Raw genomic sequence first — 112,594 nt, forward strand, 5'->3', positions numbered from 1 at the left:
GTCTACTACTACTTCCGCAACAAGCAGGAGCTGTTCGAGCTGCTCACCTGGGAACCCACGGTCGCCTGCTTCACGGTGCTCGACGGGCTCGACGACGCGCTGCCGGCCCACGAGAAGGTGGCGTGTGCGCTCGAGGGCTTGATCCGGATCACCATCGAGTACTACCCGTCCTCCTTCTTCGCATTTCGCGAACCGCATGCCTTCCGCCCCGAATTCGCCGCCGAGTTGAAGCGGCTCGCCCAGCACTTCTACGGCAAGCTGTGCGCGCTCCTGGAGCAGGGCCGCGCCGAAGGCGCGCTCGACTTCGGCGACACCCGAGTCACGGCGCAGGCGGCGTGCAGCATCTCCGGCTACATGTACACCTGGTATCGGCCGGACGGACGCCTCAGCGCCGAGCAGATGCTGCGCGAGCTGGCGCCCCTGGCCTGGCGCGTCATCGGGCTCGAGCGCAAGGATTTCCCACCGACCAAGGAGCTCCCATGAGACTTCCCGTATTGGCGCTTGCCGCCGCGCTGGCGGCCGGCCCTGCCCAGGCGCAGGACAAGACCTTCAAGGTTGCCTTCATCGACCCGCTGTCGGGGCCCTTCGCCAGCATCGGCAAGCTGATGCTCAACCACATCCAGCTTCCGCTCGAGGACATCAATGCCAAAGGCGGCATTCTCAAGGGCACTCAGCTGCAGCTGCTGCAATTCGACAGCAAGCTGGCGGCACAGGAAAGCATCAGCGCGCTGCAGTCGGCCATCGACCAGGGGGCGCGGGTCGTGGTCACGGGGGGATCGGGTTCCTCGGTGGTGTCGGCGCTGGTCGGCGCCGCGGCGCGCCACAACGAGCGCAACCCGGACAAGGCCATCCTCATCCTGAACCACTCGTCGATCGATCCGGACCTGACGGGCAAGGCCTGCAACTTCTGGTACTTCCAGTTCGAGGCCAACACGGCCATGAAGATGAAGGCCATCGCGAACTACGTGAAGAAGCAGGCCGACGTGAAGAACGTGTACCTGTTCAACCAGGACTACACGCATGGCCGGCAATGGGCACGCTACGGGCAGGAGCTGGTCGGCCTGGGCCGACCCGATGTCAAGTTCGTCGGGCAGGACTTCCACCCGATCGGACGAGTGAAGGACTTCGCCGCCTACGTCACCAAGATCAAGGCCGCGGGCGCGGACAGCGTGATCACCGGCAATTGGGGGCAGGACCTGACGCTGCTGCTCAAGGCCGCGGGCGAAGCCGGCGTTGACCTGCGTTATTTCAACCACAATGCCGGCGCGGCACCCGGCACGGTGCTCGCCGTGTCGCAAAGCAGGATGGGCAAGCTCACCTGGGTCGCGGAATGGCATCCGGGACAGGAGCACATGCCCAAGGTTGACGCGCTGGCCAAGGCCTACAAGGCCAAGACGGGCGAAGAGTATCTGGGCCCGCGCGCGGACCTGATGCTGCGCATGCTCGCCGCGGCGATTCACAAGGCCGGCTCGACGGAACCCTTGAAAATCGCGCGTGCGCTCGAGGACTTCGCGTTCGAATCGGCGGTCGGGCCGGTGCGCATGCGCGCCGAGGATCACCAGCTGTTGCTGCCGCAGGTGGTGAACACCATCGCGCCGGTCGACGGCAAGACGGTGAAGACCGGGTGGGAAGGCACGAATTGGGGCTTTCGCACCGACGCGGCGTACAGCGGAAACGAAATCGCGCAAGGCACGGAGTGCCAGATGGTGCGCCCGTAATTTGAAAGCCCGAAGAGAACTCGATGGCGCACATCCAAACCACGGTCCAGGACCACGTCCTCGTGATCACGCTCAACCGGCCTGAAGCCCGCAATGCTTTCGATCGCGCCATGGCCGAAACCATGGAAGCGGTGATGGACGACTACGAGGCGCAACCGGAACTGCGCGTCGCGATCCTGCGGGCCGAAGGGCCCACATTCTCGGCAGGACAGGACCTCAAGGCGGCCGAGCGGGGCGAGGCAGCGGTGTCTGCCGTTCGCGGCGGCTTCGGCGTGTTCGACAAGCCGCCGACGAAGCCGCTGATCGCGGCCGTCGAGGGCCAGGCACTCGCCGGCGGGATGGAGCTGACGCTGTGCTGCGATCTTGTCGTCGCGTCGCGGGACGCGGTCTTCGGCTTGACGGAGGTTCGTCACAGCCTCGTTGCCCTGGGCGGAGGGTGTTTTCGTCTCCCGCAGCGCCTGCCTTACCCGATGGCGATGGAACTGATCCTGACCGCGGAGCCGAAATCGGCGGAGTTCATGCACCGGTTGGGGGTCGTCAACAGCGTGGTCGAACCAGGCCAGGCAATGACCGAAGCATTGCGGTTCGCGAAGCTGATCGCGCGCAACGCACCGCTTGCCGTGCGCGCGTCCAAGCAGATCGCATGGGCGTCGATGAGCCAGCGCTGGTCCGACGAGCAGGCCTGGGACCGGCAGGCGCGGATCGCTGCGATGGTGCTCGGTTCAGACGACCTCCGCGAAGGCCTGCGCGCGTTCGCGGAGAAGCGCCCGCCGGTCTGGAAGGGCCGCTGAGCCTGCAGCGAAGGCACCGCGGCACGGCCACGACGCAGAGCAGATCGTCGTCACGCAAGGAACCGGCGCCGCACACGAGCTGCTGGGCACCGTCGCCAAGGCGATCAGCCCGGCCTTGAGGATCGGCATCCTCGCCGCGCCGCACGCCACAGCACAAGGCTTCGTTGCCGGCCCAAATTCCAAGCATTGCCTCGTGCCGGCAGCACCGAACCGCACCAACTTCTGCAGCCGCTGCCTAGCATTGCCGATACGAACTGCACCACCCACCCGGAGCTCGGGTCGAGTGCAGCATCGGGACCGCCAGAGGTACTTTCCCTTCAACCTGCCAGCGAGACACACCGTGATATTCCGACCCAAATACATCACCTTCGACTGCTACGGCACGCTCACCAATTTCCGCATGCACGAGGTGGCCACCCAGATCTACGCCAGCCAGCTGCCGGCCGAGCGGCTGCCCCTGTTCCTCAAGGACTTTGCGGCGTACCGGCTCGACGAGGTCATGGGCGACTGGAAGCCCTACGACCAGGTGCTGAAGTCGGCGATCGCCCGGACCTGCAAACGCCACGGCGTCGCCTTCCGCGAGGAAGACGGGCGCAGGTTCTACGACGCCGTGCCCACCTGGGGCCCGCACGCCGACGTGCCGCAGGCGCTGACCCGCGTGGGCAAGGAGATTCCATTGGTGATCCTCTCCAACGCCATGAACGAACAGATCCACTCGAACGTACGCAAGCTCGAAGCGCCGTTCCACAAGGTCTATACCGCACAAGACGCTGGCGCCTACAAGCCCCGGCTCGCTGCGTTCGAGTACATGCTGGACCAGCTCGGCTGCTCGCCGCTGGACATCCTGCACGTGTCATCGAGCCCCCGCTATGACCTGATGCCCGCCGACGACCTGGGCATCAAGAACAAGGTCTTCGTCAACCGCGGCCATGAACCGAGGGCCAACGAGGCCTACAGCTTCGCAGAGATCCGCGACATCAGCGGCCTGCCCGCACTGGTCGGGCTGTAAGTGGGCGGTGCGCATCGCGCGCACCCAAGTCTCCACGAACGGATCGAGCCCTAAAGCGGCTGCATGCGAGCCGCGGGCGCGTGCCGCATCGGCCCGCGCCCTCCTTCTCAGTACCCCCTGGACCGGTCGATGACGTTCAGCAGCGGCTCGCCGCGCTGGTGCCGCCTCAGGTTTTCCAGCAGGATGGGCGCGGCAGAGTCGGGCTGGGTCATGCTCGCCACGTGCGGCGTGAGAAACACCCGCGGATGCGTCCAGAAAGGATGTTCGGGCGACAGTGGCTCGGGATCGGTCACGTCGAGAATCGCGCGCGACAACCGGCCCGAATCCAGAGCCTCGATCAGATCGGCATCCACCAGGTGCGGCCCGCGACCCACGTTGATCAGCGCTGCATTGGCGGGCAGCATGCCAAAGAGCTCGCGGTTCAGGATGCCTTGGGTGGCCGGTGTGAGCGGCAGCAGGCAGACCAGGACGTCGCAGCCGGCGAGGAAGGGCTGCAGCTGCTCGGCGCCAGCGAAACTCTCTACGCCCTGCACAGGGCGCAGGCTGCGGTTCCAGCCACGCAGCCGGAACCCATAGGCGCTCAGACGCTCGAGCACCGCGCGACCGAGCACGCCCATGCCCATGACACCGATGGTGCGGCTGGCCGCGGGCGGCACCTCCAGCGCGTTCCAGCTGCGCGATGCCTTGGCAGCCACGTAGTCGAAGAAGTCACGGTGCAGGGCCAGCACGGCGAGGCTCACGTACTCGACCATGCCGTTGATGATGCCGGGCTCCACCATGCGCGCGATGGGAATGTGGGCCGGCACGGCCGAGAAATCGACATGGTCGACCCCGGCACCGGACGAGAACAGCACCTTGAGCCGGGGCAAGGCGGCGAGGAACTCCCGCGGGGGCTGCCAGGCGATCAGGTATTCGATCTCCTCGAGCTTGCCGGCTTCGGGCCAGACGCGGAAATCGAGGTCGGGGGCGTGTTCCGCGAAGTAACGTGCCCAGGCGGCGGCGCGCGGCGCGTCGGATCGATAAAGAATGCTCATGCCTACCAGCCTCCCACCCAGCCGTCGAACAGACCTTCCGGCAGCGTGTCGGCGTCGGCGCCGCGCAGGAAGTCGAAATCGCAACCGCGATGCGCCTGCTCCACGTGTTGGTCATAGAGCCTTCGGTAACCGCGCGCATGCACGCGCACCGGCGGCTGCCAGGCCTGTCGCCGTCGTTCCAGTTCCTCGGGGTCCACGCACAACTGCAGCCGGCGCTCAGCGACATCCAGCTCGATGACGTCGCCGTCGCGCACCAGCGCCAGCGGGCCGCCGACCGCGGCTTCGGGTGAGACATGCAGCACGGCGGCACCGTAGGCCGTTCCGCTCATCCTGGCGTCTGAAATACGCAGCATGTCCCGCACACCACGCTCCAGCAGCTGGCGCGGCAGTGGCAGCATGCCCCACTCGGGCATCGCCGCGCCCACCGGGCCGGCATTGCGCAGGATCAGCACGCTGTTCTCGTCGATCCCCAGGGCCGGGTCGTCGATGCGGTCGGCGATGGTCTGCACGTTCTCGAACACCACCGCGCGGCCGCGGTGGCGGAACAGCTTGGGGTCGGCCGCGCAGGCCTTCATCACGGCGCCGTCGGGCGCGAGATTGCCTTTCACCACCACCAGCGTTTCGCCGGGCTTTACAGGCTTGTCCAGCGGCCGGATGACCTCCGGGTCCAGCACCTCGGCGCTGTCGATGATCTCGCCGATGGTGCGTCCGTCGACCGTGCGCGCGTCCAGGTGCAGCAAGGGCCCGAGGACCTTGAGCAACGCGGGAACGCCGCCGGCGGTCATCAGCCGCTCGGTCAGGTGTTCGCCGGCAGGCTGCACGTTGGCGATCAAGGGAACCTTGCGTCCGATCTCGTCGAAGCGCTCGAGGGTCAAGGGCACGCCGACGCGGCCGGCCAGTGCCAGCAGATGGATGATGCAGTTGGTGGAGCCGCCCACCGCGCACAGCAGGGTGATGGCGTTGTCGAAGGCGCGCACGTCGAGGATGTCCTCGGGACGCGGGCCGCCAACGGCTGCGAGCTCGACGCTGCGGCGGCCGGCCTCGCGGGCCAGCTGGTTGCGGCGGCGGTCGGTCGCCGGCACCATGCTGCTGCCGGGCAGGGCGACGCCCAGCGCCTCGCAGAGGGCCGACATCGACGATGCGGTGCCCATCTCGGCGCAGTGGCCCACGGTGCCCATCACGCTGCTCTCGAAGGCCGCGAAATCGCATTGCGTCTGGCCGGCGCGCAGCTGGTCGACCAGGCGCCAGACGCCGGTGGCGTTCGCCAGCTGCCCACCCGTCGCCGACCGTGGGGTCGCCGGGCCGCTGGCCAGGAAGAGAAACGGGATCCTGGCGCTGGCCGCGCCCATCAGCAGCGCCGGCTGGGTCTTGTCGCAGCCACCGAGCAGCACCACGGCATCGAAGGGATGGGCGCGCAGTGTCTCCTCCACCTCCATCGCCAGCAGGTTGCGGAACGGAAACGAGGTCGGCTTGATGATGTTCTCGCTCAGCGACATCAGCGGAATTTCGAATGGAATGCCGCCTGCCTCCAGGATGCCGGTGCGCACGTCTTCCGCCAGTGCGCGCAGATTGAGGTTGCAGGGGTTCATGTCGGACCAGGTATTCAGGATGCCGACGACGGGCCGCGTCATCAGGTCCTCACGGCTCCATCCGGCAGCCGCCAACGTAGAGCGGTGCACGAAGCCGGGCAGGTCGTCCTTGCGGAACCAGCGCGCGCTTCGCAACGGGCGCTTGTGCGGGGTCTCGTTGTCGTTCATGAGTTCAAGCTCCACAGAATGAGGAAATCCTAATGGGCGAATGCGACGTTGAAGTGCCGTTTATGAGCGTGGGATCCACACGAACGTCTGGCCTTGGCGAGGCAATTGGCAGAGTGCACTGCATGCCCGTCCATGCGGGAGCATTCACTGCAATCCCGGATCCAGATGCGCGCACGATCGACCCGCGACAGGCCGACCCGGGCGGGCCGGGAGAACCGCAGATGCAGGAAGCATCCCCATCCACTTCAGTGGTTTCCTGCTTTCCGGTTCACGCATAACGGCAGCATGTGCGGCTGCGGCTGCATACCATTTCTCATCGGAGATCGGCTGCTGTTCAACGACGGGCCGTCCACCGGACTCTCCCACCACCGCCCACTGGAAACAGACACCATGATCTTTCGACCCAAATACATCACTTTCGACTGCTACGGCACGCTGACCTACTTTCCGATGCACCAGGTGGCGTACGACATCTACGAGGGCCAGCTGCCGCCCGAGCAGATGCGCCTCTTCATCAAGGACTTCTCCGACTACCGCTTCGACGAGGTGATGGGCGACTGGAAGCCCTACAAGCAGGTGATCCATTCGTCCCTCCAGCGCGCCTGCAAGCGCCACGGCCTCACCTTCCAGGACGAGCACGCGCAACGGGTCTACGACGCCATCCCCACCTGGGGCCCGCACGCCGACGTGCCGCACGCGCTCACGCGTGTGGCCAAGAAGATCCCGCTGGTGATCCTGTCGAACGCGATGAACGAGCACATCGAATCCAACGTCAGCAAGCTGCAGGCGCCGTTCGAGAAGATCTACACCGCGCAGGATGCCGGCGCCTACAAGCCGCGCCTGGCCGCGTTCGAGTACATGCTGGACCAGCTCGCCTGCGCTCCCGAGGACGTCCTGCACGTGTCGGCCAACCCGCGTTACGACATCTTCCCGGCCCAGAACCTGGGCATCGTCAACAAGGTCTTCGTCAACCGCGGACACGAACCCCGGCCCAACGACGCCTACAGCTTCGCGGAGATCCGTGACATCAATGGCTTGCCCGCTCTGGTCGGTCTGTAGGCCATGAAACTCGCGTCGTACTGGCATGAGACCGCACCGCGCTTCGACGCCGCGGTGCAAGGTCCTCCGGGTGGTCGTGCGGACGTCGTCGTCGTGGGCGGTGGGTTCACCGGCCTTTCCGCCGCTCTCGCCTTGTCCAAGAAGGGCGCGCAAGTGGTGCTGCTGGAAGCCGAGCGTGTCGGCGGCGCCGCCTCGGGCCGCAACGGCGGGCATGTGAACAACGGCTTCGCCCAGGACTACGCCAGCATGTGCGCGCGGCTGGGCACGGAACGGGCGAACCGGCTGTACCGCAGCTTCGACGCCGGCGTGGACACCGTCGAGCGGATCGTCGCCGAGGAGGGAATCGATTGCGATTTCCGCCGGACCGGCAAGCTCAAGCTCGCGGCCAAGCCGGCGCACTACGACAAACTGGCGCGTTCGCAGGAACTGCTCGCGCGCGAGGTCGATCCGGACACCCACATGGTGTCGAAAGCCGCGCTGTCCGAGGAATTGGGATCGGACGCCTATTACGGCGGCCTGGTGTTCGGCAAGAGCGCGGGCATGCACATGGGCAAGTTCGTTCACGGGCTGGCGAGCGCGGCCGCACGCCAGGGGGTGCGCATTCACGAGAACACGCCCTTGACCGCACTGCGCCGCACGCCCGAGGGTCACGCCGTGGAAACGCCAGGCGGGCGCGTGCTGGCACGCCAGGTTCTGCTCGCCACCGGCACATCGGCGGTGGGCCCCCTCGCCTGGTTCCGGCGGCGCATCGTTCCGGTGGGTGCCTACATCATCGTCACGGAACAGCTGCCGCAGGATCTGCTCGATCGGATCCTGCCGCGACGCCGGAATGCGACGAACACCCGCAATCTCGTCAACTTCTTTCGCGTCACGCCGGACAACCGGCTTCTCTTCGGCGGCCGCGCGCGGTTCGCCGCCCCCGGCCCGGAATCGGACAGGAAAAGCGGCGAAATCCTGCGCCGCGACCTGGTCGCCACCTTTCCGTATCTCTCGCAAGTGCGCATCGACTATTGCTGGGGTGGCCTGGTCGACATGACGCGCGACCGCTTGCCACGAGCCGGCGAGCGTGACGGGGTCTACTACTCGATGGGCTACAGCGGGCATGGAACGCAGATGTCCACGTACATGGGCACCGTGATGGCGGACATCATCGACGGTGGCCCGGACCGCAATCCCTGGAAGGACTTCGATTGGCCCGCGATCCCGGGCCACTTCGGCCCGCCCTGGTTCCTGCCGATGGTCGGGGCCTACTACCGCTTCAAGGACAGGGTGTCCTGACGCCGCTTTCCCTCGGCCGGCTTCACGAGCGACGTCGCCGGGCTTCGCCCGGCGCTGGCGTCCTATCGAAGGATGTCGCGCAGGATCCCGACTGCACCAGCACGGTGGCGAAGGATGCGCTCGAAATGGCCGGGATCATGCGCCTTCAGCACAGCCGCTTGGCGCGGCAGGTGCAAGTCGCGCAGCCGCGACAGCCAGAAGCGCAAGGCAGCCGCGCGCTGCAGGGCCGGCAACAGGCCACGCTCCTGCGACGGCAGTGGCCGCACGGATTCATAGGCTTCAATGAACGCGGCCTCGCGCACGTGGTCGGGTCTTCCACCGTCCTGGTCGACGCACCAGTCGTTCAGGCTCACGCCGATGTCGTACAGCCAGGTGTCGCAACCGGCGAAATAGAAGTCGAGGATGCCGGTGAGGCGTTCACCATCGAACAGCACGTTGTCGCGGAACAGGTCGCCGTGGATCGGTCCGCGCGCCAAGCTTGCGTATTCCGGCGATTCGGCAATGCGCCGCTGGAGATCCATCTCGCTCGACAGCAGCGCTCGCTGGTCTTCGCGAAGGTACGGCCACACCATCGGAACCGTTTCCTCCCACCACGGCAATCCGCGCAGGTTCGCTTGCTGCCGGTCGTAGTCCCGCCCGGCCAGGTGCAGGCGCGCGAGCATGGCGCCCACGGCACGGCAGTGCGCGATGGACGGCTGCAGCTCGTTCCTGCCGCGCAGCCTGTCGACCACCACGGCGGGCTTGCCCTTCAGCTGGTGCAGGAGGCGGCCTGCGCGATCCGGCATCGGGTCAGGCACCGGGATGCCGCGGCCGGCCAGGTGCTGCATCAGGTGCAGGTAGAAAGGCAGTTCGTCCGTCGCCAGGCGCTCGAACAGCGTGAGCACGTAGGCGCCGGTCTCCGTGTCGACGAAGTAGTTGGTGTTCTCGATGCCGCCGGTGCACGCCTGGATGGACCGCAGCTGGCCCATGTCGAGCGTGCGCAGGAAGGCGGCGGCCTCGTCGAACGAGACCTCGGTGAAGACAGCCATCGGGATGGAATCGGGAAGTGAACCAGTGCTGGGCCGATCAGGCCAATTGCGCTTCGATATAGGACTTGACGGCGTTCACGTCGGCCGGCAGGACTTCCACTCGCCTTGGCAGCGATTCGATCCCTTGCACATGCTCAGGCCGGGCAGGCTCGCGCCCGATGGCCTCGGCGATCGTCGCCGCGAACTTGATTGGCAGCGCCGTTTCCAGCACCACCATCGGCACGCCCGCCTGCAGGTGCTCGCGCGCGACCTTCAGGCCGTCCGCGGTGTGCGGGTCGATCACCACGCCGAAGCACTGGTGCGTATCGCGAATCGTCGCGATGCGATCGGCGTGCGTGCTCTTTCCCGAGACGAAGCCGAAGCGCGGATCCAGCGCCAGCGCGAACCGCCCCTTCCCAGGCAGTTCATCGGCGAACAGCCGCCTCACCGTGGCCGCGTCGCGCCCGACGAGGTCGAACACGAAGCGCTCGAAGTTGCTCGCCTTGCTGATGTCCATCGACGGACTGGAGGTCTCGAAGGTGTCCAGGCCGGACCGAGCGCGATAGACGCCGGTGCGAAAGAACTCGTCGAGCACGTCGTTCTCGTTGGTGGCGAGCACGAGCCGGTCGATGGGCAGGCCCATCATGCGCGCCACGTGGCCGGCGCAGATGTTGCCGAAGTTGCCCGACGGCACTGCGAAGCTGACCCGCTCGACATTGCTGCGCGTGGCCTGGAAATAGCCGGCGAAGTAATAGACCACTTGAGCGACCAGGCGCGCCCAGTTGATCGAATTGACGGTGCCGATCCGGTGCCTGCGTTTGAAGTCCAGGTCGTTGGAGACCGCCTTCACGATGTCCTGGCAATCGTCGAACACACCTTCGATCGCGAGGTTGTGGATGTTCTCGTCCTGCAGGCTGAACATCTGCGCCTGCTGGAACGGACTCATGCGGCCGTTCGGCGAGGTCATGAACACGCGCACGCCCTGCTTGCCGCGCATCGCATGTTCAGCGGCGCTGCCGGTGTCGCCCGAGGTGGCGCCCAGGATGTTCAGCGTCTCGCCGCGGCGCGCCAGTTCGTACTCGAACAGGTGGCCCAGCAGCTGCATCGCCATGTCCTTGAAGGCGAGCGTGGGACCGTTAGAAAGCGCTTCGAGACAGACGCCGTCTTCGAGCTTCTTCAGCGGCACGATCTCCTTCGTGCCGAACACCTCCGGCGTGTAGGTCTTCGCGCAGATCGCCTTCAGGTCGGCCGGTGGAATGTCGTCGACGTACAGCGACAGCACCTCGAACGCCAGCTCGGGGTAGGCGAGCTGGCGCCATCTGGCGAGCGTCGCGGCATCCACCTGCGGGTACCGCTCGGGCAGGTAAAGCCCCCCGTCCGGTGCGAGCCCTTCCAACAGGATTTCGCAGAAACGCTTGCGGGCGGGATCGCCCCGGGTAGACAGGTAAAGCATGGGAGGCCTCATGGCTGGCGGGGCGTGTCGCTCGAATCGTGCAGTGCCAGCCCGGCCATGGCCACGAACCAGCGCACGCCGAACGCCAGCACGTCGTCGTTGAAGTCGTAAGAAGGGTGGTGAAGCGACGCCGCATGGGCATCACTGCGCTGGCCGAGCCACAGGTAGGCCCCTGGCCGCTGCTGCAGCATGAAGGCGAAGTCTTCCGAGGTGAAGGCGGGCGACGCAGCGAGCTGCGCTTCCAGGCCGGCATTGCGCGCCGCGTCCAGCGCGAGTTGCGCGTGCTCGGCGTGATTGATCGTGGCCGGGTAGTAGCGCGTGTACTCGACCTCGATGGCGGCGCCACTGGCGCGCGCAACGCCGGCCGCGATGTCGCGCATCGCTTGCTCGATCGTGTCCTGCACCGCGGTGTCGAAGCTGCGCACCGTGCCGGTGAGCTCCACCGCCGCCGGCAGCACGTTGTGCGACTGGCCACCGCTGATGCGCGTGACCGAAAGCACGGCGCTCTGCATGGGCGGAATTCGGCGCGACACGATGGTGTGCAGCTGCGCGACGAGCTCGCTGGCCGCCAGCACCACGTCGGGCGTGCGGTCCGGCTGCGCCGCATGGCCACCCCGGCCGCGCACGACGATGTCGAAGCGATCGGCCGCGGCCATGAGGGGGCCGGGCCGCGTCGCCACCGTGCCCGCGGGCAAATCGGGCCAGTTGTGCAGCGCATACACGGCGTCGCACGGAAAACGGTCGAACAGGCGCTGCTTCACCATCTCGCGAGCGCCGCCCCGGCCTTCTTCGGCGGGTTGGAAGATGAACGCGATGCTGCCGTCGAAGCCGCCGGCGCGCGCCAAGTGCTGCGCCGCGCCCAGCAGCATGGCGGTGTGGCCGTCGTGGCCGCAGCCGTGGTGCACACCGGGGTGCCGGCTGACATGCGGGCGCTCGGCCTGCTCGCGCATGGGCAGCGCGTCCATGTCGGCCCGCAGGCCCACCATGCGCGTCGCACGGCCGCGGCGCAGCACGCCCACCACGCCCGTGCCGGCGAGGCCCTCGTGAACCTCCAGGCCCGCCTCGCGCAGCGCAGCGGCCACGATGCCGGAGGTGCGCCGCTCTTCATAGGCCAGCTCCGGGTGTGCGTGCAGGTCGCGCCGCAACGCGATCAGCCCGGGAAGGAGATCGTCGATGGTCTCGTTCATGGGATCAGTAGCCCCGCGTTCGATCGACCAGCCCAACCAATGGCGCGCCGGCCTGGTGGCGGCGGATGTTGTCGAGCACCAGCTCCACCGCCGTCTCCGGTTGGGTCATGCTCGCGATGTGGGGCGTGAGCAGCACCTTGGGATGGGACCAGAGCGGGTGGTTGGCCGGCAGCGGTTCGGGGTCGGTGACATCGAGGACCGCCTCCGACAACCAGCCGCTCTCCAGCGCATCCAGCAGCGCATGGTGATCGAGCTGCGCCCCGCGGCCGGCATGCACCAGCGAGGCACCGCGTGCCAGCTGCTGGAACAAGGGGGTGCCGAGGATGCCGCGTGTTTCTTGCGTTAGTGGCAACAGGCACACGAGGATGTCGGTGGCTGACAGCATCGCGGGCAGCTCATCGGCGCCGGCGTAGCAGGTCACGCCATCCAACTGGCGCCGCGTGCGGCTCCAGCCCGCCAGCTGGAAGCCGAAGGTGCGCAGCTGCTGCAGTACCGCACAGCCAAGCACCCCCAGGCCGAGCACGCTGACACGGCGCTTGGCCGCGGGGCAGACGCGGTGCGCGGCCCAGCAGGCTTCGCGCTGCTGGCGGATGTAGGTCGGCAACTGGCGGTGCAGCGTCAGCACGGCCATGGTCACGTACTCCACCATGCCCGCAACGACGCCGGGCTCCGCCAGGCGCACCACGGGCAGGTCCGGTGGCAGCGCCGCCAGGTCGATCTGGTCGACGCCGGCACCGGTCGAGAACAGCACCTCCAGCTTCGGGAACCGCTGCTCGATGTCCGCGGGCGGCAGCCACGCGGCCAGGTAGCGCACGTGCCGCGCATCGCCGGTGTCGGGCCAGATGTGGAACGGGATGTCCGGCGCCTTCGCGGCGAACAGGCGTGCCCACTCCGCCCCGCGCACAGGGTCCGCCTTGTAGACGAAGGCCATGCCGCTCACGCGCTCAGCGCCACTTCCTGGACGACGAAGAACTTGGCCACACGCTCGCTGCTCTCCCAGCCCACGGACACGCCTTGCGGCACGAAGATCGCATCACCGGCGTGGGCCGCGAGCACGCTGCCGTCGGGACTGGCGAAGCGCACGCCGCCGTCAACCAGGACCATGAACTCGTTCTGGCGGTGCGCCCGCACGATGCGGTGGTACGGCGTCGAGTCCCACGTGCCGGCCTGGAATCCCGACAACTCGTCCTTGAACACGTTGTCGCTGCGGCACTGCGGGGCGGGGCCCAGCAGCACCTCGGGCGGCAGCGACCGGGACGGCTTGAAGTCGGCGTCGGCGCGCAGCGGCGTGATGCCGGGCTGGCTGGGCAGTTCGGCGGCGGCCGCGCAGAAGACGAGCTTTGCGCGCGACGCCGCCTGGATGCGCAGCGCCGTGCCGCGCGCGATGACGGCACCTTCGCCCTTTCGCAGCACCCGCGGTGCGGCGCCGTTGGCGACGAGGCCAAGTTCACCTTCCACGACGACGATCGCCTCGGTATGAGGATAGTGCGCGACGTCGACCTCGCCGACGAAGCCGATGCGGCCGGCGCTCATCGCGCCCGGCCCTTCCCAGGCGATCTCGCGCTCGCGCGCGAACGGATCCACCTTGCCGAAGGCGGCCTGGCGAAATGCAGTGGACAGCGGGGCGCCATCGGCGCGGTGAAGCAGGAGAGCTGTGGTCATGGTGGTGGTCCTTGGCTGTGGTCGATGTTCATGGAGACGGCGCACCATCCCCGGGGCCGGGCATGACTGTCGCCGTCACGTCCTCGATGAGACTGCGGGCCGTCGCGCTCAACGCAACTGGCCCTGGCAGACGTACTTCAGGCTCATGTAGTCGTCGAGCCCGTGAACCGAGCCCTCGCGGCCGTAGCCCGATTCCTTCACGCCGCCGAAGGGCGCGGCCTCGGCGGCCAGCGCGCCTTCGTTGACACCGACCAGTCCGCTGTCCAGCGCGTCGGCCACGCGCCCGATGCGCTTCACGTCGTTCGAGTAGAAGTACGACGCGAGACCGAAGGGCGTGCCGTTCGCGGCCGCGATCACCTCGTCTTCGGTCTGGAAGCGCGTCACCGGAACGACCGGCCCGAAGGTTTCCTCGCAGGAACAGGCCATCGTGGCGTGCACGTCCACCAGCAGCGTGGGTTCGAAGAAGTTGCGGCCGAGCGCAGCGAGGCGGTGGCCACCGACGACGAGCCGGGCGCCGCCCTCGACAGCGTCCAAGATGTGCCGCTCGATCTTCTCGACAGCCTTCGCGTTGATCATCGGCCCGATCTGCGAGCCGTCGTCGCTGGCCGGCCCCACCTTCAGCGCCGCGATGCGCGCAGCGAGCTTCTCGACGAAGCGGTCGTGCACGGCGTCCTGGACGAACACGCGGTTCGGGCTCACGCAGGTCTGGCCGCCGTTGCGGAACTTGGCAGTCATCAGCCCGTCGGCCGCGGCATCGAGGTCGGCGTCGTCGAAGACGATGAAAGGCGCGTTGCCGCCGAGTTCGAGCGACAGCTTCTTCAGCGTGTCGGCGCTGCGCCGTGCGAGGTGCTTGCCCACCGGGGTCGATCCGGTGAAGCTGATCTTGCGCACGCGCGCGTCGTCGAGCCAGACGTCGACGACCTCGGCGGCCCGTTCACGCGATGCGGTCACGATGTTGAGCACGCCGGCGGGCAGGCCGGCCTCCTCGGCGAGCTTGACCAGCGCCAGGGACGTGAGCGGCGTGTCCTCCGCCGGCTTGGCGACCACGGTGCAGCCGGCGGCCAGCGCGGGCGCGATCTTGCGCGCGATCATCGCGGCGGGAAAGTTCCACGGCGTGATCGCCGCGACCACGCCCACCGGCTCCTTCAGCGCGAACATGCGCCGCCCCGGCACCGGGGCCGGGATCACGTCGCCGTTGGCGCGCGTCGCCTCCTCGGCGAACCACTCCACATAACTCGCCGCATACGCGACCTCGCCGCGCCCTTCGGCCAGCGGCTTGCCCTGCTCGCGCGAGATCAGGCGGCCGAGATCCTCCGTGTGGGCGACGATGAGGTCGTTCCAGCGCTTGAGCATTTGCGCACGCTGCTTCGCCGGGACCGCACGCCAGGCGGGGAAGGCTGCGTGTGCGGCTTCGAGCGCCGCACGGGCTTCGGCGGCGCCGCTGTCGGGAACGCTGGCGAACACGCGGTCGGTGGCCGGGTCGGTGACGTCGAAGCGGCGCCCTTCTTCGGCATCACACCAACGGCCGATGTAGTTGCGGCCGGGCAGCAGGGCGTCGTGCTGGATCGAAAGCGGCACTTGAATATCCTTTCATGTGATCGGCCATGGCGCGGCCGAGGTCCCTAGGGCGGGTCGCCCCGGGACGCGGGCCATGCATTGAAGGTTTCTCTCGCGCGGGGGCGCGCGGACGAACGTGCGGGGGACCGCGCGTGCGCCTGTGCCGCGCCGCGTGCGATCCGGCCGCCGCCCCGGGTCAGGCGCAGCCGCGGGTCATTTGTGCTCGCCGCGGACGTCGAGCGCGTCGCGCAAGCCGTCGCCGATGAAGTTGAAGCTGGTCACCGCCATCGCGATGGCCAGGCCGGGAATGATCGCCAGCCAGGGCGCGCGGTCGAGGTACTGCTGCGCCCCGTTCAGCATGTTGCCCCAGCTGGGCAGCGGTGGCTGGATGCCGAAGCCCAGGAAGCTGATGTAGGCCTCGAGCAGGATGGCGCGGGCGACCGTCAGCGTCGCGGCCACGATGATCGGGCCCATGATGTTGGGCAGGATCTCGCGGAACATGATGTGCGCGCGGCTGAGGCCCAGCATGCGCCCGGCGAGCACGAACTCGCGCTCCTTGAGCGACGCCACTTCGGTGGCGACGATGCGGGCGACGGTCATCCAGCTCGTGAGCGCGATGATGACGGTGATCATGGTCGGGCTCGGCTTCAGTGCGACCGCCAGCGCCAGCAGCAGGAAGAGCGTCGGGAACGACAGGAAGCCGTCAACGGTTCTCATCAATACCGAGTTGATCCAGCCGCCCATGTAGCCGGCGACGACGCCCACCAACGTGCCCGCGAGCGTGGCCAGCAGCATCGAGAAGAAGCCCACGAGCAGCGAGATGCGCCCCGCCATCAGGAGGCGTGCCGCCAGGTCGCGGCCCAGGGGGTCGGTGCCCAGGTGGTGGTCTCCCGTCAAGGGGGGAGCGAAGCGCGAACGCAGGTCGATCTGCAGTGAGTCGTAGGGCAGCAGATGGGGCCCGAAGGCGCAGGCGAGCGACAGCAGGGTGATCATCACCAGCCCCGCCACCGCCAGGCGGTGGCCGAGGAAGCGGCGCACCACGCGGCTCCTCCACCACGCGGGTTCGGCCGCCCAGGTCGCAGTCAGCGTCGTCATCACACTCTCCTAATTTGCAATGTCAGCGGCTTGACAGGCTGCTTAAGCCAGGCGAATCCGTGGATCGACCATCGCGACCACGATGTCGGCGACCAGGCTGCCGACGATGGTCAGGATGGCCGAGAACATCAGCAGGCCCATGACGACGGGATAGTCGCTGTTGCTGAGACTGTCGAGGAACAGCCGTCCCATGCCAGGCCACGTGAACACGGTTTCCGTGACCAGGGCGCCCGTCAGCAGCGAGGGCAGTTGCACCCCGGCCAGCGTGATCATCGGCAGCAGCGCATTGCCGACGACGTGCTTCATGATGACCCGGCGCTCGCTCACGCCCTTGGCGCGGGCGGTCTTCACGAATTCCTGGCCCATCGCGTCGAGCGTCGCGGTTCGCATGAACCGGCTCCAGATGGCGATGTGCACGAGCGCCAGGACCACCGAGGGCATGATCAGGTGGTGCAGGTGGTTCAGCACCGATTCGTCGCCGATGGTGTACATGTTGCCCGCGGGCACCCAGCCCAGCTTCAGCGAGAAGACGTAGATGCCGACGAGCCCGAACCAGAAGGTGGGGATCGACAGGGCCACCATGGCGCCGACGGTGGCCATGTAGTCGAAGGCCGAGTGGCGGTGGGTGGCGCCGCGAATGCCGATCACCGTGCCGATGGACACGGCAATGACGGTGGCCGTCCCCATCAGCAGCAGCGTGGCGGGCACATGGCGGGCAATGACCGACGTGACCGGATTGCTGTCGCGGAACGAGGTTCCCCAGTCGCCCTGCAGCAGCCGCCAGGCCCAGTCCAGGTACTGCACCCACAGCGGCCGGTCGAGCCCGAGCTGGGCGGCGATCCGGTTCTTGTCGTCCTGTGTCATGCCGGCGTCGAGCGCGTACTGCGCCATCGGCCCACCGGGAATGAGGTTGAGCACGACGAAGCCGATGACCGACACGATCACCAGCAACACGATGCTCTGCATGAAACGCTTGAGCAGAAACTCGACCATGACTCGCTCCTTCTGAACTCCGGACTCATCAAGCGGTCGACGTCAGGCCCACTTCCAGCCGGCGGCGTTCCAGGCTTCGCTGCGGGTGTTCGTGTTGGGCACGAAACCCTGGATCCGCGCCTTGCGGCCATACACGATGTTGGGGGTGAACAGCGGCAGGAACGGGAGGTCGCGGCGGATGATCTCCTGCACCCGGTGGTAGATCTCGCGCCGCGCCTGGGGGTCGAAGGTGCGTGACCCCTTGTCCAGCAGTTCGTCGACTTCCGGATTCGAGTACTGGGCGTTATTCGAGCCCCGGCCGCCCTTGGCAACGATGGCGCGGGTGTGGAAGCGCAGCGTCACGTCGGGATCGGACGCGATGAGGTAGGTGATCCCCACCATCGCGGTGTCGTACTGCGACTTGGCCCAGAAGTCGCCGAACATCACCGCTGCCGGATGGTTGAGGATCTTCATCTCGACACCGATCTGCGCGAAGGTCTGCTGGATGAACTGCTGGGCCTGCTCGCGCAGGCTGTTGCCCGAAGTCGTCGAGTTGTTGAACGACAGGCGCACGCCGTCCTTGACGCGGATGCCGTCAGGCCCGCGCTTCCATCCCGCCTGGTCCAGCAGCTTGGCAGCACGCTCCAGGCTGAACTCCTGCTTCGGCAGGTCTGGCTTGTAATAGAAGGACTGCGGCGGCATGAAGGTCTCGGTCGGCCGGTTCACGCCGTGGTACAGCTCCTTGAGGATCGCCAGGCGGTCGATCGCCATGTACAGCGCCTCGCGCACCGCCCGGTCTCGGAACTGGGGCTTCTCGAGGTTGAGGTAGATCGACTCGACCGAGCCCGAAGGCACCAGCGTGACGGTGCGGTCGGGCAGGTTGGTCGCCTCCTTGTGGTGGTCCGGCGTGATGAAGGCGCGGCCGGCCACGTCGATGTCGCCGCTGCGGAACTGCGTGTACATCACCGTGGCGTCGGGGATGTACTTGAAGACCAGTCGCTCGATGTAGGGCCCCTCGCCGTGGTAGCCGGGGTTGGCGAGCAGTTCGACGTGATCGCCGGCCACCCGCTTGCCCCACTTGAACGCTCCGGTTCCGACCGGGGCCAGGTTGAAAGGGGCCTCGTTGGGGTTCGCCGCGGCACCCAGGAGGTGCTTGGGCACCATGAAGGTCTCGGTCAGGTACGACAGATAAGGCGCAAAGGGCTGCTCCATGCGCCAGGTGATCTCGGTCGGCGAGACCACGGTGATGTCGCGCAACAGCGAATGGCCGGTGGTGCGCCAGGCGCGGAACTTGGGGTTGACGATCAGTTCCAGGGTGAACTTCACGTCCTCCGCGGTGAAGGCGGTGCCGTCGTGCCAGCGCACGTCGTTGCGCAGGCGCACACGCCACTTGAGCCCGTCCGCCGAGATCCCGCCGTTGGTCTGGCTCGGCACCTCGGCGGCCAGGTTCGGCACGATCACGCCCTTCGGGTCGATCCGGAACAAGGCGTCGAAGACCGAGAAGGCCACGCTGTCGTCCACCTCCAGGTGCGGCATCAGCGGGTTGAAGACGGTCGGTTCCTGCGTCACGCCGACCACCACCCGACCCTTGGGCGCTGCAGGCCGGGTCTGGGCGTGGGCGGGCTGGCCCAGGAGGTTGGCCGCGAAGACGCCGGTGGCGGCGCTGGCGGCCATCAGGCGCAGCGCGTCGCGGCGCGAGTGGTCCTCGATGAAGGTCTTCTGGTCCGTGGTCATGGCTGTCTCCTGGCGTGTTGGGCTTGGGGTGTCGGGTTTCGGATGTCGGGCTTCGGGCTTCGGGTGTGGCCGTCAGCTCTGGACCGCCACAGCCGGTCGAGCTTCGGCCTGCTCGCCCGGGATGGCGGCGACCAGCTCGCGCGTGTAATCCGCACGGGGGTTGAAGAAGATCTGTGAAGGCGGGCCCTGTTCGACGATCCGGCCCTTGTGCATCACGGCGATCTCGTCGCAGATCTGGCTGGCCACGCGCAGGTCGTGCGTGATGAAGACCATCGCCACGCCGGTCTCGCGCTGGATGCGGTCCAGCAGTTCCAGGATCTGCGCCTGGATCGACACGTCCAGCGCCGAGACCGGCTCGTCGGCCACCAGCAGCTTCGGCTTGAACATCAGCGCCCGGGCGATGCCCACGCGCTGGCGCTGGCCGCCGGAAAACTCGTGCGGGTAGCGACCGTAGGCGCCGGCATCGAGGCCCACCATCGCGAGCAGCGCATGCGCCTCGTCGCGGGCCTGCGACGGCGCCATGCCGTGGGCGATGGGGCCGACGGTCATGATCGTGCCGATCGTCATGCGCGGGTTGAGCGAGGCGAAAGGGTCCTGGAAGATCATCTGGACCTTCGGCCGCAGGCTGCGGAAACTGCGTTCGCCGAGCGGCGCGATGTCCGTCCCCTCGAACAGGATGCGGCCGCCATCGGCGTCCATCAGCCTGATCAGCAGCCGCCCCAGCGAGGACTTGCCCGAGCCGCTCTCGCCTACCACACCAAGTGTGCGGCCAGGCGCGAGCTGGAACGAGATGCCCTGCACCGCCGGGACCACGCGCAGGGAGCGCAGCAGCGCGCTGCCGCTGCGGTAGGTCTTGACCAGGTTCTCGACCTTCAGCAGCGGCGCGGCACTGTCGCGCGCGGCGTTGGCACGGTCTTCGCTGCGGAGGCGGGGAACGGCCGCGATCAGGCGCCGGGTGTAGGGGTGCGTGGGCGTCTTCAGGACCTTCGCGGGGCTGCCCTGCTCGACGACGCGGCCCTTCTCCATGACCACGACGCTGTCGGCGATCTCGGCGACGACACCGAAATCATGGGTGATGAACATGACGCTCATCCCCTTGCGGCGCTGGATGTCGCGGATGAGCTTCAGGATCTGCGCCTGGGTCGTCACGTCCAGCGCCGTGGTCGGCTCGTCGGCAATGAGGATCGAGGGCTCCAGCGCGAGGGCCATCGCGATCATCACCCGCTGCCGCTGGCCGCCGGAGAGCCGGAACGGGTACTGGTGGATCATCAGCCAGGGATCGGGCAGGCCGACCTCGGCCAGCAGTGCCAGCGCCCGTTCGCGGCGCGAGGCCCGGGTGCCGACACCATGGGCTGCCATCGCTTCTTCGATCTGCGCGCCCACGGTCATCAGCGGGTTCAGCGCCGAGAGCGGGTCCTGGAAGATCATCGAGACGACCCGGCCGCGCAGGTCGCGCAGCTGCCCTGGCGGCAGGCCCAGGATGTTCGCTCCACCCAGACGGATCTCACCCGATGCGACGTGGATCGACTTGGGCAGCAGCCCCATGATCGCGTTGGCCGTGACCGACTTGCCCGATCCCGATTCGCCCACGACGCAAAGGATTTCGCCGCGCGCCAGTTCGAAGGAGATGTCTTCGACGGCATGGGCCCGCTCCATGCCCTTGGGCAGGCTCACAGTCAATCCGCGCACGCTGAGCGCCGCCCGGTGGGCGACTGCCGCTTCGATGTTCACAACCGTCACGATCCTTTTCCTTTCAGGTCGAACTGAAGCTTAGAACTCCGCCACCTTGCCCCAGGCCGACTCGTTGAAGCGGCCGGGGTTGAAGGGCTTGGGATCGACGATGGGATTCGCACCCGTCACCAGGTCGGCCACCAGGTGCCCCGCGCCGGGACCGATGCCGAAGCCGTGGCCGGAGAAACCGGCGGCCAGGATGAAGCCCGGCACCTCCGGCACTTCGCCGATCGCCGGCACGCCGTCGTAGGTGCAGTCGACATAGCCCGCCCAGGCGTTGAGGACGCGTGTGTCGCGCAGCACGGGCAGCAGCTGGATCGCCCGCTCGTGGGTCTTGCGGATCGTCGCTGCATCGGGCTGCGGATCGAGGATGCGCATGCGCTCCATCGGCGTCTGCTCGTCGAGGCGCCACTTCTTCAGCGATTCGTGCCCGCTGCGCAGTCCCTGCAGCCCGCCCGGTGACACGTTGCGCCAGCGCTTGGCGAACATCGGCACGAACTTGGTGGCATAGCGCACCAGCTGCGGCGTCGGATCGACCCGCCCGCGTCCGCTGATGGCCAGGGTGTAGCTGCCGTCGCTGCGCCGGCTCACGGCGACCCGGGACGTGGCCAAGGCCGCGGGCAGGTTGTCCGCCGCCGATGCCACGCGCATGATGGACTGCCGCAAGGTGGCCAGCGGGAAGCTGATGCCGAGCTGCCGGCAGAACGACGAGGCCCAGGCGCCACCCGCCAGCACGGCGGTGCGCGTCTTGATCGTGCCCGCTTCGGTCACGACACCGCTCACGCGGCCCCCTTCGAGTTCGAGGCCGCGTGCCGCGCAGTTCTGCAGCACCGTGCCACCCAGCTTCATCAGCGCACTGGCGACGGCCGGCACGGCCTTGGAGGGATCGGCCGTCCCGTCGGTGGGCGAGAACACGCCGCCCTTCCACGCGCGGCCCGTCGCCCTGCCTCGCTCGCCCGCTTCGCGGCTGCTCAGCACATGCGACGTGACGCCGACGGTCTTCGCGAAGTCGCGCCACTTCTCCCATTGCGCGATCTGGGCTTCGTCGTCGGTGAGGTACAGCAGGCCGCAGCGGTTGAAGCCGGTGTCCTCGCCGGTGTCCGCGGCGAACTGCTCCCACAGTGCGAGCGCCTTGGTGGCCATCGTCAGTTCCCGGCCGTCGCGGTTCTGCTGGCGGCACCAGCCCCAGTTGCGGCTGGACTGCTCGGCGGCGATGCGGCCCTTCTCGACGACCGTCACCGACAGGCCGCGCCGAGCCAGGAAATAGGCCGTGAACACGCCGATGATGCCGCCGCCGATGACGACGACGTCGGATCGCGCCGGTGGGCTGGCCGCGGTCTCGATGGTGCGCAGGGGTTGGTTCATGAATCGTTCTCGCAAGGAATTCAGGCCCGGGCGCTCTGCCAACCCAGGATGGCCTTGGTTTCCAGGTACTCCTGGAAGCCCTCCAGGCCGTACTCGCGTCCGTTACCGGAGCGCTTGTAACCTCCAAAAGGCGCGTGCGGACTCCAGGCCGGGTTGTTGACGTGCACTTGGCCCGAACGGATGCGCAGGGCCACGGCACGTGCTGCCGCCAGGTCCTGTCCCTGGACATGGGCCCCCAGGCCGTAGACGGTGCCGTTGGCGATCTCGACGGCCTGGTCCACGCTGTCGTAGGCGATGAGGACGAGCACCGGGCCGAAGATCTCCTCCTGCGCGATGCGCATCTGCGGATGCACTTCCGAAAAGATGGTGGGCCGCGCATAGAAACCGCGCGCCAGGCCGGGTGGCCGGCCCAGGCCACCGCACAGCAGCTTCGCGCCCTCGGCCATGCCGACGCCGATCATGTCCTGCACGCGGTTGAACTGCGCGCGGTTGGCCACCGGGCCGTGCGTGGTCTGCGGCGAACGCGGATCGCCGACGACCATCGCGGACACCGCCTCGCATGCCAGGCGCTCGACCTCCGCCAGGCGCTCGCGCGGCACCAGCATGCGGGTGGGCGCGCTGCAGGACTGGCCGACGTTGCGCATGCCCGCGGCCACCGCGGCCGGGATGGCACGTGCGAAGTCGGCATCGGCCAGGATCAGGTTGGGCGACTTGCCGCCGAGCTCCTGCGCCACGCGCTTGACCGTGGGCGCCGCGGCCTGGGCCACCAGCACACCGGCGCGGGTGGAGCCGGTGATCGAGATCATGTCCACGTCGGGGTGGCTGGACAGTGCGGCACCCACTTCCGCCCCCTCGCCATTGACGAGATTGAAGACGCCGGCGGGGATTCCGGCGTCATGCATCACCTGCGCGAAGAGCAATGCGCTCAGCGGCGACAGCTCGCTGGGCTTCAGCACCACCGTGCAGCCCGCGGCCAGCGCGGGGCCGACCTTGGCGGTGATCTGGTAGAGCGGCCAGTTCCAGGGCGTGATCAGCCCGCACACGCCGATCGGCTCGCGCACGATGGCCATGCCGTCGCGCTCGGTGACGAAGGGATAGCTGGCCACGATGTCGCGCGCCACGCGGATGTGCTCGGCCGCGATGGGCACCTGCGCGGCACGCGCCGTCGCGATGGCGGCGCCCATCTCCAGCGAGATGGCCTGGGCGAAGAGTTCCGTGCGTTCGAGGATCAACGCATGCACACGCGTGAGCAGCTCTGCCCTGCTCCGCGGGGAACTCACCGACCACGTCACGAATGCGCGCCGGGCCGCTGCCACGGCCCTCTCGACGTCCCTTGCGCTGCCCAGCGCGATTTGCGCGACCGGCTCTTCGGTGGACGGATCGATGACACTGGCGCGGCCCTGGCCTTGGGGCAGCACCCATTCGCCATCGATGAAGAGGCGATCCAGGTGCCCGCTGTTGGAGACGTGCGCGACGATGGATGAAGTCATGGCAATCGGTTCTTCGTTCACGCTCACCAGGCCCAGCCGATCCGCGTGCCCACAGCCTCGGCACAGGCCCGCTCGTGGATGAACCGGGCCACGGTCAGGTCCTGCAGGGCCAGCCCGGTCATGTCGAACACCGTGATCTCGCCGGCCGCGCGCTCGAACGGCCGCTCGCCCAGCAGCAGCGTTCCCAGCTCGACGCAGGGCGTCTCACGCGCCCATTGAAGTTCGCCCAGCTGCAGCGCCTGCTCGCGGTCGTCCACCACCAGCCGCGCCCGCTGCAGCACGCCGTCGGGCAACTCGCGTTTGCCGGCGGTGTCGGCGCCCACGCAGTTCAGGTGCGTCCCGGGCCGCAGCGCGCCGGCGTCGAACAGCGGACCGGCGCCCGGGGTGGCGGTGATGACGACGTCGCTGCGGGACACGGCCTCGTCCGCATCACGTGCGCATCGGATGTCGCATTGGTCCGCGAACAGGGATTCGAAACCCTCGTCCGCACGGCGGTCCACCGACACGTATTCCACGCAGGCCAGCCTGGGCAGCGTGCGCAAGGCAAAGCGCAACTGCGAGCGCGCTTGCACGCCGGTGCCGAAAACCGTGAGGCGCGTGCTGTCCTGCCGGGCGAGCAACTGCAGCCCCAGGCCGCCGGCGGCGCCGGTGCGCACCGTGGTGATGGCATTGCCGTCGATCACGCACTGCGGCCGCCCGGTCGCCGGGTCGAACAGCAGGATGGTGGCCTGGTGCGGCTCACCGCCGATCTCGCGGTTGGCCGGCCAGAAGCCCGCGGCCTTGAAGCCCAGCAGGCCTTGCGCGGGCACGTCGCCGGACTTGATGCCGAAGACGCCGCCGGTGGCCAGCTTCTCGCGCACGACCGGAAAGACGCGGCCTTCACGCCGCCCGTGGAGCACGAACGCTTCGCGCACGGCCTGCGTGACCTCGTCGGGCGTGAGCAGTTGCTCCACCGCGTCCTTGTCCAGCAGCAGCAGGGTCGCGTCAGCGCGCATTGGTGGTGGCCTTCAGGTTGAACACAGTGAGTGCCTCGTGGACGGCGATCAGTTGAAGGACTGGTTGGCCAGCGCGAACATGCGCGCGGGCCCGGTGGCCGGCGTCTGCGGGCCCAGGACCATGGTGGTGGCCTCGCCCACCTGCGCCAGCCCGATGCTCTCCAGCCACGGTCCGAGGTGGGTGCTGGCAGCCGTGTCGATGCGAACGAAGGTGGACCCCAATGGCGCGAGTGCGGCCTCGATCAGGGCGCGCGCATCGTCCAGGTTCTCCGCCACCACCGGCCCGATGACGTGCCCGCGGCCGAACAGGCGGCAGAAGGCGTAGCCGCGGGGCGCGCCGCCGCGCTGCAGCACATGGCCCTTCGCGATCTGCGCCAGCTTGCGCAAGGTCTGTGGCCTCGTCCACCCCGTGGCCTCGCGGTCGAGCCCGGCCACCGCCTCGGCATCCGACGGCGTCATGGTCCGGACCAGGCTGGACGGGGGCGCTTGATGCTGCTGCGTCGGCACGCCCTGGTGCTGCTGGATCGTGCCGACCGTGACGAAGCCGCGCCGTTCATAAAGCGCAAAGCCCTCGTCCGTCGAGTTCAAGGTGATGGTGCGCGACTGGGCCGCCGCGAGCAGCGCATCCATCAGCAAGGCACCGTGGCCACGGCCTTGCGCAGCCTTGGCGACGATGATCATCCCGGCCGAGGCATGGGTCTGGCCATAGGGCCACCACATCGCGGTGCCGATCACGTTGCCGCCGCTTTCCAGTGCAAAACCCTCACCGAGGTCGAGCGCGACCTCCCAGTCTTCCAGGCGATAGGGCCAGCCCATCTCCTGCGACAGCTCGAGTCCGCCCGGCAGGTGCGCCCGCGTGAAGGGCACGAGCTTGACCTCGCCGCGCTGCACACGGTTCTCCACCATCGCGTTGGCGGTGCCGCTCACTTCCAGCCTCCGCTCATCACTTGCAGCGAAGTGGTGCCGGATGCAGCGCGCCGTTCAGAGGTCTTGGTGTCCATCGTTGCGGTCATGCCGACCTCCAGGGTTACCGAAGTATCAGAACCGCCCTTCATGCGGTCAAATAGAAGTTTCGGGCCACTGCATGCGTCTTTGATATGAACTTCCGCCAGATCGAGTGCTTCCGCGCCGTGATGCACACGGGATCCATGACGCTTGCCGCGGCGCAGCTGCACACCTCGCAGCCGAACGTGAGCCGCGCCATCGCGCTGCTGCAGCGCGAGACCCACATGAAGCTGTTCGAACGCGTGGGCCTGCGTGTCGTCCCCACGCCGGAGGCACACGCGCTGCTGAAGGAAGTCGACCGCGTCTACGTCGGCCTCGAGTCCATCGGCGCCGCCGCGGAGCGCATCCGCACCATGGGCGTCGAGGGATTGCGTATCGCCGTCAACCCGTCGCACGGGATCAGTCCCGTCCCGCAGGTGTTGCAAGTGTTCCGCGGAATGCGCCCCAAAGTACCCGTCGTGGTGCACACCGCGGACTCCGCAACGATCTGCAAATGGGTGTCGTCGCGCTACTGCGACCTCGGCCTGGCTGCCTATGTCGCACTGCCGCAGGAAGTCAGCAGCGAACTGGTGATTTCCGAACGCGCCGTGTGCATCGTGCCGCGTGACCACCGGCTCGCGCGCAAGCGGAAGGTCGTGCCTGCGGATCTCGCGGGTGAGTCGTTCATTTCGGCATCTCCGCCGGACGTCGCGCGCGCGGCGATCGACCGCGTCTTCGTGCCTGAAGTGCGGCGACTGGAGATCGAGACTTCGCTGGCCACCACCATGTGCGCCATGGTGGCGCGAGGCCTCGGGGTCAGCGTGGTGAGCGGGTCCGTGATCCGGGAACTGCAGCTCGCCAGCGTGCACGCGATCGCCTTCGAACCGGCGATCCAGTTCGACTGCTACGTGATTCGTCCGCGCCAGCAGCCGGAACAGGCGGTGGTCGGCGACTTCCTCCAGGCGGTGCGCATCGTGGCGCGCGAGAACGAGAACGCAGCGAAGAAGCGAATCAACCGATCGCCTGCGTGAACCCACCCGGAAGCTGGACATCACGCCCCGCGCCGTCCCGCAGCGCTTGCGTGAGCTCGAGGCGCGCATCGGCATTCGGCTGATCGATCGCTCAGGCCGCGGGATCACCCTGACGGACGAGGGGGAGCCGTTCATTGCCAGCCGCCGAATCGCGGCCACTCGGCCTCGACCTGGTCTGAAGTGCCGCGCACGACGTGGTAGCTGCGGTGTTGCGCGCCCGTCGCACAGGCGTGGTTCGGCAGGATGCGCACGCGGTCGCCGATGGCCAGGTCCGGCAGCACGCCGCCCGAGCCCGGCCGCACGGTGATGATCCCGTGCTCCTGGTTGGCGTCGGCGACGACGAGGTCAGCGCAGGGCTGGCCGGTGATGTCGCACACCACCCCGTAGCCCTGGTCGACGTCTTGCTTGCGCGTGCCCCGGTCCTGCGACAAGGCCATCCAGCCGGCGTCGACCAGGATCCAGCCCTTCTCGCGCTGGTGCCCGATCACCGTCGCCAGCACTGACAAGGCGATGTCGTCGACCTGGCAGACGCCCACGCCGGCCATCACGAGATCGAAGAACACGAAGACCCCTGCCCGCACCTCGGTGACGCCGGTGAGGTCAGTCGCGCTGTGCGCCGTCGGCGTGGAGCCGACGCTGAGCACCGGGCAGGCCAGGCCCGCTTCGCGCAGGATGGCGGCGGCGTCGACCACGCTTCGCCGCTCGTCCTCGGCGCACTTGCGCAGCGCCTCGGCTCCCCGGGCGCTGTAGCTGCCGCCGGCGTGGGTCAGCACGCCGCGCAGTTCGGCGCCCGATGCCAGTGCGCGGCCGATGTCGAGCAGGCGCTGCTTGTCATCGGGCCGCACGCCGGAGCGGTGGCCGTCGCAGTCGATTTCGATGAGGGCCGGAATGCGCGAGCCGGCCTGGCGCGAGGCCAGCGCCACGGCCTCGGCCTGCTCCACCGTGTCCAGCACCACGGCGATGTCGGCGCCCTGGGCGCGCAGGGCCAGGACCTGCGGCAGCTTGGACGGCGCGATGCCGACGGCGTAGATGATGTCCCGCACGCCGGCCGCCACGAACTGCTCTGCTTCCAGCAAGGTCGAGACGGTGGCCGGCCCCGCGGGCGTGTTCATCACGCGCCGCGCGGCGTCGACCGACTTGCTCGTCTTCAGGTGCGGGCGCAGCGTCACGCCCAGGCCGTCCAGCCGGGCCCGCAGGCGTGCAATGTTGCGCTCCATCCGGTCGGCGTCGAGGATGAGGCAAGGCGTCGCCAGATGGCCCAGGGTGGTCGCGCTCCTGGCGGACCGTGGCTGTTCAATGGAAGAAGGAAAGCCCAATTTGTTCTCTCGCTGATGACGGTTCAGTGAAGCTGATGTTGCGCGCAACGCCTGCAGAACTCAATTAAGCAAGACTGCATCGAAGATTAAGATCGGCCTTATGCTCAGCTCCGACGACCTCCGCTTCTTCAACGTGCTGTCCAAGTGCGAAACGCTGGCTGAATGCGCGCGCAAGCTGGACGTCACGCCGCCCGCCGTCACGCAGCGCCTGAAAGCCCTGGAGGACCGCATCGGCATCCGGCTCATCGACCGCTCGGGCCGGACGATCACCTTGACGGACGAGGGGACCCTGGTGGCCTCGCACGGCACCATCGTGGCCGATGCGATGGAAGCGCTGACCGAGGCGCTGTCGAACCGAAAGAAGGCCGTGAGCGGACATCTGCGCGTGGCCGCCCCGCATGGCTTCGGCCGCATCCACGTGGCGCCGGTGCTCGACGCCTTCGCGCGCAAGCATCCCGGCGTGACGGTCACCTTGGACCTGTCCGACTTTCCTGGCGCACGCCTGGTCGACACCTGCGACGTCGTCATCCACATCGGCGCGCCGGCTGCCCTGAGCGAGATCGTCACTACGCTGGCGCCCAACCGCCGCATGCTGTGCGCCAGCCCGGACTACCTCGCCAGCGCCCCGCCCATTCAATCGCCGGCGGACCTGGTTCGCCACCGCTGCCTGGTCGTTCGCGAGAACGACGAGGACGTGACGCTGTGGCGCTTTCTCCATCCCTCGCGCGAAGCGGAGACTGTGCGCATCCATCCCACCCTGTGCAGCAATGACGGCGCGGTGGTGCGCGAATGGGCCATCACCGGCCAGGGGGTCGCAATCCGGTCGGAATGGAACATTGCCGGCGACCTGGCGGCCCGCCGCTTGAAGCGCGTGCTGCCCGCCTGGGAGGTCCCCGCGGCAGACGTGGTGGCGATGCTGGGCACCCGGTCCGGCCGAAGCGCGCGCACCACCGCCTTCCTCGCGATGCTGCGCGAATCCCTCTCGCCACCGCCCTGGCGGCGCAAGCCGCCTCAGTGAATGGCCCGCTGCGGCAGCCGCATGACCATGGCAGGCAGCCCGGCGTTCGTCACGCCACCACGCCTTGGAAACGCAGGATGTTGTCGATCTGCTGCGGCACCGGTTCGCCCAGGAAGCTGCCATCGAAGACGGCGCTGCCCACGGTGAAGGCCCAGACCCCGGCTTGCCGCATGGCCTGGACACGTTCGGCGGAATCGATGCTGCCCGCGGCAATCACCGGCACGGTGACGGCCTGCACGACCCGCCGCGTCAATTCCTCGACGTCGCCTGCGAAGCGGTAGGCCAGCAGGTCCAGCCCATGCACGCCAGGCAATGCCGCCAGGCGCATGGCATCGTCGACGATCTCGTCGATGCTGCCGGTCAATCGGGTTGGATGCCCCGCGGTGTGGCCGGCAAACGGAAAGTAGCGGATATCGCTGGTTTTTAAAAGACGCGTGGCATCCTCGGCATGGCGGCCTCCCAGCAGGTAGTCGACGCCGATCTCGATGGCCGCTTCCACCGAGCGCATTTCAGCCTCGCGGCTGGTGCTCACCACTTCGAGCATCACCTGCTTGCCATCGGCCTTGATCAGGCGGGCCAAGGCCCTCAACTCGTCCAACGGCAACCCGATGTCCTTGAATCCGACGTAGCGCAAGGGACTGCGCGACAGACTCGAATACACCTGCGCCGCGTTGCTCACGGTGCGGTCGTCCTTGGTCAGCATGAAAATGAAATGCGACATGGCTCTTTCTCTTGATCAGTGAGTGGCCGACCTCTCGCCCTCACGCATCAGCTGATGCGCGGTGGCCAGGGCCGTTTTCAGGCTCGCAGGGTCGGCCACGCCAAGGCCCGCGATGTCGAATGCCGTGCCGTGGTCCGGGCTGGTGCGCACGAAGGGCAGGCCGACGGTCACGTTGACACCATCCTCGACGCCCAGCAGCTTGACCGGGATCAGCCCCTGGTCGTGGTACTGGGCTACGACGATGTCATAACGCCCCTTGCGAGCGTGCATGAACACCGTGTCACCAGGCAGCGGGCCCACGGCGTCGATGCCTTCGGCGCGCGCCTGTTCGACGGCCGGCGCAATGATGGCCAGGTCTTCGTTGCCGAAGAGTCCGCCCTCCCCCGCATGCGGATTGATCCCTGCCACGGCGATGCGAGGCCGCGGAATGCCCATGCCCTGCAGGCTGCGGTGCGCCAGCCGGATGATGCGCAGTTCCAGCGCAACGCTGAGCTTGCGCACCGCTTCGACAAGCGAGCAGTGGACCGTGACGAGCAAGGTGCGCAGCTGCGGGTTGGCCAGCATCATTCCGTAGTCGGCGCTGCCAGAGAGGTCGGCGAGCATCTCGGTGTGCCCTGGGTAGGGCACGCCGGCCGCCGCCAGCGCTTCCTTGTGGATCGGTGCCGTGCAGATGGCCGTGATGCGGCCCTGGTTGGCCCACCCGATGGCGTGCCGGATGGCTTCGAAGGCCGCATGGCCCGCGGCCGCACTGACCCGGCCCCAAGGCAGTTCCGCGGACAGGTCACTGATGTTGACCACCTGCAGGGTGCCGGGTGCCGGCCGGTGCTGTTCCGGGCCCGCGATGGCATGGATATCGAGGCCCGGCGCCCACAACGCCGCAGCGCGGCGGAGCACGCCGATATCGCCCACGACAAAGGCCGGGTGCGCTTTCATGAACGCGCTGTCGGCAAAGGTCTTGACGACGATCTCGGGACCTATCCCGGCGGCGTCGCCGAAGGTCACGGCCACGGGTTTCATCACTGTTCTCCTGTCATCGCTTGTACGCACTGCATGAAGACGTCGTCGTCCCCGAAGCCACCGGCTTTCGTGACGAGCGGGATCACGCCACGCGGCGTGTGCATCAGGCACAAGGGAATGCCCGGCTGGACTTCGCGCAGCACGCAAATCTCCTGGGCCTGCAGGCGGCGGGCGATGTGCTTGGCGGTCTCGCCACCGGTCACCACGAGTCCGTCGCAGCGGCCCGCAAGGACCGCTTCGCAGACCCCGTGCACAAGCAGCGCCGTCAGTCGTTCAGGATCGCCGCGCTCTTCGGGCGTGGCCCAGAGGGTCGCGCCCTTGACCTTGGCCTGCGCATGACGGTGTTGTTCGCGGGAGCGCGGGTTCTGGCTGCCGACTACCACGCCGGGCCGCTGTGCCGCCTGCCATGACGGTCGAATCGCGGCCTGGGTCGGCAGCGTCATCGCGAACGCCCGGAGCAAGCCGGTCGAACCCGCCCACAGCACGTCGGGCCGGGCGCCCAGGCGCATCACCAAGTCTCCCAGGTCGGCTTCGGTTTGCGCATCCACCACCACCGCATCGTGCAACGCCAATTGCGCCTCCGCCGCCACGGTATTGCGCGCGCAATGCAGCGTTTGACCTTGCGCGGCAAACAACGCCGGCAGGCTGCTCACGCACACGGGGTTCAGCGGATCGCGTGCAAACGCGGTCTCGTTGACCGGCACACCGTCGACCAGAACGTTTCCTCCGACCGTCGTGCGCCCAGCGCCTGGGAATGCCGGCGCTACCACCAGCTTGCTGCGCCCACTCGCCCGCCAGGCGGCCATCACCTCGGGCACTACGGGGCCGCGAAGGGTTGAATCGAACTGCTTGAGCAGGATGCTGGCGTCTCGCCACCGCCGAGCCCAGCCGGCCACCAACGCAGCGGCCACTTCATCGGGAAGCGTCCGGCTATCGGTGTCGGTGCTCCAGACTTCGGATGTCTCCGGAACCGCGAGCGGTGTCGGGCGCAACACGACGCGTGTGGCCCACCCGCGCTGCGCAAAGGCGGGCAAGGCGTCAGTCGCGCTGGTGAAGTCGTCTGCGATGACTCGGATCTGCATGCACTGCAGTGTGTGCGTTCTCTGGTCCGCCGATAAGATCCAAGAATGAGGCAAATCGAGCAACCAAAAACACTGTGTTGAAACCACCGCAGCATCGCAGCGCGCTGCCGCCGCTCGCGCTCGATCCAAATTCCCGGCGGCCGCTGAATGCACAGCTGGCCGAATCACTGCGCGAGGCGATCCGGGCAGGGCGTATCGCCCCCGGCCGCCCGATGCCGCCCACGCGCGAGGCAGCGCTGCAACTGGGCATCGGCCGGAACACGGTGGTGGACGCTTATTCCGACCTGGTGGCCGAAGGCCTGCTGGAAGCGCGCGGGCGGCTCGGCACCTTTGCCGCGCCGCAGGTCGCGCGCACCTCGACGACCGAAGCGCGCAGCCCGCGCGCGGTGCTTCGCCTGGCAGGTCAACGCGTTGCGACGAACGCGCCGGCACAAGACTGGCGCCTGGGCCAAAGCGGCTCGCAGCTGCTGCCGCTGCAGGTCTGGCGCGCGGCATGCCGCGAGGCCGGTCGGCATCTTCCGCCGCCGGACTACGGTGATCCCAAAGGCCTGCCGTCGCTGCGCGTGGCGATTGCCGCGTGGTTGCGCAGACACCGCGGCACGGACCACGACGCACAGCAAATCGTCGTGACGCAGGGCACCGGCGCCGCACTGGAACTGCTGGCGCGCGTGCTGGTTCGGGCGGGCGATCTCTGCGCCGTTGAAAGCCCCGGCTATCCGCGCGCGGCCGCTGCCTTTGAAGCGGCGGGCGGCACGGTGTTGCACGTGCCCGTGGACAGCCAGGGCATGCAGGTGGGCAGCGCATTCGCCGGCCCGGCGCCCACCGTGCTGCACCTGACCGCCGCGCACCAGTACCCATCAGGCGTACGGCTGTCAGGCGCACGTCGTGCCGAATTGGCCGCGCTGGTCATCCGGCGTGGCAGCCTCGTCATCGAGAACGAGTACGACCACGAGTTCATCTACGAGGGGCAGAACCACGCGGCGCTAGCGGGCAGCCTGCCTGCTCACACGGTGCTGGTGAGCACATTCGCCAAGGCTATCAGCCCAGCCTTGAGGATCGGCTTCATCGCCGCGCCGCATGCCGTGGCCGCCACCTTGGCACAGGCCATCGAGCGCGACAGGCTGCACGCGAGCTGGCCCGTCCAGACATCGCTGCAGTGGCTGCTGGCCGCCGGCGAATTGCAGCGTCACCTGCGTCGGGTTCGCCGCCACCACGCCAGCCAGCGTGGTCGCCTGGTGCAGGCACTGAAGCAGCGCTGCCCCGAGGTGCGCTTCCGTGGTCAGGAAGGCGGCCTGCACATCGCGCTGACGATGGGCGAGCCGACGCTCGACAGGAGGCTGGCACGGCGGCTGCGGGAGTTGGGAATCGCATTCCAGACCATGAGGGAGTTCGGTGGCGATAGCGACGAGGTGCTGTTGGGCTACGGTCACATGAGTGCCCACGAGATCGAGCACGCGGCCGAGTTGTTGGCCAAGGCGCTATCGCTCTTGCAAGGTCGCAAGCGAGGCGTCGGACGCTGAGCTGCGACGATCCTGACAGCTCCCCGGGCACCATCGCGACAGCAGCATGGATGCGCGATCAGAGCCATGAGGACTGCGTCCACTCGGTCTCGATCGGGTGGCCAGGCGTTGGCGCCTTCCGTCCTGAACGAAAGAGGCTTATCCGGCGCCAGGGTGGCCGATGCCGTCCAGCGCCCCGCGCACCAGGTCCACAAGGCTGTCGTCGGCGCGGAAGCCTGCAGCCAGTGCGGCCTGGGCGTGTAACGGCGCAAAGCCGCCGAAACGCTGCTCGATCGCTGCATCGGGCTCGTAGCGAACGCGCCGCACTGCATCGGCGCCATGCACCTGCGCAATGGCGTCCACCAGTTCGGCCATCGAGAAGCAGGACGTCGGCAGGGTGTAGGTGCGGCGCCTGGCCTGCCCCATCACGTCCAGTACCGCCGCATGCAGGAGGTTGTCGACGACGTTCGGCAACGAGGACGCCCAAGTCCTGGCCTGCGGCGACATCGGGCTGACGAAAGGCCGGCCGGCCGCGAGCTCGCGGATGATGTCGCTGAGGAAGGCCGAGAGTTGCCCCGTGCGCGCAGGCGGCCGCGCCAGCACGCCGGGCAGACGCAGCGAGCGGCCGTCGACCCAGCCGCGGCGGCTGAAGTCGTCGACCAGGATCTCGCCGGCGAGCTTCTGCGCGCCGTAGGTCATCTGCGGCCGCGGCAGCGTGTCGTCGGTGACCGGCGCCGACAGCGGGCCGAACACCGCGATCGAGCTCGCGAAGATGAACACCGGCGCGGCGCCGCCGACCAGCACCTGCGCCCGGCCGCGCTCCAGCAGGCCGAGGGTCGCGTCCAGGTTCACGCGCCGCGCGAGCGCGTAGTCGGCTTCCGCGGTGCCGCCGGGGATGCTGGCCAGGTGGAACACCGCGTCCAGCGGTGCGCCGGCCAACGCGCGGTCCAGCATCGCGGCGTCGGCCAGGTCGCCGGCATGGCGGTGCACGAGGCCCTCGCGCGCCGGCGCGTCGCCGAAGCCCATGTCGAGCAGCGACAGCCGCGTCAGCGCGCGGTCGCCCAGGCGGCCCGCGGCCGCCAGCCGCGCGGCCAGCGCGCGGCCGACGAAGCCGTTCGCGCCGGTGACGAGCACGTGCATCGCGTCAGCCCTCCGCGGCGGCCGCGGCCGGCACCACGCGCTGGTCGATCGCGCCGAAGGGCCCGTCGCGGCCGTCCGCGAACCTGGCCTGCATGCGCACGCGGTCGCCATAGCGCATGAAAGGCGTGTGGATCGCGCCGAGGTCGATCTTCTCGATCACCCGCCGCTCGGCGATGCAGGCCGAGCCCGCGCCGCGCGCGCGGTTGGACACCGTGCCCGAGCCGACGATGCAGCCGGCGCTGAGCCGCCGCGTGCGCGCCGCGTGCGCGATCAGTTCGCCGAAGTGGAAGTTCATCTCGCGGCCGTCGGGCTCGCCGAAGCGTTCGCCGTTCCACTGCACGTGCAGCTTCATGCGCACGCGGCCGCCCTGCCAGGCGTCGCCCAGCTCGTCGGGCGTCACCGCCACCGGCGCGAAGGCGGTGGACGGCTTGGCCTGCAGGAAGCCGAAACCGGTCTTCATCTCGTGCGGGCCCAGCGCGCGCAGGCTCCAGTCGTTGAGCTGCACCAGCAGCCGGACGCAACTCAGCGCCGCATCGGCCGAGACACCCATCGGCACCGGCCCGCAGACCACGCCGAACTCGCCCTCGAAATCGATGCCGTGCGCTTCGGACGGCAGCGGCACGTCGTCGCGGGGCCCCAGGAAGTCGTCGCTCGCGCCCTGGTACATCACCGGCATGGTCTCGAAGTCGGGGATCGGCGGCGTGTTGAAGGCCTGCTCCATCAGCCGGCCGTGGTTCAGGAAGGCCGAGCCGTCCAGCCACTGCGGGCAACGCGGCAGCGGCGCGGCGCAGGCGGCGGGGTCGAAGGCGACGATTCCGGGCGCGGTGCCGGCCTCCATCGCGTCGGCCAGCGCCTGCAGCGGCGCCTGCACGGCGTCCCAGCGTTGCAGGGCATCGATCAGCGAGGGTGCGATGGCCGTCGCGGCGACGGCCCGGCCCAGGTCGTGCGAGACCAGCACCAGCCGGCCGTCCAGCGTGCCGTCCTTCAAGGTGGCGAACTTCATGGCGTGCGTCCTGTCGTCGGATCAGCGCCCGGCCAGCGCGGCAGCGATCGCCGGCTCGTAGGCGCCATCGACCAGCACGAAGAGCATGCGGCAGGGCCGGCCCGAGCGGTTGGCCCAGGCGTGGTTGGTGCCGCGCTGCACGACCACGCTGCCCGGCTTCAGCAGCACCTCGCCGTCGTCCAGCACCAGCGTCATCTCGCCGTCGATGACGATGCCGTAGTCGATCGACTCGGTGCGGTGCATCAGCGGATGCGGCGAGTCGCGCCGCACCGTCGAGGCCGCGGCATCGCCGGCCTGCGTGAAGGCGTCTTTCATGCGGGCCGCGCCTTTGGCGAGGAAGTCCTCGGTGTCGGGCGGGATGTCGACGAAGCGGATGCGCGTGCCCTGCTTCGGCGGCGGCAGCTTCAACGGGCCGGTCGTGGGGTCGGAGCCGTTGTCCACCGGTGCGGGGGTCGCGCGCGTTTCCCACACCTCATGGAAGACGGTACCGGGGATGGCCTGGATCTCGACGACGGTGGGCAGCGGCCCGTCGCTGGAGACGACCGCGCGGCCGTCGGCATCGTGGCCGGTGACGACGCGGTGGATGGGGGGAAAGGTCATGGGGCGCTTCTCCTGTGAGGTGGTGAGGTCTGGCGTGGCGCGCGCGGGACCGCGGCAACAGGCGGGCGGCTCAGCGCCGCAGGCGCCCGGCGCCATCGAGCAAGGTGATCTCGACGAAGGGCCGCGGCTGGCGCTGCGCGGGGCCGAACTGCACCTTCAGGCCGGGCAGCTCGAAGGTTCGCGTGGGCAGCACCTGCAGCAGGCAGGCGCGCCCGGCCTCGCGGCCGCAGGCACGCAGCGCCTCGTGGATCACTTGCGTGGCGGCATAGGCTTCCAGCGAGGCATGGCTGCCCGGCGTGGCCGCGGGCGCCCCGGACGCCCCGGGCGCGCCCGCGGTCCCGTGCACCAGCAGCGCGCGCTGGTACTCGGCCACCAGCGGATGCAGTGCGTTGCCCGGATGCGGCACCACCTGCGTCACCAGCAGGCCGGCCTGCGGATGCGGGCCAATGCTGCCCGGCGGCCGCCCGGCCAGCGCGGCCCCGGCCTCGCTGAACACGAGGTAGTGCGTGGCGCAGGGCTGCGCGTGTGCGGCGGCCAGCGCCGCCCTGGCCTGCACGGCATCGAGGGCCAGGATGACCGCCTCGGGTCGCAGTGCGCAGACCTGGTCGACCAGGCGGCCCACCTCGGCGGGCGTGGCGCGTTCGGCCAGGCGTTCGCTGGCCACCGGCCGCGTCGCGATGCGCGTCAGCTCGAACAGCACACGCTCGCGCCCGGACTCGCCGTGTGCGTCGGCCCGCGCAATCAGCGCGTAGCGGCTCACGCCCAGCGTGTCCAGGTGCAGCAGCGCCGCGCTGGCCTCCTCCGCCACGCCGGCGCGCAGGTGGAAGACGCCTGGGCGCGGCGGATCGCGCAGCGGCTCGGCGCCCGTGGCCGGCCCCACCAGGGCGGCGCGCGGTGGCTCGCCCCCGGTCGGTGCCAGCACTTCCGCCACGGCGGCGGTGGCGCTCGCACCGTGCACACCGGTGAGGGCCACCGCACCACGCGCCAGCAGCTGCCGCGCGTTGGCCGCTGCGCGCTGCGGGTCGCCGCCATCATCCAGCGCCAGCAGTTCCAGCGGCCGGCCGGCCACGCCGCCGCTCGCATTGGCGCGCGCCACGGCCAGCTGCGCACCATGGCGCAGCCCCAGGCCGTAGGCGGCATCGGGGCCGGTCAGCGGCGCCGTCAGGCCGATGGCCAGCGGCTGGGCTCGCGCGCCCGGCGCCGCAGCGGCCAGCGTCAGCAGCAGGGCTGCCAACGCATGAAAGACGCGGCCTCGGCCCATCACGCTTCGCCGGTCCGGTGAGGCGGCCGGTCGTGCAGGCCGGCGGCGGCAGCGGCCGGCGCGGGCTCCGTCGCCACGCCGACCTCGAAGCCCGCGATCACGCCCTGCAGCTCGCCGGCCCGCTGCTGCAGCGAGGCCGCGGCCGCGGTCAGCTGCTCGGCCAGCGCGGCGTTCTGCTGCGTGCTGCCATCCAGCTGCAGCACGGCACCGTCGATGCGGGCCAGCACCTCGCTCTGCCGGGCCGAGCCGGCCGCGATGCCCTCCACCGTCTGCGCGACGCCGCGGGCCGTGTCGACCAGGCGGTTCACGCTGGCATCCACATCGGCCACGCTGGCCGAACCCTGGCCGATGCGTTCCGCGGTCTCGGTGCTGAGCCCGCGGATCTGGCCCGCGGCCTGCGCGGCGCGCTGCGCCAGCTGGCGCACCTCGGCCGCGACGACGGCGAAGCCGCGCCCGTGCGCGCCGGCGCGTGCCGCCTCCACCGAGGCATTCAGCGCCAGCACATTGGTCTGGAAGGCGATGCCGTCGATGGCTTCGACGATCTGCGTGATGCGCCGCGCGGCCGCTTCGATGGACTGCATCTGCGCCACCAGCCGCGCGACCGCGTCATGGCCCTGCTGCGCATCGCGCCGGGCGCCGCCGGCCAGCGCTGCGGCCTCGCGCGCGGCGTGCACGCTGGCGGCCAGCGTCTCGCCGAGGCCGCGCACCGCCGAGGCCGTCTCGGCCAATCGCGCCGCCGCGTGCTCGGTGCGGTCGGACAGGTGCTGGCTGCCGGCGCCGATCTCGCGGCTGGCCCCGAGCACCGCATCGGCCGAGCGGCCCAGCGCGCGCACGGTGTCGCGCAGGCGGCCCTGCATCGTCGCCATCGCGGCCGCGAGCCGGCCGAACTCGTCGCCGCGGTCCGTGTCGATCGGCGCGTCGAGCTGGCCGTCGGCGATGGCTTCGGCCACCGCCACCGCGCCGGCGATGGGCCGGCTGATGCCGCGCACCAGGCCGGCCGCCATCGCCAGCGCCGCGCCGATCGCCACCACGGCCACGGCCGCCAGGCCCAGCGTGGCCAGCCGCTGCCGCTGTGTCGCCCGCGCGAACTCGTCGCGGGTGGCGCGGCTGGCGCTTTCCACCAGCGTGTCGATCTGGGCGCGCCAGCGCCCCTCGGCCGACTCCGCCGGAAGCAGCAAGGCCAGCGCGCCCTCGGTGCCAGCGCCGCCCTGCAGGCTCTTCATCGCCGCCTCGTACACCGGGGCGACAGACTCGCGCAGCTGGCGCACCTCGGCCAGGCCGGCGCGCATGGCGGGGTCCGCGCCGCCGCCCTCCAGCATTGCGCCGAGCGCGGCCTCGGCGTCCAGGTACGCGCGCTCGGCCGCCTTCAAGTCGGCCGCCTGGGCCTTGAGGTCGTCGGCATCGCTGACCACCAGCAGCGCCCGCAGCCGCTCCATCCACTTCAGCTGCGCGGCATGGAGCCGGTGCGCCAGCTCGCCGCGCTGGCCGTGGCCCTCGACGATGGTGTGCAGCTGCGCGCTCATCTCGCGCAGCTGCCACACCCCGCCGCAGGCCAGCACCAGCAGCAGCGCGACCAGCGAACCCACGCCCAGCCACAGGCGCTGGCGCACGCCCAGCGGTCGGACGCGCATCACGGCGAACGGGCGGCGCATGGTCAGGCCTCGAAGATCGCCACCGCGCGCGTCCAGCCGGCACTGGCGCCGCGGATCTTGTGCGGGAAGCAGCTGATGGTGAAGCCGTGGGCGGGCAGCGCCTCCAGGTTGTGCAGCTTCTCCAGATGGCAGTAGCCGATGTCGCGGCCGGCCTTGTGGCCTTCCCAGATCAGCGACTTGTCGCCGGTCTCGGCCACTTTCTTTGCGGTATAGGCGAACGGCGCGTCCCAGCTCCACGCGTCGGTGCCGGTCAGGCGCACGCCACGTTCGAGCAGGTACATCGTCGCCGCGTAGCCCATGCCGCAGCCTGCGCCGAGGTAGTCGGGGCGGCCGTAGCGCGAGCCGGCGCGGGTGTTGACGACGACGATGTCCAGCGGCTGCAACTCATGGCCGATGCGCTTCAGCTCCGCCTCGACATCGGTCGCGGTCGCGACGTAGCCATCGGGGAAGTGGCGGAAGTCGAGCTTGACGCCGGGCTGGAAGCACCACTCCAGCGGCACCTCGTCGATGGTGATCGATGGGCGGCTGCCGCCGATCTTCGCGTCCTGGGTGGAATGGAAGTGCCAGGGCGCGTCCAGGTGGGTGCCGTTGTGCGTCGTCAGCGTCACCCACTCGGCCGCGGCCGCTTCGCCCTCGGGATAGTCCTCGGGCTTCGTGCCCGGCAGCATCGCCATGAACTCGGGCAGCGTGTCGGCGTGCTTCTGGTAGGTGATCTTCGGCGCCAGCGGCGGCGGGTCGGACAGCACGTCGTTCTCGAGGTAGATCGAGAGGTCGACGAAACGGCGGATTGGTTTCATGCGAGGGCACTCCGGGAGGCGGCCGCCGGCGCGGGCAGCCGCGAGAAGCAGGCAACGGCGATCGTGGCGATCACCGCGGCCGCGACGGCCAGGCTGCCGTAGCCGAAGGCCTTGACCAGCGTGCCGCCGAGGATGGGGCCGATCGCCGCGCCGGTCATCACCATGGCCGGCGTCGCGGCGAGCGCCCGGCCGCTGGGCTCCAGCCGCGCGAGCAGCCCGAAGCCGAAGGTGTGGGTAAAGATCATCACCGCGGCGAACACCGAGGCGGAGGCCGCATAGGGCGCGAACACGGTGGACTGCATGATCAGCGCGACCAGCAGCGCCTGCAGCACCGGCCCGCTCAGCAGCACCGTGCGCGCCGACCAGCGTTTCTCCAGCAGCGCGGCGAGCGCCGCCGGGAACAGGTTGACCACGCTCAGCGCCACCAGCACGCCGGTGACCGCAGCGAGCCCGAAGCCGCGCTCGTTGCCGACGCGTTCCAGGAACGCGAAGGTCATCGCCTGCACCAGGCCCATGCAGCCGATGCCGACGACGCCGAACCAGATCGCGGACGGCATGGGCGCGCCGCGGCCGGCCGGCTCGGCAACGCGCAATGGCGCGGCGTCGCGCGCCGCCGCGCCGTCGGCATGCGGGAAGGACCCGGCCGCCACCAGCGCGGCCAGCGCCATCACCGCGGCGAAGACACGGAACAGCGCCGGCCCGCCGACCGCCGCCAGCAGCGGCGGCACCACCGCGAAGAAGGCGATCGCGAACACGCCGAGCGCGATGCCGACGAGGGCGAACAGCCGGTGCGGGTTGGCGCCGCGCGCGATCGTGCCGTGCGTGACGCTCAAGGCCGAGCCCGCCGCGAAGCCCGCCAGCGCGTGCAGCACGGCCATCGTCTTGAAGTCCTGCGACAGCGCGACGCCGAAGAAGGCCAGCCCCGCGACGCCGAAGCCCGCAGCGGTGACGGCGCGCCGCGGCAGCCGGCCAAAGCGCGGCGCCAGCATCACGCTCGCGACCACCGCCGCGGCCAGGAACAGCGTTGCCAGCGCGCCGGCCTGCTGCGGATCGAAGCCGTGGTGGCTGATCAGCGTGCCGACCCACACCGGCAGCGCGACCAGGTCGACCATGCCGGCGCAGTGCGCCACCATCAGCGCGATCCGGCCGCGCCGTGAATCTGCGGTGACCATCGCAGCCCCCGGGTCAGATCGGCTGCGCCAGCGCCATCAGCGACTCGCGCATGATGCGGCCGTGCTCGTCCTTGTCGCCGTTGGCGATCTCGATCTCGCCCAGGCGCGCGGAGTTCTCGACCACCATGCGGCAGCGCTCCCAGCGCCGCGCCTCGAAGGCGGCGAGCGCGGCGACGATGCCGGCATGGCGCCCGATCTCCTCGGCCAGCACGATCGCGTCCTCGATGCCGATGCAGGCGCCCGACGCCAGGTGCGGCGTCGTCGCGTGCACCGTGTCGCCGATCAGCACGACGCGGCCCGTGGACCACGGCCGCGGCATCAGCAGGCCCTCGAGCGGGCGGAACACGATCTGCGAATCGGCGCCGATCTGCTCGCGGATGCGCTGCACCAGCGGCGCCGAGAACGGCGCGAGCAGCGCGCGCAGCTGCTCCACGAAGCTCGCGGGGTCGACGTGCTCGTTGTTCGGCCGGTGCTCGGTGACGAACAGGTACATCGAATCGCGCGAGACCGGATTCACGCCCGGCTTCACGCGGCCCATCCACATCATCGCGCCCTGCACCTCGGGCGGCCGCGGCAGCACCGCGCGCCAGACGGCCTGGCCGCTGTAGCGCGGCTCCGGTGCGTCGGGAAAGAGGGTGCCGCGTACTTTGGAGTACAGGCCGTCGGCGCCGATCACCAGGTCGTAGCGGCGTCGCCCGCCGTCGGTGAAGCTGACGTCGACGCCCTCGGCGTCGGGCTCGATCTGGGTGAACGTGCAGCCCAGCCGCACGTTGGTGCCGGAGGCCCGCGTGGCCTCGGCGAGCAGGCGGGCGAGCACCGGCCGCAGGATCGCGCCGCTGCCGGGCACGTCCGGCCCGGCCACACGCGGCGTCGGCAGCGTCGCCAGCGGCGTGCCGTCGGCCAGGAAGGTCGTCACGCCGTCGGCCGCGTTGCCCTCACGCAGGAAGGCCTCGAGGATGCCGAGCTGGCGGAACGCGCGCAGCGTCGCGCCGCCGAGGCTGATGCCGGCGCCGTAGTTGCGCCAGCCGGGGTCGATCTCGACCAGGTCGACCTGGGCGCCTCGCTTGGTGCATTCGATGGCGGCCGACATGCCGGAAAAGCCGCCGCCGATGATCAGGATGCGTCGGGCTGCGAGTGTCATTGGCTTGTCTCCTCGTGCGGGGAATCGGCGAGGTGGACCTCGCCATTGGCATGGATGTGCAGCGGCACCGGCGTCAGCGACTGGCCCAGGCAGGGCCCGAGCGTGCAGCGGCCGGTGGGGATCTCGAACTGGGCGCCGTGCGCGCCGCAGACGATGCGGTCGCGCGCGGCGTTCAGGAAGGCGTTCTTGCGCCACGCCATCGGGGTGCCGTGGTGCGGGCAGGCATTGACCCAGGCGTGCAGCGCGGGCCCGTGGCGCACGACGAGGACCGTGTCGCGGCCGCTGGCATGCGGGTCGAAGCCGCGCGAGTCGCCCTCGGGCAGGTCGTCGAGGTGGCACAGGCGCATGGTCGGGCTCGCGTGCGCGTTCAGGGCTTCGCCGCCGGCGGCGCAGCGCCCTCTCCGCCCGGCGACGGCGGACCCGAGGGTGCCCACTTCTGCCGGTACTGGAACAGGAAGGCCTGCGACGCATCGGCACCCATGCCCGTCTCGCGCGCGGTCCAGGTGTCGTCGTGCAGGTCCATGTCGGCGTCGTACTCCACGTGGCAGCCCAGCGGCGAGTTGAAGTACCAGAACCAGTTGCTGCCGTACAAGTGCCGCCCCGGGCCCCAGAAGCTCTCGTAGCCCTTCTCGACGAAGCGCGTGCCCGCCAGCAGCACCTCGGTCGGCCCGCCCAGGTGGAAGGTGAAGTGCTCGCAGCCCTTCATGAACGGCGGTGTCTCGATCATGAACAGCGTGTGGTGGTCGAGCGTGCCCGCCGGTCGCAGGAAGGGGCCGACGCCGGTGAAGCGGTCGGTGCAGACGAAGCCGAGCCGCGTGTAGAAGGCCTCGGCCTTCGCGACGTCGGGCACGAAGTAGACGACGTGCGACAGCGTGCGCGGCAGCGCCGGCATGTCGGGCGCGACGCCGATCTCGTTCGGTGCACGCTGCGGCGAGGCGCCGGGCGCGTTGACCGTCTCGGGCGCCAGCGCGAGCGGCCGGCGCACGCTGACCTGGAAAGCGAGCGCAAAACCCATGTCGTCCACGCAGCGCAGCACGCCGTCGCGCCGGCTCACCTCGCGGTCGCGGCGCAGCTCGGCCTCGATCGCATCGAGCGTCGCGGCGTCGGCGACGCCGTAGACGGTCTCGCGCAGCAGGCTGGCGGTGCCCAGGGCGGGCGGCAACGCCGGGTCGTCCTTCGCCCGCAGCACGACGGCTGTGCCGTCCAGTGCCTCGTAGCGGCCTGCACCCACGTCCTTCAGGCCATAGTCGATCAGGTACTGGCCGCAGGCGGCGAGGTCGTCGACGCCGAAGACCAGCGCGTCGGGTCCGATGATGTTCATCCTTGGGATCTCCGTGGAAAGTCAGGCGGCCGTGCGTGCACCGAGGGTCTCGGCGACCCAGTCGGCGATGTACTGGCCGGCGTTGATGCTGTTGTCGAAGCTGGCGTGCTGCACGCCGCCTTCGCGGTCGGTGAAGATCTTCAGCTCGCGCTTCGGGCTGTTGACCAGCTGCTCGTAGGTGCGGTGCGCCCACTTCAGCGGGATCTGCGAATCGCGCTCGCCATGCGTCACGAGGAAGGGCACGCGGATCTTCTCGACCACGCCGTCGAGGTGCACGTCCTCGGCGATGCGCATGAAGTCCTCGATGTCCTTCGCGCCCCAGACCCAGCAGACGTGGGCCCAGTAGTGCGGCACCGGAAAGTCGCCCTCCTTCTCGAGGCGGCGCTTCTGCACGTCGCGCCAGTCGTGGTTGGCGCCCCAGGCCACGCCGCAGGCAAAACGCGGCTCCATCGCGACGGCGCGCGGGCAGTAGTAGCCGCCGAGCGAGACGCCCTCGCAGCCGATGCGCTTCGGATCGACGCCCCCGCGCGTCTCGAGCCAGTCGACCACGCGGCTGGCCCAGTGCTCGGCGTCGAAGCGCGCGGTCAGGCCCTGCAGGCGCAGCGCCTCGCCGGTGCCCGGCTGGTCGACGATCAGCGACGACACCCCGCGCCGGGCCAGCCAGGCGGGCAGGCCCACGAGGTACTTCATCTCCTTGGTCGAGTCCAGGCCGTTGAGCTGCACCAGGACCGGCGCGCGCTGGCCCGGTGCGAGACCGTCGGCGCGGCGGTAGAGGGCCGAGAGGTGCTTGCCTTCGTACGGGATCTCGACACGCTGCACCGGGTCGCCGAGCAGCCGCATGCCCTTCTGGAACAGCGCGAGTTCACGCTGATAGATGGCCATGCGACCTTCCGAGCCATGCGCCTGCAGACGCTCGGCGGTGGTGAGGTAGGCCGACGCGCGCCGGTACTTCTCGCCGGCCGAGAGCAGGCGGCCGCGCGCCTCGTCCTCGGCGGCCAGTTCGCACAGCGTGTCGGCCATCGTCAGCCAGGTCTCGCGGAAGGCCTGCGTGCCGGCGGCATCCGGCGCCTTGGCGGCCTCCTGCAGCGGCGCGCACATCATCTCGATCTCGCCGATGCGCGCGCCCATCTCGATCGCGAGGTTGACCGAGAGGTTCCAGACGTAGTTGGTGGGGAAGTACTTGAACATGGGTGGCTTTCGTGGGCTCCAGCGTGGCGTCAGCGCGCCGCGATCGGCAGCATCTCCATCTGCGTCTCGGCGTCCTTCAGGTAGTTCTCGACCAGCATCGCCTCGAGGAAGCGGGTGTGGTCGAACACGGCATCGCGCAGCGCCGACAGCGGCCAGGGCGTGCGGTGGAAGAGGTAACCCATGTACCGGGCCATCTTCGCGTTCTTGTTCGTGTAGGCGACGCGCTGGCGGTCGTAGTGCGCCAGGCCGCGCGCCAGCGCGTCGCGCTGCGCGAGGTCCACGCCTTCGAGGCACTTCGCGAGCCACCAGCCGTCTTCGATCGCCATGCCCATGCCGTAGGCGGCATAGGGCGATACCGGGTGCACCGCATCGCCGACGAAGGACACGCGGCCCTTCGACCAGCTCGACAACGCGGGCCGGTTGTAGATCTCCCAGCGGAAGCAGTTGCGCTCGAAGTCGGTGGCCGCGGCCAGGCGCGGCAGCGGGTCGGCCCATCTGCGCAGGTGGTTCGTCAGGTGCGCGCGGACGTCGCCATCGAAATCCTGGCCTTCGTTCCACGGCTCGACCACCCACCACTCCACGGCCGGCTTGCCGTCGTGCAGGATGGGGAAGAAGCTCGCCTGCACGTTGCGCGAGTGCGAGATCCAGCCGACGTCGCGCGGCACGTCGTCGCAGTGGCACCAGGCCAGCCAGACCTGGATGCCGCAGTGGAACAGGCCCAGCTCGCCGAAGGTCTGCTGCGCCACGGTGGAACGGATGCCGTCGGCGCCGACCAGCAGGTCGGCTTCCCACCGGCTGCCGTCCTCGAAATGGGCGGTGACCGCGTCGGCCGTCTCGTCGTAGCGCGTGAAACGCTTGCCGGCCTGGATCAGGTCGGGCGGCATCACCGCGAGCAAACGTTCGATGGCCGCCGAGCGCAGCATGCCGTAGTGCCAGCCAGGGATGCCGGCACGCGCCTCGGCGCGTGGGTTGAACGGCAGCCGCGCGCGCAGCCGGCCGCGGTGGTTGCGGAACTCGGTGACGCCGTAGGCGCCGAGCTCGCGGATGTCCACGCCCATGTCGCGCAGCACCGACAGCACCGGCAGCGACAGCAGCACCGCGCCGCCCAGGGGCTTGACGGCATCCTGCCGCTCGAACAGGCGCACCTCGTGGCCGGCACGGTGGAACGCGAGCGCGGCCGCGAGTCCGCCGGGTCCGGCGCCGATGATCGCGACGCGGCGGCGCGGCACGGGTGGGGAGGCGGTCATGGTCTCGTGCGGGTTGGGCGAAGAGGCTTCGGAGGTCACGAACGCGCCTTCAGCGCGCCGTAGAACGCGGCCGAGTTCGTGGCGACCTGGGGCGCGCGCTTCAGCAGGAAGTGCGCGAGCGCGGGCAGCAGCACCAGCGCGCCGAGCATGTTCCACAGGAACATGAAGGCCAGCAGCAGGCCCATGTCGGCCTGGAACTTGATGGGGCTGGCGACCCAGGTGATGACGCCGATGGCGAGCGTCACGCCGGTCAGCATGACCACCTTGCCGGTGAAGAGCAGCGCGCGGTAGTAGCTTTCCGACAGGCTGCGGCCTTCGCGCAGCTGCGCCAGCGTGACGCTCAGGATGTACAGCGCATAGTCCACGCCGATGCCCACGCCCAGCGCGATGACCGGCAGCGTCGCCACCTTCACGCCCATGCCGAGGGCCACCATCAGCGCCTCGGCGAGCACCGAGGTCAGCATCAGCGGCAGGATCGCGACGACCACCGCGCGCCACGAGCGGAAGGTCACGAAGGCGAGCAGCGCGACCGCGGCGTAGACCAGCGCCAGCATCGTGCGCCAGGCGTCCTTCACGACGATGTTGGTCGCCGCCTCGATGCCCGCCGAGCCGGCGGCGAGCAGGAACCTGACGTCGTCCGTGTCGTTCGCCGCGGCGAAGGCCTCGACGTGCCCGACCACGTGCGCCAGCGTCTCGGCCTTGTGGTCGCGCAGGTAGACCGAGAGCGTCAGCAGCGAGCACGCGTCGTTGTACAGGCCGCGCGGCGCGCCGGCGGTGACGGTGTTCAGCATGTCCTGGTTGGGCAGGAACTCGTACCACTTCGGGCTGCCTTCGTTCAGCCCGGCGAGCACGCGGCGGTTCAGCAGCGCCAGCGAGTTGGTGCTCTCGACGCCGCCCAGCTGGCGCAGCTGCCATTCGAGCGCGTCGATCTTGTTCAGCGTCTCGACCTGCGAGCACTGGCCCTCGGGCGCCTTGACCATGACAGCGAGCACGTCGCTGGAGGCGCCGTAGGCCGCGTTGACGAAGGCGACGTCGCGGTTGTAGCGCGAGTCCGCGCGCAGCTCGGGCGCGCCGGGGTCGAGGTCGCCGATCTTCAGCTGCGTGCTCGCCGCGAACCCGAGCGCGCCGAGCAGCACCGCGACCATGATCGCGATCAGCGCGTGGCGCCGCTGCGTGTAGCGGTCGAGAAAGGCCCACAGCGGCTGCTTGCCGGCGCCCGCCGCATCGGCGGCCTCGGCACGCAGGCTGCGCTGGGCGGCGGTCGCGCTGACGCCGGTGTAGCTCAGCAGGATCGGCAGCAGGATCAGGTTGGTGAAGATCAGCACCGCGACGCCGATGGATGCGGCGATCGCCAGTTCGCGGATGGCCTGGATGTCGATCACCAGCAGCACCGCGAAGCCGACCGCATCGGCGAGCAGCGCGGTCAGCCCGGCAAGGAACAGGCGCCGGAAGGTGAAGCGGGCGGCGACCAGCTTCGGCAACCCGCGGCCGATGTCCTGCATGATGCCGTTCATCTTCTGCGCGCCGTGGCTCATGCCGATGGCGAAGACGAGGAAGGGCACCAGGATCGAATACGGATCGAGCGTGTAGCCCAGCGCCGGCAGCAGCCCGAGCTGCCAGACCACGGCCACCAGCGAAGCCGCCACGACCAGCAGCGTCGAGCGCACGCAGCGCGTGTACCAGAACACCGCCGCGGTGGCGATCGCGACCGCGAGCGTGAAGAAGCCCAGCACCGCGCGCACCCCATCGATCAGGTCGCCGACGATCTTCGCGAAGCCGGTGACATGGATGCGCACGCCCTGCTGTTCGTACTTCACCCGCAGGGCCTCGATGCGCTGCGCGAACGCGGCGTAGTCGAGCGCGCGGCCTTCGGCGTCGCGCGCGAGCAAGGGCACGTAGATGACGCTGGAGCGGGCGTCGAGCGCGACCAGCTGGCCGATCTCGCCCGAGCGCGCGATGTTGGCGCGCAGCTGCTCCAGGCTCTTCGGCGAGCCGTCGTAGCCGTCCGGGATCACCGGGCCGCCCTCCAGGCCCTCCTCGGTGACGCCGACCCAGCGCGTCGTCGGCGTCCACAGCGACTTCATCTGGTTGCGCGCGACGCCGGGCAGGAGGAAGACCTCGTCGGAAAGCTGTCGCAGCGTCTCCAGGTACTTCGCGTCATAGACGCTGCCCTGCGGATTCGCGACCGCGATGCGCACGGCGTTGCCCAGCCCCGTCAGCTCGCCCTGGTGCGCGAGGAAGTTGCGGATGTAGCGGTGTTCCGCCGGAATCGTCTTCTCGAAGCTCGCGTTCAGCTGCAGGCGTGTCGCCTGCCAGCCGAGCAGGATGGTGACCAGCGCGCACAGCAGCACGACGATGGCGCGGTGGTTGAACAGCGCACGCTCGACCAGCGAGCCCGAGCGCGGGTCGAAGTCAGCGGCGACTGCGGCGGCGGACAGAGAAACCTTCACTTGGCGGGTCCCGGTTCAGTCTCGGCGCGTTGTGCGCCTTGCACGGTCAAGGCGAGCAGCGGCGCGCCCGCGCGCGGCAGCAGCCCGTTCAGCGGCGGCAGCGGCCTCGTGTTCAACGGCACCAGCCGGTCGCCCTGCAGCGCCATCACGACACCGGCCTGGCTGGCTGCCAGCAGGCGGCCGTCGGGTGCGATTGCGGTCGCGGTGATCGAGGCCGGGATCGGCACGGCGACCGACGTCCAGCTCGCGCCGCCGTCGGTCGAGCGCAGCGTGGTGCCGCGCAGGCCGGCGAGCACGATGTCCTGCTCGCCAAGCAGCTCGGCGCTGAAGAAGCTGCCCTTGTAGGGCGTCTCCACGCGGCGGAAGCTGCGCCCGCCATCGGTCGACAGCAGCACCAGGCCCTGCTCGCCGGCGAGCAGCAGCGTCTGCCCGCGCTGGCGCGCGGCGTACAGGTGCAGCCCCTTCGGATTCGGCAGGCGTGGCATCCACGACTGCCAGGTCGATCCGCCGTCCTCGCTGGCCAGCGCCAGGCCGTAGGCCCCAACGACCAGAAGACGCGGCCCGCCGAGCAGCAGCAGGTCGAGCAGCGGCTTGTCCGGCCCGTCGGCGACGAGCCGCTCGGCGTCCTGCAGCGCACGCGCATCGCCGCCGGCGCGTGCGGCGTCGAGCACGATCTGCGCGGCCTGCCGCCCGTCGAGCCGGCGCGTCCAGCGCTCACCACCATCGTCGCTCGCGAGCACCGTGCCGCCATGGCCGACCGCCCAGCCCTGCTTCGCATCGGTGAAGCGCACCGCCGTCAACGTGACGCTGGTGGGCACCGCCGCCTGACGCCAGTGCTGCGCGCCGTCGTCCGACAGCGCCACGATGCCGCGCTCGCCGACCGCGACGATGCGTTCGCCGGCGAGCGCCGCGCCGACCAGCACGGTGCGCTCCGGCGCACGCACCACCACGGCCGGGCGCTCCAGCGCCGGCCCCGTCGGCGCCGCGCCGCTCAGCGCGGGCAGCGCCGCCAGCGTGCACGGCAGCAGCCGGCGCAGGGCGAAGGTCGACAACAGGCGCATCGTCATCACTTTCGTCTTCAGCGCACGCCTTCGCCCGCCAGCGCGTCCGGCGAGAAGACGCTGTCCGGGAAGCGCGGCTTCAGCGGGTACTGCGCGGCCTTGGCGTTGTAGAGGTTGCCGATGAAGCCCTGGCCCGAGATCAGGTCGTTGAAGCCAAACGAGCCGATCGGGTTGCCCGGCAGGTCGGGTGCGACGAAGGTCTGCGCCCACAGCGTCTTCCACAGCTGGCCCTGCGCGTCCCAGCGGTCGCCGAGCACGCAGATCCAGGTGTCCTCGTCGCAGTAGTAGCGGCTCTTCGGCGCCTGGTGGCGCTGGCCTTGGCGCAGCGTCGCCTCGACCACCCACACGCGGTGCAGCTCCCAGCGCATGTGCTCGGGGTTGAAGTGGTTCTTCGCGATGACCTCGGCGTCGGTCTTCGGCTGCAGGAAGCGGTTGGCGTTGTAGGGGATGAACATCTCCTGCTTGCCGACGAGCTTCCAGTCGAAGCGGTCGAGCCGGCCGGTCCAGACCTCGATCTCGTCGAAGCTCATCACGCCGGCCGCGGCCGGCGTCGGCGTGTCGCAGCAGGGGTTGGGCAGCTTGCGCACGCGGCGCTGGCCGGTCAGGTAGACCCAGCCCTGGCTCTTGCTGCCGTCGATGTTCTCGCGGCCGAGAATCGCCTCGCCGGCACGGATCGGCGGGCCGGCGTTGACGAGGCGGATCAGCCAGAAGTCGTTGCTCTTCGCGAAGCTCTCGGGGCTGCCGTCCTGGAAGTAGTACGGCATCTGCTGCTCGGCGCGGCCGTCGGTCGTCAGCACGGCCTTGCCGTCGGCGGTGAGCTGGTACTGGCTGATGTTGAATTCCCACGAGGCGCCGCGCCAGCGCAGCATGTGGTTCCAGATCACTTCGGCGCCGGTCTTCGGGATCGGGAACGGGATGCCGCCGTAGGCGCCGTCGACCACGTCGCCGGCAAGCTTCGCGCGGGTCGCGTTCTTCAGCGTGTTGTCGTAGACCCATTGCGGCGCGGCCGCGGTGCGATGGGTCTTGTAGACGTCGATGCGATAGCTGTCGGGGTACTTCTTCAGCATCGCCTTCTGCCCTTCGGTGAGCTTGGCGGCGTACTGCTCGACGTTCTTGGCCGTGATCGAGAACAGCGGCTTCTCGTCCTTGAACGGATCGCCGCGGCGGCCGCCGGGCTTGTCGCCGGCGATGGGCGTGGTGTGGCCACCGCTCCATGCGGGGATGCTGCCGTCCTTGTTGCCGGCCTTCTCTGCGCCGAAGGGCGTCAGTTCGGTCTTCAGCTTCGCGGCCTCGTCGGCCGGCACGGCCGCGAGCGCGGGGCCGAAGGCCATGGCAATGCACGCGGCAAGGGTGATGCGGGTGAGGGTCATGGCAGAACTCCGGCGATCAGAACGTGCGGCGCAGCGACAGCGCCAGGTGGTTGCGGTCGGCCAGCGGGTTGCCGCGGCCGAAGACCGGCGTGCCGCCGGCCAGGATCGGCGAGAAGTCGACGAAGGGCTCGGCCTTGCCGATGTAGTGCGTGTAGCCCAGCGCGAACTGCCAGACGCCGAGGTAGCTGCCTTCGATGCCGACGTTGGCGCTCCCCGTGCCCTTGGCGCCCCAGCCGGCGCCGGTGACGGACGAGCGGCCGTCCAGCACGTAGCGCAGGCCGATCGGCACGCTCAGGTCCAGCCCGGGCAGCGCCTGGCGGTAGCTGGGCGTGAAGATGAACTGCAGCGCGGTCGCGTCGCGCGTGGCGGCCTTGTCCAGTTCCTTGTGCGGGTCGTCCTTGCGCAGCACGCGGTTCCAGGCGATCTCGGCCACCAGCGTCGATTCGCGGGCGATGAAGCTCGGGCCGAAGGTCGCCAGCGTCGACAGGTTCAGGTGCGCGGTGCGGCCCAGCGCCGCATGCGGCTGCGGCGCACCGACACCGCCCGGGTAGATCATGTTGGTGCTGCGCAGCGGCATGTCGTCGCGCACCGAGGCCTCACCGGCGACGTTGAAGTCGCCGAACGAATGCGAGGCGCTCACGCCCAGCGTCTTGACGTTGGCGGGGAACTGGTAGAACCAGGTGCCGGGCTTGGTGCCCATGGGGTTGGGCGGCGCGGCCGGGTTCAGGTTGCCGTAAAGCTGGCCCGACTTGTCGTGATAGCGCGCGAAGTACGCGCCGAGGTCAGTCTCGCCGACGCGCCACTTCAGCTGCAGGCCGAACTGGCCCGAGTCCTTCGGCTTCTGGTCCGCGCCCGGCGTCAGCACGTAGTTGCCGGAGATCGGCGTGCCGGGCGGGATGCTGACGAACTCGGGTTGCTGCGATCCCCAAGGGATGTTCGCGGTCGAGAAGTAGCTGCCCGCCGGTGCGAGGCGGTCTTCCTCCCAGCGCCACTGCACATAGCCGCCGACCGAGACCTCGGGCGTGACCTGCAACTGCGCCGACAGCTGCGGCACCGGGCGGATGATCTCCTTGAACTGCGCGTTCGGCGACGCGAGCAGCTTGTCGATGTCCACCGGCCCCTGCGCCCGCGCGATGCCGTTGTCGCCGAAGAACAGGCTCTCGCCGTACTGCAGCGCGTGGCGGCCCAGGCGCGCGGTGAGCTTCATGCCGTTGTCCATGCGCCAGCCGCCGAACACGAAGGCGTCGAGCAGCTCGGCCTTCTCGCCGGCGATCTTCTGCGTGCGGGCGGGAAACTCGTTGTAGGGCCGCTGGCCGATCGTCGGGTCGTTGTCGGCCTTCGTCCTGCCGTGCAGCTTGTCGTCGTACCAGGCCGCGCCGCTCACGCGCAGGCCGAAGTCGCGGCGCCAGATCGCATCGAACTCGGTCAGCAGGTCGGCGCGCGCGGACACCAGGCCCTTCTTCTGGAAGTTCTGGTCGCCGGCGTTGAAGTTCAGCGCCTGCGGGAACGAGAAGCTCGCCGGCGCTGGCGCCGGCGCGCCGGTGGGCACCTGGCGGAACGAGTCCTTCAGGGCCGGGTCGGCCGCTTCGGTGCGGACCTTGGCGCTCAAGCGCAGGCTGTTGTCCCAGCGCAGCGACCAGTCCGGGTGGCCGGTGTCGATCTCGAAGGCCTGCGCGCTGCAGGCCAGTGCCGCGGCGGCGGCGGCGAGCGCTGCAGGCCGCAGCGCGTGTCGGGTTCTCATCGGTCGTCTCCTGGTCTCATGGGGTGCTCGTCGTCATGCCGGCTGCGCAACGGTCTGCGCCAGCCGTTCCATCAGCAGGTTCAGGTCGGCGCCGCTGTCGGGCTGCAGGTCCCAGCGCGCCGCGGTGGTGGTGATGTCGTGCACGCGCCGCACGCGCTCGGCACGGCGGCGCTCGAAGGCCTCGAACAGCTCGGCGCGGCTGGTGGCGGACACCAATAACTCGCCAAGCACGCGTGCATCCTCCACGGCCTGCGCGGCCGCCTGGCCGAAGTGCGGCGGCAAGGCATGCGCGCAGTCGCCGACCGCGAGCACGGCGCCGCGGTGCCAGGGCACGTCGAGCAGCGCCGAGCGGGCCGGGCGCAGCGTGATCGGCGTGGTCTCGTCCAGGCGCGGCGCCAGCGCACGCAGCCGCGGCGCGAAGGTGGCCAGCGCCCGACGCAGATGCGCCGCCGGCGCGACGTCCGCGGCCGGCATGCCCGGCTCGGTCAGCGCGAGGCCAGCCTGGTCGTGTCGCACGGGCACCAGCACCGCGCGCCGGCCGGCGTCGCCGAAGGCGATCAAGGGGCGGTCGAGATCGACGGGGCGCGGCAGCAGCGTGTACCACCAGGCCTGGCCCAGCTCGGCCGCCGGCATCGCCTGCGGGAACAGCGCGCGCGACAGCGCGCTGCCGGCGCCCGCCGCGAGAACGACAAGCTCGGCCTCGACCGACTCACCCCCCTCCAGCGCGACCCGTGCGAAACCCGTGTGCTCGTGCACCGCCTGCACCCGCGCGGCGCGCCGCAGCGCCACGCCGCGGGCCACCGCCTCGCGCTCCAGCAGCCGATGCAGCTCGTCGTGGCGGATGCCCAGCGCGGCCGGGAAGCGCGGGCCGGCCAGGCGCTCGGTCGGCAGCTCATGCAGGTGCCGGCCGTGGCGATCGATGACGTCGATGCCGCGGTAGGGAAAGCCGGCGCGCACGCAGTGATCGCCGACGCCGAAGGCCGCAAGGTCGCGCAGCATGTTCGGCACCACCTCGATGTGCGCGGCCAGCGCACGCGGCTCGGCCGCCTCGTCGAGCAGTTGCACCGACAGCCCGCGGTCCACCGCGGCCAGTGCGCAGCACAGGCCGGCGAGGCCGGCGCCGATCACGCAGGCGCGCATCGGGCGCTGCGTCATCGCGGCACCTCGTGCATCGCAGGCGTGAGTTCGCCCTCCGCATGGCCGCAAGCCATTCGTTGTCTCCGTGTCGTTGTGGGGGATGGGTTGACGAGAGGTTACGCAACTCGACCCATTCAGCAAAATGGTTTGCATCCATGCGGTGCATGGACCCTGTGAATACTTTCCGGGTAATCCCGAAGGCCGGCATGCGCTTCAACAAACTCGACCTGAACCTGCTCGTGGCGCTCGATGCACTGCTGACCGAAGCCAGCATCACGCGCGCGGCCGAGCGAGTGCACCTGTCGCAATCGGCGATGAGCAATGCGCTCGGCCGGCTGCGCGACTACTTCGAGGACGAGCTGCTGGTGCAGGTGGGCCGCCGCCTCGAACTGACGCCGCGGGCCGAGGTGCTGCGCGAAGCGGTGCGCGACGTGCTGGTGCGCATCGACACCTCGATCGCAGCGCAGCCGCAGTTCGATTGCACCAGCTCGGACCGCGAGTTCCGCCTGTCGATCTCGGACTACTCGATGGAGGTGCTGCTGCCGCGGGTTCTCGCGCTCGCCGCGGAGCAGCGCAGCACGGTGCGCTTCCGGCTGCAGCCGCAAGTGGCGCATCCGGCCCGCGCGCTGGAGCGTGGCGACGCCGACCTGCTCGTGATCCCGAAGGCCTACGTCTCGCCGGACCATGCGACCGAGCTGCTGTTCAACGACGAATTCGTCTGCGCCGTCTGGCGCGACAGCAGCCACGCGCGCCAGGGCCTGAGCTTCGAGCGCTACGCGAGCGCGGGGCATGTGGTGATGCAGCCGGTCGACACCGACAAGCCCGCGTTCGAGAGCTGGTTCGTGCAGCGTTACGGCCTGTCGCGCCGGGTCGAGGTGACGACCTACAGCTTCGCCGCGATGCCCTTCCTCGTCGTCGGCACGGAGCGCATTGCGACGGTGCATGCGATGCTGGCGCGGGCCATCGAGGCGGCGCTGCAGGTCACGCTGCTGCCGCTGCCGCTGCCGATGCCGCCCTTCGAGCAGGCGATGCAGTGGCACAAGCACCGCTCGCTCGATCCCGGCCTGATGTGGCTGCGCGGCCTGATGCACCGGGCGGCGCAGGGCCTGCAGGACCCCGCCGCCGCGGCACCCGCCGGCCGCTGAGCGGCCGAGCCTCGGCATCCGGTCCGCGGCTCGGCGCCCCGGACGCTGGCCTCAGCCCAAGCATCGCTCGACGCCGTCGCGGTCCTTCGTGAATGACCGCATCGTCACGGCTTGCCGGTCAGTTGCAAGCCGACGATTCCGGCGACGATCAATGCAAAGCAGAGCAGCGCACCCGCGAAGCGGACTCGCCGAACGCCACGTCCGATTCGCGCTTGAAATTCGATGCGTGTGTTCGGGCCGACGGTCGGCGTCTGGCTCAGCGTGACGGCCCCGGTGCCGTCGGGGCCCTCGCCCAGGATCTCCAGCTCGTGCGGCCGCACATAACTCACTTCCGCAGCGGGCTTCGAGCCGCCCGGCGCATTGCCGAGGCGGCCGTGGAACACGGTTGACGTCGCCCAGGAACTGCAGCACGAAGGGTAGTGCCGGATGGCCGTAGACCTCGTCCGGCGTGCCCTGCCGCTCCAAGCGGCCCTGGTTCATCACGACGACCCGGTCCGCGACCTCCATCGCTTCGTCCTGGTCGTGCGTGACGAAGACGCTCGTGACATGCACCTCGTCATGAAGCCGGAGCAGCCAGCGGCGCAATTCCTTTCGCACCTTCGCGTCGAGCGCGCCAAACCCTGCCCCTGGACCTGCCGCGCATCGAGGTGCCGGACTGGCCCGTTCCGATAGATTCTATTTGGAGCGTCCAGCGAAAGACCACGGGCGCCGCGTTATCAGCAGGAAGTCGTGCGAACCGCTGAGCACACATCGACGCCGTGCCAGCGGTGATGGACGCTAGGAACGACACTCCCCCGCGCTCGATGGTCTGCAGCGTGCCGCGGACTTGACAGAGTTCCTCGACCGCTCCTGTCGCGCGCTTCGCGCCTGGCCGCATCGCTTCGGACCGCGAGCGGCGCCGATCGGCGCTCGGCGGCGAGCGAGGAGAACCACGCTTGCTCGCCGGTCGTCGAGGTCGCCAAAGACAAACGGCGCCCCGAGGGCGCCGTTTGCATTGTTACTTCAGCGAAAGTGTCGACGACTCAAGCGCAACAACTCTCGACACTTTCCAGGTCATCGTCGCGATTCTTGTTAAGAATCAACGACTTAGCATGTAACGCTGGCGTCCCCTAGGGGATTCGAACCCCTGTTACAACCGTGAAAGGGTCGTGTCCTAGGCCTCTAGACGAAGGGGACTGGATCCTTCACACCCGAACAGCGCCACCGTGAATCTTGGTGGAGGTAAGCGGGATCGAACCGCTGACCTCTTGCATGCCATGCAAGCGCTCTCCCAGCTGAGCTATACCCCCGAAGGTATCGCGTAAAGCGCTGTTCAAGCGAGTCCGCGACTATAGCACAGGGCTATGCAGCCGCAACCGGATGCGTGCAAAGCCGATCACGCGGCGAGCCGCGTGAGCACCATGTCGCGGTCGAAAAGTGCCAGTACGGCGTCGATCGACGGCGTCTGCATGCGACCGCATACCAGCACCCGCACGGGAATGGCCAACTGCGGCATCTTGAGCTTGTGCTCGCCGAGGGTGTCCTTGATCGCCTGGCTGATCGCCGCCTTGTCCCACGCGATGCCGGCCAGCCGTTCGCGCAGGGTCGCCAGCGCCGGGCGCACCGCCTCGCCCGCATGGGTTGCCACGTCGTCCGCGGAAGGCGTCACCGGCGCTTCGTACATCGCGAGCCAATCCGCCAGCTCGACCGTCGTGCTGCAACGGTCCTTGAACAGCGCGCAGCGCGCGGCCAGGCGCTCGTCGGCAGCGACCGTGATGCCGCGGCGGGCGAACTGCGCCGCCACCAGCATCGCGAGCCGCGCATCGTCGGCCTGCTTCAGGTACTGCGCATTGACCCAGGCCAGCTTGGCCGGGTCCCATTGCGCCGGGCTCTTCGCCAGGTGCGTGCCGTCGAACCAGGCCACCATCTGCTCGCGCGTGAAGAGCTCGTCGTCGCCGTGGCTCCAGCCCAGCCGCGCGAGGTAGTTCAGCATCGCCTCGGGCAGGTAGCCGCTGTCCTCGTAGGCCGTGACGCTGACGGCGCCCCGGCGCTTCGAGAGCTTCAACCCATCGTCACCGAGGATGATCGGGCAGTGGCCGAAGCGCGGCAGCGGAGCGCCCAGCGCCGCGAAGATATTGATCTGCCACGGCGTGTTGTTGATGTGCTCGTCGCCGCGGAAGACATGCGTGATCGCCATGTCCCAGTCATCGACCACGACGGCGAAGTTGTAGGTCGGAATGCCCAGCGCACCCTCGGGCGAGCCGTCGGCGGGCGGCCGCAGGATGATCAGGTCGTCGATCTCCTCGTTGGCGATGCTGATCGGGCCCTTGACCAGGTCGTCCCAGGTCACCGTGCCGCCGATCGGATTGGCCAGGCGCACCACCGGCTTCACATCGGCCGGCACCGGCGGCAGCCGCTTGCCCGGCGCCGGGCGCCAGGTGCCGTCGTAGCGCCGCTTCTCGCCGCGCGCCTCCTGGCCGGCCTTCATCGCGTCGAGCTCTTGCGGCGTGCAGTAGCAGCGATACGCAGTGCCGGCGGCGATCATCTGCTCGATCACCGCGTGGTAGCGCTCCAGGCGCTGCATCTGGTAGATCGGGCCTTCGTCGTAATCGAGCCCGAGCCAGCGCATCGATTGCAGGATCTGCTCGACCGAATCCTGCGTCGAGCGCGCGACATCGGTGTCTTCGATGCGCAGCACGAACTCGCCGCCGAAGTGGCGCGCGAAGGCCCACGAATACAGCGCCGTGCGCGCCGTGCCCAGGTGCAAAAAACCCGTCGGCGACGGGGCGATGCGGGTGCGGATCTTGTTCGGAGTGGTCATGTCGGATTCAGATCGTGGCCAGACCACGAAGCCCACGGTGAAGGTCGGCCTTCAGGTCTTCGAGATCATCGAGGCCGACGGCGACGCGGATCATGCCCTGCGTGATGCCGGCGGCCAGGCGCTGTTCTTCGCTCAGGCGGCCGTGCGAGGTGCTGGCCGGGTGCGTGATCGTCGTCTTGGTGTCGCCCAGGTTCGCGGTGATCGAGCAGATCTGCGTGTGGTCGATCACCGCGAAGGCATTGACGCGGCCTGCTGCAGCGCCTTCGCCGCGCACGATGAACGAGACCACCGCGCCGCCCGAGCCGCCTTGCTGCCGCATCGCCAGCGCGTGCTGCGGATGCGACGGCAGGCCCGGGTAGTAGACGCGCTCGACTTGCGGCTGGGCCTCGAGCCACTGCGCCAGCTGCAGCGCCCGCGCGCTCTGCTCGCGCATGCGGATCGACAAGGTTTCCAGGCCCTTCAGCACGACCCAGGCATTGAACGGCGACAGGCTCATGCCGGCCGAGCGCATCACCGGCACGAACTTCTGCTCGATCTGGTCCGCCGGCCCGCAGATCGCGCCGGCGATCACGCGGCCCTGGCCGTCGAGGTACTTGGTGCCCGAGTGGATGATGTAGTCGGCGCCGTACTCGGCCGGCCGCTGCAGCGCCGGCGAGCAGAAGCAGTTGTCGACCGCCAGCACCGCACCCGCGCCATGCGCGATCTCGGCCAGCGCCGCGATGTCGCAGACCTCGGTCAGCGGATTGCTCGGCGTCTCGGCGAACAGCAGCTTCGTGTTCGGCTGCAACGCCGCCTGCCATTCGCCGACCTCGGTCTGCGACACGAACGTCGTCTGCACGCCGAACTTGCCGAACTCACCCTGCAGCAGCTTGATCGTCGAGCCGAACACGCTGCGCGAACAGATCACGTGGTCGCCGGCCTTCAGCAGACCCATCACCAGCAGCATGATCGCGGCCATGCCGCTGGCCGTCGCGATGCACCCGGTCGTGCCTTCGAGCGCCGCGAGCCGGCGCTCCATCATCGTCACGGTCGGGTTCGAGAAGCGGCTGTAGACGAAGGCCTCCTCCTCGTTCGCGAAGCGCGCCGCCGCGGTCGCGGCATCCGGATGCACGAAGCTGCTCGTCAGGAACAGTGCCTCGGAGTTCTCGCCCCAGGCCGACGGCGGCAGGCCTTCGCGCACGGCCAGCGTGTCGAGCCGGGCATCGGCCGGCAGCGCGACACGCGCAATGCCCTTGGTTCGGTCGCTCATTGCTCGACCCGGCTCTGCAAGGTCAGCCGCGTGCGCTCGTCGCCGTCTTCGTCGTCCTTGCGCGCCGCGGTGCGCTGGTTCTCGATCGCCTCGAAGTCGGCGATGCTGACGTCGCCGGTGATGTAGGTGCCGTCGAAGCACGAGGCCTCGAAGCCGGCGATCGCCGGGTTCAATTGCCTGACGACGCGCTTCATCGCATCGACGTCCTGGTAGATCAGCGCGTCGGCGCCGATGTAGGCGCGGATCTCCTCGACGCTGCGTCCATGCGCGATCAGTTCCTCGCGCGTCGGCATGTCGATGCCGTAGACATTGGGATAACGCACCGGCGGAGCGGCCGAGGCCATGAAGACCTTGCGCGCGCCGGCCTCGCGGGCCATCTGCACGATCTCCTTGCTGGTCGTGCCGCGCACGATCGAGTCGTCGACCAGCAGCACGTTGCGGCCCCTGAACTCCTGGACGATGGCGTTGAGCTTCTGTCGCACGCTCTTCTTGCGCACGCCCTGCCCCGGCATGATGAAGGTGCGGCCGACGTAGCGGTTCTTGACGAAGCCCTCGCGGTAGGGCTTGCCGATCTTCTGCGCCAGCTGCATCGCCGAGGGCCGGCTCGATTCGGGGATCGGGATCACGACGTCGATCTCGGTCGGCGGCATCGTCGAGATCACGCGCTGCGCCAGCGTCTCGCCGAGGTTCAGCCGCGCCTGGTAGACCGAGATGCCGTCGATCACCGAGTCGGGCCGCGCCAGGTAGACGAACTCGAACATGCACGGGTTCAGCGCCGGCTTGTCGGCGCACTGCTCGGCATGGATGCGGCCGTCCAGGTCGATGAACACCGCCTCGCCGGGCGCGACGTCGCGCAGCACCTGGTGGCCGGTGCCTTCGAGCGCCACCGTCTCGCTGGCGACCATCACCTCGCGGCCCTCGGGCGTGTCGGCCTCGCCGATCACCAGCGGCCGGATGCCGTAGGGGTCGCGGAAGGCCAGCAGCCCATAACCCGCGATCAGAGCGACCACGGCGTACGAGCCGCGGATGCGCTTGTGCACCTCACGCACGGCGCGGAACACCAGCTGCGGCGTCAGCGGCACGTCGCGGCCGGCGCGCTCGATCTCGTGCGCCAGCACGTTGATCAGCACCTCGGTGTCGCTGCCGGTGTTGATGTGGCGGCGATCGATGTCGAACAGCTCCTGCTTCAGCGCATGCGCGTTGGTCAGGTTGCCGTTGTGCACCAGCACGATGCCGTAGGGCGCGTTGACGTAGAAGGGCTGCGCTTCTTCCTCGTTGAACGCGTTGCCGGCGGTCGGGTAGCGCACCTGGCCGAGGCCGACGCTGCCCGGCAGCGAGCGCATGTTGCGGGTGCGGAAGACATCCTTGACCATGCCGCGCGCCTTGTGCATGAAGCACTGCGTGCCGAGCATCGTGACGATGCCGGCGGCGTCCTGGCCGCGGTGCTGCAACAGCAGCAGCGCGTCGTAGATCAGCTGGTTGACGGGCGCCTTCGAGATGACGCCGACGATGCCGCACATGGTGGATGAGTCCTTGGAAAAACAAAACTTCTCAGGCCGGCAGGTGACGCACGATCTCGGCCGGCAGCACGGGCTTCAGGCCCTTCAGCAGGCTGCCGAGCCAGGCCGCGCCCTTGGAATCGGTCCACGCCGCGGAGCGCGCCGCCGGCGTGAACGTCACCAGCGTCGCGACGACCAGCAGCAGCACGACGCCGCGCAGCAGCCCGAAGGCGCCGCCGAGCGCGCGGTCCGGCAGCGTCAGCGGCGTGGCGTGGATCACCAGGCGCACCAGCCGCGCCAGCAGCGACCAGACGACCAGCGCCAGCACGAAAGTGATCGCGAACGCGACGCCTTGGTGCAGCGCGCTGCCGGGCGTGCCGATCGGGATGTAGGTGCCCAGCGCCGGCGAGAAGGCCTGCGCGACGATGTAGGCGACGACCCAGCCGAGCAGCGACATCAGCTCGAACACCAGCCCGCGCCACAGCCCGATCAGCACCGACAGCGTCAGCACCGCCAGCAGGCTCCAGTCGATCCAACCGAGCGTCGGCAGCGTCATGGTCAGCGCCCGCCCGGCCGCCATGGACCCCGCAGGGGTCCGCTCGCGCGGACCCGGGGCGCTGAAGCCCCCTCGGGGGGCAGCGAACGCAGTGAGCGTGGGGGCCGCATCGCTTGCCTTAGTCAGAGCGTCAGGACAGCGACCGGCAGGCCGGCCGCCTTGATGCGCGCGGCAGCCTTGTCGGCCTCCTCGCGCGTCGCGAAGGGGCCGACGCGCACGCGGGTGCGCTTGCCGCCCTCGCCGTCGACGACCTGCGTGTAGGTCTTCATGCCGAGCTTCTCGACCTTCTGCCGCGCTTCGCGCAGCTTGTCGGCATCGGTGTAGGCGCCGACCTGCACGACCAGGCGGCCCGCGCCGGCATCGGAGGCCTTCGCGGCGTTTGGCTTGCCTTCGAGCAGCGCCTGGGCACGCTGGCCGTCGTCGTTGGGCTTCGGTGCACTGGCGGCAGGGCGGGCGGGCGGCGCAGAGGCCGCGCGCGCCACCGCGGCGGAAGCGGGCTTCGATGCGGCAACGGCGACGGGCGACGAAGCAGCACGCGCGGTGACGTCGCGTCCCTGCTCGGCCGCGCGCTCGGTGATCTCGGCGGCAGTGGCCGAGGCCGCGCGCGCCGCGGCCGGTGTGGGCGCCGGGGCTTCGACCACCGCCGGCGGCATCGCCGGCACCGGCGTTGCGCGGGCCACGGCCTGCGGGCGCTGCAGCGGCGGCAGGCTCTCCTTGCGCGGGATCTCGATCGGAATGTCGACCGGTATCGGCCGCGGTTGGGTCTCGAACACCAGCGGAAAACCGATCACGCCGATGCCGAGCAGCACCGTCGCGCCGATCAGCCGCTGGCGGGCGCGGGTGCGCGCCTGTGCCACCGCATCGGGGGACGCCGCGGCCTCGCCGGCAGGTGCTTGCGCTTTGCGCTGGAAGAAGGACAACAGACCCATGCGAGGCGGGAGGCCGACGCAGTGCGCGATGAAGGGGGGGCTTCAAGCCGGTGGCAACCGGCATCAGCCAGGCCCGTCAGCCCAGGTGCCGGGCCGCCAGCCGGGGCAGGCCATCCTTCAGCACACCACCGACGGTGTAGAACGATCCGAAGACCACGATTCTATCCGCCGGGTCCGCCGCGGCCGCCGCGTTGCGCAGCGCATCGGCGGGGTTGGTGTGCTCGGTGACCGGCACATCACGGCCCGCTGGCAGGACGGCGCGCACCGCCGCGGCGAGCTCGGCGGCGCTCGCCGCGCGCGGCAGCGGCAGGTCGCTGAGATGCCAGTGGTCGATGAGAGGCGCGACGTGCTTCAGCAGCCCGGCGATGTCCTTGTCGCGCATCGCGCCGAACACCGCATGCGTGCGCGGGTAGAAGCCCATCTGGTCGAGGTTCAGTGCCAACGCGGCGACCGACTGCGGGTTGTGCGCGACGTCGAGCACCAGCGTCGGCTGGCCCGGGACGATCTGGAAGCGGCCGGGCAGCTCGACCAGCGCCAGCCCGCTGCGCACCGCCTGCGCAGTGATCGGCAAGCGCTCGCGGATCGCTTCGAACGCGGCCAGCGCGCCCGATGCGTTCAGCAGCTGGTTCGCCCCGCGCAGCGCCGGGTAGGCCAGCGCATTCCAACGCCGGCCGCGGCCACTCCAGCTCCACTGCTGCTGGTCGCCCTGGAAATTGAAGTCGCGCCCGATCTGCCACAGGTCGGCGCCGAGCGCTTGCGCCTGCGCCGCGATGCTCGCCGGCGGCTGGGGGTCGCTGATCACCACCGGGCGGCCAGGGCGCACGATGCCGGCCTTCTCGCGGCCGATCGATTCGCGGTCCGGCCCGAGAAACTCGGTGTGGTCGAGCGCAATGCTGGTGATCACCGCGCAATCGGCATCGATCGCGTTGACCGCATCGAGCCGCCCGCCCATGCCGACCTCGAGGATCACGAAGTCGAGCGCCGCCAGCGACAGCGCGCGCAGGATCACCAGCGTCGTGAATTCGAAATAGGTCAGCGTCAGCCCGAGCTCGATGCGCGCGGCTTCGACGGCCTCGAAGTGCGGCAGCAGCGATTCGGCCGAGCACATCGCGCCGTTGATGCGGCAGCGCTCCTCGAAATGCACCAGGTGCGGCTTGATGTACAGCCCGACGCGATAACCGGCCTGCAGCGCAATGCTCTCGAGCATCGCGCAGGTCGAGCCCTTGCCGTTGGTGCCGGCCACGCTGACCACCGGCACGGTGAACTGCAGGCCCAGGCGATCGCGCAGCGCGACCACCCGGTCGAGCGTCATGTCGATGGTCTTCGGATGCAGGCGCTCGCAGTGGGCGAGCCAGTCCTCGAGCGATCGGGGCAGGCTCAACGGATCAGGCCACCGCGTCGGCGCTTTGCCTTTGCATCATCGCCAGCATCTGCGCGATGCGCGGGCGCAGCTGGCGGCGATCGACGATCTGGTCGATGGCGCCCTTCTTCAGCAGGAACTCGGCGCGCTGGAAGCCTTCGGGCAGCTTCTCGCGCACGGTGTTCTCGATGACTCGCGGGCCGGCAAAGCCGACCAGCGCCTTCGGCTCGGCCAGCACGACGTCGCCGACGAAGGCGAAGCTCGCCGACACGCCGCCCATCGTCGGGTCGGTCAGCACGCTGACGTAGGGCAGCTTCGCCTTGGCCAGGCGCGTCAGCGCGGCATTGGTCTTGGCCATTTGCAGCAGGCTGAAGAGGCCCTCCTGCATGCGCGCGCCACCGGTGGCGGTGAAGCAGACGAACGGCACCTTCTGCTCGATCGCCGTCTCGACGCCGCGCACGAAGCGCTCGCCGACCACTGAGCCCATCGAGCCGCCCATGAAATCGAACTCGAAGCAGGCGGCGACCAGCGGCACGCTCATCACCGCGCCACCCAGCACCACCAACGCATCGGTTTCGCCGGTGGTTTCCAGCGCATCCTTCAGCCGCTCGGGGTACTTGCGGCTGTCCTTGAACTTCAGCGGATCGACCGGCATCACTTCCTGGCCGACCTCGTAGCGGCCTTCGGGATCGAGAAACGCGTCCAGCCGCGCCCGCGCACCGATGCGATGGTGGTGATCGCACTTCGGGCAGACATTGACGTTCTGCGCGAGGTCGGTGTTGTAGAGCACCGTCTCGCAGGCCGGGCACTTGACCCACAGGCCTTCCGGCACCGAGCGCCGCTCGGTCGGGTCGGTCTGCTGGATCTTCGGCGGCAGCAGTTTCTCGAGCCAGCTCATGCGTTTCCTTTACAGCGTGTCGAGGGCGGCGCGGATCTCGGCCATGAAGGCCTTGCCCGCTGCGGCAACCGTTTCGCGCGGCTGGTCGTTGAGGATCTGCACCAGCCGCGAGCCGATCACCACCGCATCGGCGACCCGGGCCACGGCCTGGGCGCTCTGCGCATCGCGAATCCCGAAGCCTACACCCACGGGAATCTTGACATGCCGGCGAATGCGTGGCACGGCTTCGGCCACCGCCGCGGTGTCCAGGTGGCCGGCGCCGGTCACGCCCTTGAGGGACACGTAGTAGACGTAACCCGACGCGATGCGCGCGACTTCGGCGATGCGCGCGTCGGTGGACGTCGGCGCGAGCAGGAAGATCAGGTCCAGCCCGGCCGCCTTGAGCGCGCTGGCGAAGCCCTCGCACTCTTCCGGCGGGTAGTCGACCACCAGCACGCCGTCGACACCGGCGTCGCGCGCCGCGGCGATGAAGGCGCCGGCTCCTAAGCGCTGGTCGTAGCGCTCGATCGGGTTCGCGTAGCCCATCAGCACCACCGGCGTGGTGTCATTGCGCTCGCGAAATCCCTTCACGGCCGCCAGCACCTGCGGCATGCCGATGCCCTTGGCCAGCGCCCGCTCCGAGGCCTGCTGGATCACCGGGCCGTCGGCCATCGGGTCGGAGAACGGCACGCCGAGCTCGATGATGTCCGCGCCGCCATCGGCCAGCGCGAGCATCACGTCGACGGTGGCATCCGGATACGGGTCGCCGGCAGTGACGTAAGGGATCAGCGCCTTGCGGCCGGCCTGCTGCAGCGACTGCAGCGTCGTCGTGATGCGGCTCATGGCCGGCCCCCCTTCACCGTCTGCCCGCGGCACGAGGGCCGGCAGTAGAACTGCGCACCGGACAGGTCGGCGACGGTGCCGATGTCCTTGTCGCCGCGGCCGGACAGGTTCACCAGCAGGTGCTGGTCGGGCTGCATCGTCGCCGCCAGCTGCATCGCGTAGGCGACCGCATGGCTCGATTCGAGCGCCGGGATGATGCCCTCGGTGCGGCAGAGGCGGTGGAAGGCTTCGAGCGCCTCGGCGTCGGTGATGCCGACGTACTCGGCGCGGCCGATGTCCTTCAGGAACGCGTGCTCGGGGCCGACGCCGGGATAGTCCAGGCCGGCCGAGACCGAATGCGTCTCGGTGATCTGGCCGTTGTCGTCCTGCAGCAGATAGGTGCGGTTGCCGTGCAGCACGCCCGGCGATCCGGCCGACAGGCTCGCCGCATGCTTGCCGCTCTGCAGCCCTTCGCCCGCTGCCTCGACGCCGATCAGGCGCACGTTGTCGTAGGCGATGTACGGATAGAAGATGCCCATCGCGTTGCTGCCGCCGCCAACGCAGGCGATCACCGCATCGGGCTGGCGACCGATCTGCGCCGGCATCTGGGTCAGGCATTCGTCGCCGATCACGCGCTGGAAGTCGCGCACCATCGTCGGGTACGGGTGCGGGCCGGCGACGGTGCCGATGATGTAGAAGGTGTTCTCGACGTTGGTGACCCAGTCGCGCAGCGCCTCGTTGAGCGCGTCCTTCAGCGTGCGGCTGCCGGATTCGACCGGCACGACCCGCGCGCCCAGCAGGTGCATGCGGTAGACGTTCGGCGACTGGCGCTTGACGTCCTCGCTGCCCATGTAGACGACGCACTCGATGCCGTAGCGCGCGCAGATCGTCGCCGTGGCCACGCCGTGCTGGCCGGCGCCTGTCTCGGCGATCACGCGCGGCTTGCCCATGCGCTTGGCCAGCAGCGCCTGGCCGATCGTGTTGTTGACCTTGTGCGCGCCGGTGTGGTTCAAATCCTCGCGCTTCAGGTGGATCTGCGCACCGCCGACTTCGCGTGACAGGCGCGCGGCGTGGTAGATCGGGCTCGGCCGGCCGACGAAGTGCTGCAGCTCGTGGCGAAATTCGGCCTGGAACGCCGGATCGACGCGGTACTTGTCGTACGCCGCCTTCAGCTCGTCGAGCGCATGGACCAGGGTTTCGGCGACGAAGCTGCCGCCGTACGGCCCGAAGTGCCCGGAGGCATCGGGTTGGTGGTACTCGAACATGGTGGACCTTTCGAGGTCGGCGCCGCGGCCTCGTTCGGCCAGCAGCGCGGGGGTTCAGTTGTCGGCGTCGGCGATGCGGGCATCCGCCTCGCGCACGGCCTCGCAGAAGCGCCGCATCAGCGCGGCATCCTTGAGACCCTTGGCGCTCTCGACGCCGGAGCTCACGTCAACGGCCCAGGGCCGGACGCTCATGACCCCATCGATCACGTTTGCAGGACTCAACCCACCAGACAAAACGACCGGAAGGGGCACGTGGGCGGGAACCAGAGACCAATCGAACGCCTTTCCACCTCCACCGTAGCCTTCGACGTGGGCGTCGAGCAACAGGCCGGCGGCGCTCGCATGAGCGGAAGCGAAGTCTAGCAAAGCGAGCCCCGGCGCCATGCGCGCAGCGCGCAGGTAGGGGCGCTTGAACCGTTCGCAATCTGCGGGGGTCTCGTCGCCGTGGAACTGCAGCAAGGCGTTCGGCACGGCATCGAGCGCCGCTTCGACGTCCTCGGCGATCGCATTGACGAACAGGCACACCGGCGTGACGAAGGGCGGCAGGCGCCGCGCCAGTTCGGCGGCGCGGGCCAGGCTGATCGCGCGCGGGCTCTTCGGATACAGCACGAGGCCGATCGCATCGGCGCCGCACTCGACGGCGGTATCGACATCGGCCTCGCGTGTCAGGCCGCAGATCTTGATGCGCGTGCGCGTGGTGAGCGACTTCATCCGAACCAGTCCATCGCAGGGGTGTGCTCGGGGATCCCGAGCGCCGGATCGTACTGCGGTCCGACGAAATACAGCCCCTCGGCGGCAAAGGTCGGTGCCGCGGCGTCGCGGTCGCGCGCGGCGAGCACGGCGTCGATCCAGCCCGGCGGCTGGCGCCCGCTGCCCACGGCGACCAGGCAGCCCATGATGTTGCGGATCATGTGGTGCAGGAAGGCGCTGCCGTGGAAGTCGAGGCGCCAGTAGGCACCACGCCGCGTGATCTGAATCGCGTACAGCGTCTTCACCGGGCTCGCCGCCTGGCACTCGGAGGAGCGGAACGAGCTGAAGTCGTGCTCGCCGATCAGCCGCGCGGCGGCGGCACGCATCGCATCGCCGTCGAGCGGTCGGAACACCCAACCGGCCTGGCCGTCCTCGAGCGCCGGGCGCACCGGCGACTCCAGCAGCAGGTAGCGGTAGCGCCGGCTGCGTGCGCTGTTGCGGGCATGAAAGCCAGGCGCCACCTCGCGGCACCACTGCACCGCGATGTCCTGCGGCAGGTAGCGGTTGCAGCCGCGCACCCAGCTGAAGGGTTCGCGCTCGACCGGGCTGTCGAGGTGCACGACCTGGTTCAGGCCATGCACGCCGGCATCGGTGCGGCCAGCGCACAGCGTGGTGACGGGTTGGTCGACGAAAGCCGACAGCGCAGCCTCGAGCTTGTCCTGCACCGTGCACCCGCCGGGCTGGCTCTGCCAGCCCTGGTAGGCGGTGCCGCGGTAGGCGATGCCGAGGGCGACCCGGCGGATCACCCCAGCTCGTCGAGCATGCTCTGCGCCTTGGACTTCAGCGTGCCGCTGCTCTTGGCGATCACCTCTTCGAGCAGGTCGCGCGCGCCTTCCATGTCGCCGATCTGGCGGAACTCTTCGGCCAGCTCGAGCTTGCGGGCGATCGGGTCGGCTTCGTCCGCTGGCAGCTCGGACGCCGGCGGCGCCACCGGCAGGGTTTCGTCGGAATTCGCGCCCGCCAGCGAGAACTCGCCGAAGTCGAGCGACGGCTCCGTGCTCGGCGCGGGGGCCGGCGCCTGGCGCGGTAGCGGCGCGGTCAGGTCCAGCGACAGGTCGTCGAGGTTGAAATCCATCGTCGACGGCGGCGGCACCGGCGTGCCGGTGCGCTTGGAGATCGTCACCGGCTCGTTCGAGAAATCGAAGTCGAGGTCGATGTTGCCCGAGCCGGCGGCGGTGGCTTCGGTGGTCAGCGGCCGGGTCATCTCCACCGCCGACGGCGGCGGGATCGTCGGCGTCTCGTCGAGGTCGAGATCGAGGTCGAGCGCGCTGTTCGGCGGCTCGACCGGCAGCGTCGCCTCGCCGGGGTAGGTCTGCTGCGACGGCAGCACCGACTGCGGCAGGGTCGTCGCGCCGAGCGGCTCGGCGACCACCTGGCCGTCGCGCATCACCTCCTCGGGACGGCCGCCGGGCTGGTACAGCGCGTTGTTCGGATCGATGCCGCGGCCCATCTCCTGGGCCTTCTCCCAATCGGCGCCGGTGCCCTGCGTGATCGAGAACAGCTGCGTCGCGAGCAGCTCGAAGCCCTTGGTGTCGCGCCGCTTCGCATAGACCTCGAGCAGCTTGGTGCGGATCGCCAGGCGGTCGGGCGTCGTGCGCATCGCCTCCTTGAGGATTTCCTCGGCCTGCAGGTCGCGGCCGTAGGCCAGATAGACGTCGGCCTCGGCCACCGGATCGACATCGCCGATCGCATCGAGCTGGCTCAGCGAGAAGCCCATCGACGAGGTGCCGGCCGACTGGTCGGTGGTGTCGACACGCTGGCCACCGCTGGCGCCGAAGAAGGAATCGGGCTGGACGCGGCTTTCAAGGAACGAGGTCTCGGTACGGTCCTTGCGCGGACCGCGGCCGCGGAAGCGGTAGTAGGCCAGGCCGGCGAGCACCAGCGCGAGGATGCCGGCGCCGGGCAAGGCGAGCGGACTGTCGACGATGGTGTCGAGGAAGCTCGGCTCCGGCGCGGTGGCCGGGGTCGGACGCGCACCGCCGAGCGACGGGGCCGACGGTGCCGGCGGCTTCGGTGCCGCGGCGACGGGGGCCGGCGCGGGCGCGGGGGCCGGCGGTGCGGCCACCGGGGGCGCCGTGGCCGTGGCCGGTGCCGGGGTCGGGGCCGGAGGAGCCGGGGGCGTGACCGCGGGTGCGGGTGCCGGAGCGGCAGGCGTTTGCGCGGCGGACGTGCCCTGCTGCAGCTTCTTCAGCTCTTCGACATTGCGCGTCAGCTCGGCCACGCGGGTCGCGCTGTCCTTGCGCTCGGTGGATTTCGACACCTGCGACTCGGGCGTCGAGGCGGCCTGGGACAACTTCAGCTTGTCCGGCGTCGGCGCGGCCGACTTGCGGTCTTCGACCGCCGCCTGCACCTTGCCCTTGGCCTGGCGGGTCGCCTCGACGGTACCGGCGGCCGGCGCACCTTCGGCCAGGCGCTGGCGATAGCTGCCGAAGTCGGCGCTTTGCGCGACGATGGTTTCACGCGCATCGGCCGGCGTGATCGCCTTGACCGTCTCGGCCGCAGGCACCGACAGCACGACACCGGACTTCAGCCGGTTCATGTTGTTGCCGATGAAGGCGTCCGGATTGCCGCGGAACAGGCCGACCAGCATCTGGTCGAGCGCGACGCCCGGGCGCTGGGTGCGCGAGGCGACACGCGACAGGGTGTCGCCCGGCCGGACCGTGTACTGGTCGCCTCCGACCGCCGCTGAAGGAGCGGGCGTCGGCGCCGGACGCGGTGCTGCAGCCACCGGCGGCGGCGCGGGAGCACGTGTTGCAGGTGCCGGTGCCGCGGCGATCGGCGCCGGGCTCGGCGCGGCCGGCAGCGGTGCCGGCGCAATCGACGGCGCGACCGGCGCCTGCGCCTGCACCGGCGGCGCGGTACGCATGTTCGGCGGATCGACGAGCAGCGTGAACTCACGGACCAGGCGACCGGTCGACCAGGTCAGCTCGAGGATCACGTCGATGAACGGTTCCTGAATGGCGCGGTCGCTCTGCACGCGCAGGTAGGGCCGGCCATCGGGGCGGCGCGCCAGCACGGCCTGGGTGCCGGCGAGCACGGCGTGGTATTCGACGCCGGCGGCGCGGTAAGCCTCCGGCGACGCGATGCGCACCGAGAGCGTCGACGCTTCCTCGGAGCTCAGCGTCGTGATGTCGATCTCGGCGCGCAGCGTCTCGCCAAGCGCAGACTGCACGTTCAATCGACCCAGCCCCAGGGCCCAGGCATCGACGGTGGTGGACCCCAGCGCGGCGGCGGCGGCCAGCGCGAGGGCGGTACGGGCAGTGAGGAACGTGCGTTTGTTCAAGGCGTCTCCACAAAAGCGTCGGCGGACCCGTTCAGGCCCGCCGCCAGAGCAATCATCTCAGTCCATCGCCGGGCCACCCCCCGCCTGCCCCTACCGATGGGCGACACCGTTGCCGGTGTGCTCGGGGGCGCTAGAGACCCGGCAAACGCCTGGCGCACAGCCTAAATGCCCGAAACCACAATAGCATCAAGCATATAGACTGACAAGCTCATGCAAAACCTGACGTTCTGACCGATCCTGCACGAGCTGTTGCGACTGGTTGCTAAATGTTGCCGCCCGACAACGGGTCACTGATCGAGCAGGATGCGCAGCATGCGGCGCAGCGGCTCGGCGGCGCCCCACAGCAGCTGGTCGCCGATCGTGAACGCGCCGAGGTAGTCCGGGCCCATCGCCAACTTGCGCAGCCGGCCGACCGGGATCGTCATCGTCCCGGTCACAGCCACCGGCGTCAGGTCGCGGATGGTCGCCTCGCGCGTATTCGGAACCACCTTCACCCAATCGTTGTCGGCGGCGATCATCGCTTCGATGTCGGCCAGCGGCACATCCTGCTTCAGCTTGAAGGTCAGCGCCTGGCTGTGGCAGCGCATCGCACCGACGCGCACGCAGAAGCCATCGACCGGCACCGCCGCGCTGCCGAAGCCTTCGCCCTGGCCGAGGATCTTGTTGGTCTCGGCCATGCCCTTCCACTCTTCCTTGGATTGGCCGTCGCCCAAGTCCTTGTCGATCCACGGGATCAACGAGCCGCCGAGCGGCACGCCGAAGTTCGCCGTCTCTTCGGCGCTCAACGCACGCTGCTTGGCGATGACCTGGCGGTCGATCTCGAGGATGGCGCTCTTCGGATCGTCGAGCAGCGCCTTGACCGAGGCGTTGAGCGTGCCGTACTGGGTCAGCAGCTCGCGCATGTGCTGCGCGCCGCCGCCCGAGGCCGCCTGGTAGGTCTGCGTGCTCATCCACTCGACGAGGCCGGCCTTGAACAGCGCGCCGACGCCCATCAGCATGCAGCTGACGGTGCAGTTGCCGCCGATCCAGTTCTTGCCGCCCTTGGCCAGCGCGTTCCTGATCACCGGCAGGTTGACGGGGTCGAGGATGATGACCGCGTCGTCCTTCATGCGCAGCGTCGACGCCGCGTCGATCCAGTGGCCGTTCCAGCCGGCGGCGCGCAGCTTCGGGAAGACCTCGGTCGTGTAGTCGCCGCCTTGCGCGGTGATCACGATGTCGCAGCGCTTCAACTGCGCGATGTCGAACGCGTCCTGCAGCGTGGTTTCGTTCTTCGCCTGCGCCGGGGCGCGGCCGCCGGCATTGCTGGTCGAGAAGAACAGCGGTTCGATCAGGTCGAAGTCACCTTCGGCCTGCATGCGATCCATCAGCACGGAACCAACCATTCCGCGCCAGCCGACCAATCCAACGAGAGCCATGTCAGTACACCTTTCCAGTCAATCCGGACCCCAGGTTCCCTGGCTCGAGTCGCCGGGGTCCAGGTGTGGGGCGAAACGAATCCGGAGCTGGGTCAGCTCTTGGTAATGGTGGTAATGGTTTTGACAGAGGCGCCACGGACGGCCGCAACCACGGCATCACCCATGTCGCGCGTGCTCACCTTCTGCGTTCCCTCGGACCAGATGTCGGCCGTGCGCAGGCCGGCAGACAGCACCGAACGCACCGCGGATTCGATCCGGTCGGCGGCTTCGGCTTGGTCGAGGGAGAAGCGGAGCATCATGGCAGCGGACAGGATTGTAGCCAGAGGATTGGCGATTCCCTTGCCCGCGATGTCAGGCGCGCTGCCGTGGCTCGGTTCGTACAGGCCCTTGTTGTTGCGATCGAGCGAGGCCGAGGGCAGCATGCCGATCGAGCCGGTCAGCATCGCCGCCTCGTCCGACAGGATGTCGCCGAACATGTTGCCGGTGACGACGACGTCGAACTTCTTCGGCGCCTTGACCAGTTGCATCGCCGCGTTGTCGACGTACATGTGCTCGAGCTCCACGTCCGAGTACTGCGCATGGACCTCGGTGACCACGTCCTTCCAGAACTGGAAGGTCTCGAGCACGTTGGCCTTGTCGACGCTGGTGACCTTCTTGCCGCGCTTGCGGGCGGCCTGGAACGCGATGTGCGCGATGCGCTCGATCTCCGGCTTCGAGTAGCGCATCGTGTCGAAGGCTTCCTCGGCGCCGGGGAAGTGGCCGTCGACGGCCACGCGGCGGCCGCGCGGCTGGCCGAAGTAGATGTCGCCGGTGAGCTCGCGGATGATCAGGATGTCCAGCCCCGCGACGAGCTCCGGCTTCAGCGACGAGGCATGCGTCAGCTGCTCGTAGCAGATCGCCGGACGGAAGTTGGCAAAGAGGCCGAGGTGCTTGCGCAGGCCGAGGATCGCCTGCTCGGGCCGCAACGCGCGCTCGAGCTTGTCGTACTTCCAGTCGCCGACCGCGCCGAACAGCACCGCGTCGGCGGCCTTCGCCAGGTTCAGCGTCGATTCGGGCAGCGGGTGGCCATGCGCCTCGTAGGCGGCGCCGCCGACCAGTGCCTGCTCGCTCTCGAACTGCAGGTCCAGCGCCTTCAGCACCTTCACGGCTTCGGCGACGATTTCGGTACCGATGCCGTCGCCCGGCAGGATCGCGATCTTCATGGGGATGTCTTTCGAAGGATCAGTGGGAATCTCGGGGGTCGGCCAGCCAGTGCACCAGGCGGTACTCGCAGGCCTTGAAGACGACATAGGCGGCCATCGCGACGAAGCCGCTGACCAGCAGCTCGGCCAGCTGCATCGCGCCGCCGTCCATCAGGCCGTCCCAGCCGTGGTCGAGCAGCAGCGCCCCGTTGGCGCGCAGCAGGAAGAACAGGTTCAGCGTGCCCAGGCCGAAGCCGAAGAAGGCGAGCGTCATCACGACGTAGCTGAGCCACAGGCGGCTCAGCACGATGCGATGGAACCAGCGCTTGATCGCCGCCATGGCTTGCGCGCGTCAGAGCTCGCGGTGCGCGAGCCAGGGCATGCGCGCCAGCCGCTCGGCCTCGAAGGCCTTGATCTTGTCGGCGTGGCGCAAGGTCAGGCCGATGTCGTCGAAGCCGTTGACGAGGCAGTACTTGCGGAAGGGCTGCACGTCGAAGCCGATCTCGCTGCCGTCGCCCTTGACGATGACCTGCCGCGGCAGGTCGATCGTCAGGCGATAGCCCGCAAAGGCATGGACTTCGTCGAACAGCTGGCTCACGGTCGACGCCGGCAGCACGATCGGCAGCACGCCGTTCTTGAAGCAGTTGTTGAAGAAGATGTCGGCGAAGCTGGGCGCGATCAGCGCACGGAAGCCGTACTGCTCGAGTGCCCAGGGCGCGTGCTCGCGGCTCGAGCCGCAGCCGAAGTTGTCGCGCGCGAGCAGGATCGACGCGCCGGCGTAGCGAGACTGGTTCAGCACGAAGTCCGGGTTCGGCTTGCGCGTGGCCGGATCCTGGCCGGGCTCGCCGTGGTCGAGGTAGCGCCACTCGTCGAACAGGTTCGGCCCGAAGCCGGCGCGCTGGATCGACTTCAGGAACTGCTTCGGGATGATCGCGTCGGTGTCGACGTTGGCGCGGTCCATCGGGGCGACGAGGCCCGCGTGCACGGTGAAGGCTTGCATGGAAGGAGTCCTCGTCAGATGCGACGGATGTCGACGAAATGGCCGTTCAGCGCGGCCGCGGCGGCCATCGCCGGGCTGACCAGGTGGGTGCGCCCGCCCGCACCCTGCCGGCCTTCGAAGTTGCGGTTGCTGGTCGACGCGCAGCGCTCGCCGGGCTCGAGCCGGTCGGCGTTCATCGCCAGGCACATCGAGCAGCCGGGCTCGCGCCATTCGAAGCCGGCGGCCTTGAAGATCTCGTGCAGCCCTTCGGCCTCGGCCTGCGCCTTCACCAGGCCCGAGCCCGGCACGACCAGCGCCAGCCGCACGTTGCTCGCCACCTTGCCGCCGATGCGGCGCACGACGGCGGCCGCTTCGCGCATGTCCTCGATGCGGCTGTTGGTGCACGAGCCGATGAAGACCTTGTCGATGCGCACATCCGCAATGGCCTTGTTCGGCTCCAGCCCCATGTAGGCCAGCGCGCGCTCGATCGCGCCGCGCTTGACCTCGTTCTTCTCCTTGTCCGGATCGGGAATGCGGTCGTCGATCGACAGCACCATCTCGGGCGAGGTGCCCCAGGTGACCTGCGGCTTGAGCTGGCTGGCGTCGAGCTCGACCACCTTGTCGAAGTGCGCGCCGGGGTCCGAGCGCAGCGTGCGCCAGTGCGTGGCCGCCTGCTCGAACTCGACGCCGCTCGGGCTGAACGGCCGACCCTTGACGTACTGGATGGTCGTTTCGTCGACGGCCACGAGGCCCGCGCGCGCGCCGGCCTCGATCGCCATGTTGCACACCGTCATGCGGCCTTCCATGCTCAAGGCGCGTATCGCCGAGCCGCCGAATTCGATCGTGTAGCCGTTGCCGCCGGCGGTGCCGATCTTGCCGATGATCGCCAGCACGATGTCCTTCGCGGTCAGGCCGCGCGGCAGCTGGCCGTCGACCTTGACGAGCAGGTTCTTGGCCTTCTTCGCCAACAGCGTCTGCGTCGCCAGCACGTGCTCGACCTCGCTGGTGCCGATGCCATGCGCCAGCGCGCCGAAGGCGCCGTGCGTCGACGTGTGGCTGTCACCGCAGACAACCGTCATGCCCGGCAGCGTGGCGCCCTGCTCCGGGCCGATCACGTGCACGATGCCCTGGCGCTTGTCGAGGAACGGAAAGTACGCCGCGGCGCCGAAGGCGGCGATGTTCTTGTCCAGCGTCGTGATCTGCTGCTTGCTGATCGGGTCGGCGATGCCGTCGTAGCCGCGCTCCCAGCCGGTGGTCGGCGTGTTGTGGTCGGCGGTCGCGACCACCGAGCTGACGCGCCAGACCTTGCGGTTCGCCAGGCGCAGGCCCTCGAAGGCCTGCGGGCTGGTGACCTCGTGCACCAGGTGGCGGTCGATGTACAGCACGGCCGTGCCGTCGTCTTCGGTGTGGACGACGTGCTCGTCCCAGAGCTTGTCGTAGAGGGTGCGGGCGGCGCTCATCAGTACCGCCCGGCCGTTCCGAAGGTACTGAGCGCCCCCTTGGGGGGCAGCGAACGGAGTGAGCGTGGGGGTGTCATGTCAAGGCTTCCTCGGTCGGGGGCGGGATTGTCGCGCTGCGGGCTTCGGCTCGGAAGCCGTTGCTGCAGGCGCAGGGGAATCGGATGCGGTCGGGCACAGCGCGTCGACGAAACGCTGCACGACGGTCGGCAGCACCGGCTGCGGCTTGACGGCCAGCAGGTAGTGGCGGCGCGCCCAGTCCTCGTTCAGCGCCAGCGGCTGCACGGCGAAGATGCGGCTCGCGCGCTCTGCCACCACGGCGGGCAGGATCGCAACGCCGAGACCGGCCTCGACCAGCTGCGCGATGGCGTCGAAACCGCGCACCTGCACGCGCTCGGCCAGCGGCCGACCGAGCGCCTGTGCGCGTTCGCGCATCAGCTCGTGTGCGGCGGCGCCGAGGTGCAGGCCGACGATGTCGAAATCGAGCAGCGCGTCGAAGGCCACGGCGCGGCGCCTGGCCAGCACATGGCCGCGCGGCACCAGCACCGCGAGCGTGCCTTCGTGGTACGGCCGGCATGCGAGCTCGGCCTCGTGCTGCGGCGGCACGAAGATGCCGACATCGGCGCGGCCGCTGGCGACCGCCGCTTGCACCTCGGCGCTGGTCAGGTCTTCCAGACTGATGCGGATGCCGGGATGGGCCTTCGAGAACGTTGCCAGGTCGGCCGGCAGCCATTCGGCGATCGCGCTGGCGTTGGCGGCGATGCGCAGGTGGCCCTTGACGCCGCGCGAGAACTCGACGACCTCGCTCTCCAGCGCATGCAGCGATGTGTTCAGCGAGCGGATGTGGCGCACCAGCGCCCGGCCCGCCTCCGTCGGCTCGACGCCACGCGCGCGGCGCTCGAACAGCGCGACGCCGAGCCGCGCCTCGAGGTCCGACAGCCGCTTGCTCGCCGCGGCCAACGCCAGGTGCTCGCGCTCGGCGCCGCGCGTGATGCTGCGCGTCTCGGCGATGGCGAGCACGAGGTTCAGGCTGGTGAGGTCGAAGCGCATGGCAGTCGTTGGCAAGACCGCGATGATGCGCGAAGGCTTGCAGTCCTGCGCACGGGAAACCGAAATCCAGGATTCGCGGATGGCGAAGGCTGCAGCGTCGTGCAGCCGCCGGCGCGGCCCCCTTCACCGCGTCACGACCGTTGCTGCGCCGCCAGCACCTCACGCACCGCCGCCAGCTGCCGCCGCGACACCGCGAGCCAGTCGCCGTTGCTCATCTGCAGCGACCAGCCCTCCTCGCCCTCGTCGTCGGCGCGGCGTTCGAGCGCGCGCACGGCCGAGACCGCGACGACCGCGTTGCGGTGCACGCGCAGGAAGCCGGGGCCCAGGCGCTGCTCGAGGTCGGCGAGCGCGTCGTCGAGCACCCAGCGGCCGCGCTGGCTGCACAGCGTCACGTACTTCTGCTCGGCCTTCAGGTAGAGCACTTCGGTCGCCGGCACGCGCAGCACGCGGCCGCGGTCGCTGACCACCAGCGTCGGCCCGGACGGCGCGCTCTCGGCGTGCTGCGCGCGCCGTTCGGCGACGCGCAGCAGCGCCGCCTGCAGGCGCTCGCGCCGCACCGGCTTGGTCAGGTAGTCGGTGGCATCGACCTCGAACGCGCGCAGCGCATGGTCGGCATGCGCGGTGACGAAGACCACCAGCGGCGGCTCGGGCTGGCGGCGCAGGTCGTCGGCGAAGTACAGGCCGTCGCGGCCGGGCATCGCGATGTCGAGCAGCACGACGTCGCAGGCCGTCTGCTGCAGCAGCGCCAGCGCGGCGGCGGCATCGCCGGCTTCACCGACCACGCGCGCCGGCGGCTCGGCATTGCCTTCGACCAGGCCGCGCAGGCGCAGGCGAGCCAGCGGCTCGTCGTCGACGATCAGCACGGTCAGCGGCGGGCGTTCGGTGGTCATGTCAAAGAGGCAGGTCGATGCGGGCACGGAACAGGCCATCGACGATGCCGGTCTCGAGCCCGGCGGCGACATCGTGCAGCAGGCGCAGCCGTTCGCGCACGTTGGCCAGGGCGATGCCGCTGCCGGGCGGGCCGGGCTCGTCGGGCAGCGTATTGGTGACGATCAGCTCGACCATGCCCAGCCGCGCCCGCGTGCACACCTGGATGCGGCCGCCGTCGAGCGCCGGCTCGATGCCGTGGCGCACCGCATTCTCGACCAGCGGCTGCAACACCAGCGGCGGCACGCGTGCCGCGGCGGCGGCCGGGTCGAGGTCCCAGGCGATCTGCAGCCGGTCGCCGAAGCGCAGCTTCTCGATCGCCAGGTAACGCTGCGCGAGCTCGATCTCCTCGTCCAGCGTCACCGCGGCGCCGGTCTCGGCGAGTGCCGCGCGGAAGAGCTGCGCCAGGTCCTCGAGCACGGTCTCGGCACGGTCGGGGTCGATGCGCACCAGCGCCAGCGCGGTGTTCAGCGCGTTGAACAGGAAATGTGGCCGGATGCGCGACTGCAGCTCGGCAAGGCGGGCGCCGATCTCGATCGGCTGCGCGGCGCGCGAGCGCAGGCCGAGCCAGCTCCAGACCATCGTCGCGATCGCTGCGCCACTGGCCGCTGCCGCGCCGGCGGCGTACGCCGTCGGCGGCGCAAGCGCCAGCACCGCGATCGAGCCCCAGCCGACCACCGCGGCCAGCGCACCGAGCAGCGCCACCAGCACCAGCCGCACGCGGCGTCGCCGCCGGCCGAGCCAGGGCCGCAGCCCGCAAACGGTCGGCAGCCAGATCAGGCTGGCGCCGAGTGAGGCGAAGGCCAGCGTCGCCGAGTTCGCCAGCCATTCGCCGAGGCTTGCCGCCGCCGGCAACGCGGCCACAGCCACGGCCACCTGCACGAACACCATCACGCGCAGGCACAGCGCGGGCCGGCAGAGGTCGAACTGCGAACTCAGGCGTTCGCGTTCGCGCAGCTCGTGGTCGTGCAACGGGTCGAAGCGGCTCCGCTCGAAAAAGGCACTGCGGCCGTGCGGCTGCCGCGTCGTGTCGGGCCACAGGCTCGCGGGGCGGCTGTTCGATTCACCCGAGCGATGCGTCGGTGTCTCGGGTTCGGAACGGGTCGGCGTGGCCATCTGGACTCAGTCGGCGTCGGGCCGCTCCCAAGCCGACTGAACGCACCCTCGGGGGGCAGCGAGCAACGCGAGCGTGGGGGCTGGCATCTCCGTCGAGTCCCGTCATGAGAGGTGGCCGGGATAATACGGGCTTCGGCCGCGCACCCGTGCAGCCCGTTCCTCGCCTTCCACCGCAGCATGTCCGGCAATCAACTCGACAAGAAGTCCCAGGCCTGGTCGGCCCTGTTTTCCGAACCGATGAGCGAGCTCGTCAAGCGCTACACCGCGAGCGTCGGCTTCGACCAGCGCCTGTGGCGTGCCGACATCGACGGCAGCCTGGCGCATGCGCGCATGCTGGCCGCGCAAGCCATCATCGGCGCGCAGGACCTGGCCGACATCGAGCGCGGCATGGCGCAGATCGTGTCGGAGATCGAAGCCGGCACGTTCGAATGGAAGCTCGAGCTCGAGGATGTGCACCTGAACATCGAGGCGCGGCTGACGCAGCTGGTCGGCGACGCGGGAAAAAGGCTGCACACCGGCCGCTCGCGCAACGACCAGGTCGCCACCGACGTGCGGCTGTGGCTGCGCGGCGAGATCGACCGCATCGCGCCGCTGCTCGGCGACATGCAGCGCGCGATGGTCGAGCTGGCGGCTCAGCATGCCGACACCGTGATGCCCGGCTTCACGCACCTGCAGGTGGCGCAGCCGGTGAGCTTCGCGCACCACCTGCTGGCCTACGTCGAGATGTTCGCGCGCGACGCCGAGCGCCTGGCCGACGTGCGCAAGCGCCTGAACCGCCTGCCGCTGGGCGCCGCGGCGCTGGCCGGCACCAGTTATCCGCTCGACCGCCATGCCGTCGCGCGCACGCTCGGCTTCGACGGTATCTGCGAGAACTCGCTCGACGCCGTCAGCGACCGCGACTTCGCGCTCGAGTTCGCCTCGTTCGCCTCGATCACGATGGTCCACGTGTCGCGGCTGGCCGAGGAGATCGTGCTGTGGATGAGCCAGAACTTCGGCTTCATCGACCTGGCCGACCGCTACTGCACCGGCTCGTCGATCATGCCGCAGAAGCGCAACCCCGATGTCGCCGAGCTGGCGCGCGGCAAGAGCGGCCGCGTGGTCGGCCACCTGATGGCGCTGATCACGCTGATGAAGGGCCAGCCGCTGACCTACAACAAGGACAACCAGGAAGACAAGGAGCCGCTGTTCGACACCGTCGACACCGTCTCCGACACGCTGCGCATCATGGCCGAGATGGTCGCCGGCATCGTCGTCAAGCCCGAGGCGATGGAGCGCGCCGCTTTGCGCGGTTACGCGACCGCCACCGACCTCGCCGACTACCTGGCGAAGAAGGGCCTGCCCTTCCGCGATGCGCACGAGATCGTCGCGCATGCCGTCAAGCGCGCGATGCAGCAGGGGGTCGACCTGGCGGCGCTGCCGCTGGCCGAGCTGCAGGCTTTCCATCCGAAGATCGAGGCCGACGTGCTGCCCTGCTTAAGCCTGCGCGGCTCGCTGGAAGCGCGCCGCGTCGCCGGCGGCACGGCGCCCGAGCAGGTGCGTGCGCAGGTCGCGCGGCACCGCGTGCGACTCGGCTGACGCGTCGTTCGAGCGCTAGAACGGCAGCGTCAGCTCCAGCAGCAGCAGGTGCTGGCGCCGCCCTTCGAGTGCACCGAAGGCCGGCCCGGCGTGGAAGCGCGAGGCGATCAGCTTCAGCACCGGGCCTTGCCACTCGTCGAGCGCCAGCACCAGGTCGATCGCCGTGCCCAGGCGCGCGAAGCGGCCGGCCGGCTCGGTCGACACGTGCGCGCCGCGCAGCTGCGGCGAGGGCACCTGCTGGCGATAACGGTGCAGCACCAGGTCGATCGAGCTGCCGTCGAGGATCGACAGGCCGGCGCCGAGGCTCCTGATGCGCAGGTTCGACAGCTCGGGCTCGAGCAGCACGCCGTAGTGCGGGTAGCGTTTGACGCCGCCGTTGCCGGCCTCGTTGGCCTGCAGGCCGGTCTGGCGAAAGTTGCGGTCGGTGGCGGCATCGGGCGCGCCGCCCGAGCCCTGCGCGAATCCGGCGAACAGGCGCGGGTCGTGCTCGCCCGACAGCGTCCAGCGCAGCCCGGCGTCGAAGGCCCAGCCGCGCAGCCGGTGCCGCTGCATGCTGTCGACCACCCCCGGCGCCTCGTCGCCATAGCGGATGCGGCGTTCGCGGCCGCGCAGCAGCGCGCCGTCGAAGCGGTGATCGAGCCGACCCGCGGCGCCGAGCTCGATGCGGCCGTGCGCACCGATGCCGAACCAGGTGCCGTCGACGTCCGACTCGTCCTGCGCCGCGGCCGCAACGACCTGGCCCGGCGTCTCGGCAGCCGAACGGTCGCGCTGGTGCAGCAGCATCAGGTGGCGCTCGAAAGCCTTGTCGTGCGACCAGGTGGCCTGCGCCAGCCAGCGCCGCACGCGCTGGCGCTCGGGATCGATGCCGCGGCGGTCGCTGCGCACGCGGGCCTGCTCGCGCGCCAGCGCGGCGATGACTTCGAGATCGTCGACGTCGTAGCTGGCGCGCAGCGCGTCGAGCTCCTCGTCCCACCACCAGCGCCGCTCGTCCTCGAACTTCAGCCGCCCGATGTCGACATCGACGCCGCTGCCGCGCAGGTTGCGGCGGTGCAGCCAGAACTCGCCCCGCTCGACGAAGCGTGCCGTCGGCCCGCCGGCGCTGCCGGCGACACGTTCGCGCTCGGCCGCCAGGCGCAGCTGGGCGAAGGCCGACCAGTGCTCGTCGAACGGATAGAAGGCCTCCAGCTCGAGCACGCCGACGCGCTGCGAACGCTTGCGCGCCGCGCCGCCCAGGCCGGGCGCGCGCTGCGTGCCGAGCTCGAGCACGAGCTCGCCGCTCAAGGTGAGCGGCCGCCCGGCCAGGTCGATGGTGTGCGGATGGTCGGGCCGGCGCTTGTCCTCGCGCTCCGTCAGTCGCTCGCGCAGGCTCTCGGTGCGATGGGTCTCCAGCTGGGTCGGCGGCGGCTCGGCGGCCGCTGCCGCGGTGATGAGCACACTGCACAAGCCGCAGCACAGGCTGGTCGGCATCATGCGTGCAGGTCCCGTCCGGTTTGGCGACCGGCGATGTTAGCGGCGACCAGCGGCGCGGGTCTCACCGGCAGCAGCGGTAGCCGATCCCGATCGAGGCGCTGACGGCCTGGTCGCGTGGCGTCAGCGGACTGGCCGCCGCGCCGCCTTGCAGCGAGCTCAGGCCGACCTGCGCATACAGCACCCAGTGCGGCGCCAGCGTGGTCGCGACGCCGGTGCCGATCGTCCAGTCGCGCAGCCCGGCGCCGGGCCGGTAGACCGCCGGCGCGCCACGCGCGTGCGCCGCCGGGTCGATGCCGTACCAGGTCTGCATGTGACGGGCGTCGGCCCAGGTCAGACCGGCCGCGGCACTCCATTCGCTGCGCTCGCCGAGCGGGTGGCGCCAGCCGATGCCGGCACCCAGCAGCGCCCCGCCGCCGCGTCCGAGCACATCCTGCGTCAGCGACGCCGACAAGGTCCATTGCCGGTCGAGCGCCTGGCTGGCGTAGACGCGGGCGCGCAAGGTGCGCGGGATGTCGGGCAGGCCGCTGAGCGTGGGCGAGCGCGCGGCGCGCCGGCCACTGTCGATGCGCGCGCCGATGCCGAGCTTGAAGCCGTCGGTCCTCAGCAGCTCCGCGCTGGCGCCCGAGCCACGCGCGCCGTTGCCGAAGTCCATCAGCTGCGCCGAGCGCGAGGTGCCGATGCGCCAGCGGCCGTGCTGCAGCACCCACAGCGGGCGCAGGCGCAGCTCGTGCTGCCCCGCACCGGCGTAGATCGGCGACCAGGCCAGCGCGCCGCCGAGCGCCCAACGTGCCTGGGGCTCGCCGTCCTGCGCCGGCGCCGCGGCGGCAGCGCAGCTCAGGGCCAGGGCGGTGCAGGCACGAGCGGCAGCGGTGGTCATGCCCGCAGCATCGGCGGTGCGGCTTAGCACTCGCTTAAGCCGGGCGCGGCGCACTAAGTCCGGCGTAAGTCGTGCCGGCGCACACTGGCGCGGCTACGATCTGCCGCTGCTGCCCGCACACCTGCCGAATGCGCCTGCTCCTCGTCGAAGACGACACGATGATCGGCCGCGGCCTGCGCCAGGCGATGGCTGCGGCCGGCTTCGCCGTCGATTGGGTGCGCGACGGCCGCACCGCCGAGCTGGCGCTGGCCAACGGCGTCTACGACCTGGCGCTGCTCGACCTGGGCCTGCCGCGCCAGGACGGCCTGACGCTGCTGCGAGCCCGGCGCGGCCGCGGCGACGCGACGCCGGTGATGATCGTCACCGCGCGGGATGCCGTGGCCGAGCGCGTCGCCGGGCTCGACGCCGGCGCCGACGACTACGTGCTGAAACCCTTCGACCTGGACGAGCTGCTGGCGCGCGCCCGCGCCCTGCTGCGCCGGCACCACGGCAGTACGTCGCCGCTGTTGCGGGCCGGTGACCTGGTGCTCGACCCGAAGCGCAAGCTGCTGACGCTGCAGGGCCAGCCGGTCGAGCTGTCGGCGCGCCAGCTGGCCTTGCTGGAAGCGTTGATGCGGCGGCCCGGCGCGGTGCTGTCACGCGAGCAGCTCGAAGAGTCGGTCTACGGCTGGGGCGAGGAAGTCGACAGCAACGCGATCGAGGTGCACCTGCACAACCTGCGCCGCAAGCTCGGCAGCCAGCGCATTCGCAACGTGCGCGGCGTCGGCTACCGCATCGCGGAGGATTGATGCGCTCGCTCGAGCGCCAGTTGCTGGCCTGGCTGCTGGCCGCGCTGCTGTTCGGCACCGCGGTGCTGGCCACGGTGTCCTACGTCGTGACGCTGGAGGAGGTCGACGAGACCTTCGACGACAGCCTGCGCCAGATCGCGCTGGCGGTGGCCGGCACGCCCGGCGGCGCGGCCGCGCTGCCGCCGCGCCCGGCGCGCGCCGCGGTCGACGACGACCGCAGCGAGATCGATTTCGTCACGCAGGTCTGGACGCCGGACGGGCAGCTCGCCTACAGCTCGCACCCGGGCCTCGAGCTGCCGTTCTCGCGCCGCGAAGGCCATGCCCGCATCAGAGGCAGCGACGGCAACGGTGGCGATTGGCACCGCTACACCGTGGTCACCGAACAGCGCGTCGTGCAGGTCGCGCAGCGTGCCGACGAGCGCAGCGATTTCGCGCTCGACAGCGCCCTGACGGTGATGTGGTCGCTCGCGGCGATGGTCGGCGTGCTGGCCGCGTTGCTGGTGGCGGCGCTGCGGCGCGGGCTGCGCCCGCTCGGCCGCGCGACGCGCAGCGTGGCCGAACGCAGCGCGACTTCGCTCGAGCCGATCGGCGAAGCCGGCCTGCCGCGTGAGCTCCAACCGCTGCTGCGGGCGATCAACGAGCTGCTGCAGCGGCTGTCGGAGGCGCTGGCGACGCAGCGCCGCTTCGTCGCCGACGCGGCGCACGAGCTGCGCACGCCGGTGACCGCGCTGCGGCTGCAGCTGCAGCTGCTGCAGCGCGCCGACGATGAGGCCGACCGCGCGGCGGCGCTGGCCGAGCTGGCCAGCGGCATCGAGCGTGCGCAGCACCTGATCGAGCAGTTGCTGCACCTGTCGCGGCTGGAGCCGGACGCGGCCACGCGGCCGTTCGAGCCGGTCGACCTGGGCGCGCTGGCGCGCGCGGTGGTCGGCAGCCTGAGCATCAAGGCCGACCACAAGGGCATCGACCTCGGCGCCGATGCCGAGCACGGCCTGCGCGTGCCCGGCGACGTGCACCAGCTGACGATCCTGCTGAGCAACCTGGTCGAGAACGCGCTGCGCCACGGCCGCAGCGGCGGCATCGTCGACGTGCGGGCGGACCGGCTCGGACCGCACCCGATGCTGCAGGTGATCGACGACGGCCCCGGCATCGCTGCATCGGAACGCGCCCGCGTGTTCGACCGCTTCTACCGCGGCGAAGGCGCCCGCGCGGAATCGGCCGACGAAGGCTGCGGCAGCGGCCTCGGCCTGGCCATCGTCAAGGCGATCGCGCAGCGCCATGGGGCCGACGTCAGCCTGCACGACGGCCCCGCCGGCCGCGGGCTGGAGGTGCGCGTCGTCTTCGCTGCCGCAGCGCCGCCCGCGGCAGCCGCGGCATGAGGCGCCGGCCGCAGGCGCGGCGCTCACGCGGCCACCGCCGGGGCCAGCCAGCGGCTGAGCCGCACCAACGCGACGCCGGCCTGGCGCAGCGCCACGGCAAAGTCCGCGCCACGCAGCTGCGCGAATTCGTTCTCCCGCGCGCGGCCGATCGGATCGGGCGTGCCGTCGGGCAGCGCCGGGTGGCACATCAGCAGGTCGCCGTCGCCGCACTGCGCCAGCCACTGCTGCAGCCGGCGCGGATGGGCCGCCGCGGCGGCGTGGAAATCATAGACGCCGAGCAAGCGCGCATTGAGCGGATAACCCAGCCGCTGAGCGGCCTCGGCGAAGCGGTGCCCGCCGAGCGCGGCGACCAGCGCCGCCTTGCCGCCGGCGAGGCCGTGCAAGCGGCCGGCCGGGGCGCGGGTACGGCGCAGCCACGGCCGCCGTTGCGGATAACGCTCATCCAGAACGGCCAGCAGCGCCTCGCCGATCAGCGGCAGCTGATGCACGTGGCGATGCCCGTCGACGAAGTCCGGCGGCCGGCCGAGCGCCTGCTCGAAGGCCGTCAGCTGGACCTCGATGCGCTGCCGCAGCAGCGCGCGGTCGAGCCGACCGCTGTAGGCGCGCAGGATCAGCGCCGGCAGCGCCAGCGGCGCGGCATCGGCGCCGACATCCAGGTGCAGGCCGATGTCGATGCCGCCGCGGTCGAGCCGGCGCAGCGCGGGCAGCCCGCAGCCCCAGGCCGGCGCCTCGACCATGCAGGAGACGGCGGTGAGCCGGCCGGCCTGCGCCAGCGCGACGATCGCCTCGTTGATGCCGCAGCGCAGGCCGAAGTCGTCGGCGCAGACGGCGATGCGGCGCAGGCGCTGCGCTTCGCACTCGTCGGCGCTGCCGCCGCGGCGGTGCACCTGGGGCTGGTGCTGATGCTGGTCAACGGCGGGCTGCTCGCACCGCTGCAAGCCAACGTGGCCGGCTGGATCGTGGCGCTGGGGGTCTCGTTCGCCGGCCACCGATGTTTCAGTTTCGCCGCGCAGCGCGCGCCGCTGGGCCGCGCCGCCGTCCGCTTCAGCGCGCTCTCGGCGGCCGGCTTCGTGCTCAACGAGGCCGCCTACGCCGGCCTGCTGCACGGCGGCTGGCGCTACGAGCCTGCGCTCGCCGCGGTGCTGCTGGGCATCGCCGCGCTCACCTATCTGCTGGCGCGTCACTGGGCGTTCCGGGGCACTGCAGCGCCGCCCGCGTCGCGGCATCGCCGCTGTCGACGCGCCACAGCCCGGCGCGCTGCGCCTGCGCCACCGGCCGCGCGTGCGCCAGAAATGGCGCGCGCCGCGCCGCATCCGGCGGAGCCACGATCCAGCTGATGCGGTGCTGGCACAGCCGCGGCGCGAACCGGTTGCGCTCGAGCAGCACCGCCGCGCCGGCGGACGGCGCGAAGGCCGCGGCATCGGACAGTTCGCGGCGCCAGTTGTCGAACGTCGCCAGCGCGGGGTCGTGCCAGTCCTGCACGACGGCGACCGACCGGGGCAACGGGGCGTAGAAGCGCAGGTCGTAGAACAGGCCGTCGACGAACAGCACCGGCTCGCCGGCCGCGCGCTGCGCCGCCAGCGCCAACGCCAGCGGCTGCGTCGAACCGGGCTGGCGCACCAGCAACAGCAGCAGTGCACCGAGGCACAGCGTGACGCCGAGACCGGCGCTGGCGCGCCAGGCCAGCGCCGCGCGGCGCGACCGGGCGGCCCAGGCCAGTCCGGCCGCGGCCACCAGCACCGCCAGCGGCGCCAGCAGCGGCAGCATGTAGCCGATGAGCTTCGAGCGCGGCACCGAGAAGAACACCAGCACCACCAGCAGCCAGCAGCCCATCAACGACCATGGCGCCGCGCCCGGTGCCGCGCCGGCCGCCCGCCTGACGCCCCAAAGCCACGGCCACCACGGCAGGCACAACAACGCCAGCACCGCCGGGTAGAACCACGCCGGCTGCACGTTGTTGAAGCCACCCCGGGCGTAGCGGTGCAGCTGCTGGCCGACGAAGAAGTAGTCGGCGAAGCCCGGGTGGCGCAGCTCCACCAGCACGAACCACGGCGCGGCGATCGCGGCGAAGAGCAGCCAGCCCGGCCACCAGGCCAGCAGACGCGCCTGCGCCAGCCGGCGCTGGCACGCGAGCCACGCCAGCAGCACCAGCAGCGGCAGCACGATGCCGATCAGCCCCTTGGCCAGCACGCCCAGCGCCGCCAAGGCGAAGCCGGCGGCCCGTGCCGGGCGCGGCGCCTGACCGGATCCGGCGGCGGCGCTCTGCAGGGCGTGCGCCCAGGCCAACAGTGCCAGGCCGATGCAGGCGGCGACCAGCATGTCGCAGTTGGCGAACTGCGCACCGATGAAGTACATCGGCTGCGTCAGCAGCGCCAGCAGGCTGGCGCGCGCCAGCGCCGCGCCGGCCCAGCGCCGCAGGTACAGGTACAGCCCCGCCGCCAGCGCGCTGGCACCGAGCAGCGAGGCCGCGCGCGCCGCCCACTCGTGCTGGCCTAACAACGCCAGCGCGGCGGCCGTCAGCCAATAGAACAGCGGCGGCTTGTGGAAGAACGGCAGCCCATCCAGGCGCGGCGTCAGCCAGTCGCCCGACTGCAGCATCTCCAGCGCCACGCCGACGTAGCGGCCCTCGTCCGGGAGCGCCAGTGCGCGCAGGCCGGCGCCGGCGCCGAGCCAGGCGACGATCGCCGCGAGCACACCGAGCGCTTCGGCCGGCCACCAGCTCAGTGGGCCGCCCCGGGCGGCGCTCATGACTCGCGCGATGGCAGCCCCCGGCCCCATGCGCGCTTGACGACGTACAGCGGCCGCGCCTTGACCTCGTCGAAGATGCGACCGACATACTCGCCGAGGATGCCGATCGACACCAGCTGCACCCCGAGCAGGAACAGCAGGCTGACGATGACGGTGGTCCAGCCCGGCACCGGGTGGCCGTACAGCAGCGCCTGCAGCGCGACGAAGCCGCCGTAGCCGAAGCCGATCAGCGCCAGCACGCCGCCGAACAGACCGGCGGCGCGCAGCGGCCAGGTGCTGAAGGCGGTCAGGCCGTCGATCGACAGGCGCAGCAGCCGCCACAGGCCGAAGCGGCTGCGCCCGTGCGCGCGCGGCGGCGGCGCGTAGGGCAGCGCCACCGCGTCGTAGCCGACCCAGGCGTAGAGGCCCTTCATGAAGCGGCGACGCTCCGGCAGCGCCAGCAGCGCATCGACGACCACGCGGTCCATCAGCCGGAAGTCGCCCGCACCGGCCGGCAGGGTGACCCCGCTGGCCGCGTTCATCAGGCGATAGAAGACCGCCGCGCCGAGGCGCTTCAGCAGGCCCTCGTCGGCGCGCCCGCTGCGCGCGGCGTAGACCATGTCGGCGCCGCGCCGCCACAGCGCGAGCATCTCGGCGATCAGCGCCGGCGGGTGCTGCAGGTCGGCATCCATCGTCAGCACCACCTCGCCGCAGGCGGCGCCCAGGCCGGCCGTCAGCGCCGCCTCCTTGCCGAAGTTGCGCGCCAGCTGCAGCACGCGCAGGCCCGGCCGCAGCGCGGCCTCGGCCAGCAGCGCAGCGGTGCCGTCGGTGCTGCCGTCGTCGACGAGGATCAGCTCCCAGTCGCAGCCGCAGTGCTGCAGGGCCTCGTCGAGTTGCGGCAGCAGCAGCGCCAGGTTGCGCGCCTCGTTCCAGCACGGCACGACGCACGACAGCCGCGGCCGCGCGCTGCGCCCGGGCGGCAGACGCGCCGGCGTGGCGTGCGCGGGGTCGTCGGTGCGCGCCGCTGCGGGCGCATGCGACGGCGCCGCGACACGCAGCAAGGCAGGAGCGAACGGTGGATTCATGGCGCGGCGGGGCGGGCTGTGACCCGCCGCAGTGTGAGAACGCTCGCTTAGCGGACGCTTAAGCCATCAGGGCAGCTTCTTCTCCGCCTCGCTGATCGGCTGCCCTTTGTCGAAGATGATCTTCCACACGCCGGGCGCTTCCTGGCGCCAGACCGAGTTGAAGCGCGACGTGCGCTTGCCCGACGGATCGCGCACCGGACCCGACGAATGTGCCAACGTGCCGTCGGCCAGCACGTCGACCTGGTCCGGCTCCCACGAGAACGGCGCTTCCTTGCCGTCGTAGAACTGCTTCCAGACCTCGACCACCGCGGCCTTGCCGCGCAGCACGCGCGTATTGCCGTAGAAGATCGTCTGCTCGGACAGGTGGCGCGTGAACGCCGCGAGGTCGCGGTCGGCCATCGACTTCGCGAAGGCGCGCTCTGCCGCCTCGACCTGCTTGCGCAGCACCTCGAGGTCCGGCGCCTGCGCTGCTGCACCGGCACTCATCGCGGCCACCCACAGGCCCGCCGCGATCCGAACGGCAGCCCGCATTTCAACGCGAGGCCGCAGGCAGTGCCTGCGGCTCTTCGTGCAGCAACCAGAACAGCAGGATCAGCGCCGCCGCGCCGCCGATCGGGAACAGCAGCACCGCGGCCGCGATGGCGCCGAACACGGTGCGGCCCATGCGATGCGCGCCGATGCCCAGCAGCACCCAGTGCAGCGGCAGCGCGAGCGCGATCACCAGCCCGAGGGCGACGGTGCGCGGCACCGACTCGACCGTCGAATAGACCATCGGCGGCAGGAACATCGTGATCGCGGCGACCGCGGCGATCAGCGCCAGCGCCGAGTCGGCGAGGGCCCGGCGGGCCGGCTTGTTGGGCATGGTGGCATCTCCGAACGAGGTCGGTCGATCGTACGCCGAAGCGACGGCGCCGGGCACCCACAATCCCCGGATGACCCGCCCCCCGCGCCGCTGGATCGCGCACCTCGACATGGACGCGTTCTACGCCTCGGTCGAGCTGCTGCGTTATCCCGATCTCAAGGGTCGGCCGGTGGTCATCGGCGGCGGCCGCCGCCACCAGCCCGAGCTGCTGGCCGATGGCACGCGGCGTTATGCGCGGCTGGCCGACTACACCGGCCGCGGCGTCATCACCACCGCGACCTATCCGGCGCGCGACCTCGGCGTGCACTCCGGCATGGGCCTGATGAAGGCCGCGCTGCGTGCGCCGCAGGCGGTGCTGCTGCCGACCGACTTCGACCAGTACCGAGCCTACTCGCGCCGCTTCAAGGCGGCGGTGGCCGAGGTCGCGCCGCTGATCGAGGACCGCGGCATCGACGAGATCTACATCGAGCTGACCGAGCTGCCCGGCGCGCAGGAGCCGGTCGGCCACGATCCGTACGGCGGCGTGCGGGCGATCGCGCTGGACATCAAGAACAACGTCCGGCGCGCGACCGGCCTGACCTGCTCGATCGGCGTGACGCCGAACAAGCTGCTGTCGAAGATCGCCTCCGAGCTCGACAAGCCCGACGGGCTGACGCTGCTGACGCACGAGGACATCCCCGAGCGCATCTGGCCGCTGCCGGTGCGGCGCATCAACGGCATCGGGCCGAAGGCCGGTGCCAAGCTCGCCACGCTCGACATCCACACCATCGGCGAGCTCGCCGAGCGCGAGCGGCCCTGGCTGGTGCAGCAGTTCGGCCGCAGCTACGGCGCCTGGCTGCACGACGCCTCGCACGGCGTCGACGAGCGCGCGCTGGTCACGCACAGCGAGCCGGTGACGATCAGCCGCGAGACGACCTTCGACCGCGACTTGCACGCCAAGCGCGACAAGGCCGAGCTGTCGGCGATCTTCACGCGGCTGGTCGAGCAGCTGGCGCTCGACCTGCAGCGCAAGGGTTACGTCGGCCGCACGATCGGCATCAAGCTGCGCTTCGAGGACTTCAAGACCGTCACGCGCGACATGACGATCGAGGCGCCGACCGCCGAAGCGGCGACGATCCGGCTGGCCGCGGGCCTGTGCCTGAAGCGCGTCGACCTGGCGCGGCGCATCCGGCTGCTCGGCGTGCGCGTAAGTGCGCTGCGGCGCGCCGGTCCTGGGTCGGACCCGGGTGCGCGCGCATGACCAGCCCGCCTAACATCAGCCCACGATGAAAAAACTCCTTGCCCTCGCCACCCTCGGCCTGCTGCTGCAGGCGTCCGCCCAGGCCGGGCAGGTCCAGGTCAGCGTCACCGCGCCGGACGGCCAGCCGGTCGCCGATGTCGCGGTGATGGTCCACCCGACCGCGGCGTGGGCCGCGCAGCCGCTGCCCGAGCCGGTGCTGATCGCGCAGCGCAACATCCGCTTCGCGCCCTTCGTCACCGTCGTGCCGGTCGGCGCGACGGTTCGCTTCGTCAACCAGGACCGCTTCGACCACCACGTGCGTTCGCAGCCAGGAGGGCCGCTCGGCAACGTGCCGCCGGCCAAGCAGTTCGAGTTCCGCATGGCCGGTGCCGCCGGCGGCAAGGACGGCACCGCCGCCGACCTGAAGATGGACGTGCCGGGCATCGTCGCGCTCGGCTGCCACCTGCATGGCTCGATGCGCGGCCATGTCGTCGTCAGCACCACGCCGTGGTACGCGGTGACCGACGACAAGGGCGTCGCGACGATTGCCAACGTGCCGGACGGCCAGGTCGAGGTGAAGCTGTGGCATCCCGAGCAGCTGACCGAGCAAGCGGCGACGCGGGTGCAGGTGGCCGGCAACGCCAATGCCGATACGAAGCTGAACTTCGCGCCGCGCCGCCGCAACCGCTGATCAGCTGCGGCGCGTCGGCAGCCGCCACAGCCAGGTGCCGACGCCCGCGCAGCACACCGCCGGCAGCCAGGCCACGCGCGGCGGCAGCATGAAGGCGGCCCACACCGAGCCGATCGTCATCATCACCAGCGCCAGCTGCTTGGCGCGCAGCGGCACGGCGCGATGTTCGCGCCAGTCGCGCACCAGCGGACCGAAGCGCGGATGCCCCAGCAGCCACGCCTCCCAGCGCGCGCTGCCGCGGGCGAAGCAGAACGCGGCCAGCAGCACGAAAGGCGTCGTCGGCAGCAGCGGCAGGAAGATGCCGATGAATCCGGTGACCAGGCTCACGCCCCCGGCCGTGAGCCACAGCGCGCGCTGCCACAGCGGGCGGACGATCGGCGCGGCATCGGTCGGAACGACAGGCATCATCGATCGATGCTAACCGCGCGGGTCGGCATTGCTACAGTGCCCGGCCATGCCCGCCGCTCCCCGCGACCTGCGCTTCCCCTCGATCGACGGGCTGCGCGCCTTTGAAGCCGTGGCGCGGCTCGGCAGCTTCGAACGCGCAGCCGACGAGCTGGCGGTGACGGCCAGCGCCGTCGGCAAACGCCTGGCGACGCTGGAGGATCTGCTCGGCACACCGCTGCTGCAGCGCACGGGGAAGGCGCTGGCCTTGAGCGCTGCCGGCAAGGAATACCTCGAGCAGGTGCGCTCGGCGCTGGCGCTGCTGTCGGCGATGCCGCTGCACCAGCGCGCGGCGCAGCGCATCGAGCGGCTGCGCGTGACGACGCCGCCGACCTTCGCGCGCCAGATCCTGGTGCCGCGACTCGAAGCCTTCACCCATGCGCAGCCGCAGATCGAGCTCGAGCTGCTGCTGTCGATTCCCTACCTCGACCAGGCGCCGCCCGACAGCGATGTGCTGGTGCGCACGGCCAGCCGCGAGGCAGGCGTCGAGCACGGCACGCTGCTGCTCGACGACCGCGTGCTGCCGGTGGCCGCGCCGGGGCTGCTGGCCAAGCTGCCGCCGCTGCGCGAGCCTGCGGACCTGCGCCACGCGCCGCTGCTGCGCACGCCGCTCGAGCCGTGGACGCCGTGGTTTCGCGCGGCCGGCCTCGACTGGCCGGAGCCGGCCAGTGGGCCGCGGCTGGTCGACCTCGGGCTGACGCTCGAAGCAGCGGTGTCGGCGCAAGGCGTCGCGCTCGCACGGCCGACGCTCGCACGCGCCTGGCTCGACACCCGCACCTTGAAGCCGCTGTTCCCGATCAGCGCGCCGGCGGCGAATCCGTACTTCCTGTGGCCGCCCGAGCCGCAAGGCGCCGCCGCTGTCTTCACCCGCTGGCTGCGCGGCGTCTGCGCCGAGGCCGAGGCGTGGTCGGCGGAATGGCTTTCCGGCCTGCGCTGACGAAGTTTCCGGCTGTCCGCTCGCCGCCGCCGCTAGCATCCTCGCCACGAGGAGACGCCCCAGACCATGACCGTCATCACCAACATCGAAGACCTGCGCGTCCTGGCCCAGCGGCGCGTGCCGCGCATGTTCTACGACTACGCCGATTCCGGCAGCTGGACCGAGGGCACCTATCGCGCCAACAGCGAGGACTTCCAGCGCATCAAGCTGCGCCAGCGCGTGGCCGTCAACATGGAAGGCCGCAGCACCGCGACGACGATGGTCGGCGTGCCGGTGGCGATGCCGGTGGCGCTGGCCCCCGTCGGCTCGACCGGCATGCAGCACGCCGACGGCGAGATCCTCGCCGCGCGCGCGGCCGAGAAGTTCGGCGTGCCCTTCACGCTGTCGACGATGAGCATCTGCTCGATCGAAGACGTCGCGGCGAACACCACGAAGCCGTTCTGGTTCCAGCTCTACGTGATGCGCGACCGCGCGTTCAGCCAGCGGCTGATCGAGCGTGCCAAGGCCGCGAAGTGCGGCGCGCTGGTGCTGACGCTGGACCTGCAGATCCTCGGCCAGCGCCACAAGGACCTGAAGAACGGCCTGTCGGTGCCGCCGAAGCCGACGCTCGGATCGCTGGCCAACCTGGCGACCAAGCCGCGTTGGATCCTCGGCATGGCCGGCACCAAGCGGCGCCAGTTCGGCAACATCGTCGGCCACGTCCAGGGCGTCAGCGACATGAGCTCGCTGTCGCAATGGACCGCCGACCAGTTCGACCCGACGCTCAACTGGGGCGATGTCGAGTGGATCAAGAAACACTGGGGCGGCAAGCTGATCCTCAAGGGCATCCAGGACGTCGAGGACGCGAAGCTCGCGGTGGCGAGCGGCGCCGACGCGCTGATCGTCAGCAACCACGGCGGCCGCCAGCTCGACGGCGCGCAGTCGAGCATCGGCGCGCTGCCGGCGATCGTCGACGCGGTCGGCTCGCAGATCGAGGTGCACATGGACGGCGGCATCCGCTCGGGCCAGGACGTGCTGAAGGCCCGGGCGCTCGGCGCGCGCGGCTGCTACATCGGCCGCGCGTTCATCTACGGCCTGGGCGCGATGGGCGAAGCCGGCGTGACGACTGCCCTGCAGGTGATCCACAAGGAGCTCGACCTGACGATGGCCTTCTGCGGCCGCACGCGCATCGAGCAGGTCGGCAAGGACATCCTGCTGCCGGGGACCTTCCCGACAGCCTGAACGCTCAATCGGCGCTGCCTGGCAGCTGGCGCAACACCGCCTGCAGCGCTGCCAGCGCATGCCGCACCTTGGCCGGCTGCGCCTCGCGCTGCGGCGTGACAGCCCACACCGGCACCGTCGGCAGGCGCCATTCGCTCAGCAGCGGCACGAGGCGGCCGGCACGCAGGTCGTCGTCGGCATCGGGCCGCACCAGCAGCGCCAGGCCGAGGCCGGTGGCGCACAACTGCTGGATCGTCAGCTGGTTGTTGCTGACGACGCGCGGCTCGACGCGCAGCCGCTCGACCGCGCCATCGCCGCCGGTCAGCTCGATCATCAGCCCGCCTTCGGAGCGCGTGTCGCCGCCCAGCCACTCGTGCTGCGCCAGATCAGCGGGTCGCTGCGGCATGCCGGCGCGCGCCAGGTAGGCGGGCGCCGCGCACAGGCTCCAGCCGAAGCTGCACAGCCGCCGCGCGACCCAGCTCGAATCCGGCATCCGCCCGGCGCGCAGCGCCAGGTCGATGCGGGCCTCGATCAGGTCGATCATCTGGTCGTCGACCAGCAGCCGCAGCTTCAGCGCCGGATGCTGCGCCAGCAGCGGCGCCAACGCCGGCCCGACATGGCGCGCGAAACCCACCGGCGCGGCCAGCCGCAGCTCACCTTCGAGCGCGTCGCGCGCCAGCTGCAGCTGCTCGCGCGCCTGCGCGGCCGAGTGCACCAGCGCCTCGCAGTGCGCATGCACCCGCTGGCCGACCTCGGTCAGCCGCAGCTTGCGGGTCGAGCGGTGCAGCAGGATCACGCCATGCGCCGCCTCCAGCGCGCGCACGCGCTGGCTGACCGCCGACGGCGTCATGCCGAGCTGCCGCGCGGCCCCGCTCATCGAGCCCAGCCGCACCACGGCGGCAAACACCGCCATCGCTTGCAGATCGTCCATCTTGAAGCTCCGCTTCAATGAGATGGCGATTCTGACCGGCTAGTGGGTCGATCGTGAAGTTGGAATCATGGAGGCCGTGCATTTCAACCCCCACGGAGAACCACCCCATGAACATCGCCCTGATCGGCGGCACCGGCTTCGTCGGCGCCGCAGTGCTTGAAGAACTGCTGCAGCGCGGCCACCGCGTGACCGCGCTGGTGCGCGATCCGGCCAAGCTCACGCCGCGCGACGGCTTGACCGTCGTCGCCGCCGACGTGCAGCAGGCAGCGCAGGTCGCGCAGGCCGTCGAGGGCCACGATGCGGTGGTCAGCGCCTTCAATCCCGGCTGGTCGGAGCCCAAGCTGTACGAGCTGTTCCAGTCCGGCAGCCGCGCGATCCTCGCCGGCGTCAAGCGAGCCGGGGTGGGGCGCGTGCTGATCGTCGGCGGCGCCGGCAGCCTGTTCGTCGCGCCGGGGGTGCAGCTGGTCGACACGCCGGCCTTCCTCGACCACGTGCCGCCGAACATCGTGCCCGGCGCACAGGCCGCGCGCGACCTGCTGACCGAGCTGCGCGGCGAAACCGCGCTCGACTGGGTCTTCCTGTCGCCGCCGGCGATGCTGCAGCCCGGCCCGCGCAGCGGCGCCTACCGGCTCGGCGGCGAGGAGCTGCTGATGAACGGCGAGCAGCCGGCCGGCATCACGGTGAGCGACCTCGCGGTGGCGATCGCCGACGAGACCGGCACGCCGCAGCACCATCGGCAGCGCTTCACCGTGGCTGCGGCCTGACTCAGCTGCCGTCCTTCAAACCGGCGTGTGCCGCGCCGGCGCTGTCGTAGAGCCTCGGCACGACACCCCGCGCCGCCAGCGCCGGCCCGAGCTTCGCGCGCAGGAAGGCGGAGGTCGTGTAGCGCACGACGCTGCGGTAGTGGCGCTCGACCAGCAGCCGGACCATCGCTGCCCAGTCGTCCTCGACGTCGGGGTCGAGCGCGAAGTGGTCGTAGTTGACGACGACGTCGACCTTGTAGGCCAGCGGCGCGAGCAGCCGCTCGACCTCGCCGCGCACCGCCTCGACGTCCTCGCTGCGGCGGATCGACAGGTGTTCGAAGTTGATGAACAGCGTGCGGCGCGCCTCGTCGAGGTGGAAGCGCTCGGGCAGCGGCAGCAGCAGCAGGCGCGCGCGCAGCGCCATCGGCTCGTCGCGGAAGATCGCCGCGTCCATCAGCCGCGGCGGCCGCTCGATCACCGGCGCGAATTCCATCAGCGCGAGGATGTCGCGCCCAAGGTCGACGCCGGGTGCGATCTCGGTCAGCTCGAGCCCCTTCTCGTGCAGCCGGAAGACGCAACGCTCGGTGACGTAGAGCACCGGCTGGCGCCGCCGCCAGGCCTCGCGGCCCGAGAAGGTGATCTGCTCGACGCGGCGCACGAACTTGGGCGCCGGCGTGCCATCGGCGCCGCGGGCGGTGAAGCTGCCGACGAAGACCACGCGTTGCGCGTTCTGGCTGATGTTGATGAAGCCGCCGGCACCGGCCAGGCGGGGGCCGAAGCGGCTGACGTTGAGGTTGCCCTCGGCGTCGGCCTGTGCGAGGCCGAGGATCGCGAGGTCGAGCCCGCCGCCGTCGTAGAAGTCGAACTGGTAGGGCTGGTCGATGATCGCCTGCGTATTGACGGCCGCGCCGAAGTTCAGCCCGCCGGCCGGAATGCCGCCGATCACGCCCGGCTCCGCGGTCAGCGTGATCAGGTCGATCACCCGCTCCTCGGCGGCCACCGCGGCGACGCCCTCGGGCATGCCGATGCCGAGGTTGATCACGCTGTTCGGCTTCAGCTCCAGCGCCGCGCGGCGGGCGATCAGCTTGCGCTCGCTCATCGGCATCGCTTCGACACGGCCGGCAGGCACCCGCAGCTCGCCGGCGAAGGCAGCGCTGTAGGGCTCGGCGAAGGTCTGCCAGTGGTAGGCCGGGTCCTCGGCGAGCACGACGCAATCGACCAGCGCGCCGGGGATCTTGACCTCGCGCGGGTGCAGCGATTGCGCGGCCGCGAGGCGCTCGACCTGCACGATGACGATGCCGCCGGAGTTGTGCGCGGCCATCGCGATGGCCAGCGCCTCCAGCGTCAGCGCCTCTCGCTCCATCGTGATGTTGCCGTCGGTGTCGGCGGTGGTGCCGCGGATGAAGGCGACGTCGATCGGGAAGCTCTTGTAGAACAGGACATCCTCGCCGTCGATCTGCAGCAATCGAACCCGCTCGTCGGTGCTGCGGTCATTGATCGCGCCACCGCCCTGGCGCGGATCGACGAAGGTGCCGAGGCCGACGCGCGACAGATGGCCCGGCTTGCCGGCGGCGATGTCGCGGAACAGGTGCGAGATCACGCCCTGCGGCAGGTTCCAGGCCTCGATCGCACCCGACACCGCCAGCTTCTGCAGCGCCGGCACGAGGCCCCAGTGGCCGCCGATGACGCGGCCGACGAGCCCGGCGTGGCCGAGGTGGTTCAGCCCGCGCGACCGGCCATCGCCCTGCCCCGCGGCATACACCAGCCCCAGGTTGCGCGGCGCACCGGTGGCGAGGAAACGCTCCTCGAGCGCGACCGCCAGGTTCTCCGGAAAGCCGATGCCGACGAAGCCGCCGGTGGCCAGCATGTCGCCGTCAGCCAGCAGTTGGACCGCTTCCGCGGCGCTGACCAGCTTGCCGCGGCTTGCAGCGCGCAACGCGCTCATCCGCTGATGGGCGTGGGATGTCTGGGCCATGTCTTTTGTCTCCTCGGACCCACCGATTGAAGCGGGTGACCCCTCGATTTTGCTGACACGAAGCTGACAACGAGCCTAAGATCGGGCAAGTCCCGAGTCCCGAGGAGGCCCCTCATGCTGACGCTGCAGCAACTGTCGACCGTGAAGCGCTGGCACCAGACGCATCACAAACGCGGCCTCGAATACCAGCTGTGGGACGCGATGCTCACGTGCTGGATCCTGGGCTGGATGGGCCTGCCGGCGGCGCTGCTGCTGGCGCCGGAGATCGGCGTGCTGCTGTGCCCGGTGCTGTATTTCGCGCCGTCGCTCTATGTGCGTCTGAGGCTGCGGCTGCATCGCCGCGGTGTGCTGCGCTGCGATTGGCTCGACAGCGCACGGATGGTCTGAGGCGCCTGCCGGCGCGCGAGGGTCAGCGCGGACCCTGGTAGATCTCGAACAGCATCAGCGCCAGTCGGCGCAGCAGCGGATCGGTCGCGCCATGCGCGGTGGCGATGCGCTCGAAGGCATAGCAGCGGTCGTAGCGCATGCGCTGGATCGCCACCCACTCGCCGACGCCCTCCATGCGGAACTGGAAGCTCGCCAGCAAGCCCATGTCGAGGCAGCAGGCGGGCACCAGCGCGGGCAGGATGCGGCCGCCGCCGAAATAGGCGAGCGGCAGGTGGTCGAGCTCGGTGGTGTCGTGGGAGAGGGGCATCGCAGCGGCCTCGCAAGATCGGCTGGTGATGCGATCTTGCGCCGGCCGCGGCGCGGCGATGCCCCGAGAAGCGCCGCGCAGGCCGGCCAGTTCGGCGGCGGAGCTGCGGCGGCCGAACGCCTCAGGTCTTCGGCAGGGTGACGCCGCGCTGGCCCTGGTACTTGCCCCCGCGATCCTTGTAGCTGGTCTCGCAGACCTCGTCGCTCTCGAAGAACAGCACCTGCGCGCAGCCCTCGCCGGCGTAGATCTTGGCCGGCAGCGGGGTCGTGTTGCTGAATTCGAGCGTCACGTAGCCTTCCCACTCAGGCTCGAAGGGCGTGACGTTGACGATGATCCCGCAGCGCGCATAGGTGCTCTTGCCGAGGCAGATCGTCAGCACGTTGCGCGGAATGCGGAAGTACTCGAGCGTGCGCGCCAGCGCGAAGCTGTTCGGCGGGATGATGCAGACGTCGGCCTCGATGTCGACGAAGCTCTTCTCGTCGAAGTTCTTCGGGTCGACGACGGTCGAATGGATGTTCGTGAAGACCTTGAATTCCGGCGCGCAGCGGATGTCGTAGCCGTAGCTGGAGGTGCCGTAGCTGACGATCTTGTGGCCGTCGGGCGCGTGGCGCACCTGGCCGGGCTCGAAAGGCTCGATCATGCCGTGCGCCTCGGCCATGCGGCGGATCCACTTGTCGCTCTTGATGCTCATGCCGGGCATTCTAGAAGTGCGGGGCATCCCGCATGGCGGGGGCGCAGCCGCTGTGCTGAGATGGTGCATTCATAGAGTCGGGAGTGCCGTCATGGCCGCCAGTCCATTTCGCCCAGCGACCGAGCTGCTGGTGCAGTACGCCGAGTACCACCGCGACCGCCGCAACATCGCGACTCACTTCTTCGGCATCCCGCTGATCGTCTTCGCGGTCGGCGTGCTGCTGGCGCGCGCGGAGATCGCCGGCGTCAACCTGGCATGGGTCGTCTGGGGCCTGACGACGGCCTGGTACCTGACGCGCGGCCGCCTGGTGCTCGGGCTGGCCGTCAGCGTCATCAACGGCGCGCTGATGGCGGCCGCGATCCCGCTGGCCGCCGGCTCGCTCGGCAGCTGGCTCGGCTGGGGGCTCGGCACCTTCGTGGCCGGCTGGGTCCTGCAGTTCATCGGCCACTACTACGAAGGCCGCAAGCCGGCCTTCGTCGATGACCTGGTCGGCCTGCTGGTCGGCCCGATGTTCGTCGTCGCCGAATGGCTGTTCGCCGCCGGCTGGGGCCGCGAGCTGCTGGCCGAGATCGAGCGCCGCGCCGGGCCGACGCACCTGCGCGACCTGGCCGCGCCTTTGGCGCGCTAGGTTGAAGCGCTCCGAGGGTCGCGTCGCCGCCCGCGGTGCGGTGCTCGTGATGGGCGCCGGCAGCGTCGGCTGCTGGCTCGGCGGCCGGCTGCAGGCGGCCGGTGTCGAGGTGCACTTCGTCGGCCGTGCGCGCATGCTCGACGCGCTGCGCCGGCGCGGGCTGCGGCTGACCGACATCGACGGCGGCGACCTTGCGCTGCCGCCGGCGTCGCTGGCGCTGCACGGCGAAGTGCCGGCCGGCCTGGCGCCGGCGCTGGTGCTGCTGTGCGTGAAGAGCGGCGCCACCGCCGACGCGGCGCGCGAGCTCGGCGCGCGGCTGCCGCCGGGCACGCCGCTGCTGTCGATGCAGAACGGCATCGCCAACGCGGCGCTGGCCCAGCAAGCGGCGCCGGCGCTGCGCTGCCTGCCGGGCATGGTGCCGTACAACGTCGCCGAGCTGGCGCCCGGCCATCTGCACCGCGGCACGGACGGTGCGCTGGCGGCGCAGCGCGATCCGGCGCTGGAAGCCTGGAAGCGGGTCTTCGATGCCGCCGGACTGCCCATCGAATTGCACGCCGACCTGCGTTCGGTGCAATGGGGCAAGCTGCTGCTGAACCTGAACAACGCGGTCAACGCGCTGTCGGGGCTGCCGCTGCGCGCGCAGCTGCTCGACCGCGACCTGCGCCGCTGCACCGCGGCGCTGATCGAGGAGACGCTCACCGTGCTGGCGGCGGCCGGCATCGCGCCGGCGCAGCTGTCGCCGCTGCCGCCACGCTGGATTCCGCGCGTGCTGCGCCTGCCGACGCCACTGTTTCGCATCGTCGCCGCGCGCATGCTGCGCATCGACGACAAAGCCCGCTCCAGCATGGCCGACGACCTGACGCTCGGCCGCATCACCGAGGTCGATGCGCTGCAGGGCGAGGTCGTGCGGCTGGCGCAACGACACGGCGTGGGCGCGCCGCTGAACCAGCGCATCGCGTCGCTGGTGCAGGCCTGGCCGTCGCGGCGGCAGGCGTTCGCCGGCGCCGAGTTGCGGCGTGCGCTGGAAGACGCCTGAGCTGGCCGGGATACTGTATACATCCACAGTTGATTGCCGCAGAATCGGCGCCTTTTCCGGGAGCCGACACATGACGACCAATCCCCTCCAGAACCCGACGCGCTGCGCCAGCGGGCGCTTCGCGGTGCAGATGACGTCGCTGCCGCTGCGCGAGGACGCCGCCGCGGGGCACCTCGGCCGGCTGCAGCTCGACAAGCAGTTCAGCGGCGACCTGCAGGCCAGCGGCCGCGGCGAGATGCTGACCGCCGGCACCGTCGAAGTCGGCTCCGCCGGCTACGTGGCGATCGAGCAGATCAGCGGCACGCTGCACGGCCGCCGTGGCAGCTTCGTGTTCCAGCACAGCGGCCAGATGAACCGCGGCGCGCCCTCACTGTCGATCACCGTGGTGCCCGATTCCGGCACCGACGAGCTGGTCGGCCTGGCCGGCACCTTCTCGATCGACATCGTCGACGGCCAGCACTTCTACCGCTTCGACTACGTCCTGCCCTGATCAGGGCCGGGGCAGCTCGGGCCAATCGCCGATCACGTCGGCAGCGCGCGGCTTGTCCAGCGTGCGCTGCGGGCTGCCGACCGGCGTGCCGAGCGCCACCCAGCCGACCAGCTGCTCGCCGGGCCGGCAGAACGCGGCCTGGATCGCCGGATGCCGCACCTTCGCGCCGGACAGCATCTTGCCGCCGAAGCCGAGCGCCGATGCGGCATTCAACAGGTTCGTCAGCGCCCCGCCGAGGCAGGCCCACTGCTCGTGCACCGGCACCTGCGGATGGCCCGGGTCGAGTCGTGCGATCACCGCGACGGTGACCGGCGCGCGGCGCGCACGCTCGGCGTCCAGCGCGGCGCCGGCGGCGTCCTTGCCGGCATCGAGCGCTGACTGCTGGAACAGCGCCGCGAGCCGCTCGCGCGCCGTGCCGCGCACGACGGCGAAGCGGAACGGCACCAGCCCGGCATGGTCGGGCGCGCGCAGCGCGGCCTCGGCCATCGCCGCCAGCTGCGCGTCGTCGGGCCCGGGCTCGGCGAGGTGCTTGATGCCGACCGACTGGCGCGTGCGCAGCAAGTCGAGCATCAACTGGCCGCTCGCGTCAGAGTGGATCACCGAAGGGCTCATCGGTGCCCGCCCGGCCGTCCGAAGGGCACCGAGCGCCCCTCGGGGGCCGCGAACGAAGTGAGCTGGGGGCTGACCATCATCAACTGTAGCGCCCGCGGTGCGCCACTCGCGGCGGCGGTCGTATGCTGGCGCCAATGGCTTCCCTCGACCCCCTGCCCCGGCTGACGCAGGCCAGCACGGCGCTGACGCGTGCGATTCAGATCGTCGACGAGTTCGGCGAGCATCGCGCGATCGCCATCCCGGCCGAGCGGCCGCTGACGGTCTTCGTCGACAAGCGCGAGCTGGTGACGCTGATGACGCTCGGCGCGTCACCCGAGCTGCTGGTGCTCGGCTACCTGCTGAACCAGCGCCTGATCGAGACGGTGCAGCAGGTCGAGTCGGTGACGGTGGACTGGGAGGTGGCCGCCGCCGCGGTCAGGACACGCGCCGGCATCGCCGACATCGCCGCACGCACCGCGCGGCGCGTGGTGACGACCGGCTGCGGCCAGGGCACGGTGTTCGGCGACCTGCTGGCGCAGCTGGGCACGCTGCAGCTGCCGGATGCCGGCGTGGCCCGCATCCGCCAGAGCACCTTGACCGCCTTGCTCGACGTCATGCGCCAGCAGGACAGCATTCACCGCAAGGCCGGTTCGGTGCACGGCTGCGCGCTGTTCTGCGGCACGCGGCTGCTGATGTTCGTCGAGGACGTCGGCCGCCACAACGCGATCGACACGATCGCCGGCTGGATGGCGATGCACGGCATCGGCGGCGCCGACAAGCTGTTCTACACGACCGGCCGGCTGACCAGCGAGATGGTGATGAAGGCCGCGCAGATGGGCGTGCCGATCATCGTCTCGCGCAACGGCGTCACCGCGATGGGCCACGAGCTGGCGACACAGCTCGGCATGACGCTGTTCGGCCGCGCCGCGAACCGGCATTTCCTGTGCTACACGGGCTTCGAGCGCTTCGACTCGGAGCCCGAGCCCCCGCGCGGCGCACTGCGCGAGCTGGCCGGCTGAGGCCGTCCGATTCCGCTCGCCGGCTCAGGCCACGATCACTGGAACGCCCAGCTGGCGCCAATGACCAGCACGACCAGCAGCACGATGAACGGCCCCCACAGCGCGGTGGCCTGCGCGGTGCTGCGCATCGCCTCGCCGCCGGAGGCCAGCACGCCGCGCCGCACACGCCCTTTTTCCCCGGGGTAGCGCCGATAACGTTGCGTGCGCTGTTCCCAGTCGGCCACGTCGAGGTACGGCCGGCGATGCGCGCTGTAGACGCGTGCCCCGAGCCGGTCAGCCAGCACGAACAACACGGCCACGAGCCGCGCGTTGGCATGGTGCGCCGAGATGTAGCCGTCGTTCCATGCCAGCCCCCGGCGCTGGCTGCCGCGCAGCATCGCGCGCACCGGACCCCCGCCGTGCACATGGTGCACTTCGAGTTCCGGCAAGGTGACCACGGCGTCGTGCCACTCGTCCGCAGTGATCGGGGTTTCGCGCCAGCCGCTGCGCGCCACGTAGACCCGGAGTCCCATTCAATCCATCCCCCGGCACCGGGGTTTCCTTTTGTTACGGCAATGTGGCCTGCGATCCATCGAGCGTCAAGCCCGCAGGCGCAGGGGGCAGGCCCCGTGCCTGCGGAGGCGCGGACAATGCACGGCCCAAGGGCCGCTTCGCCTGTCGCGAGCTTATCGGCAGCGGCGCCGCAAACTGAATACCGGGGAATCCCGCATGAGAGCTGTTGCCGGACCGCTGGGCACGCTGCTGCTGGTGGCCGTCGTCGTCTACGCCGCACTGTGCCTGCTGATGTTCCTGATGCAGCGCTCGCTGCTGTACTACCCGACGCCGCCGTCGGCGGCCCCGCAGGCGCGCTTGCAGGCCAACGGCATCGAGCTGCGCTTTGCCGAGCGGCCGCGCGCCGGCCCACGGGCGCTTCTGTATTTCGGCGGCAATGCCGAAGACCCGTCGCACAGCCTGCCCGAGCTGGCCGCTGCCTTCCCGGACGATGCGATCTACGCGCTGCACTACCGCGGCTACGCCGGCAGCCCCGGCACGCCGAGCGAAGCCGCGCTGCATGCCGATGCGCAGGCACTGTTCGACGCGCTGCAGCGCCGCCACGCGCAGATCACGCTGATCGGCCGCAGCCTCGGCAGCGGGCTCGCGCTGCGGCTGGCGGCCGAGCGGCCGGTCGAGCGTGTCGTGCTGGTGACGCCGTACGACAGCATCAGTGCGATCGCCGCGCGCCACTATCCGTGGCTGCCGGTGCGCTGGCTGTTGCAGGACCGCTACGAAGCCTGGCGCGACGCACCGCGCGTGAAGGCGCCGACGCTGCTGCTGCTGGCCAGCGACGACACGCTGATCCCGCGCCAGCACGGCGAAGCGCTGTCGCGGCACTTCGCGCCCGGCATCGCCACGGTGCGCGTGCTCGCCGGCACCGACCACGACAGCATCGGAGCCGACCCCGCGTACTGGCGGGCGCTGCAGTCGCGCGGTGAGTGAGACATCACCGCAACCGGCGCTGCTGCTGCAGACGTTGACGCGCGGCGACGGCCTCCTCGGCCTGCGCCCCTGCGGCCCGGTGGTGCCGCCGGCGCGCACGCCGCTGTTCGGCGCGCGCGGCCCGCAGCTGACGCTGGCGCGGCTGCAGTGGTTCGTGCCCGGCACGCAGCAGCGCAGCGCGCCGCCGGCGCATGCCACGCAGGCCGCGGCGATCGAACGACTGCAGACCAGCGGCCTGCGCCCACTGCCGGCCGACGCGCTGCAATGGCGCGGGCCGGCGCCGGACGGCTTTGCCGACGGCGCACTGTGGTCGCTGGTGCAGGAAGCCGCGTTCGGTGACTGGTGGGCCGACCAGTTGCCGGCGCTGCAGCGAGACGGCTGGGCGATCGTCGTGCTGCCCGGCTTTGCGCATCAGAGCACGCCGGTCGAGGCCTGGCGGCTGGTGCTCGATCCGCTCGACGTGGGCGGCCCGGAAGGCCGGGCCGTCGCCGCCCCGCTGGCCGCAGCGGCGCCGCGGCTCAAATCGCTGAAGCCCGACGGCTCGTGGATGCTCGGGCTGGGCATCGTCGTCGAGGGCCAGACCCTGGACCTGATCCCGATGCTGACCCAGCTGATCGCCAAGGACCGCCGCTGGCTCGATGCCGAACAGATCGACGAGATCGAGGACCACGCGATCATCCGGCTGCGTGCGCCGGGCGGCCGGCGCATCGATGCGCCGGCGGCACCGCTGAAGGCCATCGCGCGCACGATGCTCGACCTGCTGGGGCCGCGCGCGCCGATCGACGGCCGCCTGGTGCTGGCGCGCTGGGAGGCGCGCCGGCTCGAAGCGCTGCGGGTGCAGCTGCGCGCGCCCGGCTGGGCACTGCGCGGCGAGGCCGGGCTGCGGCAGCTGGCCGCGGCGCTGGCCGAGGCCGGGCCACCGGCGCCGGTCGCGCCGCCGGCGGGCTTGGGCATCACGCTGCGCGGCTACCAGCATGCGGGCCTCGCCTGGCTGCAGCAGCTGCGCGCGCAAGGCCTGGGCGGCATCCTGGCCGACGACATGGGCCTGGGCAAGACCGCACAGGCGCTCGCCCACCTGCTGCTGGAGAAGCACGCCGGCCGGCTCGACCGGCCGGCGCTGGTCGTCGCGCCGGCGTCGCTGCTGTTCAACTGGCAGGCCGAATGCGCCCGTGTCGCGCCCGCGCTGCGGCTGCTGGTCTTGCAAGGCCCCCAACGCACGAAAGACGCGGCCATGCTCGCCGCGCACGACGTCGTGCTGGTCTCGTACCCGCTGCTGTGGCGCGACGCCGGCCATCTGCGCCGCCAGCCGTGGCACGCGGTGATCCTCGACGAAGCGCAGACGGTGAAGAACGCCGGCAGCCGCACCGCCACCGCGGCGCGCCGGCTCGACGCGCGGCACCGACTGTGCCTGACCGGCACGCCGGTCGAGAACCACCTCGGCGAGCTGTGGGCGCAGTTCCACTTCCTGATGCCGGGCTTCCTCGGCGATGCGCGCGAGTTCGCGCGGCGCTGGCGCACGCCGATCGAGAAGAACGGCGAGACGCTGCGCGCACGGCTGCTGGCGCAGCGCATCGCGCCGTTCCTGCTGCGGCGGCGCAAGGACGAGGTCGCGCCGGAGCTGCCGCCGCTGACCGAGCAGGTGCACCGCGTGCGGCTCGACGGCGCGCAGCGCCTGCTCTACGAAAGCGTGCGCGCCGCCGCGAACGACGAGCTCGAGCGGCTGCTGCAGCGCATCGGCTTCCAGCACGCGCGGCTGTCGATCCTCGATGCGCTGCTGAAGCTGCGCCAGGTCTGCAATGACCCGCGTCTCTTGCGCGGTAGCGTGGCAGCGCCCGCCGACGCCGGCAGCGCCAAGCTCGACTGGCTGCGCACGATGCTGCCGGCGCTGGTCGATGACGGCCGCCGCGTGCTGCTGTTCTCGCAGTTCACGCGCATGCTCAGGCTGATCGAGGCCGAGCTCGACGCGGCGCAGCTGCCGTGGCTGGCACTGACCGGCGCGACGCCGCCCGACCAGCGCGGCGCCATCGTGCAGCGCTTCCAGTCCGGCACGGTGCCGCTGCTGCTGCTGTCGCTGAAGGCCGGCGGCGTCGGCCTGAACCTGACCGCGGCCGACACGGTGATCCACATCGACCCGTGGTGGAACCCCGCCGTCGAAGACCAGGCCAGCGCGCGCGCCCACCGCATTGGGCAGGACAAGCCGGTGCTGGTCTACAAGCTCATCGTTGCCGGCAGCATCGAGGAGCGCATGCGCGCGCTGCAATCGCGCAAGCGCGTGCTGGCCGACAGCGTGCTGGGCGGCGCTGCCGGCGAGCAGGCCCTGCCCTTCGACGAGGCCGAGCTGCGCGGGCTGATGAGTCCGCTGGACGATGACTTTCCGAGCCAGCCCCTGACGTGACCTCCACCCCGATTCGCACCGTGCTGCCGCTGGCGGCGCTGACCGGCACGAGCATGCTGGCGATGGACCTCTTTCTGCCGGCGGTGCCGGCGCTGCAGGCCTCGCTGGGCATCGACATCGAGCGCGCGCAGGCCAGCGTCGCGGTCTTCCTCGGCGGGCTGGCCGCGTCGCAGCTGGCGTGGGGCGAGGCGCTCAACCGCATCGGTCCGCGCCGCTGCGTGCTGATCGGCATCACGGTCCTGGTGCTGGCGAGCGTCGGCTGCGCGCTGGCGCCGGGCATCGAATGGCTGCTGTTGATGCGCCTGCTGCAAGGCTTCGCAGCCGGCGCGGCAACCGTCGTCGCGCCGAGTGTCGTGAGCACCAGCCTGTCCGATGCGGACGCGGTGCGCGGCATGGCAACGATCGCCTCGATCGAAGCCATTGTTCCGGCGGCTGGGCCGGTACTCGGCACGGCGCTGCTGGCTTGGACCGACTGGCGCGGCACGTTCTGGGTGCTTGCGGCGGTGAGCGCGCTGGCGCTGCCCTTCGTCGTGCGCATCGCCCCGATCGAGCTGCCGGGCCTCGATCGCACGGTGCCTGCGCGTTATGCCGACATCCTCGGGAACCGGCGCTACCTGCGGCTGGCGCTGTCGCATGCGCTGTGCATCGGCGCGTTGCTGAGCTTCGTCGCCAGCGCGCCGCAAATGCTGGCGCGCGGCTTCGGTCTCGGGCCTTCGGCATTCGCCGTGCTGCAGGTGTTCGGCGTCGGCAGCTTCATGCTGGCGGCCAGCCAGTCGGGGCGGATCAGTCAGCGGCTGGGGCCGATGCGGGCGGTGCGCTTCGGTGCGGTGGCGCATGCGGTGCTGTGTGCGGCGCTGTTGGGCGCCGCGTTGCTGCAGGTCCTGTCGTTTGTTGGGCTCGTGGTGTTCTGGTGCGCGTTCTGCGCCATCCTCGCCATGCGGGGGCCTGCTGCCTTCGGTCTGGCGCTGCAGCTGCCGCCGTCGCAAATGGGCCGTGCGTCGGCGCTGATGGTGTTGGCACTGCTGCTCGTCGGCGCCATCGCGACGCAGGCCGTCGCCCCGTTCATCGCCCAGCCCTCGGCCGTGCCGGTCGCGCTGATGATGCTGATTGCCAGCGCGGTGAGTCTCGGGCTGCTGATCCCACCGACCCGCGCTACGCCGACCTGACGGCCGCCGCCCGCTTCAACGCGGCGCGAGCAGCGCGCCGAGCCGGTCCTCGCGGCCGGCGATCCGTTCGAGCTTCGGGTAGCGCAGGCCGCCGCGCCAATCGATGCGCACTTGGCGGAACAACGCGCCTTCGCGCACCAGCAGCTCGATCGGCGCCTCGCCCTGGCGGTTCGCGGTGATCGCCTGCTTGAGCTCGTCGGCACCGTAGGCGCGCATGTTGACGGCTACCAGCCGCGCCGCCGGCGACAGGCCGGCGCGGTACGCGGGACTGTCCCACACCACCTCGTCGAGCTTGCCCTCGGCGCCGATGCGCAGGCCCAGCGAATCGTTGAGGTCGACGTGCTTGCCATTGCTTTCGCCGGCCTTGAAGTTCTCGCTCGGCACGTCGCTGAACACCAGGCGCCAGCCGGCGCGCGCCAGCGCCTCGGCCGGCGTGCCGGTGCGGTGGCCGTCGAGCCGTTCGCGCAGCCAGCGCGCCCAGTCCTGCGCATGCACGGCATTCAGCGCCGCGACGACGTCGTCGAAGCGATACGGCTTCGGCTCGATGCGGCCGTCGTCGCCGCCGAAGAAGTTGCGCGCGAAGTCGTCGAGCGAGCGCCGGCCGGCGGTGGCATCGCGGATCAGCGCGTCGGCCTCGAGCCAGACGAAGACCGACTCATGGTAGTAGTCGCTGCTGGTGCGCTGCATGCTCTGCCACTCGCGGTGGCTGCGGCCCATCACGTTGTCGTTGGTCGTGTCCTGCAGGCTGCGCCAGCCGCGTCCGCTGCGCCGTTCGAGCATCGCCGCCGTCTGCGCCAGGCCGTCGCGCGTCAGCTCGGCGTTCACCAGGCCGCTGCGCGCGGCGAGCACGCGGCCCCAGAACTCGGTCTGGCCCTCGTAGAGCCAGAGCAGCGAGTTCTGCATCGGCACGTTGTAGTGCGGCGTCAGCAGGTCGGCCGGGCGCCGGTACTTGCCGTTCCACGAATGCACGTATTCGTGCGGCAGCAGCGCGCGCGAACCGGCGCTCTTGTCCCAGGCCTCGAAGTACTTGGGGCCGACGGCGTTCTCGCTGCTCTCGTGGTGTTCCAGGCCGATGCGGCCGAGCTCGTCGGACAACGCGAGCAGGAAGTCGTACTTGGCGAAGTGGCGCGCGCCGAACAGCCGATCGGCCTGCTGCACCAGGCGCCGGTGGGCGTCGATCTGCGCCTCGCTGGCCTTCAGCTGCTCGGGCTGGTCGGCCAGCAGATGCAGCGCGACGGGGCGCTTCGAGCCGGGCGCATCGAGCTCGAAGCGGCGCAGGTGGCGGCCGGCGAAGACCGGGGAGTCGACCAGCGTTTCCAGCGACACCGGCTGGAAGCGCACGGCCGAGCCCTCGGCGAGCTCGGAGCTGTGCTCAGCGCGCAGCGCGCTGCCGTGCTGCCAGCCCGGCGGCAGCACCATGCTGGCCTGCACGCTGATGCGCCGCGCCGGGTGGCCGGCCGGGTACAGCAGCAGGTTGTTCCACTGCAGGTTCAGCATCTGCCGGGTCGCGACGACGCGGCCCTGGTCCGACACCGACGATAGATAGGCGAATTCCAGCACCAGCTCGTCGGCGCCCTCGGGCACGGTGACGAGGAAGGCGTGGCCGTCGAGCGGGTCGCGGGTCCAGGCCAGCGGCTGGCCGGCGGCCTGCAAGGTCAGGCCGGACAGCCGCGTCACATCGCCGCTAGGTCCGTGCGTGCCCGGCAGCCAGCGCGCGAAGAACAGCTTCAGCGGCCCGGGCTTGACGGGCAGGCGCTGGCGCACGCGAAACACGCGGTGGTCGAGATCGGTCGCATCGACCTCGATTCGCAGCAAGCCCGGATAAGGCTCGTCGCGCACGCTGTCCTGAGCCGTCGCGGGGGTGGTATGCAAGGCCAGCGCGAGGCCGGCGATGGTGATCAGTCGAAGCAAGGGTGCAGGCATGTTCTCAGTTGGAAATCGTGGCGCCGCGCTGCTCGAATTGCAGGCGCAGCACCGAGCGGTGGCAACGCGCTTCGTTCTCGCAATAGCAGCCGACGGCGAAGGCCGCCGTGTGCGACAGCGCGGCCAGCAGGTCCAGCAGGTGCGCGGCGTCCGGTTCCTTCAGCTGCGCAGCGAAGCGGCGTGCAAACGTGGCCCACTGCGCCTCGGTCTCCGCCCCCTGGCCGAGCTTCAACAGCTCGTCGGTCGGCGCCAGCGCCGGCAGCCAGACATCGTAGAAGTCGCGGATCGCGAACTCGGCCTTCGGCACGCCGCGCGGCGGGCGGCGCACGGTGCCGATGCGCAGGCCTTCGTCGGGCGCGCGGGGTGTGCCCAGGCGCACGATGCGCAGGCTCATGCAGCCCCCTTGGCGCTGCGCGCCGTCCCCCCGAGGGGGAATTCGCCCTTCGGGCGGCCGTGCGGGCTCATGGTCCGCTCGCCTCGGTCGTCACGCCGCCGCCATAACCGATGTCATCCAGCGCCGGACCGCCGGGCGACAAACGCACCGCGCAGTACTTGACCTCGGCGATCTTGCCGAAGGGATCGAGCGCGTCGTTGGTCAGCAGGTTGGCGGCGGCCTCGGCGAAGGCGAAGGGGATGAAGACGGTGCCGAGCGGCGTGCCGTCGTCGCGCCGGGCATGCAGCGTGACGCGGCCGCGGCGTGATTCCACCGTCAGCAGGCCGTCCGGCGCCACGCCGAGCCGCTGCAGGTCGATCCCGTGCAGGCTGGCGACCGGCAGCGGCTCGATCGCGTCGAGCACGTCGGCGCGCCGCGTCATGCTGCCGGTGTGCCAGTGCTCGAGCTGGCGGCCGGTGATCAGCACGAACGGGTAGTCGTCGTCAGGCCGCTCGTCGGCCGGCACGATGTCCGCCGGCACCAGGCGGATGCGACCGTCGGCCGTCGGCACGCGATCGATGAAGACGATGGGCTGGCCCGGATCGTCCTCGCTCAGGCACGGGTAGGTCACGCTGTGCTCACGCTGCAGCCGCTCCCACGAGATGCCGGCGATCGACGCATGCATCGCCTGGCGCATCTCCTCGTAGACCGCGGCGACGCCGGCGTCGTCGCCCTCGTAGCGCCAATCGAGCCCCATGCGGCGCGCGAGTTGCTGCACGATCCACAGGTCGAGCCGGGCATCGCCCGGCAGCGGCAGCGCGCGGCGGCCGAGCTGCACCATGCGATCGGTGTTGGTCACCGTGCCGGTCTTCTCGGGCCAGCCGGACGCCGGCAGCACGACGTCGGCAAGCCACGCGGTCTCGGTCAGGAACAGGTCCTGCACGACCAGGTGTTCCAACGCCGCCAGGCCGGCGCGCGCGTGGTTCAGGTCCGGGTCGCTCATCGCCGGGTTCTCGCCGAGGATGTACATGCCGCGGATCTTGTGCGAATCGTCGTCCGGCGCCAGCGCCTTGTGCATGATCTCGACGACGGTGTAGCCGGGCGTCGGATCGAGCGGCGTGCCCCAGAACCGTTCGAACCAGGCGTGCGCGTCGGCGTTGTCGACGCGCTGGTAGTTCGGGAACATCATCGGGATCAGGCCGGCGTCGCTGGCGCCCTGCACGTTGTTCTGGCCGCGCAGCGGATGCAGCCCGCTGCCGGGCTTGCCGATCTGGCCGCTCACTGCCACCAGCGAGATCAGGCAGCGGGCGTTGTCGGTGCCGTGCACATGCTGGCTGATGCCCATGCCCCACAGCACCATCGCCGCGCGGGCGGTGGCGAAGGCGCGCGCCACCTCGCGGATGGTCTCGGCCGGGATGCCGCACAGCGGCGCCATGCGCTCGGGAGAATAGTCCGCGACATGAGCGGCCAGCGCCTCGTAGTTCGCGGTGCGCTCGCGCACGAAGTCCTGGTCCGCGAGGCCTTCGTGGATCACCGTGTGGATCAGTGCATTGAGCAGCGCGACGTCGGCATCGGCCTTGAATTGCAGCGTGCGCCACGCGTGACGCGACAGCTCGGTGCGCCGCGGGTCGGCCAGCACGATCTTCGTGCCGCGCGCGGCGGCGTTCTTCATCCAGGTCGCGGCGACCGGATGGTTCGAGCTCGGGTTCGCGCCGATCACCAGGATCAGCTCGGCATGCTGCACGTCGTTGACCGGGTTGCTGACTGCCCCCGAGCCGACACCTTCGAGCAGCGCCGCGACGCTCGAGGCGTGGCACAGCCGCGTGCAGTGGTCGACGTTGTTGCTGCCGAAGCCCGTGCGCACGAGCTTCTGGAACAGGTAGGCCTCCTCGTTGCTGCCCTTGGCCGAGCCGAAGCCGGCGAGCGACTTCGGCCCTTTGGTGTCGCGCAGCCGTTTCAGCCCGCCGGCAGCGAGATCCAGCGCCTCGTCCCAGCTGGCCTCGCGGAAAACCTCGAACCACTGCTCGGGCTTCAGCCCGCTGAGCGCCTTCGGCACGCCCGGCTTGCGGATCAGCGGCCTGGTCAGCCGCTGGCGGTGGTGCACGTAGTCGAAACCGAAGCGGCCCTTGACGCACAGCCGCCCGCGGTTCGCCGGCCCGTCGCGGCCCTGCACCGCGACGATGCGGTCATCCTTCACCTGGTAGCTGATCAGGCAGCCGACGCCGCAGTACGGGCAGACCGAATCCACCTCGCGGTCGACGCTGCGGTCGCCGATGAAGGTCTTCGCGCTCAGCGCGCCGGTCGGGCAGGCCTGCACGCACTCGCCGCAGGCGACGCAGGAGCTTTCGCCCATGCCGTCGGCGAGGTCGAAGACGATGGCCGAATGGGCGCCGCGCTGCGCGTAGCCGATGACGTCGTTGACCTGCGTCTCGCGGCAGGCGCGCACGCAGCGCGTGCACTGGATGCAGGCATCGAGGTTGACGGCCATCGCCGGGTGGCTGAGGTCGGCCGGCGGCTGCTCACGGCGCAGCGCGGTGAGCGCCGGCCGCGCCATGACGCCGAGCTGCGCGGCCCAGTCGCTCAACTCGCCGTGCGGGCGTGCGGCGTCGCCGTCGACCCATTGGTAGCCCTGCTCCGGCATGTCGGCGAGCAGCAGTTCCAGCACCATCTTCTGGCTGCGCTGTGCCCGCTCACTTTGCGTGTCAACGA

102 protein-coding genes, 2 tRNA genes and 3 pseudogenes (2 of these 107 only partly in view) are annotated in these 112,594 nt (G+C 70.3%); 28 read left to right on the plus strand and 79 right to left on the minus strand.

What is annotated here, in order from left to right; all coding sequences use genetic code 11:
* The 4 genes from HLB44_RS27485 to HLB44_RS27500 form a co-directional block, all read left to right on the plus strand.
* On the plus strand, window positions 1-483 hold the 3' portion of the coding sequence (locus HLB44_RS27485) for a TetR/AcrR family transcriptional regulator (protein WP_173130506.1). 183 nt of this gene lie to the left of the window's left edge; the window shows 483 of its 666 coding nt (coding positions 184-666); its start codon lies beyond the left edge, outside the window; it ends in the stop codon at window positions 481-483.
* Window positions 480-1,718 (plus strand): branched-chain amino acid ABC transporter substrate-binding protein, encoded by a 1,239-nt coding sequence (locus HLB44_RS27490; protein WP_173130509.1) that lies wholly within the window; start codon window positions 480-482, stop codon window positions 1,716-1,718. Before HLB44_RS27485 ends, HLB44_RS27490 begins: the two co-directional genes overlap by 4 nt.
* A 23-nt stretch (window positions 1,719-1,741) precedes the next feature.
* A complete protein-coding gene (locus HLB44_RS27495; RefSeq protein WP_173130512.1) occupies window positions 1,742-2,509 on the plus strand; it encodes a crotonase/enoyl-CoA hydratase family protein in 768 nt (255 codons plus the stop codon).
* 340 nt (window positions 2,510-2,849) lie between these two features.
* Window positions 2,850-3,518, plus strand: a complete 669-nt coding sequence (locus tag HLB44_RS27500) for a haloacid dehalogenase type II (protein WP_173130528.1) — start codon at window positions 2,850-2,852, stop codon at window positions 3,516-3,518.
* Between the two features lie 107 nt (window positions 3,519-3,625).
* Here HLB44_RS27500 and HLB44_RS27505 read toward each other — a convergent pair whose 3' ends face one another.
* On the minus strand, window positions 3,626-4,552 hold the full coding sequence (locus HLB44_RS27505) for a 2-hydroxyacid dehydrogenase (RefSeq protein WP_173130531.1): 927 nt from the start codon (window positions 4,550-4,552) through the stop codon (window positions 3,626-3,628).
* 2 nt (window positions 4,553-4,554) lie between these two features.
* Complete coding sequence (locus HLB44_RS27510) at window positions 4,555-6,309, minus strand: dihydroxy-acid dehydratase (RefSeq protein ID WP_173130534.1); 1,755 nt, start codon at window positions 6,307-6,309, stop codon at window positions 4,555-4,557.
* 390 nt (window positions 6,310-6,699) lie between these two features.
* Here HLB44_RS27510 and HLB44_RS27515 point away from each other — a divergent pair, with 390 nt between their 5' ends.
* Together HLB44_RS27515 and HLB44_RS27520 are read left to right on the plus strand one after the other, a co-directional pair.
* A complete protein-coding gene (locus HLB44_RS27515; RefSeq protein ID WP_173130537.1) occupies window positions 6,700-7,368 on the plus strand; it encodes a haloacid dehalogenase type II in 669 nt (222 codons plus the stop codon).
* A 3-nt stretch (window positions 7,369-7,371) separates the two neighbouring features.
* Window positions 7,372-8,646, plus strand: a complete 1,275-nt coding sequence (locus HLB44_RS27520; protein ID WP_173130540.1) for an NAD(P)/FAD-dependent oxidoreductase — start codon at window positions 7,372-7,374, stop codon at window positions 8,644-8,646.
* Between the two features lie 62 nt (window positions 8,647-8,708).
* Here HLB44_RS27520 and HLB44_RS27525 read toward each other — a convergent pair whose 3' ends face one another.
* From HLB44_RS27525 to HLB44_RS37985, 15 genes are all read right to left on the minus strand, one after another.
* Window positions 8,709-9,674 carry a homoserine kinase gene (locus HLB44_RS27525; protein ID WP_173130543.1) on the minus strand — a complete coding sequence of 322 codons (966 nt, stop codon included), beginning with the start codon at window positions 9,672-9,674 and terminating at the stop codon, window positions 8,709-8,711.
* Between the two features lie 37 nt (window positions 9,675-9,711).
* Window positions 9,712-11,106 (minus strand): threonine synthase, encoded by a 1,395-nt coding sequence (gene thrC / locus HLB44_RS27530; RefSeq protein WP_173130546.1) that lies wholly within the window; start codon window positions 11,104-11,106, stop codon window positions 9,712-9,714.
* A gap of 8 nt (window positions 11,107-11,114) precedes the next feature.
* Window positions 11,115-12,293: a M20 aminoacylase family protein gene (locus HLB44_RS27535; protein WP_173130549.1), complete on the minus strand. Its 1,179-nt coding sequence runs from the start codon at window positions 12,291-12,293 to the stop codon at window positions 11,115-11,117.
* Between the two features lie 4 nt (window positions 12,294-12,297).
* A complete protein-coding gene (locus HLB44_RS27540; protein ID WP_173130552.1) occupies window positions 12,298-13,224 on the minus strand; it encodes a 2-hydroxyacid dehydrogenase in 927 nt (308 codons plus the stop codon).
* A gap of 5 nt (window positions 13,225-13,229) precedes the next feature.
* Window positions 13,230-13,955 carry a cupin domain-containing protein gene (locus tag HLB44_RS27545; RefSeq protein ID WP_173130555.1) on the minus strand — a complete coding sequence of 242 codons (726 nt, stop codon included), beginning with the start codon at window positions 13,953-13,955 and terminating at the stop codon, window positions 13,230-13,232.
* 108 nt (window positions 13,956-14,063) lie between these two features.
* Window positions 14,064-15,533, minus strand: coding sequence for an aldehyde dehydrogenase family protein (locus tag HLB44_RS27550; RefSeq protein WP_173130558.1), 1,470 nt, complete (start codon window positions 15,531-15,533; stop codon window positions 14,064-14,066).
* A gap of 192 nt (window positions 15,534-15,725) precedes the next feature.
* Complete coding sequence (locus HLB44_RS27555; RefSeq protein WP_173130561.1) at window positions 15,726-16,607, minus strand: ABC transporter permease; 882 nt, start codon at window positions 16,605-16,607, stop codon at window positions 15,726-15,728.
* A 42-nt stretch (window positions 16,608-16,649) separates the two neighbouring features.
* Complete coding sequence (locus tag HLB44_RS27560) at window positions 16,650-17,600, minus strand: ABC transporter permease (protein WP_173130564.1); 951 nt, start codon at window positions 17,598-17,600, stop codon at window positions 16,650-16,652.
* Between the two features lie 42 nt (window positions 17,601-17,642).
* On the minus strand, window positions 17,643-19,313 hold the full coding sequence (locus HLB44_RS27565) for a peptide ABC transporter substrate-binding protein (protein ID WP_173130567.1): 1,671 nt from the start codon (window positions 19,311-19,313) through the stop codon (window positions 17,643-17,645).
* A 72-nt stretch (window positions 19,314-19,385) separates the two neighbouring features.
* Complete coding sequence (locus tag HLB44_RS27570) at window positions 19,386-21,053, minus strand: ABC transporter ATP-binding protein (RefSeq protein ID WP_343051590.1); 1,668 nt, start codon at window positions 21,051-21,053, stop codon at window positions 19,386-19,388.
* Between the two features lie 30 nt (window positions 21,054-21,083).
* Complete coding sequence (locus HLB44_RS27575) at window positions 21,084-22,409, minus strand: NAD(P)/FAD-dependent oxidoreductase (RefSeq protein ID WP_173130571.1); 1,326 nt, start codon at window positions 22,407-22,409, stop codon at window positions 21,084-21,086.
* A 20-nt stretch (window positions 22,410-22,429) separates the two neighbouring features.
* Window positions 22,430-23,899, minus strand: coding sequence for an aldehyde dehydrogenase family protein (locus HLB44_RS27580; RefSeq protein ID WP_173131128.1), 1,470 nt, complete (start codon window positions 23,897-23,899; stop codon window positions 22,430-22,432).
* A gap of 23 nt (window positions 23,900-23,922) precedes the next feature.
* Window positions 23,923-24,894 carry an ornithine cyclodeaminase family protein gene (locus HLB44_RS27585; RefSeq protein ID WP_173130575.1) on the minus strand — a complete coding sequence of 324 codons (972 nt, stop codon included), beginning with the start codon at window positions 24,892-24,894 and terminating at the stop codon, window positions 23,923-23,925.
* Window positions 24,895-24,942: 48 nt separating this feature from the next.
* The gene (locus tag HLB44_RS27590; protein ID WP_343051592.1) at window positions 24,943-25,821 is read right to left on the minus strand and encodes a GNAT family N-acetyltransferase; all 879 of its coding nucleotides are present in this window, start codon (window positions 25,819-25,821) and stop codon (window positions 24,943-24,945) included.
* Window positions 25,818-25,949: a hypothetical protein gene (locus HLB44_RS37985; RefSeq protein WP_281375236.1), complete on the minus strand. Its 132-nt coding sequence runs from the start codon at window positions 25,947-25,949 to the stop codon at window positions 25,818-25,820. The genes HLB44_RS27590 and HLB44_RS37985 overlap by 4 nt, the downstream gene beginning before the upstream one ends.
* A 42-nt stretch (window positions 25,950-25,991) precedes the next feature.
* Between HLB44_RS37985 and HLB44_RS27595 the strand changes: the two genes are divergently transcribed.
* The gene (locus tag HLB44_RS27595; protein ID WP_173130578.1) at window positions 25,992-26,909 is read left to right on the plus strand and encodes a LysR substrate-binding domain-containing protein; all 918 of its coding nucleotides are present in this window, start codon (window positions 25,992-25,994) and stop codon (window positions 26,907-26,909) included.
* A 19-nt stretch (window positions 26,910-26,928) separates the two neighbouring features.
* Window positions 26,929-27,024, plus strand: a pseudogene (locus HLB44_RS27600) (helix-turn-helix domain-containing protein); the annotation flags it as partial.
* Between the two features lie 16 nt (window positions 27,025-27,040).
* Here HLB44_RS27600 and HLB44_RS27605 read toward each other — a convergent pair.
* Window positions 27,041-28,126 carry a DSD1 family PLP-dependent enzyme gene (locus HLB44_RS27605; protein ID WP_173130581.1) on the minus strand — a complete coding sequence of 362 codons (1,086 nt, stop codon included), beginning with the start codon at window positions 28,124-28,126 and terminating at the stop codon, window positions 27,041-27,043.
* 199 nt (window positions 28,127-28,325) lie between these two features.
* Here HLB44_RS27605 and HLB44_RS27610 point away from each other — a divergent pair, with 199 nt between their 5' ends.
* Window positions 28,326-29,243, plus strand: coding sequence for a LysR family transcriptional regulator (locus tag HLB44_RS27610; RefSeq protein ID WP_173130583.1), 918 nt, complete (start codon window positions 28,326-28,328; stop codon window positions 29,241-29,243).
* A 49-nt stretch (window positions 29,244-29,292) separates the two neighbouring features.
* Here HLB44_RS27610 and HLB44_RS27615 read toward each other — a convergent pair whose 3' ends face one another.
* From HLB44_RS27615 to HLB44_RS27625, 3 genes are read right to left on the minus strand one after another with little or no spacing between them, the layout of a single operon-like run.
* Window positions 29,293-29,964, minus strand: coding sequence for a beta/alpha barrel domain-containing protein (locus HLB44_RS27615; RefSeq protein ID WP_173130586.1), 672 nt, complete (start codon window positions 29,962-29,964; stop codon window positions 29,293-29,295).
* A gap of 15 nt (window positions 29,965-29,979) precedes the next feature.
* On the minus strand, window positions 29,980-30,981 hold the full coding sequence (gene pdxA / locus HLB44_RS27620) for a 4-hydroxythreonine-4-phosphate dehydrogenase PdxA (protein ID WP_173130589.1): 1,002 nt from the start codon (window positions 30,979-30,981) through the stop codon (window positions 29,980-29,982).
* Window positions 30,981-32,063, minus strand: coding sequence for a four-carbon acid sugar kinase family protein (locus HLB44_RS27625; RefSeq protein WP_173130592.1), 1,083 nt, complete (start codon window positions 32,061-32,063; stop codon window positions 30,981-30,983). The genes pdxA and HLB44_RS27625 overlap by 1 nt, the downstream gene beginning before the upstream one ends.
* 77 nt (window positions 32,064-32,140) lie before the next feature.
* On the opposite strand from HLB44_RS27625, the gene pdxR reads away from it, so the two are divergent.
* Entirely contained in the window at window positions 32,141-33,583 is a 1,443-nt protein-coding gene (pdxR, locus tag HLB44_RS27630; protein ID WP_173130595.1) for a MocR-like pyridoxine biosynthesis transcription factor PdxR, read from the plus strand.
* A gap of 138 nt (window positions 33,584-33,721) precedes the next feature.
* On the opposite strand, the gene HLB44_RS27635 is transcribed toward pdxR, so the two are convergent.
* From HLB44_RS27635 to HLB44_RS27715, 17 genes are all read right to left on the minus strand, one after another.
* A complete protein-coding gene (locus tag HLB44_RS27635) occupies window positions 33,722-34,702 on the minus strand; it encodes an NAD-dependent epimerase/dehydratase family protein (protein ID WP_173130599.1) in 981 nt (326 codons plus the stop codon).
* 4 nt (window positions 34,703-34,706) lie between these two features.
* A complete protein-coding gene (locus tag HLB44_RS27640; RefSeq protein ID WP_173130602.1) occupies window positions 34,707-35,705 on the minus strand; it encodes a fumarylacetoacetate hydrolase family protein in 999 nt (332 codons plus the stop codon).
* A 21-nt stretch (window positions 35,706-35,726) separates the two neighbouring features.
* Window positions 35,727-36,305 carry a cupin domain-containing protein gene (locus tag HLB44_RS27645; protein ID WP_173130605.1) on the minus strand — a complete coding sequence of 193 codons (579 nt, stop codon included), beginning with the start codon at window positions 36,303-36,305 and terminating at the stop codon, window positions 35,727-35,729.
* Window positions 36,306-36,375: 70 nt separating this feature from the next.
* Window positions 36,376-37,566, minus strand: coding sequence for an ABC transporter substrate-binding protein (locus tag HLB44_RS27650; protein ID WP_173130608.1), 1,191 nt, complete (start codon window positions 37,564-37,566; stop codon window positions 36,376-36,378).
* Complete coding sequence (locus HLB44_RS27655; RefSeq protein ID WP_173130611.1) at window positions 37,566-39,218, minus strand: methyl-accepting chemotaxis protein; 1,653 nt, start codon at window positions 39,216-39,218, stop codon at window positions 37,566-37,568. The genes HLB44_RS27650 and HLB44_RS27655 overlap by 1 nt, the downstream gene beginning before the upstream one ends.
* 2 nt (window positions 39,219-39,220) lie before the next feature.
* Window positions 39,221-40,015, minus strand: coding sequence for a cyclase family protein (locus HLB44_RS27660; protein WP_173130614.1), 795 nt, complete (start codon window positions 40,013-40,015; stop codon window positions 39,221-39,223).
* Complete coding sequence (locus tag HLB44_RS27665; protein ID WP_173130617.1) at window positions 40,012-41,187, minus strand: MFS transporter; 1,176 nt, start codon at window positions 41,185-41,187, stop codon at window positions 40,012-40,014. Before HLB44_RS27665 ends, HLB44_RS27660 begins: the two co-directional genes overlap by 4 nt.
* 13 nt (window positions 41,188-41,200) lie before the next feature.
* Window positions 41,201-42,328, minus strand: a complete 1,128-nt coding sequence (locus tag HLB44_RS27670) for an FAD-dependent oxidoreductase (protein WP_173130620.1) — start codon at window positions 42,326-42,328, stop codon at window positions 41,201-41,203.
* Complete coding sequence (locus HLB44_RS27675; RefSeq protein WP_173130623.1) at window positions 42,325-42,675, minus strand: Rieske (2Fe-2S) protein; 351 nt, start codon at window positions 42,673-42,675, stop codon at window positions 42,325-42,327. The genes HLB44_RS27670 and HLB44_RS27675 overlap by 4 nt, the downstream gene beginning before the upstream one ends.
* A 20-nt stretch (window positions 42,676-42,695) precedes the next feature.
* Window positions 42,696-43,649, minus strand: coding sequence for a VOC family protein (locus tag HLB44_RS27680; protein ID WP_173130626.1), 954 nt, complete (start codon window positions 43,647-43,649; stop codon window positions 42,696-42,698).
* Window positions 43,650-43,670: 21 nt separating this feature from the next.
* The gene (locus HLB44_RS27685; protein ID WP_173130629.1) at window positions 43,671-44,837 is read right to left on the minus strand and encodes an alpha/beta hydrolase family protein; all 1,167 of its coding nucleotides are present in this window, start codon (window positions 44,835-44,837) and stop codon (window positions 43,671-43,673) included.
* 29 nt (window positions 44,838-44,866) lie between these two features.
* Window positions 44,867-46,084, minus strand: coding sequence for an FAD-dependent oxidoreductase (locus HLB44_RS27690; RefSeq protein WP_173130632.1), 1,218 nt, complete (start codon window positions 46,082-46,084; stop codon window positions 44,867-44,869).
* 35 nt (window positions 46,085-46,119) lie between these two features.
* Complete coding sequence (locus HLB44_RS27695) at window positions 46,120-48,534, minus strand: MMPL family transporter (protein ID WP_173130635.1); 2,415 nt, start codon at window positions 48,532-48,534, stop codon at window positions 46,120-46,122.
* Window positions 48,531-49,601: a YCF48-related protein gene (locus tag HLB44_RS27700; protein ID WP_173130637.1), complete on the minus strand. Its 1,071-nt coding sequence runs from the start codon at window positions 49,599-49,601 to the stop codon at window positions 48,531-48,533. The genes HLB44_RS27695 and HLB44_RS27700 overlap by 4 nt, the downstream gene beginning before the upstream one ends.
* An 11-nt stretch (window positions 49,602-49,612) precedes the next feature.
* Window positions 49,613-50,965, minus strand: coding sequence for a DUF1329 domain-containing protein (locus HLB44_RS27705; RefSeq protein WP_173130640.1), 1,353 nt, complete (start codon window positions 50,963-50,965; stop codon window positions 49,613-49,615).
* A gap of 16 nt (window positions 50,966-50,981) precedes the next feature.
* Window positions 50,982-52,706: a DUF1302 domain-containing protein gene (locus HLB44_RS27710; protein WP_173130643.1), complete on the minus strand. Its 1,725-nt coding sequence runs from the start codon at window positions 52,704-52,706 to the stop codon at window positions 50,982-50,984.
* A gap of 33 nt (window positions 52,707-52,739) precedes the next feature.
* Window positions 52,740-53,861 (minus strand): FAD-dependent oxidoreductase, encoded by a 1,122-nt coding sequence (locus HLB44_RS27715; RefSeq protein WP_173130646.1) that lies wholly within the window; start codon window positions 53,859-53,861, stop codon window positions 52,740-52,742.
* Window positions 53,862-54,049: 188 nt separating this feature from the next.
* Between HLB44_RS27715 and HLB44_RS27720 the strand changes: the two genes are divergently transcribed.
* A complete protein-coding gene (locus HLB44_RS27720; protein ID WP_173130649.1) occupies window positions 54,050-54,988 on the plus strand; it encodes a LysR family transcriptional regulator in 939 nt (312 codons plus the stop codon).
* Window positions 54,989-55,092: 104 nt separating this feature from the next.
* Here the strand turns inward: HLB44_RS27720 and HLB44_RS27725 are convergent, their stop codons facing one another.
* From HLB44_RS27725 to HLB44_RS27840, 24 genes and pseudogenes are all read right to left on the minus strand, one after another.
* Complete coding sequence (locus tag HLB44_RS27725; protein WP_173130061.1) at window positions 55,093-55,371, minus strand: hypothetical protein; 279 nt, start codon at window positions 55,369-55,371, stop codon at window positions 55,093-55,095.
* Window positions 55,354-55,606 (minus strand): annotated as a pseudogene (locus HLB44_RS27730) (sulfate ABC transporter ATP-binding protein); the annotation flags it as partial. The pseudogene HLB44_RS27730 and the gene HLB44_RS27725, both read right to left, overlap by 18 nt.
* A 482-nt stretch (window positions 55,607-56,088) precedes the next feature.
* A tRNA-Glu gene (locus tag HLB44_RS27735) sits at window positions 56,089-56,164 on the minus strand.
* A 37-nt stretch (window positions 56,165-56,201) separates the two neighbouring features.
* A tRNA-Ala gene (locus HLB44_RS27740) sits at window positions 56,202-56,277 on the minus strand.
* An 86-nt stretch (window positions 56,278-56,363) separates the two neighbouring features.
* The gene (gene gltX, locus HLB44_RS27745; protein ID WP_173130652.1) at window positions 56,364-57,788 is read right to left on the minus strand and encodes a glutamate--tRNA ligase; all 1,425 of its coding nucleotides are present in this window, start codon (window positions 57,786-57,788) and stop codon (window positions 56,364-56,366) included.
* A gap of 7 nt (window positions 57,789-57,795) precedes the next feature.
* Window positions 57,796-59,037, minus strand: a complete 1,242-nt coding sequence (locus HLB44_RS27750; RefSeq protein WP_173130655.1) for an O-succinylhomoserine sulfhydrylase — start codon at window positions 59,035-59,037, stop codon at window positions 57,796-57,798.
* The gene (gene purF, locus HLB44_RS27755; protein ID WP_173130658.1) at window positions 59,034-60,557 is read right to left on the minus strand and encodes an amidophosphoribosyltransferase; all 1,524 of its coding nucleotides are present in this window, start codon (window positions 60,555-60,557) and stop codon (window positions 59,034-59,036) included. Before purF ends, HLB44_RS27750 begins: the two co-directional genes overlap by 4 nt.
* Before the next feature lie 31 nt (window positions 60,558-60,588).
* Complete coding sequence (locus tag HLB44_RS27760) at window positions 60,589-61,092, minus strand: CvpA family protein (protein WP_246312500.1); 504 nt, start codon at window positions 61,090-61,092, stop codon at window positions 60,589-60,591.
* 122 nt (window positions 61,093-61,214) lie between these two features.
* Window positions 61,215-62,021 (minus strand): SPOR domain-containing protein, encoded by an 807-nt coding sequence (locus HLB44_RS27765; protein ID WP_173130661.1) that lies wholly within the window; start codon window positions 62,019-62,021, stop codon window positions 61,215-61,217.
* A 76-nt stretch (window positions 62,022-62,097) separates the two neighbouring features.
* Window positions 62,098-63,402: a bifunctional tetrahydrofolate synthase/dihydrofolate synthase gene (folC, locus tag HLB44_RS27770; protein ID WP_173130664.1), complete on the minus strand. Its 1,305-nt coding sequence runs from the start codon at window positions 63,400-63,402 to the stop codon at window positions 62,098-62,100.
* A 4-nt stretch (window positions 63,403-63,406) separates the two neighbouring features.
* The gene (gene accD / locus HLB44_RS27775; RefSeq protein ID WP_173130667.1) at window positions 63,407-64,279 is read right to left on the minus strand and encodes an acetyl-CoA carboxylase, carboxyltransferase subunit beta; all 873 of its coding nucleotides are present in this window, start codon (window positions 64,277-64,279) and stop codon (window positions 63,407-63,409) included.
* A gap of 9 nt (window positions 64,280-64,288) precedes the next feature.
* Window positions 64,289-65,101, minus strand: a complete 813-nt coding sequence (trpA, locus tag HLB44_RS27780; protein ID WP_173130670.1) for a tryptophan synthase subunit alpha — start codon at window positions 65,099-65,101, stop codon at window positions 64,289-64,291.
* Window positions 65,098-66,345, minus strand: coding sequence for a tryptophan synthase subunit beta (trpB, locus tag HLB44_RS27785; protein WP_173130673.1), 1,248 nt, complete (start codon window positions 66,343-66,345; stop codon window positions 65,098-65,100). Before trpB ends, trpA begins: the two co-directional genes overlap by 4 nt.
* A 54-nt stretch (window positions 66,346-66,399) precedes the next feature.
* Window positions 66,400-67,056, minus strand: coding sequence for a phosphoribosylanthranilate isomerase (locus HLB44_RS27790; RefSeq protein WP_173130676.1), 657 nt, complete (start codon window positions 67,054-67,056; stop codon window positions 66,400-66,402).
* Window positions 67,053-67,841, minus strand: coding sequence for a tRNA pseudouridine(38-40) synthase TruA (gene truA / locus HLB44_RS27795; RefSeq protein WP_425500868.1), 789 nt, complete (start codon window positions 67,839-67,841; stop codon window positions 67,053-67,055). The genes HLB44_RS27790 and truA overlap by 4 nt, the downstream gene beginning before the upstream one ends.
* Window positions 67,838-70,378, minus strand: a complete 2,541-nt coding sequence (locus tag HLB44_RS27800; RefSeq protein WP_217283822.1) for a motility hub landmark protein FimV — start codon at window positions 70,376-70,378, stop codon at window positions 67,838-67,840. The genes truA and HLB44_RS27800 overlap by 4 nt, the downstream gene beginning before the upstream one ends.
* A gap of 287 nt (window positions 70,379-70,665) precedes the next feature.
* Window positions 70,666-71,793, minus strand: coding sequence for an aspartate-semialdehyde dehydrogenase (gene asd, locus HLB44_RS27805; RefSeq protein ID WP_173130679.1), 1,128 nt, complete (start codon window positions 71,791-71,793; stop codon window positions 70,666-70,668).
* A 92-nt stretch (window positions 71,794-71,885) separates the two neighbouring features.
* Window positions 71,886-72,995 (minus strand): 3-isopropylmalate dehydrogenase, encoded by a 1,110-nt coding sequence (leuB, locus tag HLB44_RS27810; protein WP_173130683.1) that lies wholly within the window; start codon window positions 72,993-72,995, stop codon window positions 71,886-71,888.
* 19 nt (window positions 72,996-73,014) lie between these two features.
* On the minus strand, window positions 73,015-73,314 hold the full coding sequence (locus HLB44_RS27815) for a hypothetical protein (protein WP_173130686.1): 300 nt from the start codon (window positions 73,312-73,314) through the stop codon (window positions 73,015-73,017).
* A gap of 12 nt (window positions 73,315-73,326) precedes the next feature.
* Entirely contained in the window at window positions 73,327-73,974 is a 648-nt protein-coding gene (gene leuD, locus HLB44_RS27820; protein WP_173130689.1) for a 3-isopropylmalate dehydratase small subunit, read from the minus strand.
* A 14-nt stretch (window positions 73,975-73,988) separates the two neighbouring features.
* Window positions 73,989-75,413, minus strand: coding sequence for a 3-isopropylmalate dehydratase large subunit (leuC, locus tag HLB44_RS27825; RefSeq protein WP_173130692.1), 1,425 nt, complete (start codon window positions 75,411-75,413; stop codon window positions 73,989-73,991).
* Between the two features lie 78 nt (window positions 75,414-75,491).
* The gene (locus HLB44_RS27830; protein WP_173130695.1) at window positions 75,492-76,460 is read right to left on the minus strand and encodes a LysR family transcriptional regulator; all 969 of its coding nucleotides are present in this window, start codon (window positions 76,458-76,460) and stop codon (window positions 75,492-75,494) included.
* 131 nt (window positions 76,461-76,591) lie between these two features.
* Window positions 76,592-77,350, minus strand: coding sequence for a LytR/AlgR family response regulator transcription factor (locus HLB44_RS27835; protein ID WP_173130698.1), 759 nt, complete (start codon window positions 77,348-77,350; stop codon window positions 76,592-76,594).
* 1 nt (window position 77,351) lies between these two features.
* The gene (locus tag HLB44_RS27840) at window positions 77,352-78,503 is read right to left on the minus strand and encodes a sensor histidine kinase (protein ID WP_173130701.1); all 1,152 of its coding nucleotides are present in this window, start codon (window positions 78,501-78,503) and stop codon (window positions 77,352-77,354) included.
* Between the two features lie 177 nt (window positions 78,504-78,680).
* On the opposite strand from HLB44_RS27840, the gene argH reads away from it, so the two are divergent.
* On the plus strand, window positions 78,681-80,078 hold the full coding sequence (gene argH, locus HLB44_RS27845; protein ID WP_173130705.1) for an argininosuccinate lyase: 1,398 nt from the start codon (window positions 78,681-78,683) through the stop codon (window positions 80,076-80,078).
* A gap of 15 nt (window positions 80,079-80,093) precedes the next feature.
* Here argH and HLB44_RS27850 read toward each other — a convergent pair whose 3' ends face one another.
* Window positions 80,094-81,548 carry an alginate export family protein gene (locus HLB44_RS27850; protein WP_173130708.1) on the minus strand — a complete coding sequence of 485 codons (1,455 nt, stop codon included), beginning with the start codon at window positions 81,546-81,548 and terminating at the stop codon, window positions 80,094-80,096.
* 61 nt (window positions 81,549-81,609) lie between these two features.
* Window positions 81,610-82,425: a MipA/OmpV family protein gene (locus HLB44_RS27855; RefSeq protein WP_173130711.1), complete on the minus strand. Its 816-nt coding sequence runs from the start codon at window positions 82,423-82,425 to the stop codon at window positions 81,610-81,612.
* A gap of 128 nt (window positions 82,426-82,553) precedes the next feature.
* Between HLB44_RS27855 and HLB44_RS27860 the strand changes: the two genes are divergently transcribed.
* A complete protein-coding gene (locus HLB44_RS27860) occupies window positions 82,554-83,213 on the plus strand; it encodes a response regulator (protein WP_173130713.1) in 660 nt (219 codons plus the stop codon).
* Window positions 83,213-84,589 carry a sensor histidine kinase gene (locus HLB44_RS27865; RefSeq protein ID WP_173130716.1) on the plus strand — a complete coding sequence of 459 codons (1,377 nt, stop codon included), beginning with the start codon at window positions 83,213-83,215 and terminating at the stop codon, window positions 84,587-84,589. Before HLB44_RS27860 ends, HLB44_RS27865 begins: the two co-directional genes overlap by 1 nt.
* A 23-nt stretch (window positions 84,590-84,612) precedes the next feature.
* Here HLB44_RS27865 and HLB44_RS27870 read toward each other — a convergent pair whose 3' ends face one another.
* Window positions 84,613-85,476 (minus strand): ChbG/HpnK family deacetylase, encoded by an 864-nt coding sequence (locus HLB44_RS27870; RefSeq protein ID WP_173130719.1) that lies wholly within the window; start codon window positions 85,474-85,476, stop codon window positions 84,613-84,615.
* Window positions 85,477-85,491: 15 nt separating this feature from the next.
* Here HLB44_RS27870 and HLB44_RS37470 point away from each other — a divergent pair.
* Window positions 85,492-85,722: pseudogene (locus HLB44_RS37470) on the plus strand (GtrA family protein); the annotation flags it as partial.
* A gap of 28 nt (window positions 85,723-85,750) precedes the next feature.
* Here the strand turns inward: HLB44_RS37470 and HLB44_RS37475 are convergent.
* The 4 genes from HLB44_RS37475 to HLB44_RS27890 all read right to left on the minus strand — a co-directional run bounded on the left by HLB44_RS37475 (window position 85,751) and on the right by HLB44_RS27890 (window position 89,263).
* Window positions 85,751-87,337, minus strand: a complete 1,587-nt coding sequence (locus HLB44_RS37475) for an ArnT family glycosyltransferase (RefSeq protein ID WP_246312502.1) — start codon at window positions 87,335-87,337, stop codon at window positions 85,751-85,753.
* Window positions 87,334-88,401 (minus strand): glycosyltransferase family 2 protein, encoded by a 1,068-nt coding sequence (locus HLB44_RS27880; RefSeq protein WP_173130722.1) that lies wholly within the window; start codon window positions 88,399-88,401, stop codon window positions 87,334-87,336. The genes HLB44_RS37475 and HLB44_RS27880 overlap by 4 nt, the downstream gene beginning before the upstream one ends.
* A 66-nt stretch (window positions 88,402-88,467) precedes the next feature.
* Window positions 88,468-88,932 (minus strand): YybH family protein, encoded by a 465-nt coding sequence (locus HLB44_RS27885; RefSeq protein ID WP_173130724.1) that lies wholly within the window; start codon window positions 88,930-88,932, stop codon window positions 88,468-88,470.
* A gap of 1 nt (window position 88,933) precedes the next feature.
* Window positions 88,934-89,263: a hypothetical protein gene (locus HLB44_RS27890; protein WP_173130727.1), complete on the minus strand. Its 330-nt coding sequence runs from the start codon at window positions 89,261-89,263 to the stop codon at window positions 88,934-88,936.
* A 70-nt stretch (window positions 89,264-89,333) separates the two neighbouring features.
* Between HLB44_RS27890 and dinB the strand changes: the two genes are divergently transcribed.
* Both dinB and HLB44_RS27900 read left to right on the plus strand, forming a co-directional pair.
* Window positions 89,334-90,503, plus strand: coding sequence for a DNA polymerase IV (gene dinB, locus HLB44_RS27895; RefSeq protein WP_173130746.1), 1,170 nt, complete (start codon window positions 89,334-89,336; stop codon window positions 90,501-90,503).
* A gap of 25 nt (window positions 90,504-90,528) precedes the next feature.
* On the plus strand, window positions 90,529-91,173 hold the full coding sequence (locus HLB44_RS27900) for a cupredoxin domain-containing protein (protein WP_173130749.1): 645 nt from the start codon (window positions 90,529-90,531) through the stop codon (window positions 91,171-91,173).
* Here the strand turns inward: HLB44_RS27900 and HLB44_RS27905 are convergent, their stop codons facing one another.
* Entirely contained in the window at window positions 91,174-91,578 is a 405-nt protein-coding gene (locus HLB44_RS27905) for a YbaN family protein (RefSeq protein ID WP_246312503.1), read from the minus strand.
* Between the two features lie 49 nt (window positions 91,579-91,627).
* Between HLB44_RS27905 and HLB44_RS27910 the strand changes: the two genes are divergently transcribed.
* Both HLB44_RS27910 and HLB44_RS27915 read left to right on the plus strand, forming a co-directional pair.
* Complete coding sequence (locus tag HLB44_RS27910) at window positions 91,628-92,554, plus strand: LysR family transcriptional regulator (protein ID WP_173130756.1); 927 nt, start codon at window positions 91,628-91,630, stop codon at window positions 92,552-92,554.
* 66 nt (window positions 92,555-92,620) lie between these two features.
* Window positions 92,621-93,775 carry an alpha-hydroxy acid oxidase gene (locus tag HLB44_RS27915; protein ID WP_173130759.1) on the plus strand — a complete coding sequence of 385 codons (1,155 nt, stop codon included), beginning with the start codon at window positions 92,621-92,623 and terminating at the stop codon, window positions 93,773-93,775.
* A 4-nt stretch (window positions 93,776-93,779) separates the two neighbouring features.
* On the opposite strand, the gene HLB44_RS27920 is transcribed toward HLB44_RS27915, so the two are convergent.
* Window positions 93,780-94,685, minus strand: coding sequence for a LysR family transcriptional regulator (locus HLB44_RS27920; protein ID WP_173130762.1), 906 nt, complete (start codon window positions 94,683-94,685; stop codon window positions 93,780-93,782).
* A 107-nt stretch (window positions 94,686-94,792) separates the two neighbouring features.
* Between HLB44_RS27920 and HLB44_RS27925 the strand changes: the two genes are divergently transcribed.
* Window positions 94,793-95,449, plus strand: a complete 657-nt coding sequence (locus HLB44_RS27925; protein WP_173130765.1) for an NAD(P)-dependent oxidoreductase — start codon at window positions 94,793-94,795, stop codon at window positions 95,447-95,449.
* A gap of 1 nt (window position 95,450) precedes the next feature.
* Here the strand turns inward: HLB44_RS27925 and HLB44_RS27930 are convergent, their stop codons facing one another.
* Complete coding sequence (locus HLB44_RS27930; protein ID WP_246312504.1) at window positions 95,451-97,403, minus strand: acyl CoA:acetate/3-ketoacid CoA transferase; 1,953 nt, start codon at window positions 97,401-97,403, stop codon at window positions 95,451-95,453.
* A 114-nt stretch (window positions 97,404-97,517) separates the two neighbouring features.
* Between HLB44_RS27930 and HLB44_RS27935 the strand changes: the two genes are divergently transcribed.
* On the plus strand, window positions 97,518-97,790 hold the full coding sequence (locus HLB44_RS27935; RefSeq protein WP_246312505.1) for a hypothetical protein: 273 nt from the start codon (window positions 97,518-97,520) through the stop codon (window positions 97,788-97,790).
* A 22-nt stretch (window positions 97,791-97,812) separates the two neighbouring features.
* Here HLB44_RS27935 and HLB44_RS27940 read toward each other — a convergent pair whose 3' ends face one another.
* Complete coding sequence (locus tag HLB44_RS27940; RefSeq protein WP_173130768.1) at window positions 97,813-98,097, minus strand: hypothetical protein; 285 nt, start codon at window positions 98,095-98,097, stop codon at window positions 97,813-97,815.
* Between the two features lie 121 nt (window positions 98,098-98,218).
* Entirely contained in the window at window positions 98,219-98,788 is a 570-nt protein-coding gene (gene dcd, locus HLB44_RS27945; RefSeq protein ID WP_173130770.1) for a dCTP deaminase, read from the minus strand.
* A gap of 91 nt (window positions 98,789-98,879) precedes the next feature.
* Between dcd and HLB44_RS27950 the strand changes: the two genes are divergently transcribed.
* The 3 genes from HLB44_RS27950 to HLB44_RS27960 all read left to right on the plus strand — a co-directional run bounded on the left by HLB44_RS27950 (window position 98,880) and on the right by HLB44_RS27960 (window position 100,942).
* The gene (locus HLB44_RS27950) at window positions 98,880-99,416 is read left to right on the plus strand and encodes an Mpo1 family 2-hydroxy fatty acid dioxygenase (RefSeq protein ID WP_173130773.1); all 537 of its coding nucleotides are present in this window, start codon (window positions 98,880-98,882) and stop codon (window positions 99,414-99,416) included.
* Window position 99,417: 1 nt separating this feature from the next.
* Window positions 99,418-100,452 carry a 2-dehydropantoate 2-reductase gene (locus tag HLB44_RS27955; RefSeq protein WP_425500870.1) on the plus strand — a complete coding sequence of 345 codons (1,035 nt, stop codon included), beginning with the start codon at window positions 99,418-99,420 and terminating at the stop codon, window positions 100,450-100,452.
* A gap of 70 nt (window positions 100,453-100,522) precedes the next feature.
* Window positions 100,523-100,942: a DUF3224 domain-containing protein gene (locus HLB44_RS27960; protein WP_173130776.1), complete on the plus strand. Its 420-nt coding sequence runs from the start codon at window positions 100,523-100,525 to the stop codon at window positions 100,940-100,942.
* Here the strand turns inward: HLB44_RS27960 and HLB44_RS27965 are convergent, their stop codons facing one another.
* Complete coding sequence (locus HLB44_RS27965; RefSeq protein WP_343051597.1) at window positions 100,943-101,542, minus strand: nitroreductase family protein; 600 nt, start codon at window positions 101,540-101,542, stop codon at window positions 100,943-100,945. It abuts the gene before it with no gap.
* 146 nt (window positions 101,543-101,688) lie between these two features.
* Between HLB44_RS27965 and HLB44_RS27970 the strand changes: the two genes are divergently transcribed.
* On the plus strand, window positions 101,689-102,552 hold the full coding sequence (locus HLB44_RS27970; RefSeq protein WP_173130779.1) for a formate dehydrogenase accessory sulfurtransferase FdhD: 864 nt from the start codon (window positions 101,689-101,691) through the stop codon (window positions 102,550-102,552).
* A gap of 35 nt (window positions 102,553-102,587) precedes the next feature.
* On the opposite strand, the gene HLB44_RS27975 is transcribed toward HLB44_RS27970, so the two are convergent.
* Window positions 102,588-103,064: a hypothetical protein gene (locus HLB44_RS27975; RefSeq protein WP_173130782.1), complete on the minus strand. Its 477-nt coding sequence runs from the start codon at window positions 103,062-103,064 to the stop codon at window positions 102,588-102,590.
* A gap of 196 nt (window positions 103,065-103,260) precedes the next feature.
* Here HLB44_RS27975 and HLB44_RS27980 point away from each other — a divergent pair, with 196 nt between their 5' ends.
* Genes HLB44_RS27980 through HLB44_RS27990 form a run of 3 tightly spaced genes read left to right on the plus strand, consistent with a single transcriptional unit; the run spans window position 103,261 to window position 107,589 of the window.
* Window positions 103,261-104,028: an alpha/beta hydrolase gene (locus tag HLB44_RS27980; protein ID WP_173130785.1), complete on the plus strand. Its 768-nt coding sequence runs from the start codon at window positions 103,261-103,263 to the stop codon at window positions 104,026-104,028.
* Complete coding sequence (locus HLB44_RS27985) at window positions 104,021-106,423, plus strand: SNF2-related protein (RefSeq protein WP_173130788.1); 2,403 nt, start codon at window positions 104,021-104,023, stop codon at window positions 106,421-106,423. Before HLB44_RS27980 ends, HLB44_RS27985 begins: the two co-directional genes overlap by 8 nt.
* A complete protein-coding gene (locus HLB44_RS27990; protein ID WP_173130791.1) occupies window positions 106,420-107,589 on the plus strand; it encodes an MFS transporter in 1,170 nt (389 codons plus the stop codon). The genes HLB44_RS27985 and HLB44_RS27990 overlap by 4 nt, the downstream gene beginning before the upstream one ends.
* Window positions 107,590-107,604: 15 nt before the next feature.
* On the opposite strand, the gene HLB44_RS27995 is transcribed toward HLB44_RS27990, so the two are convergent.
* The 3 genes from HLB44_RS27995 to fdhF all read right to left on the minus strand — a co-directional run.
* Window positions 107,605-109,512 (minus strand): M61 family metallopeptidase, encoded by a 1,908-nt coding sequence (locus HLB44_RS27995; protein ID WP_173130794.1) that lies wholly within the window; start codon window positions 109,510-109,512, stop codon window positions 107,605-107,607.
* Between the two features lie 4 nt (window positions 109,513-109,516).
* Window positions 109,517-109,906, minus strand: a complete 390-nt coding sequence (locus HLB44_RS28000) for a DUF488 domain-containing protein (protein WP_173130798.1) — start codon at window positions 109,904-109,906, stop codon at window positions 109,517-109,519.
* Between the two features lie 67 nt (window positions 109,907-109,973).
* Window positions 109,974-112,594: the 3' portion of a formate dehydrogenase subunit alpha gene (gene fdhF, locus HLB44_RS28005; RefSeq protein WP_173130801.1), read on the minus strand. The gene runs 214 nt beyond the window's last position; 2,621 of the gene's 2,835 nt are visible here — the last part of the coding sequence; the start codon falls outside the window, past its right edge — the gene reads right to left on this strand; its stop codon occupies window positions 109,974-109,976.

Source organism: Pseudaquabacterium terrae (genome assembly GCF_013266755.1).
Taxonomy (GTDB): Bacteria; Pseudomonadota; Gammaproteobacteria; order Burkholderiales; family Burkholderiaceae_C; genus Pseudaquabacterium; species Pseudaquabacterium terrae.

Coding starts and splice junctions, on each gene's coding strand:
- HLB44_RS27490 (WP_173130509.1), top strand. CDS start 480: ATGAGACTTCCCGTATTGGCGCTTGCCGCCGCGCTGGCGGCCGGCCCT.
- HLB44_RS27495 (WP_173130512.1), top strand. CDS start 1,742: ATGGCGCACATCCAAACCACGGTCCAGGACCACGTCCTCGTGATCACG.
- HLB44_RS27505 (WP_173130531.1), bottom strand. CDS start 4,552: ATGAGCATTCTTTATCGATCCGACGCGCCGCGCGCCGCCGCCTGGGCA.
- HLB44_RS27510 (WP_173130534.1), bottom strand. CDS start 6,309: ATGAACGACAACGAGACCCCGCACAAGCGCCCGTTGCGAAGCGCGCGC.
- HLB44_RS27515 (WP_173130537.1), top strand. CDS start 6,700: ATGATCTTTCGACCCAAATACATCACTTTCGACTGCTACGGCACGCTG.
- HLB44_RS27520 (WP_173130540.1), top strand. CDS start 7,372: ATGAAACTCGCGTCGTACTGGCATGAGACCGCACCGCGCTTCGACGCC.
- HLB44_RS27525 (WP_173130543.1), bottom strand. CDS start 9,674: ATGGCTGTCTTCACCGAGGTCTCGTTCGACGAGGCCGCCGCCTTCCTG.
- thrC (WP_173130546.1), bottom strand. CDS start 11,106: ATGCTTTACCTGTCTACCCGGGGCGATCCCGCCCGCAAGCGTTTCTGC.
- HLB44_RS27535 (WP_173130549.1), bottom strand. CDS start 12,293: ATGAACGAGACCATCGACGATCTCCTTCCCGGGCTGATCGCGTTGCGG.
- HLB44_RS27540 (WP_173130552.1), bottom strand. CDS start 13,224: ATGGCCTTCGTCTACAAGGCGGACCCTGTGCGCGGGGCGGAGTGGGCA.
- HLB44_RS27545 (WP_173130555.1), bottom strand. CDS start 13,955: ATGACCACAGCTCTCCTGCTTCACCGCGCCGATGGCGCCCCGCTGTCC.
- HLB44_RS27555 (WP_173130561.1), bottom strand. CDS start 16,607: ATGACGACGCTGACTGCGACCTGGGCGGCCGAACCCGCGTGGTGGAGG.
- HLB44_RS27560 (WP_173130564.1), bottom strand. CDS start 17,600: ATGGTCGAGTTTCTGCTCAAGCGTTTCATGCAGAGCATCGTGTTGCTG.
- HLB44_RS27565 (WP_173130567.1), bottom strand. CDS start 19,313: ATGACCACGGACCAGAAGACCTTCATCGAGGACCACTCGCGCCGCGAC.
- HLB44_RS27575 (WP_173130571.1), bottom strand. CDS start 22,409: ATGAACCAACCCCTGCGCACCATCGAGACCGCGGCCAGCCCACCGGCG.
- HLB44_RS27580 (WP_173131128.1), bottom strand. CDS start 23,899: ATGACTTCATCCATCGTCGCGCACGTCTCCAACAGCGGGCACCTGGAT.
- HLB44_RS27585 (WP_173130575.1), bottom strand. CDS start 24,894: ATGCGCGCTGACGCGACCCTGCTGCTGCTGGACAAGGACGCGGTGGAG.
- HLB44_RS37985 (WP_281375236.1), bottom strand. CDS start 25,949: ATGAAGGGCGGTTCTGATACTTCGGTAACCCTGGAGGTCGGCATGACC.
- HLB44_RS27595 (WP_173130578.1), top strand. CDS start 25,992: ATGAACTTCCGCCAGATCGAGTGCTTCCGCGCCGTGATGCACACGGGA.
- HLB44_RS27605 (WP_173130581.1), bottom strand. CDS start 28,126: ATGGAGCGCAACATTGCACGCCTGCGGGCCCGGCTGGACGGCCTGGGC.
- HLB44_RS27610 (WP_173130583.1), top strand. CDS start 28,326: ATGCTCAGCTCCGACGACCTCCGCTTCTTCAACGTGCTGTCCAAGTGC.
- HLB44_RS27615 (WP_173130586.1), bottom strand. CDS start 29,964: ATGTCGCATTTCATTTTCATGCTGACCAAGGACGACCGCACCGTGAGC.
- pdxA (WP_173130589.1), bottom strand. CDS start 30,981: ATGAAACCCGTGGCCGTGACCTTCGGCGACGCCGCCGGGATAGGTCCC.
- HLB44_RS27625 (WP_173130592.1), bottom strand. CDS start 32,063: ATGCAGATCCGAGTCATCGCAGACGACTTCACCAGCGCGACTGACGCC.
- HLB44_RS27635 (WP_173130599.1), bottom strand. CDS start 34,702: ATGCACGTGCTCGTCACCGGCGCGAACGGCTTCGTCGGCCGCGCGCTG.
- HLB44_RS27640 (WP_173130602.1), bottom strand. CDS start 35,705: ATGAAGTTCGCCACCTTGAAGGACGGCACGCTGGACGGCCGGCTGGTG.
- HLB44_RS27645 (WP_173130605.1), bottom strand. CDS start 36,305: ATGACCTTTCCCCCCATCCACCGCGTCGTCACCGGCCACGATGCCGAC.
- HLB44_RS27650 (WP_173130608.1), bottom strand. CDS start 37,566: ATGGGCCGAGGCCGCGTCTTTCATGCGTTGGCAGCCCTGCTGCTGACG.
- HLB44_RS27655 (WP_173130611.1), bottom strand. CDS start 39,218: ATGCGCCGCCCGTTCGCCGTGATGCGCGTCCGACCGCTGGGCGTGCGC.
- HLB44_RS27660 (WP_173130614.1), bottom strand. CDS start 40,015: ATGAAACCAATCCGCCGTTTCGTCGACCTCTCGATCTACCTCGAGAAC.
- HLB44_RS27665 (WP_173130617.1), bottom strand. CDS start 41,187: ATGGTCACCGCAGATTCACGGCGCGGCCGGATCGCGCTGATGGTGGCG.
- HLB44_RS27670 (WP_173130620.1), bottom strand. CDS start 42,328: ATGACACTCGCAGCCCGACGCATCCTGATCATCGGCGGCGGCTTTTCC.
- HLB44_RS27675 (WP_173130623.1), bottom strand. CDS start 42,675: ATGCGCCTGTGCCACCTCGACGACCTGCCCGAGGGCGACTCGCGCGGC.
- HLB44_RS27680 (WP_173130626.1), bottom strand. CDS start 43,649: ATGAACATCATCGGACCCGACGCGCTGGTCTTCGGCGTCGACGACCTC.
- HLB44_RS27685 (WP_173130629.1), bottom strand. CDS start 44,837: ATGTTCAAGTACTTCCCCACCAACTACGTCTGGAACCTCTCGGTCAAC.
- HLB44_RS27690 (WP_173130632.1), bottom strand. CDS start 46,084: ATGACCGCCTCCCCACCCGTGCCGCGCCGCCGCGTCGCGATCATCGGC.
- HLB44_RS27700 (WP_173130637.1), bottom strand. CDS start 49,601: ATGACGATGCGCCTGTTGTCGACCTTCGCCCTGCGCCGGCTGCTGCCG.
- HLB44_RS27705 (WP_173130640.1), bottom strand. CDS start 50,965: ATGACCCTCACCCGCATCACCCTTGCCGCGTGCATTGCCATGGCCTTC.
- HLB44_RS27710 (WP_173130643.1), bottom strand. CDS start 52,706: ATGAGAACCCGACACGCGCTGCGGCCTGCAGCGCTCGCCGCCGCCGCC.
- HLB44_RS27715 (WP_173130646.1), bottom strand. CDS start 53,861: ATGACGCAGCGCCCGATGCGCGCCTGCGTGATCGGCGCCGGCCTCGCC.
- HLB44_RS27720 (WP_173130649.1), top strand. CDS start 54,050: ATGCGCTTCAACAAACTCGACCTGAACCTGCTCGTGGCGCTCGATGCA.
- gltX (WP_173130652.1), bottom strand. CDS start 57,788: ATGACCACTCCGAACAAGATCCGCACCCGCATCGCCCCGTCGCCGACG.
- HLB44_RS27750 (WP_173130655.1), bottom strand. CDS start 59,037: ATGAGCGACCGAACCAAGGGCATTGCGCGTGTCGCGCTGCCGGCCGAT.
- purF (WP_173130658.1), bottom strand. CDS start 60,557: ATGTGCGGCATCGTCGGCGTCATCTCGAAGGCGCCCGTCAACCAGCTG.
- HLB44_RS27760 (WP_246312500.1), bottom strand. CDS start 61,092: ATGACGCTGCCGACGCTCGGTTGGATCGACTGGAGCCTGCTGGCGGTG.
- HLB44_RS27765 (WP_173130661.1), bottom strand. CDS start 62,021: ATGGGTCTGTTGTCCTTCTTCCAGCGCAAAGCGCAAGCACCTGCCGGC.
- accD (WP_173130667.1), bottom strand. CDS start 64,279: ATGAGCTGGCTCGAGAAACTGCTGCCGCCGAAGATCCAGCAGACCGAC.
- trpA (WP_173130670.1), bottom strand. CDS start 65,101: ATGAGCCGCATCACGACGACGCTGCAGTCGCTGCAGCAGGCCGGCCGC.
- trpB (WP_173130673.1), bottom strand. CDS start 66,345: ATGTTCGAGTACCACCAACCCGATGCCTCCGGGCACTTCGGGCCGTAC.
- HLB44_RS27790 (WP_173130676.1), bottom strand. CDS start 67,056: ATGAAGTCGCTCACCACGCGCACGCGCATCAAGATCTGCGGCCTGACA.
- asd (WP_173130679.1), bottom strand. CDS start 71,793: ATGGCTCTCGTTGGATTGGTCGGCTGGCGCGGAATGGTTGGTTCCGTG.
- leuB (WP_173130683.1), bottom strand. CDS start 72,995: ATGAAGATCGCGATCCTGCCGGGCGACGGCATCGGTACCGAAATCGTC.
- HLB44_RS27815 (WP_173130686.1), bottom strand. CDS start 73,314: ATGGCGGCGATCAAGCGCTGGTTCCATCGCATCGTGCTGAGCCGCCTG.
- leuD (WP_173130689.1), bottom strand. CDS start 73,974: ATGCAAGCCTTCACCGTGCACGCGGGCCTCGTCGCCCCGATGGACCGC.
- leuC (WP_173130692.1), bottom strand. CDS start 75,413: ATGAGCGCCGCCCGCACCCTCTACGACAAGCTCTGGGACGAGCACGTC.
- HLB44_RS27830 (WP_173130695.1), bottom strand. CDS start 76,460: ATGCGCTTCGACCTCACCAGCCTGAACCTCGTGCTCGCCATCGCCGAG.
- HLB44_RS27835 (WP_173130698.1), bottom strand. CDS start 77,350: ATGACCACCGAACGCCCGCCGCTGACCGTGCTGATCGTCGACGACGAG.
- HLB44_RS27840 (WP_173130701.1), bottom strand. CDS start 78,503: ATGGCCACGCCGACCCGTTCCGAACCCGAGACACCGACGCATCGCTCG.
- argH (WP_173130705.1), top strand. CDS start 78,681: ATGTCCGGCAATCAACTCGACAAGAAGTCCCAGGCCTGGTCGGCCCTG.
- HLB44_RS27850 (WP_173130708.1), bottom strand. CDS start 81,548: ATGATGCCGACCAGCCTGTGCTGCGGCTTGTGCAGTGTGCTCATCACC.
- HLB44_RS27855 (WP_173130711.1), bottom strand. CDS start 82,425: ATGACCACCGCTGCCGCTCGTGCCTGCACCGCCCTGGCCCTGAGCTGC.
- HLB44_RS27860 (WP_173130713.1), top strand. CDS start 82,554: ATGCGCCTGCTCCTCGTCGAAGACGACACGATGATCGGCCGCGGCCTG.
- HLB44_RS27865 (WP_173130716.1), top strand. CDS start 83,213: ATGCGCTCGCTCGAGCGCCAGTTGCTGGCCTGGCTGCTGGCCGCGCTG.
- HLB44_RS37475 (WP_246312502.1), bottom strand. CDS start 87,337: ATGAGCGCCGCCCGGGGCGGCCCACTGAGCTGGTGGCCGGCCGAAGCG.
- HLB44_RS27880 (WP_173130722.1), bottom strand. CDS start 88,401: ATGAATCCACCGTTCGCTCCTGCCTTGCTGCGTGTCGCGGCGCCGTCG.
- HLB44_RS27885 (WP_173130724.1), bottom strand. CDS start 88,932: ATGCGGGCTGCCGTTCGGATCGCGGCGGGCCTGTGGGTGGCCGCGATG.
- HLB44_RS27890 (WP_173130727.1), bottom strand. CDS start 89,263: ATGCCCAACAAGCCGGCCCGCCGGGCCCTCGCCGACTCGGCGCTGGCG.
- dinB (WP_173130746.1), top strand. CDS start 89,334: ATGACCCGCCCCCCGCGCCGCTGGATCGCGCACCTCGACATGGACGCG.
- HLB44_RS27900 (WP_173130749.1), top strand. CDS start 90,529: ATGAAAAAACTCCTTGCCCTCGCCACCCTCGGCCTGCTGCTGCAGGCG.
- HLB44_RS27905 (WP_246312503.1), bottom strand. CDS start 91,578: ATGCCTGTCGTTCCGACCGATGCCGCGCCGATCGTCCGCCCGCTGTGG.
- HLB44_RS27910 (WP_173130756.1), top strand. CDS start 91,628: ATGCCCGCCGCTCCCCGCGACCTGCGCTTCCCCTCGATCGACGGGCTG.
- HLB44_RS27915 (WP_173130759.1), top strand. CDS start 92,621: ATGACCGTCATCACCAACATCGAAGACCTGCGCGTCCTGGCCCAGCGG.
- HLB44_RS27920 (WP_173130762.1), bottom strand. CDS start 94,685: ATGGACGATCTGCAAGCGATGGCGGTGTTTGCCGCCGTGGTGCGGCTG.
- HLB44_RS27925 (WP_173130765.1), top strand. CDS start 94,793: ATGAACATCGCCCTGATCGGCGGCACCGGCTTCGTCGGCGCCGCAGTG.
- HLB44_RS27930 (WP_246312504.1), bottom strand. CDS start 97,403: ATGGCCCAGACATCCCACGCCCATCAGCGGATGAGCGCGTTGCGCGCT.
- HLB44_RS27935 (WP_246312505.1), top strand. CDS start 97,518: ATGCTGACGCTGCAGCAACTGTCGACCGTGAAGCGCTGGCACCAGACG.
- HLB44_RS27940 (WP_173130768.1), bottom strand. CDS start 98,097: ATGCCCCTCTCCCACGACACCACCGAGCTCGACCACCTGCCGCTCGCC.
- dcd (WP_173130770.1), bottom strand. CDS start 98,788: ATGAGCATCAAGAGCGACAAGTGGATCCGCCGCATGGCCGAGGCGCAC.
- HLB44_RS27950 (WP_173130773.1), top strand. CDS start 98,880: ATGGCCGCCAGTCCATTTCGCCCAGCGACCGAGCTGCTGGTGCAGTAC.
- HLB44_RS27960 (WP_173130776.1), top strand. CDS start 100,523: ATGACGACCAATCCCCTCCAGAACCCGACGCGCTGCGCCAGCGGGCGC.
- HLB44_RS27970 (WP_173130779.1), top strand. CDS start 101,689: ATGGCTTCCCTCGACCCCCTGCCCCGGCTGACGCAGGCCAGCACGGCG.
- HLB44_RS27975 (WP_173130782.1), bottom strand. CDS start 103,064: ATGGGACTCCGGGTCTACGTGGCGCGCAGCGGCTGGCGCGAAACCCCG.
- HLB44_RS27980 (WP_173130785.1), top strand. CDS start 103,261: ATGAGAGCTGTTGCCGGACCGCTGGGCACGCTGCTGCTGGTGGCCGTC.
- HLB44_RS27995 (WP_173130794.1), bottom strand. CDS start 109,512: ATGCCTGCACCCTTGCTTCGACTGATCACCATCGCCGGCCTCGCGCTG.
- HLB44_RS28000 (WP_173130798.1), bottom strand. CDS start 109,906: ATGAGCCTGCGCATCGTGCGCCTGGGCACACCCCGCGCGCCCGACGAA.